Raw genomic sequence first — 115,343 nt, forward strand, 5'->3', positions numbered from 1 at the left:
CATCCCTTCGGCTGAGGCTGACCCGGCAGGCAGAGCTGAACGAGGTGAAGAAGCTGTCCGGCGCGGCGAACACCGCGGGTTGGGTGCGGCAGCTCACCCGCATGGGTGGCCGCGATGCATCGGTGTCCGTGCGGTTGGCGAAAGCCCTCGACCTCACGATTCGCCCGACAGGTGAGGCTCTCGCGGAGGGGCGGATCTCGTTGGGTCAGGCGCAGGTGATCGAACGCGCCATCCGCCGCCTACCAAAGGATGTGGACCCGAGGTACGGGCCGAAGCGGAGCTGGTTCTGCTGGACAGCGCCCAGCACCTGGACGCCGACGACCTGGACAAGGCAGGCAAGCACCTCTACGAGGTGATCGCCCCCGAAGACGCCGAGAGGCGGATCGGCAAGCAACTCGAGGAACAGGAGCGCAGGGCCCGGGAAAACCGCACGCTCAGCTTCGGGCCTGTGCGCGACGGAACCGCGACGGTGTTCATGCGGCTCGATGTGCAGACCCTCGCACTGCTTCGGGCCCTTCTGGATCCGCTCGCCCGGACCCGACCCACAGGACCCGATGGGCCGGACCTACGCACCAGTGAGCGCAGGCTGGCCGATGCCTTCGCGGAGCTCCTCGGCCTGGCCGGGCATCCGCTGTCGGCGACGGCGGTACGGCAGTTGGCCTGTGACGCCGAGATCGTCCCGGCTGTCCTCGGCAGCGACGGCGCGGTCCTCGACCTCGGCACGGCAACCCGCCTCTTCACCTATGCCCAGCGGCTCTACCTCGGCCTCCGCGACGGACACCACTGCAGCTTCCCGACCTGCCGAAGACCCGAGCAGTGGACGGAGGCCCATCACATCAGGCACTGGGTGGACGGAGGGAAGACCGACGTCGGCAATGGCGTCCTGCTGTGCCAGTACCACCACACCACGATCCACACGAAAGGCTGGATCGTCCGCATGGGCGACCACGGCCACCCCGAATACATCCCGCCACCCTGGATCGACCCTTACCAGGCAGTCATCCGGCCCGACGACCTGACGACCATCCGCCGCTGAGCACAGCTGAGCGACGTGAGCCTGCGTGCAGGGCGACGCGGAGGTGGCCGATCCCGGTAGTGAGGCGTCCGTACCGGTCGGAAAGCTCATACTGGCTGGACGAGTGCGATGCGCGCGATGTGCCGCACCGTGCCACAGTTCAAGCGGGGAAGGAAGCTGGCATGAACGACGAGCAGGCGTCCGAGGCATCCGAACCACGGTGGGTCGACGTGTCGATCGCGGGAGTCCGGCGAGCCGCGGGTGACGACGCCTACCGGAAGGCGTTCATCGTGATCCTCGAGGAGGTCGCGGGGACACGGACACTGCCGATCGGTGTCCAGGCCACGGACGGCACCTCTTTGGCGATGATTCTGCAGAACGTCGAGACGCGACGTCCCATGACGCACCAGTTCGCGGCCAGCCTGGTCGAGGCGAGTGGCGCTCACGTCAGTGAGGTTCGGATCACGCGGTGCACCGAGGGCACGTTCTATGCGGCGGTCGTCGTGGACGGGACGTCCGGACGACGCGAGATGGACGCCCGTCCCAGCGACTCCCTGTGTCTCGCGAGCATTGTCCGCGCGCCGATCCGCGTCGACGAGCGTGTCCTCGCCGCCCAGGCTGCCGACGGTTTCATCGACACCCCCGACTACCCCACCACCGAAACCGAACTGGCGAACGAGGTCCGGCACGCACTCGCCAGCCGGTCCGGCTGAGGTCGAACTGAGGTCGACGACCACCGGCAGGCGAGCCAGCACCTCCACCTAGGGTGCGTCTCCCACATCCCGCCTGACTCGCGATACCCCGCATCCACGCTGGCCACGTTGTCCTCGTCGCGCGTGCAACACCGCTACGCGCTCCTCCTCCGCCCCGCCACCGCGGCGCGGATGCACCGCTCGCTTCACCGGCTCGATGTGGGAGACGCACCCTTGGTCCCGTTCTTCGGGGGACGAACGCCCGGTGACTGACCGGGGAGCCGGTCGATGGCAGTGTCGTCCGGGGGAGGGGCGTATGGGACAACTGGACGGAAAAGCTGCGGTGGTGACGGGCGGTTCGTCGGGGCTGGGTGCGGCCACCGCCGAACGACTGGCGTCGGAAGGCGCGACCGTCTTCCTCACCGGCCGCCGCGAAGCCGAGCTCGAGAGCGTGGTCAGCGACATCAACGCGCAGAACCTCGACGGCGAGGCCATCGCCGTACTCTGCGACGTCGCTCAACTCGGCGATCTGGACCGCCTCTACGACCAGGTACGAGAGCGCAGCGGCCGCGTCGACGTCGTGTTCGCCAACGCCGGTGTGGGCCGGACCGCGGCGCTCGGAGAGATCAGCGAGGAGGACGTCGACTGGATGTTCGGCATCAACCTCAAGGGGACGGTTTTCACGGTGCAGAAGGCGCTCCCGCTGATGCCGGACGGTGCCTCGGTGATCCTGTGTTCGTCCATCAACGCGTCCAAGGGCTTTGCCGCGATGACCATCTACAGTGCCACGAAGGCCGCTATCCGGAACTTCGCGCGCACCTGGTCCGCTGAGCTGGCCGGACGCCGTATCCGCGTCAACGCCCTCAGTCCCGGTCCGATCGAGACGGTCGGACTCCGGCGGCTGGTCGGCGGTCCGGAGCAGTGGGCGGAGTACAACGCGACCGTCGTTGCGTCCATACCGCTCGGTCGCCTGGGTCAGCCCAAAGAGGTCGCCGCCGCGGTGCTCTTCCTGGCAAGCGACGAGAACAGTTTCATCACCGGCACGGAACTCTTCGTCGACGGTGGCATCGCCCAGGTGTGACACCGACGTACGCACTGCTGCATTCTTGCGCCAACGGTTTCGTCCTGTGCAGGCGCTGGAGTGATGGCATGGGTACGTCGGGAAGACTTGATCGTCCGTTGCCCGCTGGATCGAGCGGTGTCGAGGTCTGGCCGGTGACGACGGATCGACTTGCCGACCTGGCGGCGTTGTTCGAGACGCATCCGTCGACGCGGGGTTGCTGGTGCCAGGCGTTCTCGGTGACCCGGAAGGTCTACCACGCCGGCTGGTCCAATGGGGGAAACCGGGCCCGGCTGGAGAAGCTCGCCGAGACGGCCGACCCGCCCGTCGGGCTGCTGGCCTACCGCGAGGGCGAACCGGTCGGCTGGTGCTCCCTGGGACCCAGGTCGCGATACCCCGCGGCGATCGGGCCGCGGTCCCGCATCCTCAAGAACCGCGACGAGTCGGAGGACGCCGAGGTGTGGCTCCTGCCGTGCTTCTTCGTCCGCAGCGGCTGCCGCCGTGCAGGCATCACCTATGACCTGTTGCGCGCGGCTGTCGAGCTCGCGCGGGGCTACGGCGCGCCGGCCATCGAGGGGTGGCCTCGTAGCGGGGACGATCGGCGACAGAGCGATCTGTACCTCGGACGGGAGAAGCTCTTCGCCGAGTGTGGGTTCAGGTGCGTCGACCGGCCGTCTCCGCAGCGAGCGGTCATGCGTCTCGACCTCACTCGCTCCTGAAACCGGCGGGCGCCTACGCGGCCGGCGCCGGGGCCTCGTGGATGACTTCGTACCGCAGCCAGACCATTCCATCGGTTTCGGTGCGTACGGAGATCAGCCGGAGCCGGGTGGGCGCCTCGTCGTGGGTGAGTTCGGGTCCGTCGAAGAGCGTCGGTGTCCCTCGCCCGCCGATCGCGGCGGGCATGACCAGAAGGTGGATCTCGTCGACGAGCCCCGCACGCAGCAACGCGCCGTTGAGACCTCCACCCGCCTTCGACACGACGCAGGTGACACCCAGGCGTTCCCGCATCCGGCGCAGGGCTGTGGCGAGGTCGACGCGTTCCTCACCGACGACGAGGTAGGAGATGCGTTCCTTCCGCAGGAAGGCGAGGTATTCGGCGGGCGTGGCGCGGGCGACCAGGACCAGAAGGTCCCACCCGCCACTCCCGCCCTTCATGTCCCAGTTGACGCGGCCGCGGCCGTCGACGACGGTGAACCACTTGTCGTGGTCCGGGCGTTCGAGCACTTCCTCCGGGAGGAAGTCCGTGTAGAGCTGGTCCGCGGGCTGGTCGACCACGACAGGGAGCCCGGTCAACGGACCGGCGTCGTCCGTGACGAACGTGCCACTTCCCTCCAGAACCGCCCGCGGCTGGTAGAGCCGCGCGAGCTCGGCCTCGCGGGCGTCCCCAAGGGCCTGGGCACTCGCGGGCGACAACGACCGCCACACGCGCGCCGTCTCCTCGTCCAGCAACAGTCGGTCGCGGCTGAGCGTGACGCGAGCGTCGACCGACATGCCCACGGAGACCACGACACGCGGCAGACCGGCATCAGGCCTCGAACCCTGCTTCATCGGGTGACTCCTCCCGGTGGCGTGCAGGTCGACTGGCGACCTCCTCACTTCCTATCGGAGGCCACCGACAGGGCGTATGGTCGGCAGCTGCCGGTGACGGGTCGCAGCCCGCCTTCGAACACCGACCGCGCCAGGAGGTGCCCGTGGTGTTGCCGACCCTCGTTGTCGTCAGTGGACCTGCTGGTGGGTACGGCAAGACCACCCTCGCCCACGAGATCGCTCGAGCGGTCGGCTGTCCTGCGATCTGTCGCGACGAGATCAAGGAGGGCATGGTCCACGCCAACCCCGGGTTCGAGCCTGGCCCTGGGGACGCGTTGACCCAGCGAACCCTTCCCACGTTCTTCGCTGTGCTGGAGCTTCTCCTTCGTGCGGGAACGACCGTGGTTGCCGAGGCGGCGTTCCAGGACAGGCTGTGGCGGCCCGGTCTCGAACCACTCGTGCGCCTCGCGCGGGTTCGGATCATCCGCTGCACGGTCGACCCGGACACCGCACGGGCCAGAAACCTCCAGCGCCTCGCGGCAAACCCCGTTCGGAAGGCCGCGCACACTCCGCCCCGCGCCACCGGCCGCCGCGACGGTGCGTTCGATCCCATCTCCCTTGCCGTGCCGACGCTCCTCGTCGACACGACAGCTGGCTACGACCCTCGCCTGCCCGACATCGACGTTCGTCAACGGTTCTGATGTGGTCGACGAACAGCTTCTTTGACGGCGTGGCCAGCGGAGAGCGCGCCTAGGATCGGCGATGTTGGTCACCGACGTATCCGACGGGGGAAGGGACGTGGCGACTGTGAGGATGGCAAGGGCGCTGGCAAAGGAGGCGATTCGCCGCGCGACCGGCGCGGAGCGGGAGCGAACGGCCCTGACGCCTGACGAAGCCAATGCTCAGTTCCGTGAAGAAGTCGCGAAGCTGGAGTTTCCGCCGGACTGGTCCCAGCCGCACGAGCCGTTTCCTCGGGTGGCTGTCGACGGAGCCGGGATCATGTACGGACCCGGGACGGGCGCTGACCAGGCGAGGCTGCTGTGGCGATGCGCGTGGTACCGCGTGCTGCTCGAGGCGGACTCGGAGGTGGAGCGGCTGGCCGTGTTCGAGCGGCTGGCTCGGGTCCCGGAGGCGATCAACCACCCAGGGATCGTCGAGGCGAAGGCCGGCGACCTCAGCGTGCTCGCCCGCTTCGTGGAGTTGAACTGTCCAGCCTGCGCCGACTGAGCGGGCTACTCGCCGGTGAGTCCGTCCAGCGACTCCCGGATGAGGTCGGCATGGCCGTTGTGCCGCGCGTACTCCTCGATCATGTGACAGAGGATCCAGCGCAGGCTCGGTGACTGACCGTCCGGCCAGGCGTGCTGGGCCAACTGCTCCAGTCCGCCGCTCGTCAGCGCCTTCGCGACGAGTGAACGCGACCGGTCCACGGCGTCCTGCCAGAGCGTGAAGAGTTGCTCCGGGGAGTCCGCGGCGGCCGAACGCCAGTCCCAGTCGGGGTCGGTGGCCCAGTCGACCGTGTCCCACGGGTGCTGTCGCTTCTGCCCGTGTAGGCGGTAGGAGAACCAGATGTCCTCGACGAGTGCCATGTGCTTGAGCATTCCGCCGAGTGTCATCGACGACGCGGCGACGCTCACCCGCAGACCGGCCGCGTCGACTCCGCCGCACTTCCACGCCAGGGTCGAGCGCTGGTAGTCCAGGAAACCCAGGAGCGTGGCGGTCTCGTCGGCCGCGAGAGGGGGTTCCGGGCGTCCCTGCTCGTCGATCATCGTCATGAGCGCAGAGTGTAGGGGCCGCGGACGGTCCCCGGCGTCGTCGGCCGGAACGAGCCGAGAACGAATAAGACAGAAGATGTCCAGTACGCCTGCCATCGTGGTCGCCGATCGCCCCAGAAAGGGAGTTTTCGACCGATGACCGAGATGATCACGCCGCGCGAGTTCCACGAGACTGCGGGCCTGGAGGACTGGCGGGTGCTGGGTGAAGGAGCATGCGCGTACTTCCGTACCGGGTCGTTTACGGCCGGCGCCCGGCTCGTGCACGCGATCGGCGACCTCACCGACCTCGACGAGCACCACCCCGACGTCGACGTGCGCTATGGCGGTGTGACCGTACGCCTGATCACGATCACCTCCGAGCACTACGGACTGAGCAAGCGCGACGTCGAGCTGGCCCGGGAGATCTCGGCAGTGGCGCGTGACCTGGGCTTCCCCGCCGACCCGACCGCCGTACAGACGGTCCAGGTCACGATCGACGCCATGGTCGGTCCGGACGTGACTCCGTTCTGGCGTGCGCTGCTCGGGTACGTGGACCGCGGCGACAGCACTGAGGACCTGATCGACCCGCAGGGACGCGGGGCACCGTTCTGGTTCCAGGAGATGGACGCGCCGCGCCCGCAGCGCAGCCGGGTTCACGTCGACGTCTGGGTTCCCTACGACCAGGCCGAGACCCGCATCGCGGCGGCCATCGCGGCCGGCGGACGCCTGGTGTCGGACGAGCACGCGCCGGGGCACTGGGTACTCGCCGACCCCGAGGGAAACGAGGCCTGCGTCGGCACCGCCGGGTGGACCGGGCCCGAGCCCACCCGCTCCACCGCTGCCCGGGCGCAGGCCGGCTGAGCCTTGCCGCGTCAGGTCGCGTTGACGGTCGGGTCGGCGAGGAGGACGAGAAGCTCGTCGAGGATGCCGGGAGCCGCCGCGACGGTGGTGGTGGAGTGGAGATCGTGGGGTTTGCCGTCGACGTCGACCACGTGGACGCCGGCTTCGCGGGCGATGACGACTCCCGCCGCGGTGTCCCAGGGTTTGTTGCTGAGCAGGATCGCTCCGTCGAGTCGCCCGGATGCGGTCCACACGAGGTCGATCGCGGCTGAGCCGAGCATGCGGATCCGTTCGGCTCGCTGACCGAGCAGGTTGGTGATCGCGAGACGCTTACGGTTCTTCGGCCCGGCACCCGGCCCCACGGCGTAGTCGCCGAGAGCGATGATCGCCGCGTCCAGCGTCGCCGTCGAGGCGGCGTGGACGAGTCGGTCGTTGAGGTGGGCGCCCTGCCCCTGGACGGCGTGGTAGCGCTCGTTCAGGAAGGGGAGTTCGACGACTCCGAGGATCGGGCGGTCGCGGTGGACGAGCCCGAGCGACGTGCCGCACATAGGCAGACCGTGGATCAGATTGGAGGTCCCGTCAACGGGGTCGAGCGCCCAGAACGGCTGGTCCTCCTCGAGCTGCTCCGCGCCTTCCTCCTCCCCCAGGAAGCCGATGCGCGGAGTGTGCTCGCGCAGGAAGGTACGGAGCTCCCGCTCGATGGCGTAGTCGAGGTCGGAGGCGAAGTCGCGGTCGCCCTTGGCGGTCACGGTTTCTGGTCGGTGGTCCAGGAGTCGTGCGCAGGCGATGTCCATGGCGGCCCGGGCGATCGGTAACAGGTCGTCGGGGGTGGTCATGGCCGGTTGCCTCGTTCCCACAGTGGCTGGCGAGTGATCATGACGGTAGGCGCTGTGCGTGCGCTGAGCAGAAGGCGTTGAGGTGGCCTGAGAGGACCGCCGGCGCCTCCAACCACGGCGAGTGTCCCGCGCCGGGAATCGCGGCGAGCGTGGCGTTGGGGATGACGCCGAGGAGCCTGCGGACGTTGGCGAGTGGTCGTGGATCCTCTTCGCCGTGGACGATCAGGGTCGGTGCGGTCACGTTCCTCGCGGCGGGGATCAGGTCGGATCGGCCGGTCCAGAGTTCCCGGTTCGCGCGCCAGTTGATCTCGAACGGAACGGACGCCGCCTCCCTCGCCCAGGTCTCGGCCATCGTGGGGTCGGCATACCCGGGCAGCCAGCACAGGGTGCGATATTCGACTTCCTCGTCCCAGTTTCGCTCCTGGTTCTCCAACTCCTCGAGGCGGTTCTGCTGCTCGACCGTGAGCCGCCTGGCGCTCTCCGCGTGGTACGGCGCCCGCCATTCGTTGCCCGGGCCGGTCCCGCTGCAGTGGATCACCGCCTGCACGTGGTCGGGATACGTCCAGGCGTAGGCGAGGACGAGCGTCGCTCCCCACGAGTGTCCGAAGACCGTCCACCGCTCGTGTCCCCAGTGCTGTCGCAGCGCGTCGAGGTCGGCGACCGCGCGTTCGACGCGGTAGTCGTCTGGTCCGGTCGAGCGGCCGCAACCTCGTTGGTCGTACCGATGGACCAGGTGGGTCGAGTCCAGCATGGCGGCGACCGGGCCGAGGTCGTCCCACAGCCCCGGCCCGCCATGACACAGGATGACGGGCGATCCGCCCTCGGGGCCGGAGCTCAGGGTCCACAGCTGTGCACCGTCGTCGACCGTCACCGCGCGTTCCCGTACGTCGTTCACCGACGCAGACTTCCGGGTGCGCGGGGCCGCCGTCAACACGAATCGGTCGGAACACGCCCGCGACTCAGGTCGCCCGCGCCGCCCGTGGTCGATGCGATGATCGACTTCGACCGAAGGGCGGTACGCGTGGAGATTCCCGAGGAGTTGCGGCAGTTCACGCAGGCGCGGGAGGGGTCCAAGGGGGTCGCCTGGCTGGCGTCGCTGCCGGACCTGGTCGACGAACTCCTGCAGCACTGGAACTGCGTCCCCGACGGACCCGTGGCCAGCGGCAAGGTGGGGATCGTCGTACCCGCGAAGTCGGCGAGTCACGGCGAGGTCGCGCTCAAGGTGTCCTTTCCACATCCGGCCAACCTGTACGAGCCCGACGCCTACGAGACGTGGCAGGGTCACGGCGCGGTCGCGTTGTTGGAGCGTGACGACACGCGTTTCGCGATGCTGCTCGAACGGATCGGGCCGAGCAAGCCGTACGAAGTGCTCCCTGTCGACGAAGCGATGGCGGTCGCGGGCGCGCTCGTCCGCCGGCTCGCCGTACCGGCGCCCTCGAACCTGCCCCGGCTGACGGCGATCACGGCCGAGTGGACCGAAACGATCGGCCGGGTCGCCGACCGGACCACCGATCGGCTGCCGGCCTCCGTCGTGGACGCGGCCCTGGAAACGGTCTGGGACCTCTGCTCCAACCAGCCGGACACGATGGTTCACGGAGATCTGCACTTCAACAACGTGCTGCGGGGCGTCCGAGAACCCTGGCAGGTCATCGATCCCAGAGGCTTCGCCGGCGATCCGGCCTACGACGCGATCACCCTGCTCCGTACCACCGCGGTCGGGGGCCGCGAACTGGGTTTCATCGATCCCGACGACTTCGAGCCGGGGATCCTGCGCTGGCTGACGATCTTCGCCGAGGCGGCCGAACTCGACCGGGACCACGTACGCCGATGGGCGCAGGCCCGCTGCCTCGCCAACGCGCAGTTCCTCCGCGAGCGGAACAGGCAGGCGTGGGTTCGGGGCGCTCACGACCAGATCGCCGTCCTCCTCGCCTGATCTCTGTGGGTGGTGGGCGCTAACCTCGCCCGCATGGTTTCGACGTCAGTGTGGCTTCGCCCCGTCGCCGAAGAGGATCTGCCGCTGTTGCGACGGTTCATGGTCGAGCCCGAACTCCTGGGGCTGGACTGGTCCGGATTCGTCGACGCGGGCACGGTCCGGCGCGAGTTCAGCGCCAACGGATTCCTCGGCAACGATCACGGGCTGCTCATCGTCGCCGCCGACGGCGAGGCCGCCGGTCACGTCTCCTGGCGGCCGGTGCAGCACGGCGGCGGAGGACGCTGCTGGGGCATGGGCATCGCGCTCGTCCCCGAATGGCGCGGGCGTGGCGTCGGCTGGCGCGCACACCGGGCACTGTGCGACTACCTGTTCGCCCAGAGCCCGGTGGACCGGATCGAGGCCGGCACGCGTGCGGACAACCACGCGGAGCAGCGTGCCCTCGAGCGCGCCGGCTTCACCCGCGAAGGGGTCCTGCGCTCTGCCCAGTTCAGTCACGGAGCGTGGCATGATCTCGTCGTCTACAGTCGCCTGCGTCAGGATCCGGACTGAGCGCCGAGCGACTCGTATTCTGACCCGATGAACGTGGAGTTCAGCGGCGAGATCTGGTACTGGAGGGGCCCTTCGCCCTGGTACTTCGTCACGGTGCCGGAAGAGGAGAGCCTCGACCTGCAGGAGACGTCCACGCGGGTGAGCTATGGCTGGGGCATGATCCCCGTCACCGCTCGGATCGGGGCAACCGAGTGGACCACCTCGCTGTTCCCCAAGGACGGACGTTACGTCGTCCCGGTGAAGACGAAGGTACGGAAGGCCGAGGACCTGTCCGAAGGCGAGACCGTGACGATTCGGCTGTCCGTCGACCTGTGACCCGCGGGCTCACCGGGCAGGACCCGACCGCCGAGACGAACGGAGCACCGCATGAGCAGAGTGGTCGTGGTCAACTTCCTGTCACTGGACGGCGTGATGCAGTCGGTCCTGTCGCCCGAGGAGGACCCGGACGGGGGATTCGCGGCCGGCGGCTGGGTGAGCCCCCACATCGACGACACGGTGGCGGGTGTGATGGCCGACGTCACCACGAAGGCCGGCGCTCTGCTTCTGGGGCGAAGGACCTACGAGATCTTCGCCGCGCAGTGGCCCTACGCCGACGACACCGAGCCTGCGGTCGCCGCCATGAACCGGATCCCGAAGTACGTCGCGTCGCGCACGATCAGTTCCGGTCCCTGGAACGACACGAGGGTGCTGGGTGCGGACGTGCCCGCCGAGGTCGCTGACCTCAGGTCCCGGCCGGGCGGCGACATCGTGGTGTTCGGTAGCGGACAGTTGATCCAGACGTTGATCGAGCACTCCCTCGTCGACGAGTACCGCTTGCTGGTGTTCCCGCTGGTCATCGGTTCGGGCAAGCGGATGTTCCGCGAGGGCGGGGCCCCGGCGAACCTCCGTCTCGTGGACACCCTGACCTCGGGCTCGGGCGTGGTGATCGCGACGTACCACCCGGCGACGGCACCTGGACAGGAGCGATCGTGACGGTTCTCCCGGCTGAGGTCCTTTCGCGCTTCGACCTGGGCGCTCCGGCGAGCGAGACGTTCGTCGGCGAAGGCATGATGGGGAGCGTCTGGAAGGCCGAGACCTCCCGGGGACCGTTCGCGATCAAGAGGTTGCATCGTGCCGTGGATCCGGTCGCCGTCGAGCAGGACTGCGCCTTCCAGGAACTCGCGCTCTCCGAGGGGATCCGGCTTCCCCGCCCCGTGCGTGCCCGCGACGGCGGCGTTCTCGCTCGTGCTCAGGACGCCGACTGGCGTGTGTATGAGTGGATGGACTGCTCCGGGTTCGAGGGGGCCGAGGTCACCCCCGCCCTCGCCGCCGAGATCGGAGCCACCCTGGCCCGGATCCACGCGCTCGGAGCACCCGCGTCGGAGGTGTCACCGTGGCTGGCTACCCCTCCCGCGGCGAGCACCTGGGAAGCATTCGCCGCTCGCGCCAAGGAGCAGGGCGTGTCCTGGTACTCCGCTGTGGAGTCAGCCCGCACGGAGTTCGCCGTGCTGGCCGCCGACGCGGCTGGATCCCCGTCGCCGCCACCGAGGCGGTGCCACAACGACCTCATCCCGCAGAACGCTGGCCGCCATCCGGACGGCGGTCTCATCGTCCTGGACTGGGAGCACTCCGGTGCGCAGGCACCCGAACACGAACTCGGCTACGTGCTGACCCACTGGTGCGTGCTCCCCACCGGACGGGTCGACGTCGACGCCGCCCGCGCTCTGCTGCGCGGCTACCTCGACCTCGCCGATGAACCCGTCGAGGTGGGGCCCGGGACGTTCCGCTCGGCTGTCTGCAGCATGCTCAACTACACCGTCTTCGTGCTGAACACGGCCCTCAGCCCCGACCCGGTGAAGCAGAAGGCGGGCGAGGCCATGCTCGCCCAGGTGCTATCCCCGGTACTCAACCGTTCCGCGATCAGCCGGCTGGTCGAGGCCCTCCGCCCCGAGTGCTGATCCTGACGGTGATCCCTCGTCCGGCTTCCACTCCATCGCCATGCGCGGAAGGTCGATCCGCGTGACGTGGAATCCCAGGCGGGCATAGAGACCTCGCGCCGGATTGCTGGCGAAGACACTGAGCCTGGATCCGTGGACCGGGTGAGTGGTCCTTCGGCGTGGTAGCAGAGGAAGTGCCTTCTGGATCGGGAGAATCTGGAGTGTCGAAGTCCTGATCCAACCCGATCCAAAAGGCACTGACAGTGAAACTACCGTATGGGTGGTCGCGAGCCACGCCGGTCTTCGATGAGCAGAATCTGGTGTCGTGCGCGGGGCTGGTGCCGGTGATGGCGCTGGCGGAGCGGGCGGGCCTGTCGGAGCTGGTGGGCGAACGGGTCGCGATCACGGCGACGACGGTGGCTTCGGCGGCGGCCAACCCGGCGGGCAAGCTGGCCTCGATCATCGCGGGGATGGCCGCGGGCGCGGACTGTATCGATGATCTGGATGTGATCCGGTCGGGTGGGATGCGTCGGCTGTTTGGTGGGGTGTATGCGCCGGCGACGTTGGGTCAGTTTCTGCGGGAGTTCACCCATGGCCACACCCAGCAGTTGGCCTCGGTCGCGCGGGCCCATCTGGTCAACCTTGTCCAGGCCAGCGGGTTGTTGCCGGGTATCGAGGATCGGGTGTTCATCGATATCGACTCGTTGTTGCGCCCGGTGTATGGGCACGCCAAGCAGGGCGGGAGTTTCGGGCACACCAAGATCGGCGGCCGGCAGGTGTTGCGCCGGGGCCTGTCGCCGCTGGCGACCACGATCAGCACGATCCAGGGGGCGCCGGTGGTGGCCGGGATCCGGCTGCGCGCCGGACGGGCCGGCTCCGGCAAAGGCGCGGCGAGCATGGTGGCCGAGGCGATCGCCACCGCCCGCGCCGCCGGCGCCAGCGGGCAGATCCTGGTGAGGGGCGATTCGGCGTATGGCAACCACGCCGTGGTCGGCGCGTGTGTGAAGGCAGGCGTGCGGTTCTCGGTGGTGCTCACCAAGAACCCGGCCGTCACCGCCGCGATCGCCAGCATCGCCGAAGACGCCTGGACACCGGTGCACTACCCCGGTGCTGTCGTCGATGACGATACCGGTGAGTTGATTTCGGATGCTGAGGTCGCGGAGGTGGAGTTCACCGCGTTCACCTCCACCAAGCACCCGGTCACCGCCCGACTGGTCGTGCGCAGGGTCCGTGACCGCGCCCGCGACCAGGCCGGCGAGGAGGAGCTGTTCCCGGTATGGCGTCATCACCCGTTCTTCACCAACAACACCGAACCCACCGCCGATGCTGACATCACCCACCGCCGGCACGCGATCATCGAAACGGTGTTCGCTGACCTGATCGACGGGCCGTTGGCGCACCTGCCCTCAGGCCGGTTCGCCGCGAACAGCGCGTGGGCGATCTGCGCCGCCATCTGCCACAACCTGCTCCGCGCCGCCGGAACCCTCACCAGCCCCCGCCACGCCCTCGCCCGCGGCGCGACGCTTCGCCGTCACATCGTCACCGTCCCCGCCAGGATCGCCCGCCCTCAGCGCCGGCCCGTCCTGCACCTGCCCGAGCACTGGCCCTGGGCCCAACACTGGAAAACCCTGTGGAACAACGTGTTCCGCCCTGCGACCGGGCCACCACGCCTCGCCTGAAACCTGCCCACCCGCCGTCAAGGCCCGACCAGAAACCAAAGGAAAGCTGGGCAGACCAGCGAGCCCGACCTGCCCAGCCGCAGCCCACACCACCAAACCCACAACCAAGATCACCAACCCACCCGGTCCACGGATCCAGGCTGAGTCGGACCGGAATGCCTCGCTGTTGCGCGGACCGAAGGACATCCCGGAGCAGCTGGGTACCGATGCCACGGCCTTGTGCCTCGGGGAGCACCGCTATCTCGTCGATGAAGTCGTACTCGTCCTTGTGGACTACGCACAGGTAGCCGACCGACCGCCCGTCCTCCTCGACTATCGCGATCGGTAGCTCGTCGAACTCCCTGTCGGCGCTGGTGCGCTGCTCAGCGTCGTCCCAACCCGAGATCTCCTCGACGTACGTTCGGAAGCCTGCACGCCTCACCTCGAAGAAGAACCCTCGATCGCTGCTCGTGGCGGGTCGGATTCGAAGGCGATTGGCGCACACCATTGCGCGAGGGTACGGTCCGGACCACCGTGGCGGCACCAGGGGGTCGAGGAGGGGAGGAAGCGGATGAGCACGATGGGACCCAACCCACCACCGTCCCCCAGGGAGGACAACCACCCATGAGCCAGGACGTGCCGTTCGCGGCCGGTGAGAAGGAGAGCCTCCACACCAGTCTCGACCGTCACCGCGACGTCGTGGTGTGGAAGCTGGAGGGCTTGGACGACGAGCAGGTGCGCCGGCCGATGGTCCCCTCCGGGACGAGCCTTCTCGGCCTGGTCAAGCATCTCGCGTCCATAGAGTTCGGATGGTTCTGCGAAACCTTCGGACGACCGTCGGAGTGGATCGCCTGGGACCCGGACGACTGTGACGGGGACGCGCGGGTGGAGCCGCACGAAACGACAGCGGACATCCTTGCTTCCTACGCCCGCGCCCGTGCCGCCGCGGACAGTGTGATCGACGAGCTTGACCTCGACCAGGTTGCGACACCTCCACCGGGGCTCGGGTCCGGCGAGGTGACGTTGCGGTGGCTGCTCATCCACGTGCTCGAGGACACCGCCCGCCACGCCGGTCACATGGACATCCTCCGCGAACTCATCGACGGGAGGATTGGCGATCACCCCCGTGAGGAGAACGCACCCACGTGAGGTGCGAGGTGGGACAACCGGGGCGTGGGATCCGGAAGCAGGTCTAGTGGTGTGGGCTCTGCCTCGGGCCTGGTTTCGTCGCGGACAGGTAGGCGAGGGCTGATCGGGTACGGCCCTGTCCCTGCTCGACCAGCGGACGGAGCCGGGCTGTGAGTTCGTCTCGCTCCTCTGGCGCCAGGGCTTGCTGGATCGCCTCACCGAGACTGGGGACTCTGGGGTTCGGGACGGTGCGTAGGTAGGAGTCCCATGACTGCGGTTTCTGGTCCCTGACCTCGACGAGGAGCTGGAGCCGGATGTCGGTGAACCCGGCGCGCTCGGCCAGGTCCACGAGGTCGCGCTCGTCGAAGTCGACCATGGAGTCGTTATCGCGTTCGAACACGGCGCGGACGCGGGCGACGATGGCTTCCAGTCCCGGCAGGTCGTGCCCCCGCAGCGATCCGGGCGACTTCGGCCTGCCGAAGCGGTTGATCGGCTCGAACAGCGAAACGCGCCCGTGTGGGCGGAGGACCCGGTAGAACTCCTGGAAGGCCCGCTCCTTGTCCTTCACGTAGATGAGGACCGAGCGGGTGGTCACCACATCGACCGACTGGTCGCTGATGGGTCCCAGGTCGTCGGCCGAGGCGAGCGCGAACCGGCATCGATCGAGTACGCCGAGGTCTGACGCGGCGGACTCGCAGACGTCGAGCAGGTCCTGGGAAATGTCGGAGAACACCACCTGTGAGGCGTCTCGGTCGAGGGCGCCGAAACCGATCAGACCATCGCCGCAGCCGACATCCAGCAGCGCCTCTCCGTCGGAGAGAGAGGCGTTGTCCAGCACCGTGTCGCGAATCCCGCCGAGGTACTGCAACGTCGCCGTACGGTCCTGGCCAGCGAACCTGCCCTCCAGTAGCCACTGTCCCCACCGGTCACGAACAGCCACGCCGTCCACCTCCGCATCAGTCGCCCCACGCCCGTGCCCACGGTCGCTGCATTCTTCCGCCCAGACGTCTCGCCGGCAACGTAGGAGTGGGCCCTCCGAGTGATCCCGTCGGTCGCCACAACCGCTGGGCACGCTCGGCGTACGTCCTCCATGATGGATGCCGTGAACGAGCAGCCGCTTGCTGGTGGCCACCTGACCGATGAACTTGTTCGCATCGGCTCGACGGTCCGCCGGACTCGTGGACCGCACTCGCCCTTTGTCGAGGAACTGCTCGGGTATCTGGAGTCGGTCGGCTATCCCTATGCGCCTCGATACCGTGGCGTTGACGAGGCCGGCCGGGACATCTTCACCTACATTCCAGGTAACACCTCGGATCACCCACGCCAACGGGCGCCTGACGCATCCAAGCTTGGCGCACGGATGCTGCGCCAGCTCCACGACGTCACCACAGGGCACGCCCTGGCCGCCGGTGCGAAGTGTGTCACCCATGGCGACGCGGGCGACAACAACACCCTCTTTCGGAACGGTTGCCCGATCGCCTTCATCGACTGGGACTTTGCTGGACCAGGCAGGCGCATCGATGATGTCGCATACATGGCGTGGAGCTGGTCCATCTACCCCGTCGAGCAGGTCCCGATCCCGTACCAAGCCGAGCAGGTCCGTGACGTACGTGATGGCTACGGCTATCCCTGGGCTGACGAACTCGTACACGCCATGGTTCACCAGCAGACTGTCCTGATCAACGAGGAGTCAGCGCACCTCGCCAACCTTGCGTTGCCAGCAGCCCGACGAGATCAGGCGCTGCATGCAATCGAGTGGGCAACCGCAAGTCGAGATACGGTCAACCGACACATCGACGTCCTCCTCTCCGCACTGCGCTGAGCCGCCGCGGTCGCGGCCCGCGGTCGCAGCTCATGTCCCGCGTCGATGCCGGCTCCGTCAGCAAACCATGAGGTGAGGCGCGGCCGGGTTCCTTGACAGGCAAGTAGCGACTTGCCTATGGTTCCGGGAGTGGGTGACCTGTTCAAAGCGCTGTCCGACCGGACCCGGCGGGCGATCCTGGACGAACTGATCGAGCGCGACGGCCAGACTCTGTTCGAGCTCTGCGGCCGTCTCATCTCCCGGCACGGTGTGAGCGCTACGAGACAGGCCATCTCCCAGCACCTCGACGTGCTCGAATCAGCTGGACTCGTCCGGACCGAGCGCTCGGGTCGATACAAGTTCCATCACATCGACACCTCGCCCCTGCGCGAGATCGGTGAGCGATGGCCACAGCCGACGAAGGAGTCAGACTGATGAGGATCACCGTCACCAGCGTCCTGGTGGACGACCAGGAGAAGGCGCTTGCCTTCTACACCGACCTGCTCGGGTTCGTGAAGAAGCACGACGTGCCCGCCGGTGGGGCGAGATGGCTGACCGTCGTCTCGCCCGAGGACCCCGATGGCGTCGAACTGTTGCTCGAGCCCAGCGGGCATCCCGCCGTCGGCCCGTTCAAGGAGGCGCTCGTCAACGACGGAATCCCGTTCACCTCGTTCACCGTCAAGGATGTCCAGGCCGAGTACGACCGCCTCCGGGGCCTCGGCGTGACGTTCACCCAACCTCCGACGCAGATGGGCCCGGTCACGACGGCCGTGTTCGACGACACCTGCGGAAACCTCATCCAGATCGCGGCGATGTAGCGAGGTTTCCTCGTCGGCCGGCCTGGTCCGGGCTCAGCGCGCCGGAGTCGGGGCGTCCTAGCTCAGGGTTGGATGTCGAGCCACTCCTGGAAGGAGGGGCCGGCGAGCTTGGCGTGGGGGCCGGGCAGGAACGCGCCGCTGGCGGCGAGTTCGGCATCGGGTAGGCCCGAGTTGTCGACGCCGACGACCTTGATGCCCCGGCGGGTGCCGAGGAGTGTGGCTGCCTCGGCCATGGTCTCCTTGCGGGGTCCGGCGATCTCGGGGATCGGTGTTCCGGGAGCGGGCTGGGTGGGCGCGTCTGCGTCGGTGGCCAGATCGACCAGTTCCTCGGCCACGGTACGGCAGGACACGAGCTGGGTGGGCAAGGCCGGGACGTAGGCGACGTCGCCCTGCCGCCAGTCCAGAAGCTGACCGACGAACTCGTGGAACTGCGCGGCCCGCAGAATGCGAGCAGGGAGGGGGCCGGACACGTTGGCCTCCTCGTGCACCTGCTGGGCGGCGATGAAGCCCGCGGTGGCCCTGTCGGTGCCGATGATGGATACGACGACGATCTGGCCGACTCCAGCCTTCTGGCCGAACTCGTGCAGGTTGCGGGTCGCCGTACGGAAGAACTCCGTCGCGGCCTCCTGGTCGGAGGCGTGCCACGACGCGACGTCGATGATGACATCGACCCCGGTGAGGGCCTCGGCGAGGCCCTCACCGGTGATGATGTCCACGCCGGTGGCTCGGGACATCCGAACGACCTGGTCCCCCCGTTCGGCGAGGACGTCGACGACGTGGCGTCCTAGCCGCCCGGTTGCCCCTGCCACCGCGAACTTACTGACGCTCATGTTCGATGCCTTTCTTGCGTACGTGTCAGAACTTGCCGCCCTCAGGGCGAGGAACGGTGTGCGGTCCCCCCGCCCGGGCCTGAGTGCTACGCGCCGTAGTTCTGGCCGGGTGGTCTTCCGGGGATCGGCTTGGCGATGAGGGCGGCGGGGGTGAAGAAGCCGATGTGAGCGATCGCCATGACGAGCATCCAGAGCGCCTTGTCGTCGTAGTGCGCGGACGCCTTGGCGTGCAACTCGTCGGGGACGCGCTCCCCGAACGGGTTCGGGGTGAGGACGGCCTCCATGAGCTCAAGCGCGACCCGCTCGGCATCGGTGAAGTACGGGGCGTCCCGCCAGGTCGCCACGGCGGTGATGCGCTCCTCTGATTCCCCAGCCTTGCGGAGGTTGGTGGTTTCTCGGATGGTGAAGTACGTGCTGCCGAGGCGTTGCCAGCACGGAGCTGCAGCAGGCTGATGGTGGTCGGTGGAATCAGACTGTTCCGGATCGAGTCGTGCAGGCCTTCGGCGATTCCTGCCATCTCCGGGATGAACTGCAGGGGGTTGGGCATCCGCGACCGCAGGCCCTCCTGCTTGGTCGTCGTGTCGGTCGTCGTGGGTGCGGACATGATGCGGCCTTCCCTTCACAACTTCGTCTCTGGTGATGCATGCCGCCCGGATCCTTCGCGCGGCGTGTCGACGAACACGAGACGCTGGCGCTCCAACCCCTGTGACGGCGCGATCATGTGACGTGGGCCACCGATCGCAGGTGTCACAGGGCGGTGGGGGCCGGCGTCTTGTGCGCGTGTGTGCAAAGCCAGTGCCAGTGCCAGGAGCGAACAGGCAGGAGTCGGGAATGAGCGAGCGCAGCGAACGGACCACGGACACCGCGGAGCCGCTGGAGCGAGCCGACCGGGTGGACTCCGTGGACTCCGCCACCGAGGCGTTCGTTGCCCACCGCAACCTGCTCTTCACCGTCGCCTACGAGATGCTCGGTTCGGCCGCCGACGCCGAGGACGTTCTGCAGGAGACCTGGCTGCGCTGGGTGGGCGTTGATCTCGCCACGGTGCGGGAGGAACGCGCCTACCTGGTGCGGATCGTCACCAGGCAGGCACTGGACCGGCTGCGTGCGCTCGGTCGGCGCAAGGAGTCCTACGTCGGGCCGTGGTTGCCCGAGCCGTTGCTGACCGCGCCTGATGTGGCCGAGGACGTCGAGTTGGCCGAGAGCGTCTCGATGGCGATGCTGCTGGTGCTGGAGACGCTCGGGCCGACCGAGCGGGCGGTGTTCGTGCTGCGCGAGGTGTTCGATCTGGACTACGACGAGATCGCCGAAGCCGTCGACAAGACCCCCGCTGCGGTCCGCCAGATCGCCCACCGGGCGCGCTCACATGTCGCGGCGCGCCGACCACGCGGCATCGCCTCCCCGGCCGAGATTCAGGGCGCGCTCCAGGCGTTCCAGCGCGCGGTCGAAACCGGCGACCTGCAGAGCCTGCTGGACATCCTCGCGCCGGACGTCGTCGGCCTGAGCGACGGCGGCGGAGTCAAACATGCCCTGCTGCGGCCCGTCGTGGGGATCGGCAAGGTGGCTCGCTTGCTGGAGGGCGGCTGGTGGAAGCGCGACGCCGAAAGGTCGGTCGAGCCGGTACAGGTCAATGGCAGCCCGGCGCTCCTCGTCCGAATCGACGGGGAGATCGACGGCGTGGTGGCGGTGCGGGTCGAAAACGGCTACGTCACCGGCCTCTACCACGTGCGCAATCCCGAGAAGCTGTCGCGTCTGGAGCGGGAGACCGCCGTGAGCCGTTGAGTCCCAACGACCTACAGCCCACTACGCCCCGGTGGGCCGCTACCAGTTCGCAACGTGACCGCTGGAGGCTCCCTGCGAGGTAGCGGAACCACGCGTACTACCGTGCCGTTCCAGAGCGAACTCATCGGTTCGGCTGCAGTGAGGCAGAGTCCCGATCAAGGGGTAGCCCGCAAGTTGCACCATGGAATCAGCCTTGGATTTTCGGCAGCCTGTGTCGCTAACGTACCCAGCATGCACATAGCGATACCCGAGGCTCCTTATGGCATTGAGGTTCTGAGCCCAGTCCAGTACGGGCAGGTCCCCGGGCAGCCTGTGTGGGAAGGGGGGCTCTACCTGGACCTGATGCTGCCGACGCCAAGGCCCCCGGAGCTGGCGCCGGCGGTCCTCTACTTTCACGCCGGTGGCTGGCGAACAGGCGACCGCAGCTACGGCATGTATCCCTGGCACGGCCCAGTGCTTGCCGCGCACGGATTCATCGTCGGGAGTGTCAGCTACAGGATGAGCAGCAAGGCTGCGTTCCCCGCCCAGCTTCACGACGCCAAGGCAGCCGTGCGGTGGCTCCGAGCGAATTCGTCAAGCTACGGGATCGACCCTGATCGCATCGGCACCTGGGGTGACTCGGCCGGCGGGCAGCTTGCTGCGCTGCTCGGCACGACAGCAGACCGGGCGGACCTCGAAGGGGATTGCGGCTCGCCCGGATGGTCCAGCGCGGTGCAGGCCGTGATCATGCGCTGCGCACCAAGTGACTTCCTGACGCTTCCCCAGGATCAGGCCGAGGTACTGGACACGTTGTTCGGAGGTCCGCGCTCAGATACGACGGACCTGCGTCAGCTGGCAAGTCCAGCAGCGCACGTGCACGCCGGGACCGCACCGTTCCTGATAGTGCACGGCACCCGAGACGAGACAGTTCCCTTCGCGCAAGCGCAAACCATGGCTGACACGCTGAGCAGCCACGATGTCGACGTCACCTTGCACGTCATGGAGGACGTGTTCCACAACCTCCAGACCAACATAGATCTACCATGGGGATCCGAGCCATGGACCGAACTTGGCTGGCTGGCTCTCGACTACTTCCTTCGAACGCTGGGGTGAGGCGTACCTTCGTTCGGTTGACAACGGTGTGCACTTCACTCTGTGGCGCCGAACCGCTTGGCGAGGTCGCGGTGTGCTTGCGCGGTCCTGCCTGCTGGAGAAACGTGGGAACGTTCTGCGGTTGTGCGACTGAGACGCTGCTCGATCGTCTCGGCAAAGGCCAAGTGACGCGCGCGAGCGTACTCGCGGCAAGACAGACAGGTCACACTCTCTGGCCGTTCGGAAGTCATGGCATATGAGACCCGCAACCCGCATCCCGTAGTCACAACCCGCGGTAGGTCAGCGGCCAAGCCGAACGTAGCGGCCAGCATGTTGCGCACACCGGCAGCGCTACGGACGACCTTCGAATCGACATGAATGTGCGGATCACTCTGACTCAACTCGGAAGCCCCCACTGGCCCTCGCCGTACTTCGTCCATTCGGCCCGACTCGTGGCGACTTTGACCTCATAATTCGGCCCGATCGATTCCGTCCACGTGAGCCCGGCTTGCTGGTACCTGATCTCTGTGCCTGGCCAGCGCCACGCGCCGGGCTTGACGGCTCGGAACTCGAACAGGACCACGGTCTTGTCGCCTTCGTCGGCAAGTTGGTCGCCGGGAGCGATGCGCCTGCCGATGACGGACTCAGACTGTCGGTCGCCGGGATCGAATCGGTCAAGGCCTCCGTCCGTGGCCCAGATCAGGGGTGGGCTGTCCTCGAAGTCGGCGCTTCGGTAGAGGCGGACGTCAACCAACTCGATGCCGCCAGGTGCGCCGGGGGTCTTGGCGGATCGGATCGTCAGCGGGAACGGTGACCTGTTCTTGAAGACGGGGCCGGCGAGGTAGATGCGGTCGTTGACCATCACGGGAACCCCGAGGTAGGCGTCGCGCATCCCGTCCTCGACAGCAATGCCAGGAAGTGGGACAGCACGATTCACAAGCGCGCCGACCACCGGAAGTGCTCCGAGCAGGATGATCCTCTGCTTGGTCGCCCAGCCCATGTTTCCCCCATGCTCATCACTGGTGAGCGTCAGGCGCCGTGGTCGCAGTGTGCTGTGTGATTGATGGTCGGCAGGGGTGTGATAACCACTCGGCCTGAGCGGTCGCTGGATTGTAGCGACCGCGTGGGCAGGTCGGCCAGAGTCAAGGAGCGACAGGAGTTGGTCGGTCCTGCCTCGGATGGCGGAGGTCAGGAGCCACAAGCTTCCGCGGTTCGGTCGGACCGGCACTCCGTCGTCGGCTCGTATCCCCTAGGCGCAGACGATTCCAGCATTGGCGCGTGGCCAACGCTCGACGTCACGGTCCACGCGAAGGTAAACGGCGTCCGGGTCGGATGGCGCGAGCCAGAGTTGGAGATCGTCGGATCGATAACCGGTGTCCCGAGCGTCTGCGGGCAGTGCGGCGTCCTGCCGAAGCCCTTTGCGTAACTCCCTCGGGAACACCCCTTCCGGGTCGCGCACATACAGTCGGGCCTGCGTGATCGACGAGGCGACCGTGCCCAGCGGCCAACCGATGTAGAGCAGTACGGCACTGTCCCAGTGGCAGTGTTCTGGTCCGGCGACGGTGTTGAGCTCCGTGGTGTCGACCTGGCGATCCCCGTTCGTCCAGGTGAGTCCGGGGGAGGACTTCGGAGGCGAGAAGTAGTCACGTACCTGGTCTGGCGAGGTGGGCGAACCGGCGCAAGCGCCGCCAACCAGCGCCAGGACCGCCACCAGAAGCAGTCTCATGCACAGATTGACGCCGAGGAGTTCGGAGCGGTTGCCCGGGACCAAGAATGGTTGCGGGCGGGGTGTGACGGCGCTCCAGCACATGAGGCGGCTGGTGAAGCCGGCATCGCGGGGCCGTTGGTAGGCCCCGGTCACCTCGGCGGAGACGTGCGGTGGACCCAGGTGCCCGACACCCTCCTCAAGGAGCTTGCCGCGTCCATCCTCGTCACGACGGGTCGTGGATACAAGACTTGTTCTTGGTCCCTCGTGCCTCACAGACTGACGTCGTCGATCCGGTCGTGAACCAGCCGCTCGTCGCTGCGTCGCTCCAGCCGGAACCCCGAACGACCACCACCGGTGCGACTTCCGGCTCAGAAGCCAGCCTGAACGGACGGAGGAGACCCATGAACGTGCGCCCAGACGAACGACCGCCAACAGGACTCGACATCGCTGATGTACAGCGACGACTTCGCTTGCCGAAAGCGACAGTCACCTGGCTACACAACCTGCACGTTCCGGTCACATCAGAGGCACCGGTACTCCCCGACGACAGCGACGCGGGTGAGCTGCTCGACAAGCTGGGCGTCGATGCGATCGACCGTGCCGCCACCCTTGAAGCTCGGCCGGACCCGGCGGCACACGCCGCGCTCTGGTCGATCCTCGAGGCGGCCTATCACGATCTACGACTCACCATGGGTATGCCACCCACGGGCGGCGGATGGCCCGCGCTACCCCCGCACACCGGCCCGTCGGGCGGCACCTCCTTGTCTGGGTATGCCTCACGATCTTGCCCCACGTACGTCGCTACCACGCCGAGCACCGCCTCCCCGATGACATCTCTTGGGCCAGCCTGGCAGCGTTGGGCGCCGAGATGGAATGGTCCAGACAGGTCACCGGCATCAGTGGCTTGGACGCCACTTGGGGCATGCCGCGGGTCTTCCGGGGAGTCACCTACCGGCTTGGACGGCTCGCGTTCGACCGTCAGCGACCGAGGTCCGGCCCGCCAGACCATCCCATCCTCCCTCTGGGCCACAGCGGACTGAACACCCACGTTCCATCCGACGGCGGGCCCCTGGAGCCTGCCGCCTGCGACAACTCGTTCAGCACGGCCCTGGAGTTCTTCCCCAACCGCTTCCCAGAGCAAGTCGTTGCCTTCGGCTGTCACTCCTGGCTCATGGATGAGCAACTGGCGACCTACCTCCCGAAGACGTCGAACATCCTTCGCTTTCAGGGCCGATTTGAGACCTTTACCGACCGCGAGCAAGCCGACTGGGCGCCGCTGGAAAACCTGTTTCACCGACGCTACGAGGGTAAGAACGTCTCCACGGAACTGCTCGACGAACTCCCTCAAGACAGCACCCTTCAACGAGCCATCGTTCGCCACCTACGCGGTGGCGGCCACTGGTACAACCAGACAGGTTGGATCTTGATCTAACCGGCCCTCACATGCTGGCCCGCGATGTGAGGTCGTCGACCAGGTGCTCACTTTCGCCCGACATTGCAGGTCGTAGGTAACGCTGGGGACATCCCAACCCGCGGTCATCGTCCGACGCTATAGGAGAGGTTCGGACACCCACACCGTCTAGGCTGCGTCGCACACCGACGACGGAGGTGCTGAGCATGACGGGGAACAACCGGCTTCGATGCGACGACTGTTCCGTCCTCGTGGAGGGACCTAATCTTGAAGCCTTCAGCGACGCCTACCTTGCTCACGCCCGCTCCCGACACCCGGACTGGTCGTTCTCGGATATGGCCATCCGCAACGTCGCTGAGGCGACCCAGCGGATCACCGGTTCAACGAAGCGGCTCGACACCATCGGCCCGGTGACCATTCATCCTGTCTCAGTCTCGCGAATCTCCGATTGGCTGGACTTCTTCGACCACCACGCCTTCGCGGGCAATCCCGTCGACGCGTGCTGTTACTGCGCCGGACCGCACGTGATTCGACGTGGACAGCAGGGTGGGATCGAACAGCGCCCGTGGCGTCAGAACCGTGAACTCATGATCAGCCTCCTCCGCAGCGGCCGAGCCTACGGTTACCTCGCCTACGTCGACGACAAGCCGGCCGGATGGGTCAACGCCTCGACGCGGTCCGAATGTGAGACTTACCGGCTCGGCGACAGCGGCGACCCTTCGGATCGGGACGTCATCGCCATCTCCTGCTTCGGGATCGCCCCGCCTTACCGAGGGCACGGACTCGTGCACCTGCTACTCCAGCGAGTCCTAGGCGACGCGGCGTCCAGAGGTGCGCACTGGGTCGAGGCCTATCCCTTCAATGAGCAGGAGAATGTCGACGAGGACAACTGGCTGGGGCAAGCCGTGCTCCTTGCCGCTCACGGGTTCGAGGCCGTAGGGACTCTGCGGCGACAGAGTGTGATGCGCGTCCGCGTCAACCCCGCGTGACACCGCATGCGAGGCCAGTCTGAGGGCTGCTCAGACGTCGAGGCCGTGTCGAACAGGACCGGATCAGTGGGCTAACGGCCCCCTAATGGCCAGGTGACGCGGGACAGCAGGGCCTACCGGTCCGTCACGTCGGCCGACAGTAAGGTATTGGGTCTCACTTCGCCCTCGTGCGAAACTTCGTGGAGGATCGATCGGAACGAAAATGTGAGGGTGTGGTGAGACCTACTGCGGGGCCTTGTGAGCAAGACGGAGTAGCCGAGCCTTCCGTCCCGGAACCGCCTGCGGCCAGAACGCCCGCCTCGGGGAACCTTGCCCCGGCAGATGCCGCCGAGCTGCTCCAGCGTCAGGATCGCCTGCAGCGCGAGGTCACCCGGATGGAGGCGGAGCTGGATCTCGGTCGTCTGCTCGGACGGGTGGGCCGGGTCGAGCGGATCGGCAGTGCAGCGTCGGGGCTGATGGTCTGGCGTGATCTCGACCTCAGCATCTACTGCACCGGGCCCGACCCCGGCCGGGACGTCGCCGCTGCACTCGGCGAGCTGCTGGGCCATCCGGGCATCCGGGCAGCCGATTACCGCGACGAGCTTGGTCCGCGCAGTCCGTCGGGCGGCGAGCATGACCAGCGCCACTACGCGACCCTGCGCTACGTCGCCGGCGACGGCGAGTGGTGGAAGATCGACCTGTCGTTCTGGACGGACGCCGGTCCGCGGGACGAGTTCATCGACCCTGCGGCGCTGCAACGACGACTCACCGACGAGACCCGGCTCGCGATCCTGTGGATCAAGGACGTTCTCCACAGGCTGGACGGCTATCTCCGCGAGTTCGCCGGCATCGACGTCTACGACGCGGTACTCAACCACGGAGTGCGCACACCGGCCGAGTTCGAGGTGTATCTGGCCCGACGACGCACGTAGTCGACGGGGCCCCTTCGTATCGCGTACCGGGCAAGGGCGACCTATCAATAGCGTCGGCCGCATGTTTCGCGAGGCACAGTCCACGGACTTCGACGCCATCATGGCCCTCTACCGCCAACTGCACCCCCACGATCCCCCCATCACCGACGGATCCGACCGTGTCACCTTCGACCAGATCCTCGCCACCGAGTGGCTCCACCTCTACGTACTGGAGCAGGACGAGACGGTCATCGCCACCACCTACCTCAACCTCATCCCCAACATCACCCGATCCGCCTCGCCGTACGCAGTGATCGAGAACGTCGTCGTCGACGAAACACGACGCGGCCGCGGCCACGGAAAGATGATCATTGCTCACACACTCCAGCAAGCTTGGGACGCCGGCTGTTACAAGGCCATGCTCATGACCGGATCCCGTCGGGAATCGACACACGCCTTCTACCGAGCCTGCGGCTTCTCCGCAGACGACAAGACCGGCTACACCGCTCGGCCGCCCCGGGAATCCACCGATGCTGATGCAACACGAACGCGTGACGAGGTTGCACCTGTCGGCCCGGCGTGACAGTTCTGGGACGTGATGGCGCGGGCTGGCAATGACTGCGTACTGGTCCGCGGGACGGCTGCACGCGCCTCCCCGCCGGGGCGGCCGCTGAGCTAAGAGGGCAGGTCAAGGCGGGCCAGTTCGGTCCGGTTGGTCACGCCGAGCTTCGGGAACGCGCGGTAGAGATGGTGGCCGACGGTTTTCGGGCTGATAAAGAGCTGCGCCCCGATCTCTTTGTTCGTGGCCCCGCTGGCGGCAAGCCGGACGATCTGCAGTTCCTGGGGGGTGAGCGCGGCGAGCGGATCGTCGGCGCGATCCATGATTGATTCGCCCGCCGCACGCAGTTCGGCGCGAGCGTGGTTGGCCCACAAGACGGCTCCCAACTGCTCGAAATGCGTCAGTGCCGCCCGTAATTGTCGTCGTGCTTCGTGCTTCCGGCGGGACCTGCGTAGCCACTCGCCGTACAGCAGCATGCTCCTTGCTTGTTGGAAGCCGAGATCGGGACAGCTGACCGCCTGCTCGAAATGCCGCAGCCCGGCGGCCAGGTCCCCTACCGACAGCGCTGGTGACGGGTCAATCCCGAGGACCGGCAGGCAGTCCTCGACGGCAACGCTCTGGGCTGGGCCTTTGTGGTGGAGCGGGTGAGGGGATGCGGATACTCTGTGCCGCTGTGACGGACGACCAAGGCATTCGCGGCGTCCTGTTCGACTCTGGTGGTGTGTTGATCGGCCCGGTTGGCGGGCGCTGGAACCCGCGGTACGACTTCGAGAGCATCGTCGTCGAGCACTACCCCGAGACCCGGGTGGAACTCTTCCCAAAGGCGTTCGCTGTCGGCCAACGGACGCTCGATGCGACCACCACGACAGTGAACCGCACTGTCTACCACCGCGCCATGCTGCAGGTTCTCGGCATCGACGAGCCCTCCGAGGCGCTGCTTCACGAGCTTGAGGCGCCGGCGGCCGGACCGACCATCGAGCCCTTTCCTGACGTACGCCCCGTCCTTGACCAACTTCAGGCGTGGGGCGTGGGCATGTCAGTCGTCTCTGACAACTGGGCCGGGTTGGAGCTGGGCTATCGCGCACTCGGCATCGAGCACTACTTTGCCGGCTTCGTTATCTCGGAGGTACTTGGCTGTTGCAAGCCGGATCCGCGGATGTACGCGGCCGGAAGCGATCTTCTCGGTCTCGATCCCGGCGAATGCTTGTTCATCGACGATGATCCCGAGCTGGTCTCCGCCGCGATCCAACTCGGGTACCAAGGAGTTGCTCTCATACGGGTGGGCCAGCACCCGGCGACCGTCCCGGCGATCACCACACTCGATGAGCTGCTGCCTCTCGTTGCAGGAGCTCGACGTAGCGGACCCGTTGCAGGTGCACGGGAGGATTGCCCGCCGAGTGACCTTACGTCGAGTCGGTCGCATGAGCGCACTAACGCTGATTCTCGCGCAGCGGATTCAACCCCAGCTTGATCACTCGTATTCGTAGCGGAGGTGTCGTCCGCCCCACCAGGGGACTTCGGTGGTGGGGAGGTCGGCGTGGCGGAGGACGGGTGAGTAGGCGCGTCGGTCGAGGCGGACGATGGTTTCGTTATCGCGGTTTTCGATTGTGCCGCCGGTGGAGAGGAATCGGCGTTGCAGGGTGTCGGGTGTGGCGGTGGCGTAGCCGGGGAGGCGTCGGCGGAGCGCGGCGCAGATGGTGTGGGCGAGTACGGAGAGCACGACGTCGAGGTCGATGTTGAGGGGGACCGCGCCGGCGAGGGCGTCCAGGCCGAAGGAGCGGATGGCTTCGGCGAGGCGTTGTTCGATGTTCATCCGCCTGGCGTAGGCCTCGATCACGTGTTTGGTCGGGGTGGTGCGATTGTTGGTGATCAGGATGGTGGGTTCGTCGTGCCCGAGTCCGGTGATGGCGAGTTGGCGTAGCGTGCTGGGGTAGGCCGAGAGTGTGGCGGCGGGGTCTTCGATCACGCGGACACGGCGGGTTTTCCCGCCCGCTCGGGCGATGGTGAGTGGTGTCCAGTCCTTGGCGGGCAAGGCATGTAGGTGTTCGGTGAGTTTCGGGGTGCGGGCGCGCAGGGTGATGAAGGCGATGCCGCGGGCGTCGAGGTCGGCGAGCTGGGCCTGGGTGGTGACCTTGGAATCGAAGATCAACAGTTTCGGGTCCGCTCCGGAGGTTGTGCGCCAGTGGTCGGCGAAGGCGAGGATTTCGTTGTTCTGGTTGGCTTTGGCGAGGTCGGCGTTGGCGTAGAGCAGGGTGTGGGTGGCCGCGTCTTCGGCGAAGAAGGTCAACACTGAGCGGGTGCGTTGCGAACGTCTGGGCACGTAGTGTTTTTCCAACGCGGGGTCGGCGCCCCAGTGCATGACGGCGTGGAAGTCGAGGTTGATCGCCTCGCCGTGCGCGAGCCCTGCGGCGAGGCTGGCTTTGTCCAGTGCGGCAAGGAATCGTTGTTGCCGGGTGTGGTCGAGCCGGTAGGAGTAGGTGGTCAGCGCGGTGGCCTTGGGCAGGCTGGTCAGCCCGGCGAACAACGCCGCACCGGGGTCGGTGGCGATGTCGTCGATGTGGGAGACGCGGCGGGTGGTGGTGAGTTTGATCGCCAGCAGCGACAGGATCGAGCTGATCGCCGGGATCACAGACGTGCCGGGATAGCCCGCGGCCCGCACCAGGCCGGGCAGGTCCAGTGCCACCAGATCGGGGATGGTCAGCAGTAGCCCGGCCATCCGGGTGTCGGCGTGGGCGGGCAGGACGGCGAAGTCGATCACCTTGGTGCGGGGCTGGGATTCGCGTCGGGGTAGGCCGCGCTCGGCGTGCGGACGGGGCCACAAGCGTGGGAACCCTTCCTCGGCCAGGACTTCGGCGACCCCGGTGCGGTTGAGCGGAGTGTCCTCCTCGGCGAGCGCGGCAGCGATCTCCTGGGCCGAGTGGCCCAACCGGCGCAGCTCGATGATCCTGGTGCGGGCCGCTTCCTTGGCCGGGGCCGTCTTCGGGCCCGGACGCGAGCTCTGGAAGAACTCGCAGCGTCCGGCCCGGAAGTCCCGCACCAGCGACTGCAGCGTCGTCAGGGTGTAGCCGAAGCGGGTCGCCGCCTCCGCCGCTGAGACTCCCTCGAACAGGTACGCGCGCAGTGCCTCGTAACGACGCTGGTTCGCCGCTGCTGGGGCGGCGAAGTACTCACTGCCCCGACGGGCCGCTTCTGGGGTGGATATCGCTGCTTGTTCCACGATTCAACTACAGCAAGCGACACGATCGCGGTCAACGTGACACGCCGATCACTGGCGGCGACAGAGCGCAACGGCAGCCATCGCTGCGTCTCTCCCGCCGTCGTACTCCAAGTGAGATCGTGCTCGCTCATCACATCCGGGTCGGACGACAATCCGAAATCCGCCACAACAGGCAGTCAGATCGACCCTGACCGATCACCCGCTTCGGGCGCAACGACCATCACAATCACATGCCCATAGGCGAAAGCAGCCCGGAGCCGCCCAACATCCTGGAGCCACCGACGCGCCACCGCTAGACACGAGAATCGGCGCTAATGGTCCGAGCGGAGCTCCGGACGGCCGATGACGAAGGCCCAGGCGAGCTGATCACGGCCCTGGCCTGGGCCTTCGTGGTGGAGCGGGCACGCGGCACAGGTCCGTGGCTAGCCTTCGCCCGTGACCACGATCGAGCAACTTGAACGGGATGCCTGTAACTCGGTCATCAGGTCTCGAAGTCCAGCGGCGAGGGCGATTGCGAGCTTCTGATCACGACTTAGTGGGGCGTCGATGAGGAGCTCAGCAATGTACTGCTGTTGTCGTTCGTCCGGTGGCCGGTACATCGGAGGGGTGGGCTGGCGGCCCAGGACTGCCAGTTGCCGATCCGGGTCCCGGAGTACCTCAAGGTCCGCGATCAAGGGTTCCCAGCCTAGGCGGCTGCGATGGAGCCACCATCCCCGGCGCCGAAGGTGCGGGTTGGTCGCCCGCTTGAGGGGCGCGAGGTCGGCAATTGACCAGAGCCCCACATTGTGCGCGAGGACTTCGCTTGCCATGCGGGCAATTCGCGAGTGCTTGGCTGCGACAAGCCCAAGCAGATCCGGTACGTCCTCGCTCGTGGCCTTGTCCACGAGCAGCCGCAACCCCACCTTTTGCAGGGCGGGTTCCGTGCTGTGTACGAGGTGCAGCACCTCCCCCCGGTCGGTCTGCGCACCAGCCTCCGCCAGGGCAAGGTAGGCACGCGCCCGACGAGTGGGATTCGCCGGGAACCGCGCCAGCTGTCGACAGGTTGCAACCGGGTCGTTGCCCATCTCCGTCCAGCGCTGTCGGGCCCAAGACCGCACCAGGACGGAAGAGTCAACCAGTAGAGCTTCGACGTCACTCGGGGTGAGTTGAGACGCGTCAAGCTTGACCAAGCCGAGGACTCGGCTCTCAGCCGTGCGGGCGGGGAGGAGAACTGCACGGATCACAGCGGGCTCAGCGTTGTCCGCGATCAGGTTCGCGAGCAGTCGGCGCACAACTTGGTCTCGCTCCCGGGGCAGCTGGTCGACCGCATCCTGTGTGCGCAGGAGGCCGCCGCGCTTCCGGCTGTGTTGGAAGGCGGCGCGACGGAGATCGCGATCTGTGGACTCTCGCATCTGCGCCCAGACGTGGGGCTCGCCGTGCCGGTTCTCGATCGCGCCAAGGTAGAGGGTCCGGGCTTCTGCTCCACGACCACGCGCTTCGAACCGCTGAAGTACCGGCATGATCCGCGAAGCAGCCTTGAGATCGGTTCGACTCAAGACTGCCTCTATGGCCGGCACACGGACCTGTGCGACGTGATCCGCTGCGCGCAGGGCGAGCATCCGCTCACTCAAGGGAGTCCGTGAGCGGTCGAGGAGCCGCACGGCGCGCTCTCGGACGAAGCCATCGGGATGCATGCTCGCCAGGGCCGCAGCCGGTAGAGATCCCGACAGGACCTGCCTGGTCCACTGCTGTGACGTACCCAGCGTCGGCCCCTCGCACCGATACTGGCGAGCGAACCCATCGATGCGAAGAAGGTCCCGTGCGGAGACGCTGGTGAGCCAGGACTCCGCGAGTTCCAGGGCAGCGACGTCGCCCTCAAAGGCGGCTGTCGCAGCCGTGCGCAGCCGTTCGCGGACGTCGGCAGGGCTCAGCACACGGATCATCGTCACCCATGTGAGCACGGATGTCACCGCGTTAATGGCACGAGCCAGTGGTGGAGCGGGTGACGGGAATCGAACCCGCACTGTCAGCTCGGGAAACGTACGTCTATGGCCCTCGGAGCCCGATCTACGGCGCGAACGCGAGGCTGGAACAGCCTGGAGTACTCCTCGTCGTCCTCGCCTAATGGCTCGTTGATGGCCCGGATCGAGTCGCTTACCGGTGTGTCGAACGGGGTTCACTAGTGATCATCTAGGCGCCGGGACGCGTGAGTTATGGCTCCCAGATCGTGGCCGAACGGTCGCGAACAGAGATGAATGAGCCGGGAACTGAGACTGAGGCTTCCGTAATGGCTCCTTGCTGCCATTGGGCGTGGCCGTGGCTGGCCGTACTCGTGATGACGGTGCGGGCGCCCCGGACCCCTTAGCGCCGATTCTCGTGTCTAGCGGTGGCGCGTCGGTGGCTCCAGGATGTTGGGCGGCTCCGGGCTGCTTTCGCCTATGGGCATGTGATTGTGATGGTCGTTGCGCCCGAAGCGGGTGATCGGTCAGGGTCGATCTGACTGCCTGTTGTGGCGGATTTCGGATTGTCGTCCGACCCGGATGTGATGAGCGAGCACGATCTCACTTGGAGTACGACGGCGGGAGAGACGCAGCGATGGCTGCCGTTGCGCTCTGTCGCCGCCAGTGATCGGCGTGTCACGTTGACCGCGATCGTGTCGCTTGCTGTAGTTGAATCGTGGAACAAGCAGCGATATCCACCCCAGAAGCGGCCCGTCGGGGCAGTGAGTACTTCGCCGCCCCAGCAGCGGCGAACCAGCGTCGTTACGAGGCACTGCGCGCGTACCTGTTCGAGGGAGTCTCAGCGGCGGAGGCGGCGACCCGCTTCGGCTACACCCTGACGACGCTGCAGTCGCTGGTGCGGGACTTCCGGGCCGGACGCTGCGAGTTCTTCCAGAGCTCGCGTCCGGGCCCGAAGACGGCCCCGGCCAAGGAAGCGGCCCGCACCAGGATCATCGAGCTGCGCCGGTTGGGCCACTCGGCCCAGGAGATCGCTGCCGCGCTCGCCGAGGAGGACACTCCGCTCAACCGCACCGGGGTCGCCGAAGTCCTGGCCGAGGAAGGGTTCCCACGCTTGTGGCCCCGTCCGCACGCCGAGCGCGGCCTACCCCGACGCGAATCCCAGCCCCGCACCAAGGTGATCGACTTCGCCGTCCTGCCCGCCCACGCCGACACCCGGATGGCCGGGCTACTGCTGACCATCCCCGATCTGGTGGCACTGGACCTGCCCGGCCTGGTGCGGGCCGCGGGCTATCCCGGCACGTCTGTGATCCCGGCGATCAGCTCGATCCTGTCGCTGCTGGCGATCAAACTCACCACCACCCGCCGCGTCTCCCACATCGACGACATCGCCACCGACCCCGGTGCGGCGTTGTTCGCCGGGCTGACCAGCCTGCCCAAGGCCACCGCGCTGACCACCTACTCCTACCGGCTCGACCACACCCGGCAACAACGATTCCTTGCCGCACTGGACAAAGCCAGCCTCGCCGCAGGGCTCGCGCACGGCGAGGCGATCAACCTCGACTTCCACGCCGTCATGCACTGGGGCGCCGACCCCGCGTTGGAAAAACACTACGTGCCCAGACGTTCGCAACGCACCCGCTCAGTGTTGACCTTCTTCGCCGAAGACGCGGCCACCCACACCCTGCTCTACGCCAACGCCGACCTCGCCAAAGCCAACCAGAACAACGAAATCCTCGCCTTCGCCGACCACTGGCGCACAACCTCCGGAGCGGACCCGAAACTGTTGATCTTCGATTCCAAGGTCACCACCCAGGCCCAGCTCGCCGACCTCGACGCCCGCGGCATCGCCTTCATCACCCTGCGCGCCCGCACCCCGAAACTCACCGAACACCTACATGCCTTGCCCGCCAAGGACTGGACACCACTCACCATCGCCCGAGCGGGCGGGAAAACCCGCCGTGTCCGCGTGATCGAAGACCCCGCCGCCACACTCTCGGCCTACCCCAGCACGCTACGCCAACTCGCCATCACCGGACTCGGGCACGACGAACCCACCATCCTGATCACCAACAATCGCACCACCCCGACCAAACACGTGATCGAGGCCTACGCCAGGCGGATGAACATCGAACAACGCCTCGCCGAAGCCATCCGCTCCTTCGGCCTGGACGCCCTCGCCGGCGCGGTCCCCCTCAACATCGACCTCGACGTCGTGCTCTCCGTACTCGCCCACACCATCTGCGCCGCGCTCCGCCGACGCCTCCCCGGCTACGCCACCGCCACACCCGACACCCTGCAACGCCGATTCCTCTCCACCGGCGGCACAATCGAAAACCGCGATAACGAAACCATCGTCCGCCTCGACCGACGCGCCTACTCACCCGTCCTCCGCCACGCCGACCTCCCCACCACCGAAGTCCCCTGGTGGGGCGGACGACACCTCCGCTACGAATACGAGTGATCAAGCTGGGGTTGAATCCGCTGCGCGAGAATCAGCGTTAGCCTCGAAACACGTCACAGCCGCACCAGCCGCAGCGTCCACAACGAGGTCTTCGAGGTCACAGTGAAGAACATCTATGTCGTCACACATCCGGAGGCAACCCACCACGTAGACGGGCTCGTCGGTGGGTGGTTCGACTCCGATCTGACCGAGCGGGGGATGCGACAGGCTGAGTCGATCGCCGAAGCACTGTCTGAGCGCCTCAGCGACGCCGACGTCGAGACGATCACATCCGACCTGCGCCGCGCGCAACGGACCGCAGAGGTCATCGTCAAGCGCATCGGCGGCGGCCTGAAGTTGGATCCAGACCTGCGGGAGAAGTCGTACGGCGAGGCGGGCGGCCGACCCAAGGCTTGGCTCGAAGAACGCCGCATCCCAATCCCGGAGTTCGGCGAGCGGCTACGGCACGACGAAGGTGTAGACGGTGCAGAGACACGGATGGACCTCGCCGTCAGGGCGTATGCGGCGATGGATCGGATCCAGCGCTCCGCGATGGAGAATCACGTAGTTGTGACACACGGAGGTACCGTCACCCTCCTCCTAGCAGCCTGGATTGGCATGCCCTTGGAGGCATCGGGCCGTGTCCAATTCCGCGTTTCCTCAGGTGGAATCACGCACTTGCGCAAGGACGACCGAAACTACAGCCACCAGATCGCGCAATTGAACGAGACCCGCCACCTGAACTAAGTCCGGCGGTGCATGGCCCGCGCCTGGGCACTGACTAGCCCGGATCGTTCACGGCTCGGTGGGTGATCGGCGTGTAGAAGCACGGAAGTGCCTTCCTGCTTGGGATCCTTGGACTTGTCGAAGGTTCAAGTTCCCCAAGTGGAAGGCACTCCGTAGGTGAAGCGTACTTCGTGGTCTGCCGGCTTGTCTGTGTCCGCTGATGGTGTCGGTGTGGTGGCCCACTCGGGCAGCGTCGCGACCCGGCTGCTGGGCAACCGGACGGGCCTTACGACCGGACTTTCGAAGGCGATGTCGCGCCGGGACTTCGATCCGGGCCACGACCGCGGCCAGGTGCTGGTCGACGTTGCTGTGATGCTCGCCGACGGCGGCGAGGCGATCACCGACATCGACGTGCTGCGCCACCAGGCCGGGGTGCTCGGCCCGGTCGCGTCGCCGCCGACGGTCTGGCGGGTACTCGAGGAGGTTGCTGCGGGACGGTTGAAGAAGATCGCGGCCGCAAGAGCCCGCGTCCGCCGCCACGTGTGGGCCCAGCTTCCTGACGGCGTGCCTGCCGCGAAGGTGGCCGGGACCGACCTCGGCGAGGTGGTGGTGCTCGATGTGGACGCCACGATCGTGATCGCCCATTCGGAGAAGGAGAACGCTGCGGCGACGTTCAAGCGGACTTTCGGCTACCACCCACTGGGCGTGTGGTGCGACAACACCAGCGAGTTCCTCGCCGCGAAGCTGCGGGCCGGGAACGCCGGGTCGAACACGGCCACCGATCACATCGAGGTCCTGACCGACGCGATCGCACAGATCCCCGGCACGCACCGCCGCAAGCTGCTGATCCGTAGTGATGGCGCGGGCGCGTCCCATGGGCTACTCGACTGGCTCACCGCCCAGGGCAAGGTCCGCGGCCGCAGCGTGGAGTACTCGGTGGGGTTCAGCATCACCGAGAAGATCCGCGACGCCATCAGACTCCTCCCGAAGAGGGCCTGGACGCCAGCGGTCGACGCCGACGGCGGGATCCGCGAAGGCGGCGACGTCGCCGAGCTCACCGGAGTGCTAAACCTGACGACCTGGCCCGACGGGATGCGGGTCATCGTCCGCCGTGAACGACCGCACCCCGGCGCGCAGCTGTCGCTGTTTGAGGAGCGCGACGGGTGGCGCTACCAAGCCTTCGTCACCAACACCATGACCGGGCAGCTGGGGTTCCTCGAAGCCCGTCACCGTGCCCACGCACGAGTCGAGGACCGGATCCGGCACGCCAAGGACACCGGGCTCGGCCGATTCCCGTCGCGGGAGTTCGACATCAACCAGGCATGGCTGATGCTCACCCAGGTCGCTGCCGACCTGACCGCGTGGACCCGGCTGCTGGGCTGCACCGGTGACGCTGTCGTCCTGGCGGGGTGTGAGCCCAAGGCCATGCGTTACCGGTTCCTCCACGTGCCCGCCCGCCTCACACACAGCGCCCGACGTCGCCGCCTGCGGATCCCCGAATCGTGGCCCTGGGCCGCGGCCATCATCGCGGTCTTCGCCAACATCGCCGCCATCCCACAACCAGCCTGACCCGATCTGTCCGCCCACGACATCACCACCCGGAGAACCGCAGCCCGGCAGCGCCAGCCGGCGCAACGTCCTACCCACGATCACGCACAGCACAGTCTCACCCGATCACACAGCACCAACACCATCGCGACGGCCCTCATGAAAGACCGGGGCTAGCGCACCTTCTCGGATCGAGCTTGAGGGCGCCTCTGGCAAGAGGTGCTGTCGAATGCGGTGCAGTAGGCGGCGGTGGCGTCGTCGGTGGCTTTGCCGCGCTTCCATGGTTGGCCGTGTGGGTCGCTGGCTTCTGCTTCGCGGGTGCGGCGGATGAGTTCGGCGGGTCCGTCGTGGTCGAGGACCTGGAGGAGGGTGGGCCAGTCGGCCAGGTCGAAGCGGTCGACGAGGCGGGTGGCTCCATCGGTGAGGACTGCGGCCCTTCGCGCGGAGTCGGCGGGTACGGCTCCAACCAGGGAGTGTCACGCGCTCTCAGGTTTGGCGGCGGCGACCCAGAATCCGTCGGGTGTGTCGAGCGGGACCGGTTGATCGGACTAATAGCCCGTGGATGGCCCGAGCAGGGTTTCGGACGGCCGATGACGAAGGCCCAGGCGAGTCGATCATGGCTCTGGCCTGGGCCTTTGTGGTGGAGCGGGTGACGGGAATCGAACCCGCACTGTCAGCTTGGGAAGCTGATGTTCTGCCATTGAACTACACCCGCACCCTCGCCCGGAGGCGACGAGTCGCCGCCCGAAGACGACGAGCGCCCAGAATACTACCCAACCCCGGCGCGGCACCTACGGCATGTCGTACGAGGCAATCCGGGTTCGGTAAGTTGCCAACGTGCTCCTCTCCGACCGTGACATCCGCATCGAGCTCGACAAGGGCCGAGTCGTCCTCGACCCCTTCGAGCCGGCGTTCGTTCAGCCATCCAGCATCGACGTACGCATGGACCGGTACTTCCGGGTCTTCGAGAACCACCGCTACCCGCACATCGACCCGGCGGAGGAGCAGCCCGATCTGACCCGTTTGGTGGAAGTCGAGAAGGGTGACGCGTTCATCCTTCATCCGGGAGAGTTCGTCCTGGCCTCGACGTACGAAGTGATCACGCTGCCCGACGACATCGCGGCCCGGCTGGAGGGCAAGTCGAGCCTCGGCCGCCTGGGCCTGCTCACCCACTCCACCGCCGGCTGGATCGACCCGGGCTTCTCCGGGCACGTGACGCTCGAACTCTCCAATGTCGCGACCCTGCCGATCAAGCTCTGGCCGGGGATGAAGATCGGCCAGATGTGCTTCTTCCGGCTGAGTTCGCCCGCGGAGCGCCCGTACGGCTCGGCGGAGTACGGCTCCCGCTACCAGGACCAGCGGGGCCCCACGCCGTCCCGTTCGTACCGAAACTTCCACCGCGCCGACGTCTAGGTCCAGCTGCACCGGCGTACCGGGACCTCGGGCCGGATCGGCTCGACGCCAGCCGGCGGTGGTCCTGAGGACCCGGGCGGAAGGCCCCGCCCGCAGGGCCCCCATCCTCTAGTCCGCGAACTCCGGATTGGCCCAGCCTGCGAGAGAGGGATCGTCCTTCGCTCCCCGCTCGGGACCGTGGTCCCGACCGCGGGCGCCGACGGGATCACCGAGGGGAGTGGTCGTACGCCGGAGGTGTGTGATGCCCGGCGCCACCCGAAGCACGGCGAAGCGCACGCGTGGGGTGCGGTCGGCCAGCGCACTGGACCGGATGCTGCCCGCACCCCGGATGGACGAGGTCGACACCGTTGACCTGACCATGTCGCCGGAGGAGGCGTGGGACGTCATCCGCCACGGCGACCTGTTCGAGAACTCGCGCCTGGCCCGCGGCCTGTCCGCGCTCCGGGCGATGCCGGACCGGATCGCGCACCGTGAGGTGGAGGGCGGACCCTCGGGTCGGATCGACGATCTCAGCTCCAGGCCGGAGGCGCCGGGTTTCCGGGTGCTCGCCGAGGACGCGCCCCGTGAGGTCGTGGTCGGTGCGATCGGCAAGGTGTGGCGGGCACGGGTCGCGTTCATTGAGGTGCCGTCGGCGTCGGCGTTCACGGACTTCGACCAGGCGGGATTCGTGAAGGCGGCGTGGGCCATCCGCCTGACCGATCTCGGCGAGGGCGTGACCAGGGTGACGCTGGAGGTACGTGCCGACGCGACGGACCCGGCGACCTGGCGAAGGTTCCGGCGGTACCTGCACCTCTTCGGTCCGGGTTCCCGGCTGTTGCGGCGACGGTTGATGGCCGGCCTGGCGCGCGGGCACGGTACGCCGGACCAGCATCCGCTGGCGCGTTCCGCGTTCAGACGCCGGTCGCGGCCGGGCGCTGTGGGCGAGGGGGGACGGCGGCCCGAGGCCGAGACGGGCGAGGCGGGGGTCGGCGAGGCTGGAGTCGCCGAGCCCGTGCAGCCTGCCAGGCGAACTGGCCCGATCGCGCGCCCGCGCCGGTCCCCCGAGGCCGCGCGTGCCGTTCCGGGAGACGACCTGCTTCCCGACGCCACCACCCAGGTGACCCAGGAGGTGACCATCCAGGCCCGGCCGGAGACGATCTGGCCCTGGTTGGTCCAGATGGGAAGCGGCCGGGCGGGGTTCTACAGCCTCGACTCCGTCGACAACGCCGGCCGGCGCAGCGCCCGCGAACTGCGCCCGGAGTTCCAGGACCTGCGCCGCGGCGACATCATCTCCGCGGCCCCGGCCGGTCGGGGTGGCTTCGAGGTGCTCGACATCCAGCCCGACCGCTCCCTCGTCCTCGGGAACCTGGTCGACCGGATGAGCGGCACGCAGATCCCGTTCTCCGACGAACGCCCATCGCGCTTCTGGCAGACGACCTGGGTGTTCCTGCTGGAGCCGGAGGAGGCGGGCACCCGGCTGACCGTGCGCTCCCGGGCGAGCTTCTCCGAGGGGGGCCGGCTGCACGCGGGCTGGAGGCTTCCGGTGCAGCGAGGGCTCCAGAACGTCCAGCTTCGCCATCTCGCGGCTCGCGCCGAGGGGCGACTCAGGCGGGACGACTGGCGCGACGTTGTGGCCGGGGTCGGTGGTGCCGCGTTGATGGCGGCCGCCGTGGCGACGCCGTTCCTGCGCGGGCGGCGGAGTACCTGGGGCCTCGACGATCCGGTCGAGGCGGAACGGGCGTATCCCGGAGACGGGCTCGTGCCCGAACCTCGTTGGGGCTACACCCACGCGATCGAGGTCGACGCGCCGGTGGAGGCGGTGTGGCCCTGGGTCGAGCAGGTCGGGGCGGACCGGGCCGGCTTCTACAGCTACCAGTGGCTGGAGAACCTCGCCGGTGCCCAGGTCCGCAACGCCGAGACGGTTCATCCGGAGTGGTCGGCGGCCGAAGGCGCCGAGGTTCTCGTCCATCCGCGGGTCGTGCCGCTGCGCATCGTCGAGGTCGCTCCCGGTAGGTCGTTCGTGGCGTACGTCGACGACGAGAAGGCCAGGGACCAGGGGCAGCCGTGGGCGCGGGCCAGCTGGCACCTCGCGGTCGAGCCGATCGACGCCCACCACACGAGGTTCCTCAGCCGGTACCGCACCGACTTCTCCGCGGACCTGCGGACCCGGCTCGAGTTCGGCCCGGTGCTGGGTGAACCGGTCAGCTTCGTCATGGACCGGCAGATGCTGCAGGGAGTGAAGGAGCGCGCCGAGGAGCGCGGAGTGGGACTCAGCGTCCCCTGCCCCCGGCGTGGCGGAGCGTCCTCGGACCCGACCTAGCCCGCGCTCCCGCCGCCACCGGGGTGGTCAGCACCGACATTGGTGCGAGAGAGTGGCTCGGTGTTCCAGCCTGAGACCGCAGACTTCCGGGCGCCACTGCTGGGCCGCGCCGAGGCGCCGCACCTGCACGTGATGTCCTTCAACCTCCGCAACGCCGGAGAAGGGCTGCCGGACCCGTGGCCGCGACGCAAGGCCGCGAACGCCGCGCTGCTCCGCACCGAGGCGCCGACGGTGCTCGGCACTCAGGAAGGCCTCTACCAGCAGCTTCGTGAGGTCGCCACCGCCCTGCCGGAGGGTTACGAGTGGATCGGCACCGGACGCGAGGGCGGCAGTCGCGGCGAGTTCATGGCCGTGTACTTCGACGCCACCCGGCTCGAACCACGTGAGTTCGATCACTTCTGGCTGTCCGACACCCCTGCCGTGGTGGGCTCCGCCTCCTGGGGCAACTCCGTCGTACGGATGGCGACGTGGGTGCGGTTTCGCGACCTGGCGACGGGTGCGGAGTTCGTCGTGCTCAACACCCACCTCGACCACGCGGTCGAGAAGGCTCAGCGGATGGGCGCGGAGCTGGTGGCCAGGCGGCTGGCGGAGTTCGACGCCGACCTGCCGGTGATCGTGACCGGAGACTTCAACGTGGCGGCGGAGGCGTCCGAGCCGTATGACGCGCTGGTCGGTGGCGCTGGGCTCCTCGACACCTGGACGGCCGCCGCGGAACGACGGACACCGGCGTACGCGACCTTCCACGGGTACCAGCCCCCGGTCATCGGCGGTGACCGTATCGACTGGATCCTCGTTAGGCCAGGGGTGCGGGTGACGGCCGCGGCCGTCAACACCTTCACCCTCGATGGCCACTGGGCCTCCGACCACTGGCCCGTTCACGCGCTGGTCGAACTTTCCGGCCGGGACTAGGGCCGGGCTTGCTCGGGCTGGACCTGGGCGCTGGCGTCAGGCCAGGTGACGCGGGGCGGGCAGCCGGAGCGCACCTGCCCGGCGGGGCGCCGGCTCGATCCGGTCGGCGAGGCGGCGCAGCGTCCGCGCGCACACCGGTCTCGCGTTCCGGAGGAGGCGCCAGCCACGTAAGCCGGCCTCCCGGGCGAGCATGCGCTGGCGTGCGGAGGCGTACAGGTCGTCGCGGCGTTGTTCGGCGAGCTTGTGGATCAGGTAGTCGTTCATGGCGGGTAGCTCCGTTCAAAGGGGTGGGACCCGTGGGTCTTCGGCCCGGAGGTCGAAGACCCACGAGTACGGGAGTCGCTGGTGCGGAACCCGAGCCTGCGGAGATGGCGGCCACGCTTCCGCCGGGTGGGGCGGATCAGGCCCGGGTGATCGAGATGTCGCCGCTCAGGGTGCGGGCGCGGATTTCCACCGTGTCCTCGCTGTCGGCCGGTCCGTCGCTCTCCTCGAGCGCGGAACGCACGCTACCGGTGAGCGACGACACGTCGAGCCAGGCGGAAACGCCACGGGCGACGGCGATGGTGATGTCACCGGACGCGGCGTCCACGGACGCCTGCCCCCGGTGGAAGGAGCCGATCGTCATGTCGCCGGAGGCGGTCTTCACCTCGACCGAGCCGCCGGCGGAGCGCACCGTCCCGTCGCCGGAGGCGGACTGCATCCGGACGTCGCCGTCGACCTGGCCGAGGTCGATGTCGCCGGAGGCGCTGGAGATCTGGACGCTGCCGTGGACCTCCGGCAGCGTGATGTCGCCGGAGGCGGACTCGACCTTGACGTCGCCGTCGACGACCTGACACCGGATGTCCCCGCTGGCGCTCTTGATGGACAGCGGGCCGACGTGCTCGAGTTGGACGTCCCCGGAGGCGGTGTTCAGGGAGACGGTGCCGAGGCGTCCGGTCGCCCGCAGGTCGGCCGAGGCCTTGTGGCCGTCGATGTCGGAGCCGGTCGGCAGGGCGACGCGGACGTGCACCGACCCGTCGCTTCCGCGCGGGCCGTGATCGCGGGCCTCCACGACGATGACACCGTCGTGGTGTTCGACCAGGGTCTCCTCGACCGCATCGAGGTCGGCGGACCGGTTGGGGTTGCTCGGCCGGACCTCCACCTCGGTGCTGTCCCGGTCGGACGCCTCGATGATGACGTCACCGGAGCGCAGGCGTAGCCGCAGCGTGATGGGTTCCGGGGTCGCGAAAGTAGGCATGGTGGCTCCTTGGGAGGGTGTGACGTACGTGGTCGGGCGGGCGCCCGAAAGACGGTGTGGCCGGTTGGATCAGCGCGCCCAGCCGGTGAGGCGCTTGCCGATCCGTGGACCCGGCCCGCTCGGCGAACGGGGCGGCCGGGGCGGGAACGACGGGCCGGCGAGCGCGGCTGCCACCGCGCGGACCAGCCAGGTGTTGACCGACACGCCCTCGCGGGCGGCGGCCTCCTCGGCCTGCGACTTCAACGACTCGGGGAGGCGCAGCGTGACGCGTGACGTGCCCTGCTCGGGGTCGGGGGGCGGAGGCGGCGGAGGAACCTCTTCGAACTCCTCCACCTCGGGAACGCTGGGCGGCGGTGTCACCACGAACTCCGGCTCGCGACCGCGGAGGCGCACGTCCACCGAGCCCGGTGCGAGCTCGCGGGTGACCTCCTCGGCCGCGGTCGAGAGAGCGTCCATGAAAGCGAGTCTGACGGCGGCGTCGAGTGCCGCCGTCAGTCGCTCCGCGGCGATCCGGGCTTCGGGCCCGGCAACCTCCGCGGCGACGGTGAGGTCGCGGCGGATGCTGTCGACGTACGGCGAAAGATCCATGACGTCATCATGACGTCATGGGTGGCGGCATGTCAACAGGTGATGCCGGATCAATGGTGTCATCGTGGGGCTAGTTCGACGTCAGATCCTGTTCGGTGACGTCAGGTCGGGGTGCGAGGGTCCCGCGCCGTACGGACTCGAGCAGTAACTGGGCGACGTCGATCACCTCGACCTCCTCCCGTGCGCTGCCCTCCGCCTGCTTCTGGGTCAGCCCGTCGGACAGCATCGTCTTGCAGAACGGGCAGCCGGTCGCGATCCGCTCGGCGCCGGTGGCGACGGCCTCCTCGGTGCGGGCGAGGTTGACGCGGGTGCCGATCCGCTCCTCCATCCACATCCGGGCGCCGCCGGCGCCACAGCAGAAGGAGTCCTTGCCGCTGCGCGGCATCTCCCGGACCTCGACCCCGGGCAGGGCGCCGAGAAGCTCGCGCGGGGGCTCGTAGACCTGGTTGTGCCGGCCGAGGTAGCACGGGTCGTGGTAGGTGATCGGCTGGCCGGATCGACCGCCGCCGTTCGCTTCGGCGCCGGCCGCGCCGTCGCCCTCGGCGGGAGCGACCGGCGTCAGCCGACCCTCGCGCACCAGCCGGTTGAGCAGTTGCGTGTGATGCACCACCTCGAGCTCCAGCCCCAACTGGCGGTATTCGTTCTTGATCGTGTTGAAGCAGTGGGCGCAGGTGACGACCGCCTTGGTTGCACCGGCCTCCTTCAACGTCTCGACGTTCTGCTGGGCGAGCATCTGGTAGACGAACTCGTTGCCCGCCCGACGGGCCGGGTCGCCGCTGCACGTCTCGGTCTCGCCGAGCACGGCGAAGGAGACGCCGGCGATGTGCAGTAGTTCGGCCACCGCCCGGGTCGTCTTCTTCGCGCGGTCGTCGTAGGCGCCGGCGCAGCCGACCCAGAAGAGGTACTCGACCTCGCCGAGACTGTCCACGTCACCGCCCAGGACGGGCACCTCGAAGGCCAGGTCCCTGGCCCACTCCAGTCGCGCGGAGGGGTTCATGTTCCACGGGTTGCCCTTGTTCTCCAGGCCGCGGAAGAGCTGGTTCAGCTCGCTCGGGAACTCCGACTCGACCAGCACCTGGTGCCGGCGTACGTCGACGATGTGGTCGACGTGCTCGATGTCAACCGGACATTGCTCGACGCAGGCGCCGCAGGTCGTGCACGACCACAGGACGTCGGGATCGATGACGGCGCCGGGAGCGTCGCCGGTGCCCTCGACGGCGCCGACGAACGGGCGCTCGGCCTCCGCGCGCACGGTGTCGGGAAGAGCCTCCCGGGACGACTCCTCCGTCAGGAGGTAAGGGGCCTTGGCGTAGGCGTGGTCGCGCAGGCCGGTCACGAACAGCTTGGGTGACAGCGGCTTTCCGGTGTTCCACGCCGGGCACCGTGACTGGCACCGTCCACACTCGGTGCAGGTCGTGAAGTCCAGCAGGCCCTTCCAGGTGAACTCCTCGACCGCGCCGACCCCGAAGATGTCCTCCTCGCCCGGATCCTCGAAGTCGATCGGCTCACCGCGCGAGTGCATCGGCTGCAGGGCGCCGAGCGCCGTCCCGCCCTCGGCCTCGCGCTTGAACCAGATGTTGAAGAACGCCGTGAAGCGGTGCCAGGCCACACCCATCGTGGCGTTGAGCGCGATCACCAGGAACCACGCCATCGACACCACGATCTTCACCGTGGCGACCGCGAGGATCGTCGTCGAGAGGGCGCCGGCGCTCATGCCGGAGAACGCCGCGGCCAGCGGATAGCTGAGGAGATGGTGCGGGCCCCACCCGGGCGTACCCACCAACGCACCCTCCAGGCCGCGGAGCAGCAGGATGCAGACGGCGATCGCCACGATCGTGAGTTCGACGTAGTAGGCCTGCCAGAACGTCGAACCGCTGAACCTGCTGAGCCGGCCGAGACGGCGCGGATGCGCGACCTGGCGGATGACCATCAAGGTGAGAATGGCCACGAGTGTGAGGAACGCGATGACCTCGGACGCGGCTTCGTAGGGCCACCAGTGCCCGATGATCGGGAGCGCCCAGTCGGCGCCGGCATAGACCTGGCCGTAGGCGGTGACCAGGGTGAAGACGAGGAAGCCGAAGCCCACGAAGACGAACCAGTGCGCGGCTCCGACGAGCCGCCACTTCAGCAGCCTGGAGTGGCCGAGTGTCTCCCGCAGCAGGGTCCGCCAGCGCTGTGCCGGTTGGTCGGTGCGACCGATCGCCGGCTGGCCGAGGCGGACCACGTTGACCATCGAGGCCGCGGTTCGCGCGACCAGCGCGACGGCGACCAGGGTGATCGCGGTGGAGATGATGATCGCAGCGACCCGCATCGCGGCGCCTCCTCCGGTCTGGGTGACGACCCCCGAGCCATGGTCCGGTGGCGACCACGAGCTTGCACCGAGCGTAGGAGGTCCGGCCGACATTCGTCGCGTTCGGTCCGGTGTTCGGTGCCCGTTGCCCGCTTCGTCACCTGCTCGTTCGCCGGCTGGCGGTGGGGTGCTCGCGCGCCCGGCCGTGGTCCCTCCGTGCGCCGGAGAACATGTGTCGCTGCGTATCGCGTCGCGTACTCCCCGTGTGACACAACGCTGCGGTGAACGGTGCCGACCGGGTGGCCGTGGGTGGCAGCGGGCGGCTGGGAGCGGTTGGGGGTAGTTTCGTTGGCTGGCCCCAGCCGTCCGCGACGTTTCGCTCGGCCACTGTCGGTCCGTCCTCGCGGCTAGGGTGTTTTCGGTACCAGGTCGTGACAAGCCGGTGTCAGGTACGGCACCAGGCGACCAGGCGTGCCCGTCGACCGAGGAGGGCCGACGTGATCGAGTTCGAGTCCGTGTCCAAGCGCTACCCCGACGGAACGCTCGCGGTGGACGAGCTGGATCTACGCGCACCCTCAGGGGAGATCACGGTGTTCGTCGGGCCGTCGGGGTGCGGCAAGACGACCTCGCTGCGCATGGTCAACCGCATGGTGGAGCCGACGTCGGGCCGCATCCTCATCGACGGCCAGGACACCGGAGCCACCAATCCGGCCCAGCTGCGCAGGGGCATCGGCTACGTCATCCAGCACGCCGGGCTGTTTCCACACCGCACGGTCGTCGACAACGTGGCGACCGTTCCCTACCTGCTCGGGTGGAACAGAAAGAAGGCGCGCGGCCACGCTATGGAGTTGCTCGAGCGGGTCGGGCTCGACGCCCACCTCGCGAGCCGCTACCCCGCGCAACTCTCCGGCGGGCAGCAACAGCGCGTGGGCGTGGCCCGGGCGCTCGCCGCCGACCCGCCGGTGATGCTGATGGACGAACCCTTCAGCGCCGTCGACCCTGTCGTGCGCGAAAGCCTGCAGGAGGAGTTCCTCCGGCTGCAGGATGAACTTGACAAGACGATCATTTTTGTCACCCACGACATCGACGAGGCGGTGAAGCTGGGCGATCGGGTCGCGGTCTTTCGGGCCGGCGGTCACCTGGCCCAGTTCGCCGAGCCGAAGGACCTCCTCGAGCACCCGGCCGACGAGTTCGTCGCCGGGTTCGTCGGAAAGGACCGCGGCTACCGCGCCCTGTCGTTCACCCCGGCGGAGGGGATCGCGATCGAACCCGAACCCACGGTCCGGCTCGGCGTCCCGATCCGGGACGCGCGCGCGGCCGCGTCCGACGGGTGGGTGCTCGTCGTCGACGACGAGCAACGCCCGCAAGGCTGGCTTGACGCACGCGGCTCCAACCAGGACGCCGTGAGCGCCGACCACCTCAACCGCGCCGGCACCGTCGCGACGGTCACGGGTTCCCTGCGCACCGTCCTCGACGCGGCACTGTCCTCGCCCACCGGGCGCGGCGTGGTCGCCGACGCGCAGGGACGCCTCCTCGGCACCGTGCAGGCCGGCCCCGTCCTGGCGCGCGTCGACCAGGTCAACGGCCGGACGCGGGGCAACCCGGCCGCCAACTCCACCGGCGGTGGATCCGGCGCTGGGTCCGCCGAGGCCGAACGCGAAGGCGCCGGCCAGTGACCGGCTGGTTGGGAGACAACGCCGGCACCATCGCGTCGTACTTCGGCCAACACGTCTGGCTCGCGACGCTCCCGTTGCTCATCGCGCTGATCCTCGCGATCCCGCTCGGCTGGCTCGCGTGGCGGTTCGGCTGGCTGCACACCCCGATGGTGGGGCTGACCGGCCTGCTCTACACCATCCCGTCGCTCGCGTTGTTCGTCATCCTCCCGGCGGTGCTCGGCACCCAGATCCTCGACCCGATCAACGTCGTCGTGGCGTTGACGATCTACACGCTGGCGCTGCTCGTCCGCACCGTCGCCGACGGACTCGCCGCCGTACCCCGCGACGTCATCCAGGCGGCCACCGCGATGGGCTACGGCGGCTTCCGGCGGTTCTTCGCGGTCGAGCTCCCGGTGGCGGTCCCGGTCATCGCCGCCGGTCTGCGTGTCGCCGCCGTCTCCAACGTCAGCCTGGTCGCCGTCTCCGCGCTGCTCGGCGTGCCACAGCTCGGGCTGTTCTTCACCAACGGGCTGGTCCTCGACTACCTCCCGCCGCTGGTCACCGGCATCGTGTTGTGCGTCGTCCTCGCCCTCGTCCTCGACGGGCTGATCCTCGGACTGACGCGGTTGCTGGCCCCGTGGCAACGCATCGCGAGGGGGACCTCATGATCGAAGGAATCTTCCGCTGGTTCGCCGACCCGGACAACTGGAGCGGTTCGGCCGGAATCCCGATGCGGGTGCTGGAGCACCTGGAGTACTCCGTCGTGGCGCTGCTGATCGCGGCGCTGATCGGCATCCCGCTCGGCCTGTTCATCGGCCACACGGGCAAGGGCACCTTCTTCGCGGCGGGGCTCGCCAACGCGCTGCGCTCGTTGCCCTCGCTCGGGCTGCTGGTGCTGATGGCGCTGATCCTCGGGTCGCGGATCAGCAGCGACCTGGTCTACGTCATCCCGAGCATCGTCGTCCTGGTCGTGCTCGCGGTGCCGCCGATCCTGGCGAGCACCTACGCGGGAGTGCAGGGAGTCGACCCGGCCGCCCGCGACGCGGCCTACGGCATGGGCATGACCGGCTGGGACGTCCTGCGGAGGGTCGAGGCGCCCTGCGCGCTCCCGCTCATCCTCTCCGGCGTGCGGAGCGCGATGCTGCAGATCATCGCGACCGCGACCATCGCCGCGATCACCTCGCTCGGGGGTTTGGGCCGCTACATCGTCGATGGGCAGGCGGTCCGGGATTACTCGCAGATGGTCGCGGGTTCCATTCTTGTCGCCCTGCTCGCGATCGTCGTCGAGGCGGTCCTCGCGGGCGTACAGCGGCTCGTGGTCCCGGCCGGGCTGACCGGTCGGGACCGGCAACGCCGTACCCCCGACACCGAGCGGGCCGCGACGGCCCGGGACCAGGAGTTGGTCAGCGCCCGATGACGCAGTTCCGCCCACCCGACAGATCCACCCACCCAGAACCTCCCGGCGCGACCCGCGCGCACGGACCACGAAGGAGACACCCGTCATGAAGCTTCCGAAGATCGCAGCCGCTGCCGCGGCGGCGATGGCGCTGGTAGCCCTCGCGGGGTGCGGGTCTGGTGGCGACCCGTTGGCCAACGAGACCAGCAAGGCCCCCGCGAGCCCGGCGCCGGCCGGCACCGTGGTCGTGGGATCCGCCGACTTCCCGGAGAGCACCCTGATCGGCGAGATCTACGCCGGTGCCCTGCAGGCCAAGGGCGTCAAGGTGGAGAAGAAGTTCGGAATCGGTGCCCGCGAGATCTACCTCAAGGCACTCGAGGACGGCTCGATCGACCTCATCCCCGAATACACCGGCAACCTGCTGCAGGCCTTCGACCCGAAGACGACGGCCTCGACGTCGGAGGACGTCTACGCCGAGCTGAAGAAGGCGGTGCCGAGCGACCTGACCGTGCTCGCGCAGGCCAGCGCCGAGGACAAGGACGCGGTCGGGGTCACCAAGGAGACCGCGACCAAGTACAAGCTGAAGACGCTCAGCGACCTGAAGCCGCACGCGAAGGACCTCGTCCTGGGCGGCCCGCCGGAGTGGAAGACCCGGGAACGCTCCGGTGTCCCCGCGCTGGAGAAGGTCTACGGCCTCACGTTCAAGGGCGACTTCAAGTCGCTCAAGGGCACGCTGCTGCCGCAGGCTCTCGCCAACGGACAGATCGACGCGGCCAACATCTTCACCACCGACCCGGTGGTGCAGCAGAACGGCTTCGTGCTGCTCGAGGACGACAAGAACCTCTTCCCCGCCCAGAACGTCGTTCCGCTGATCAACAAGTCGAAGGCGACCCCGGAGGTCTCCGAGGCACTGGACGCCGTGTCCGCCAAGCTCGACACCAAGGCCCTCAGCTCCCTGCTCACCGAGGTCGTGGTCGACAAGAAGGACGCGGCCACGGTGGCCAAGGACTGGCTGAACCAGAACGGCCTGGTCTGAGCGAACAGCTCTCGACGGCTCGAGCGGTCGGTTGAGCGACCGGCACTCGACCAGAAACTGAGTGACCGGACAGCGCACGGCGGGGCGCCCCTCCACACCCGGAGGAGGCGCCCCGTCGGCGTTTCCGGACCCGTCGCCCCGAAACAGCACCGTCCGCATTCCGGGCGCATGTCTCGAATATCGGGACGACGGCGGATCGGACTGGGCGATCCGCCCGCCGAATCCGTACTCTGTCCGCCATGCGTAGCCCGGCTGACCAGCTCCGGCTGGCCCTCTTCGCCGTGACGCTCGTCCTCGTCGACGACGAGCTCTGTGGCCGCTGACGCCTCGCGTCGCGGTCCTCCTTCGCTTCCCCTGGTCCCGCGAGAGCGTCGAACGTCGGCCATCGTCCCCTCTCCAGCGGAGTAACCCCATGTCCAGCGCCACCACGTCCGGCCCCACACCGGGTTCCACCCTGACCGGCCGGCCGGCACCGTCCCGCCGCTTCGCTCCCGTCACCTCCCGCCCGACACCGGAGGCCCCACGGCTCGGCCCGGTGTCGTGGGTGCCGCTCGTCGTCGCGGCCCTCGGCACCATCGCGCTCGCCGCGTACGTCTGGGCGACACACGGCACCAAGCCCGGGATCCTCCTGCTGCTCGGCGCGGCACTCGGCGTGACGCTGTTCCACTCCCGGTTCGGCTTCACCTCCGCCTGGCGGCAGCTGGTCGCGGTCGGCAACGGGACCGGCCTGCGCGCCCACGCGGTGCTGCTCGGGACCACCGCCACGCTGTTCGCCCTGATCATCGGCACCGGTACTGGACTGTTCGGGAGTACGCCCGCACCCTCCGCCGGTCCGCTCGGCGTGGGCCTGATCCTCGGCGCGTTCCTCTTCGGCGTGGGAATGCAGCTCGGCGGCGCCTGCGCGTCCGGGACACTCTTCGCGGTCGGATCGGGTCAGTCGACCATCGTGCTCACCCTCGGCGGTTTCATCGTCGGCTCGGTGCTCTACGCCTGGCAGTTCCCGCTGGTGCGTGACCTGCCCGCCCTGCCGGCGTTCGTGCTGGCCGACCACGTCGGCTGGTTCGGCTCCTGGGCCATCACGATCCTCGTCCTGCTCGCCATCGTCGCGGTGACCCGCGTCATCCAGGCGCGCCGCGTCCCACCGCCCGTGGACGCGGTGCCGAGCGCCCGCGGTCCGCTCCGGGCGATCCGCGGCTCCTGGCCGCTGTGGGTCGGCGCGGTCGTCCTCGCCCTGCTGGGCGCCGGCGTGCTCCTCGTCTCCGGCGGAGCCTGGGGCATCACCAGCGCGTTCGGACTGTGGGGCGCGAAGTTCCTCCAGGTCCTCGGGCTGCACCCGGAGACCTGGGCCTTCTGGCAACAGCCCGCCCAGGCCCAGACGCTGGCGGCGCCGATCCTCACCGACAAGACCAGCCTGACGGACATCGGCATCATGGTGGGCGCAGCGGTGGCGGCGGCCGCCGGCGGCGTGTGGACGCTGCACCGGCGGATCCCCTGGCGTACGGCGGTCGCGGCGGTGCTCGGCGGCATCCTGATGGGTATCGGCGCCCGGCTCGCCGGCGGCTGCAACATCGGCGCCTACCTCGCCGGCATCGCCTCGGGCAGCCTGCACGGATGGATCTGGGGAGTGGCCGCGCTCGGCGGCACCTGGGTCGGGCTGCGCGGTCGGAGGCTGTTCGGCCTCGCCAACCCGGCACCACGCGACAGCGTCTGCTGACCGCCGCGCGCCGGTGAGGGGCCCACTACCGCCCGCAGTTCCGGCCCCCCGGCGGTAGCCCGGCGGAGGCGCGCGCAGTGAAATGAGGGCATGGTCGACCCCGCCCAGGCAGAATCGGTCACCATCGGCGCCCGGCCCCTCACCGAGGCCGACGTGGTGGCGGTGGCCAGGTATGCCGTTCCCGTCCTGCTCGCACCCGAGGCTGTCGCCGCGCTCGCGGCGGGCCGGGCGGCGGTGGACCGGCTCAGCTCCTCCCCGTTTCCGGCGTACGGCATTTCCACCGGTTTCGGCGCACTCGCGACTCGGCACATCCCCGCCGCGCAGCGCACCGACCTGCAGCGCAGCCTGATCAGGTCCCACGCGGCCGGTTCGGGACCCGAGGTCGAGACCGAGGTGGTCCGGGCGCTGATGCTGCTTCGGCTGGCGACGCTCGCGACCGGGCGAACCGGCGTCCGGCCCGAGACGGCGCAGACGCTGGCGGCCCTGCTCAACGCGGGGATCACCCCGGTGGTGCCGGAGTACGGCAGCCTGGGCTGTTCGGGTGATCTCGCCCCGCTCTCCCACGTCGCGCTCGCGCTGATGGGCGAGGGTGACGTCCGCACGACCAACCGTGGCAACGGTGACGGCGACGGCACCGGCACGCTCCGTCCCGCCGCGCAGGCGCTCGCCCAGGCCGGCATCACCCCGCTCGTCCTCGCCGAGAAGGAGGGGCTCGCCCTCATCAACGGCACGGACGGGATGCTCGGCATGCTCGCCCTCGCCTGCCACGACCTGGAACGGCTCCTCTCGACGGCCGACCTCACCGCGGCCATGAGCGTGGAGGGGCTGCTCGGGACCGACCGGGTCTTCGCGGCCGACCTGCAGGCGCTGCGCCCCCATCCCGGAGCCGTGGCCTCCGCCGCCCACCTGCGGTCCCTGCTGGCCGGCTCCGCGATCGTCGCCAGCCACCGCGGCCCGGACGACACCCGCGTCCAGGACGCCTACTCCCTGCGCTGCGCACCGCAGGTCAACGGCGCCGCACGCGACACGCTCGCGCACGCCCGACAGGTCGCGGGACACGAACTCGACTCCGCGATCGACAACCCGGTCGTGTTGCCGGACGGCCGGGTCGAGTCCAACGGCAACTTCCACGGGGCGCCGCTGGCCTACGTCCTGGACTTCCTCGCCATCGTGGTCGCCGACGTCGCGAGCATGTCCGAGCGGCGTACCGACCGGTTCCTCGACGTCGCCCGCAACCACGGCCTGCCGGCGTTCCTCGCCGCCGACCCGGGCGTCGACTCCGGGCACATGATCGCGCAGTACACCGCGGCCGGCATCGTCAGCGAACTCAAGCGGCTCGCCACACCCGCCAGCGTCGACTCGATTCCCTCCTCGGCGATGCAGGAGGACCACGTGTCGATGGGCTGGTCGGCGGCGCGCAAGCTGCGACGGGCCCTGGACGGGCTCACCCGGGTCCTCGCGATCGAACTCCTGACCGCGGGTCGCGGCCTGGACCTGCGCGCCCCGCTGGCACCCGCACCCGCGACCGCCGCGGCGCTGCGCGAGTTGCGCCGCCAGGTGGCCGGCCCGGGTCCGGACCGACAGCTGTCCCGGGAGATCGACGCCGCCGTCACCCTCGTCCGCGACGGGCGCGCGCTCGCGGCCGCCGACGACGCGGCGAGGCGGACGGCCCTCGCGCCGGACCCCGGCGACGGGGGATCCTGACTCCAGGGGTCACACTCCGGTCCGTGACCCGCGCACCACGCCACGCACCACACCCAGGAGGTGACGGATGAGCGGGACCCAGACCTCGCATCTGTCGCACCTCGGCCCGCGCACGGTGACGGCGCCACGGGGTTCGACACTTCACGCCCGCGGCTGGCCGCAGGAGGCGGCGCTGCGGATGCTGCAGAACAACCTCGACCCGGAGGTCGCGGAGCACCCACAGGATCTCGTCGTGTACGGCGGAAGTGGGCGGGCGGCGCGCGACTGGCCGAGCTTCGAGGCCCTCATCCGCACCCTCGAGTGGCTGGCCGACGACGAGACCATGCTGGTCCAGTCCGGCCGCCCGGTCGGTGTCCTCCGCACCCACGAGTGGGCGCCCCGGGTGCTCATCGCCAACTCCAACCTCGTCCCGGACTGGGCGACCTGGGAGGAGTTCCGCCGGCTGGAGGCGCTCGGCCTCACGATGTACGGCCAGATGACGGCCGGCTCGTGGATCTACATCGGTACGCAGGGGATTCTGCAGGGCACCTACGAGACCTTCGCCGCCGTCGCCGCTCGGCTCACCGAGCGGGGCGTGACCCGCGACAGTTCACTCGCCGGAACCCTCACCGTGACCGCGGGACTCGGCGGCATGGGTGGTGCGCAACCGCTCGCGGTGACGATGAACGGTGGCGTCGTGATCTGCGTCGAGTGCGACGAGTCCCGGATCCAACGCCGCCTCGAGCACCGGTACCTCGACGTCCGCGCCGACTCCCTCGACCACGCGCTCACGCTGGCGGAGACGGCCACCCGGACGCGGGAACCATTGTCGATCGGCGTGCTGGGCAACGCCGCGGACGCCCTTCCCGCCCTTTTGGCCCGCGGCGCCCCGGTCGACGTGGTGACGGACCAGACCTCGGCGCACGACCCGTTGACGTACCTCCCACACGGTGTCGAGTTCGCCGACTGGCCGAGCCTGCGGGAGCGGGACCCGGCCGGGCTGGTCGAGCGGGCGCGGGAGTCCATGGCGCGGCACGTCGAGGCGATGGTCGGCTTCCTCGACGCGGGCGCGGAGGTCTTCGACTACGGGAACTCCATCCGCGCCGAGGCCCGCAAGGGCGGGTTGACGCGGGCGTTCGACTTCCCCGGCTTCGTACCGGCCTACATCCGGCCCCTCTTCTGCGAGGGCAAAGGCCCCTTCCGTTGGGTCGCGCTGTCCGGTGATCCGCGCGACATCGAGAAGACCGACCAGGCGGTCCTCGACCTCTTCCCCGAGAACGAGTCCCTCGCGCGCTGGATCCGGCTCGCCGGTGAGCGGGTGCGCTTCCAGGGCCTGCCCGCCCGGATCTGCTGGCTCGGCTACGGCGAACGCGACAAGGCCGGCCTGCGTTTCAACGAGATGGTCGCCGCCGGCGAGCTACGGGCTCCGGTCGTGATCGGACGTGACCACCTCGACGCCGGTTCGGTCGCCTCGCCCTACCGCGAGACCGAGGCGATGGCCGACGGTTCGGACGCGATCGCCGACTGGCCACTCCTCAACGCGATGGTCAACGTCGCGTCCGGCGCCTCCTGGGTGAGCCTGCACCACGGTGGAGGCGTCGGCATCGGCCGGTCCATCCACGCCGGCCAGGTCGTCGTCGCGGACGGCACCGAACTCGCCGCCGCCAAGCTCGACCGGGTGCTGACCAACGACCCGGCCACCGGCGTCATCCGGCACGTCGACGCGGGGTACGAACACGCGGAGGAGACGGCCACCGCCCGAGGCCTCCGGACACCCATGCGGGAGGGCCCGCCCCCCGAACCCGAGACGTGAGTCCGACAGACACCAACTCCGACACGACCGCAACTCCGACACGGCCGCAACTCCGACAGACCGCAGCAGACCATGACAGACCACGACCGCGACCCGTTCGCCGGTACGCGAACGAAAGGTGAGGCATGACGTACGAGGGCATGTGGAGCACGCTGGCGCAGATCGGCCGGCACGACCGTACCGGCGGCTACCGCCGGTACACCTGGAGCGAACCGCACCGCGAGTGCGAGCTGTGGTTCCAGGAGGAGGCCGCCAAGCGGGGGTTGACGCTCGAGTCCGACGGCAACGGCAACGTCGTCGCCTGGTGGCGGCCCGACCCCGACCAGACCGAGGGCGGCGTCGTCACCGGGAGCCACCTGGACTCCGTGCCCGACGGTGGCGCGTTCGACGGGCCGCTCGGTGTGGTGTCGGCCCTCGCCGCCCTCGACCTGCTCCGCGACAACGGCGTCCAGCCCGCGCGGCCGCTCGGGATCGCGGTCTTCGCCGAGGAGGAGGGCGCGCGGTTCGGTGTCGCCTGCCTCGGTTCCAGGCTGCTCACCGGTGCCCTCCCGGCCGAGCGGGCCCGGGAACTCCGGGACGCCGACGGGGTGTCCCTGCCCGACGCGATGGAGCGGGCCGGCGCCTCGCCCGCGCTCGGGCCGTCCCTCGGCCTGCTCCACGCCCCGTCGGCGTTCGTCGAACTCCACATCGAACAGGGCCGCGGCCTCGTCGACCTGGAAGCCCCGGTGGGGGTGGCCGACTCGATCTGGGCGCACGGCCGCTGGCGGTTCGAGTTCACCGGGGAGGCCAACCACGCGGGAACGACGCGGATGGCCGACCGCCACGACCCGATGCTGACGTACGCCATGACCGCCCTCGCCGCCAACAAACGCGCCCGGCTCACCCGGACCCGCGCCACGTTCGGCCACGTCGAGGTCGAGCCCAACGCCACCAACGCCGTACCCTCCACCGTCCGCGCCTGGCTCGACGGCCGCGCCCACGACGAGGAGAGCCTGCGGGCCCTCGTGGAGGAGGTGCGCCGGCTGGCGGGCGACCGGGCCCAGCGCGACGGCACCGGTCTGGAGGTCGAGGCCGAATCGCTCACGCCCGGCGTGGACTTCGACGCCGACCTGCGTCGCCGGCTGGTCACCCGGCTCGGCGGTGCGCCGGAGCTGCCCACCCAGGCCGGTCACGACGCGGGGATCCTCGCCGCCGCCGGCGTTCCCGCGGCGATGCTCTTCGTCCGCAACCCCACCGGGGTCTCCCACTCGCCCGCCGAGCACGCCGAGGCCGCCGACTGCGTCGCCGGAGTGCACGCGCTGGCCGACGTCCTCACCGAGCTCCTCGCCCCATGAGCGGCGCGGATCCTTCGTACTGGTGCCCGTTCGCATGGCTGCCTCCGGGAGAGGTGCACGCCGGCGTCCTGGTGGAGGTCGAGGGAACCCGCATCACGTCGGTTCGGACCGGTGTCTCCGACCCGCCCGCGGCCGCCGTCCAGCTGCCCGGGCTGACGCTGCCCGGTCTCGCCAACGCGCACTCGCACGCGTTTCACCGGGCGCTGCGCGGTCGCACCCAGAGCGTGCCCACCGGATCGGCTGGTGCCGGCAGCTTCTGGACCTGGCGGGACCGGATGTACGACCTCGCCGCGCGGCTCGACCCCGACCTCTACTACGAACTCGCCGTTGCGGTCTACGCCGAGATGGTGCTGGCCGGGATCACCTGCGTCGGTGAGTTCCACTACGTCCACCACGGCCCGGGCGGCCGACCCTACGACGATCCCAACGCGATGGCCGACGTCCTGATCGCGGCGGCGAGGGACGCCGGCCTGCGGATCACGCTGCTCGACACGTGTTACCTCACCGGCGGGATTGGCTCGCCTCTCACCGGTGTGCAGGAACGGTTCGGGGACGGCGACGCCGCGCGGTGGGCGGCGCGGGTCGACTCGTTGCGCGACCGGTACGCCGGGGCGGAGGACGTCGTGGTCGGTGCCGCCGTCCACTCCGTGCGCGCGGTGCCCGCGGACCAGCTCCCGACGGTGGCGGGGTGGGCCAACACCCACGCCGTTCCGCTGCACGTCCACCTGTCCGAGCAGCGCCGCGAGAACGCCGACTGTGTCGCGGCGTACGGCGTCCAGCCCACCGAACTGCTCTTCGACCACGGCGTCCTCGGGCCGCGGACCACCGCCGTCCACACCACGCATCTCGACGACGGTGGTGTCGGGTTGATCGCCGGTTCGGACACGACCGTGTGCCTGTGTCCCACCACCGAACGAGACCTCGCCGACGGCGTCGGCCCGGCCGGCGCACTTCGTCGGGCCGGCGCGGAACTCGTGCTCGGCAGTGACAGTCACGCGGTGGTGGACATGTTCGAGGAGGCCCGCGCCCTGGAACTCGACGAACGTCTCGTGACAGGGCGCCGCGGTCACTGGCCGGCGGGAGCTCTGCTCGCCACCGTCACCGAGGTCGCGCACCGCTCACTCGGCTTCTCCGACGCCGGCCTGATCGAACCCGGCGCGCGAGCCGACCTGGTGAGCGTTCGGCTGGATTCCGTACGCACCGCCGGTGCGGAGCCCGCGCAGGCGGTCGACATGGTGGTGTTCGCGGCCACGGCGGCCGACGTCGACACCGTGGTCAGCGGAGGCGTCCGAGTCGTCGAGGCTGGCCGACACCGCCGCTACGACGACCTCGCCAGCCGACTCGACGCGATGGTGCGCGCGCTCTGGTGACAGGCCGTCGGGTCGGGGTTGGGACCGACATCGACACACGACCGGAACCAGAACCGCACCCGAACCGAGCCTGAAACCGAACTCGAACCGGACCCCCACTGCGCCGCGACTACGACCCGGTCGCGACCCGGTTCCGCCCTGATCGCGACCCGGTTCCGCCCGGGTTCCGACCTTGACTTCGTGCTTGACCCTCCCGCGAGTCGGACCTGACCTCGGCTTGACTTCGGCTTGACTTCGACCTGGCCCCGGAAAGCGGTGTCACCGAGTGGTCCGGCGACACGCCGTGGAGCGGTCGTCACGCTCGACGTCCGGGCGTGTCGCAGCTGCCTGGGTGAAATTCACCGTATGTCATGCTTTGTCGCTCGAATCCGGCAGCGCAGTGTGAGGCGGAGATCACGCTTAGGTAGATATATACGGACGGTGCATGGTTTTCCCCAAGTCGTGTAGTGGGTCCCCCTGAATTTGCTCTAGGCTCCCGTCTGTTTTCTCATCCCAGACGACATCCCCCGGGGGGTCACACGTGAGATCGCGTCGCCTGGTCGGCGGTCTTGCAGCCCTAGCCACCGCGGTAAGCGGTTCGGCTCTGGTTGCGATGGCCGCGCCGGCCAACGCGGGCTCGACTACGAGTCCCGCGTTCGGTACGAGTCCCGCCGCCCTGGTGCAGCAGCGTGGCACCGATGGTTCGGTCCGGGTCCTTGAGGCCAAGGGCGCTCCCATCGCGCGCCCGACGGGCGTGTCCGCCAACGCCAAGCCGGAGACGGCAGCGAAGGCGCACCTCGCTACTTACGCACGGGCGTTCAGCGTGCCGGCCAACGAGCTCAAGGTCGACAGCACGGCCAAGCTCGACAACGGCACCGCGGTCCGTTTCGACCGCAGCCACGACGGCATTCCGGTCTTCGGCGGCCAGCTCGTGGTGTCGCTCGACAAGTCCAACAACCTCGAGTTCATCGTCGGTGAGGCCGGTGGCCAGCCCGCCAGCTCCTTCCCGACGCTGAACAAGCTCACCGAGGCCAAGCTCTCCGGCGTTGCCAAGAAGGTCGTGGCGGTTCGGGAGAAGCTCGGCTCGACGGCGGGCCTGCAGGTCGAGGCGCAGGGCAAGACCTGGTACGACGGCAGCCTCCTCGGTGTTCCGGGTGCGGAGGGCGTCAAGCCGGTCTACGGCTTCAAGGTGAGCTCCGCCTCCAAGGCCATCCAGTACCAGGTGATGGTCAACGCCTCCACCCAGAAGGCGGAGTTGGCCTACTCGCTCAACCGCGAGGCCCTCAACCGCGTCATCTGTGACGCGAAGGGCCAGGTTGTCCAGGACGCCACCTGCGACGGCACGAAGAACGCCTACGCTCGCTCCGAGGGTCAGGGCCCGTCCTCCGTCGAGGACGTCAACAAGGTCTACGACTTCTTCCACGAGACGGCGGTCCGCTACGCCAGCTACACCAATCTCGACCTGACCAGCTTCATCGGCGCCGACTACGGCGACGGCAAGGGCAAGGCGCTGCGCGCCACGGTCCGCACCTGCCTCCCGCAGTACGCGTGCCCGCTCGAGAACGCCTTCTGGGACGGCACCCAGATGATCTTCGGTCAGGGTGTCACGACCGACGACGTCACCGGCCACGAGCTGACCCACGGCGTCACCGAGCACACCTCCAACCTCGCTTACCTGTTCCAGTCGGGTGCGATCAACGAGGGCCTGTCCGACGCCATGGGTGAGATCACCGACTTCACCAGCGGCGACGCCGACGACACGGCGGCCAACCGTTGGAAGATGGGTGAGGGTTCCTCCCTCGGCGTCATCCGTGACATGAAGGACCCGACGGCCTACGACCAGCCCGACAAGATGACGTCGGACCTCTGGTTCGACGACCCGACGATGGGGGACAACGGCGGCGTCCACTACAACAGTGGTGTCTTCAACAAGGCCGTCTACCTCATGACCGATGGTGACACCTTCAACGGTTACACCATCCGCGGCCTGGGCCCGGCGAAGGCGTTCAAGATCACCTGGACGCTGATGAACCTGCTGACGCCCGGTGCCGACTACAAGGACATCTCCTACACCCTGCCGCTGTCCTGCCGTAAGAACATCGGCCGGAGCGGCTCCTTCATCACCGAGGACGACTGCCAGCAGGTCGACAAGGTGGTGCGGGCAACCGAGATGTTCAAGGACCCGGTGCGTGGTGCGGCGAAGAACGTCGGTTACTGCGCGACCGGTGAGACCGTGAACGCGGTCTACACCCAGGGCTTCGAGAACAAGAACAGCGGCTGGACGTTCGACGCCAACTGGCTCCTCGCCAGCGAGACGGCGCCTGACTTCTACCACTACGCCACGGTCGGTAAGGACTCCGCGGTGGCGTGGACGGTCGCCGGCGACGACATCTTCCTCACGCAGAACACCGGCGTGGAGATCCCCGAAGGTGGCTTCGCCCGGTTCGACAACGCCTACCTGCTCCAGGACGACGATGGTGCGGCCGTCGAGTACAACGACGGTTCCGGCTGGAAGCCCGCGGCCGACCTGCCCAACGTCAACGGTGAGGACACCGCGGCCGCCGAGCTCGGCGGTGGAAAGAGCTTCGCGGGTAACTCGTTCGGCTTCGGCGGCACGAGGTACGACCTCTCCAGCCTGGCTGGCGAGACCGTGAAGTTCCGCTTCCACTCCAAGGTCGCCACGAACAACTCCTCGTGGTGGGTCGACAACTTCAAGATCTACTCCTGCAGCTGAGCCTCACCGCTCCAGCAGCTCCAGAGGGCCCCAGGATCACTCGCTTCGGCGGGTGGCCTGGGGCCCTCGCCCTGTTTCCGGAACCGAGGCGCCGCGCCCGCCCTCATCGGCCGCCCTCATCGGCCCCACGGAGTCCCAACCCAGGTAATGAGTCGCTCGCTCCCCAGGTAATGGAGCCCCTTCCCCATCTAGTGAGTAGACGCCGGGTGAACGGCCGGCCGGCCCCGAATCGGACTGTGACCGTGTCGGAACTGTCCGTTTTCGCCCCTTGCGTTAACAGATGGGCTTTACCACACCATGGGTAGGCAATACGTCCGATTTGCGACTAAGCTCGCCGGGCACGATCTAACTCCAACGATGGGGGTTCCTTGTGAAGTACCGACGCACAGTCGGCGGCTTGGCCGCCCTGGCGACGGTTGTCAGTGGCAGCGTGCTCGCGCTTGCCACACCGTCTTTCGCCGGCACGATGTCCGGCCCGAGCTTTCCTGTGCAGGGCAGCAGCCAGGACAGCTCGATCAGGATCCTCAAGGGGTCCGACGGTACCGTCACCGGCGTAGCGGCCAAGGGGTCTGCGATCGCTCTGCCGAAGGGTTCGAGCGAGTCGCCGGAGGACGCGGCAAAGGCCCACCTCGAGCGCTTCGCGAGCAAGCTCGGTGTGGACCCCTCCGGGCTGAAGCCGGTCGCCTCCAACAAGGTGTCCGGCGGCAACGCCGTCAAGCTGCAGCAGTACATCAACGGTGTGCCGGTTGTTGCTGGTGAGGTCATCGCCTCCCTCGACTCCAAGAACCAGCTCCAGGCGCTCCTCGGGGAGACCGCCAAGGGTTCGGTCGAGTCGACGAAGAACCTGCTCGGCGAGGCCAAGGCGACGTTGGTGGCGAAGAAGTACGTCGCTGCCAAGGCCAAGGTCTCCGCTATCGGCCTCCAGGCCAAGAGCGAGGGACGTTGGATCTACAACCCGGAGCTGCTCGGTGCGCCCGGCGCGCCGGTCAACCGGGAGACGCTGAAGGTCCAGGTGTCCAACCGCGACCACACCGTTGACTACACGGTCTTCGTCGACCGCGGATTCAACACGGTCGCGCTCGCGGTCACCAACAACCACGCGGCGCTCAAGCGCAATGTGTGTGACCTCGACAACAAGGACGTCGGCGCGCTCGACGGCGCCGTCTGCGACGGCACCAACATCCCCTACGCCCGCCAGGAAGGCGGCGCTCCCTCGGGGATCGCGGACGTCGACCGGGTTTACGACAACCTGGGCGAGGTCGCCAAGTGGTACGCGTCGTACGCCAACCTCGACGTGTCCGCGCTGATCGGCGGAAGCAACAAGACGCTCACCGCCACCACTCGGGTCTGCGCGACGCAGGCTCAGCAGGGCTGCCCCCTCGCCAACGCCTTCTGGAGCGACCCGCTCGGCCAGATGGTCTACGGCGACGGTGTCACCGGACTGGACGTCACCGGCCACGAGCTGACCCACGGTGTGACGTCCCGCACCTCCGGTCTCTACTACGCCTACCAGTCGGGTGCGATCAACGAGTCGATCTCCGACACCATGGGTGAGCTGATCGACCTCGCTCAGAACCCGGACAAGGTCAACAGCGACCAGGCGTGGCTGATCGGCGACGACATGGACCCGGCGTCCCCCGACCTGCCGGCTCCTCTGCGCAGCATGAAGGACCCGGGCGCCTTCGGGCAGCCCGACAGCATGACCTCCTCCGACTGGGACGCTGACTCCCAGTTCCTCGACTCGGGCGGCGTGCACACCAACAGCGGGCCGGGCAACAAGACGGCCTACCTGATCGCCCAGGGCGACAACTACAACGGCTACGACATCCGTGGTCTGGGTCTCGCGAAGACGTTCAAGATCTACTGGACGGCTGAGAACCTCATGACCTCCGGTACGGACTACAAGGACCTGTTCAACGTCCTTCCGCTGTCGTGCCGCAAGAACATCGGCAAGTCCGGCACCTTCCTCACCGAGGACGACTGCGCGCAGGTCGACAAGGCCGTCCGCGCGACCGAGCTCTACAAGGACGCGGCCAACTCCGCTCCTGTGGCGACGCCGTACTGCGAGTCTGGTAACCCCAAGGCTTCGTACTCCCAGACCTTCGACGCTGCTTCCTCCGACTGGACGCTCGCCAGCGGCGCTGGCCTGATGGCGTCGGACTTCGGCATCGACTACGTCAACTCCGGCAAGGACGCTCTCGGTCTGTTCACCGAGAACGGCCGGGTGAGCAACGGCTCGGCGACGTCGAAGGCCCTGAAGATCCCCGCCTCGAGCTGGCTGCGGCTCGACCTGGCGACGTTGTTCTCCCTCTACCAGCCGCTCGATGGAACGTCTGGGAAGCTGGAGTACAACGACGGTTCCGGCTGGAAGGCCGCCAGCACCCTGTCCGGCTCGGTGAACCCGGGCCCGTGGACCGGCCACTCCAACGGCTGGGCTTCGGCGAAGTACAACCTCTCGTCGCTGTCGGGCAAGAACGTTCAGTTCCGCCTCTCGATCACCGGTGAGACCGGCGACGCCAACAACCCGGTGTCGGTCATGGCTGTGGACAACTTCAAGGTCTACTCCTGCAGCTGATCGGCGATTGACCGGTTGACCGGCTGACGCTGGTCGCCACCGCATCGCGGCGAAGGGCCCCGAGTTCCGCTTCTGGCGGGCTCGGGGCCCTTCCGCATGTATCGGGATGTGTCGGGCGGAGCGGCCCGGCGAGCCGCCGGCCTTCGAGGCCGGCGGCAGCGCAAGGCGGCCCGGTCCGGAACGGGTGCCCGCCGCACCGGCCCGGCTACCCCTGCACCTTGCTCGCGATGCGTGACCGACAGGTCCCGGAACGTCCCGGCGAGAGCCTCGCGATCCCGGTCGAAGGCGCGCCCATGGACGGAGACCCTCGGGGCGGGTGGGTGAGGTCCCTGGTGTCCCCCTGAGGTTGAGTCGAGTGCACTCAGCTCTCTTGACCGAATCGAGTGCGCTCGGCAAGATTGAGCGAGCTAGACTCAAGGTCGGCCAAGTCGGACCCCGGTCCGGCGACGGCGGGCACGACACCGACTACTCACTACGACACCACATCCCACCCGCCCCCCAACGAAGGCGGCGGCACGACGCACGGAGGCTAGGCGTTATGGCTCGTTCGGTTGGTATTGATCTTGGTACGACGAATTCGGTGGTGGCGGTTCTTGAGGGTGGGGAGCCGACGGTGGTGACGAATGCGGAGGGTGCGCGGACCACTCCGTCGGTGGTGGCGTTTGCGAAGAATGGTGAGGTGTTGGTGGGGGAGGTGGCGAAGCGGCAGGCGGTGACGAATGTTGATCGGACGATTCGTTCGGTTAAGCGTCATATGGGGACTGACTGGTCGACTTCGGTGGATGGTAAGCCGTTTACGCCGCAGCAGATTTCTGCGTTTATTTTGCAGAAGTTGAAGCGTGATGCGGAGGCGTATTTGGGTGAGCCGGTGACGGATGCGGTTATTACTGTGCCGGCCTATTTTTCGGATGCGCAGCGTCAGGCGACGAAGGAGGCTGGTGAGATCGCTGGTTTGACTGTTCAGCGGATCATCAATGAGCCGACTGCGGCGGCGTTGGCGTATGGGTTGGACAAGGAGCACGACCAGACGATTTTGGTGTTCGATCTGGGTGGTGGCACCTTCGATGTCTCGTTGTTGGAGATTGGTGAGGGTGTGTTTGAGGTCAAGGCGACTTCTGGTGACAACCATCTGGGTGGTGATGACTGGGATTCCAAGATCGTGGACTGGTTGGTGGGGCAGTTCAAGAACAAGCAGGGGATTGATCTGGGGGCGGACAAGATCGCGAAGCAGCGTCTGACGGAGGCTGCTGAGAAGGCGAAGATCGAGTTGTCGTCGGCGTCGGAGACGCAGATTAATTTGCCGTACATCACGTTGGGTGAGTCGGGTCCGTTGCATTTGGATGAGAAGTTGTCGCGGGCTGAGTTCCAGCGGATGACGGGTGATTTGTTGGAGCGGTGTCGGCGTCCGTTCCAGCAGGTGTTGAAGGATGGTGGGGTGGAGATCGCCAAGATCGATCATGTGATTTTGGTGGGTGGTTCTACTCGGATGCCTGCGGTGGCGGATCTGGTGCGGGAGTTGACGGGTGGTAAGGAGCCTCACAAGGGTGTGAACCCTGATGAGGTGGTGGCGATTGGTGCGTCGTTGCAGTCGGGTGTGTTGCGGGGTGAGGTGAAGGACGTTCTGTTGTTGGACGTGACTCCGCTCTCCCTCGGAATCGCGACCAAGGGCGGCGTCTTCACCAAGATCATCGAGCGCAACACGACCATCCCGACCAAGCGCTCCGAGGTGTTCACGACCGCCGAGGACAACCAGCCGTCCGTCATGATCGAGGTGTTCCAGGGCGAGCGCGAAATGGCGCGCGACAACAAGTCCCTCGGAAACTTCGAGCTCACCGGACTTCCGCCCGCGCCGCGCAACGTCCCCCAGATCGAGGTCGCGTTCGACATCGACGCCAACGGCATCGTGCACGTGTCCGCGAAGGACCTGGGCACCGGTCGTGAGCAGAAGATGACCGTGACCGGTGGTTCGGCACTGCCCAAGGACGACATCGACCGGATGGTTCGAGACGCCGAGCAGTACGCCGAGGAGGACCGTAAGCGCCGCGAGGCCGCGGAGCTGCGCAACCAGGCGGACACGCTGGTCTACCAGACCGAGAAGTTCATCGCCGACAACCCCGACAGCGTCCCGGCCGACGTCAAGACCGAGGTCGAGCAGGACGTCTCGGCGCTGAAGAAGGCGCTCGAAGGCGAGGACGCCGACGCGTTGAAGACGGCGTTCGACAAGCTCTCGGAGTCCCGCACCAAGATGGGCGCCGCGATCTACGCCAACGCCCAGCAGTCCCAGGGCGCCGGCGCCACCGCAGGTGAGGGCACGGACGCCGGCACGCCCGGCGGCTCCAACCAGAACGACGACGAAGATGTGGTCGAGGCCGAGATCGTCGACGAGGACAAGCCGGCCGGCGGCAACACCGATGAGGGGCAGGGCGGTCAGAAGTGACGCAGGCCGAGGAACACGAAGGTCCCGTGGTCCGCGACCGACGGCGTATCGACCCGCAGACCGGTGAACTCCGCGAGGGGGCGCGCACGTCCGCGTCCCCGGCCGGAGAGGCTCCGGACGCGTCTGCGGAGGTCGAGGCCGAAGAAGGTGCAGAGGCTGCCGAGGTGGAGGCACTGAAGGTCGCACTCGCCGAGCGCACCAACGACATCAAGCGCATCCAGGCGGAGTACGTCAACTACAAGCGGCGAGTCGACCGCGACCGGCAGGCCAACCAGGACCTCGCCGTGGGCGGCGTCCTCACCGAACTCCTGCCCGTCCTGGACGACATCGGCCGCGCCCGCGAGCACGGCGAGCTCTCCGGCGGCTTCAAGGCGGTGGCCGAGGCGCTGGAGTCCAGCCTCACCAAGCTCGGCCTGGTCAAGTACGGCGAGGTCGGTGAGGAGTTCGACCCACGCGTGCACGAGGCACTCATGCACGCCTACTCCGACGACGTCACCGGGCCGACCTGCTCGGCGATCCTGCAGCCGGGATACCGGCACGGCGAGCGCATCCTGCGTCCGGCGCGAGTCGCGGTGGCCGAGCCCACTGCCGGGCTGCCGGCGGAGAACGGCGAAAGCGTCCAGAGCGCGGAGCAGGGAGACACTTCGGAGACGGGCGGTCCGGGTGACCGGCAGGGCCCGTCCGACGGCGGCTGAGCAGAAGGGGAGGTGAGGGGCACCAATGGGCACGAAAGAGTGGCTCGAGAAGGACTTCTACAAGGTGCTCGGCGTCTCCAAGGATGCTTCCGCCGAGGAGATCAAGAAGTCGTACCGCAAGCTGGCCCGACAGAACCACCCGGACGCCAACCGGGGTGACGCCAAGGCCGAGGAGCGCTTCAAGGAAGTGTCCGAGGCCTACTCCGTCCTCTCCGACCCCGCCAAGCGGAAGGAGTACGACGAGGCCCGGTCGCTGTTCGGGGGCGCCGGTGGCTTCCGGTTCCCGGGCGGCCAGGGTGGTCAGGGCGGCGGGGGTTTCCCGTTCGACCTGGGCGACATCTTCAACCAGCAGGGCGGCAACCGCACCGGCGCCGGTGGCGGCGGACTCGGCGACATCCTCGGTGGCATCTTCACCGGTGGGAAGACCCGGACCCCGCCAGGCACCCGTCCCCGCCGTGGTGCCGATGTCGAGACCGAGGTGAGCATCGGCTTCCGCGACGCGGTGGACGGGGTCACGGTCCCGCTCCGCATGACCAGCGACGCGCCGTGTCCGGACTGTTCGGGCACCGGCGCGAAGGCCGGCACCATGCCGCGGGTCTGTCCGGACTGTGAGGGCGTCGGTATGCGGGCCACCTCCCAGGGCGGCCGGCTGGCGATGACCGAGCCGTGCCGTACCTGCCGTGGTCGGGGGCTCGTCGTCGACAACCCGTGCCCGACCTGCCACGGCTCCGGTCGTGGCACGTCGTCGCGGACCATGCAGGTCCGGATCCCCGCCGGTGTCTACGACAACCAGCGGATCCGGCTGCGGGGCAAGGGCGCCGCCGGTGAACGCGGCGGCCCGTCCGGCGACCTGTACGTCACGGTGCACGTCCAGCCGGACGAGCGGTTCGGCCGCAAGGGCGAGCACCTCACCATCACCGTGCCGATCTCGTTCCCCGAGGCGGCTCTCGGTGGCGAGGTGACCGTGCCCACGCTCAACGGCCAGACGGTCACCCTGAAGGTCCCCGCGGGCACGCCCAACGGCCGCACCTTCCGAGTCCGCGGCAAGGGCAGCGCGCGCCGCGACGGCACCAAGGGAGACCTGCTGGTCAGCGTCGAGGTCGTCGTTCCCGAACACCTCGACGAGAAGGCCAAGGAAGCTCTCGACGCCTATCGCAAGGCGACCGGCGCCGATGATTCCGACCACGAGTACGACGGGAAGGAAGGCGTCCGATGACGGGTACCCGGTCCGACCCGACGGGAGGCCTCGGTGGCTCCCGTCGGGCGCGGGCGGCGTTCGACATGACGATGGACGCCGAGACGCCGGTCTACGTGATCAGTGTGGCTGCCGAGCTCACCGGGCTGCACCCGCAGACGCTCCGTACCTACGACCGGCTCGGCCTGGTGACGCCGGGCCGGTCGGGGGGCGGCGGGCGGCGCTACTCCCTGCGTGACATCGAGACCCTGCGCCACGTCGCCGAGCTCACGGCGGCGGGCATCGGGCTCGAGGGTGTGAAGCGGATCCTCGAACTCGAGGCGCTGGCCGAGTCGCTGACGGCTCGGGTGGCCGAACTCGAGGAGGCGCTCGACGACGCCCAGGTGATGCTGGAACGGGCCGCCGAGCAGGCGGCCTACCTCCCTGAGCTCATGCCGCGTCCCAGCCAGGCCGTCGTGGTCTGGCAGGGACGGGCGCGGCGTCGGCGGTAGGGCACGGCCCTGGATGCACCGGACGAGCACCACTATGACCATCAAGTTGAGTGGAATGGACTCAACTTTTCGACCGTTCTACCTGTCGACGACGAATCGTTGAGATTGACGGGGTTGCCACGACCATGGATGCGCAGAAGCTGACGACCAAGAGCCAGGACGCACTCTCGGCCGCGATCCGACGGGCCGCAAACAGCGGAAACCCCTCGGTCGAGCCGGTCCACGTACTCCTCGCCCTGCTTGCCGACTCCGAGGGCACGGCCAGTGGCCTGCTCGACGCGGTGGGCACCGACCGGAACGCCGTGGAGAAGGCCGCCACCGAGGCGGCCGAGCGGCTGCCCGCCGCGAGCGGCTCCACCGTGCAGGCGCCGGGGTTGGCTCGCCCTCTATACCAGGTGCTGCAGGTCGCACAGGACCAGGCCACCGAGCTCGGTGACGAGTACGTCTCGACCGAGCACCTGCTGGTCGGGCTCGCGACCGTCGCCAGCAGCGCCAAGGAGGTGTTGACGCGGGCCGGCGCGACCGCGGACGGCCTGCTCGCCGCGTTCGCCAAGGTCCGCGGTTCGGCACGGGTCACCTCGCCGGACCCGGAAGGCACCTACAAGGCCCTCTCGAAGTACTCCGTCGATCTCACCGACGGGGCCCGCGACGGCAAACTCGACCCCGTCATCGGGCGGGACGCCGAGATCCGCCGGGTGGTCCAGGTGCTGTCCCGGCGTACCAAGAACAACCCGGTGCTCATCGGCGAGCCCGGTGTCGGCAAGACCGCGGTGGTCGAAGGACTCGCCCAGCGGATCGTCGCCGGTGACGTACCGGAGTCGTTGAAGGGCCGCCGGCTGGTGTCCCTCGACCTCGGTTCGATGGTGGCCGGCGCGAAGTACCGCGGTGAGTTCGAGGAACGTCTGAAGGCCGTACTCAACGAGATCAAGGAGAGCGACGGCCAGATCATCACCTTCATCGACGAGCTGCACACCGTCGTCGGTGCCGGCGCGACCGGTGACGGCTCCATGGACGCCGGCAACATGCTCAAGCCGATGCTGGCCCGTGGTGAGCTGCGGATGATCGGCGCCACCACGCTGGACGAGTACCGCCAGCGGATCGAGAAGGATCCCGCCCTCGAACGCCGGTTCCAGCAGGTGTTCGTCGGTGAGCCGTCCGTCGAGGACACCATCGCGATCCTGCGTGGCCTACGGGAACGCTACGAGGCGCACCACAAGGCGCAGATCGCCGACAGTGCGCTGGTCGCCGCGGCGACCCTGTCCAACCGCTACATCACCGGCCGCAAGCTCCCCGACAAGGCGATCGACCTCGTCGACGAGGCCGCGAGCCGACTGCGGATGGAGATCGACTCCAGCCCGGTCGAGATCGACGAGCTCCGCCGGCAGGTCGACCGGATGAAGATGGAGGAACTCGCCCTCTCCAAGGAGGAGGACGCCGCGAGCCGCGAACGGCTGGCGACTCTCCGCGCCGAGCTCGCCGACCGCGAGGAGTCCCTGCGCGGTCTGGAGGCCCGCTGGGAGAAGGAGAAGTCCGGCCTGAACCGCGTCGGCGACGTCAAGCAGCGGCTGGACGACCTCCGGGTGCAGGCCGAGCGCGCCCAGCGCGAAGGCGACCTGGAGACCGCGGCGCGGATCCTCTACGGCGAGATCCCCCAGCTCGAGAAGGAGCTGAAGGCAGCCTCCGAGGCACCCCCGGAGCCGACCGACACCGTGCCGATGGTGCGCGACGAGGTCGGACCGGACGAGGTGGCCGAGGTCGTGTCCAGCTGGACCGGCATCCCCACCGGGCGGTTGCTCGAGGGCGAGACCGGCAAGCTGCTGCGGATGGAGGACGAACTCGGCCAGCGGCTGATCGGGCAGCGCCGGGCCGTGGCCGCGGTGTCCGACGCCGTACGCCGGGCCCGCGCGGGCGTGTCCGACCCCGACCGTCCGACCGGATCGTTCCTCTTCCTCGGACCCACCGGCGTCGGCAAGACGGAGTTGGCGAAGGCACTCGCGGAGTTCCTCTTCGACGACGAACGCGCGATGGTCCGCATCGACATGAGTGAGTACGCCGAGAAGCACTCGGTCGCCCGCCTGGTCGGCGCGCCACCCGGCTACGTCGGCTACGAGGAGGGCGGCCAGCTGACCGAGGCGGTGCGCCGGAGGCCGTACTCCGTGATCCTGCTCGACGAGGTGGAGAAGGCGCACCCGGAGGTCTTCGACGTCCTCCTGCAGGTGCTGGACGACGGCCGGCTCACCGACGGGCAGGGCCGCACCGTCGACTTCCGCAACGTGCTGCTGATCCTCACCAGCAACCTCGGCTCGCAGTACCTCGCCGACCCCTCACTGGAGGAGGCGAAGAAGCGCGAGATGGTGATGAGCGTCGTACGGACGTCGTTCAAGCCCGAGTTCCTCAACCGGCTCGACGAGGTGGTGCTCTTCGACGCGCTCGGGAGCGAGGAACTCACCCGGATCGTCGACCTCCAGGTGGCGGCGCTAGCCAAGCGCCTGGCCGACCGGCGCATCCGGCTCGAGGTCACCGACGGAGCGAAGGAATGGCTGGCCCTGACCGGCTACGACCCGGTCTACGGCGCCCGCCCGCTGCGACGCCTCGTCCAGTCGGCGATCGGCGACGGCCTGGCCCGCAAGCTGCTGGCCGGTGAGGTACGCGACGGCAACCGCGTCCTCGTCGACGTCAACGACGCCAACGACTCCCTTGAGATCCGGGTGGCTCCGGCCGCCCCCGTCCCGGTCCACTCACCGTGAGCCGAACGGTCGGGCCGGGTGTCTCCCGCGGGCGACACCCGGCCGCCGGCGAGGGTTCCTTCGCGCTCCCAGACCCCGGTCCACCCTGATCCCCGGTCCCTTCCTGACTCTTTCCTGACTCTTCGACGACTTCTCACCCGCGGTGCCAACCAGGCCGCGCCGCGGCTCTCCACTCATGGACAACCCAAAGCTTCGGAGGCTAGGCGTTATGGCTCGTTCGGTTGGTATTGATCTTGGTACGACGAATTCGGTGGTGGCGGTTCTTGAGGGTGGGGAGCCGACGGTGGTGACGAATGCGGAGGGTGCGCGGACCACTCCGTCGGTGGTGGCGTTTGCGAAGAATGGTGAGGTGTTGGTGGGGGAGGTGGCGAAGCGGCAGGCGGTGACGAATGTTGATCGGACGATTCGTTCGGTTAAGCGTCATATGGGGACTGACTGGTCGACTTCGGTGGATGGTAAGCCGTTTACGCCGCAGCAGATTTCTGCGTTTATTTTGCAGAAGTTGAAGCGTGATGCGGAGGCGTATTTGGGTGAGCCGGTGACGGATGCGGTTATTACTGTGCCGGCCTATTTTTCGGATGCGCAGCGTCAGGCGACGAAGGAGGCTGGTGAGATCGCTGGTTTGACTGTTCAGCGGATCATCAATGAGCCGACTGCGGCGGCGTTGGCGTATGGGTTGGACAAGGAGCACGACCAGACGATTTTGGTGTTCGATCTGGGTGGTGGCACCTTCGATGTCTCGTTGTTGGAGATTGGTGAGGGTGTGTTTGAGGTCAAGGCGACTTCTGGTGACAACCATCTGGGTGGTGATGACTGGGATTCCAAGATCGTGGACTGGTTGGTGGGGCAGTTCAAGAACAAGCAGGGGATTGATCTGGGGGCGGACAAGATCGCGAAGCAGCGTCTGACGGAGGCTGCTGAGAAGGCGAAGATCGAGTTGTCGTCGGCGTCGGAGACGCAGATTAATTTGCCGTACATCACGTTGGGTGAGTCGGGTCCGTTGCATTTGGATGAGAAGTTGTCGCGGGCTGAGTTCCAGCGGATGACGGGTGATTTGTTGGAGCGGTGTCGGCGTCCGTTCCAGCAGGTGTTGAAGGATGGTGGGGTGGAGATCGCCAAGATCGATCATGTGATTTTGGTGGGTGGTTCTACTCGGATGCCTGCGGTGGCGGATCTGGTGCGGGAGTTGACGGGTGGTAAGGAGCCTCACAAGGGTGTGAACCCTGATGAGGTGGTGGCGATTGGTGCGTCGTTGCAGTCGGGTGTGTTGCGGGGTGAGGTGAAGGACGTTCTGTTGTTGGACGTGACTCCGCTCTCCCTCGGAATCGCCTCCGGCCGGCTCTCCGGTCAGGGTGGTGTGTTCACGAAGATCATCGAGCGCAACACCACGATTCCGACGACCAAGTCGCAGATCTTCTCCACCGCTTCCGACGCGCAGCCCTCCGTGCTGATCGAGGTGTTCCAGGGCGAGCGCGCCATGGCCGCCGACAACAAGTCGCTCGGCAACTTCGAGCTCACCGGCATCGCCCCGGCGCCCCGCGGAATGCCGAAGATCGAGGTCTCCTTCGACATCGACGCCAACGGCATCGTGCACGTGTCCGCGAAGGACCTGGGTACGGGTCGTGAGCAGAAGATGACCGTGACCGGTGGTTCGGCACTGCCCAAGGACGACATCGACCGGATGATCCGCGATGCCGAGGAGTACGCCGAAGACGACCGTAAGCGCCGCGAGGCCGCGGAGCTGCGCAACCAGGCCGAGAGCCTCGTCTACCAGACCGAGAAGTTCATCGCCGACAACCCCGACAGCGTCCCGGCCGAGGTGAAGTCGGAGGTCGGCGAGGACATCGCCGCCGTCAAGAAGGCCCTGGAGGGTGAGGACGCCGACGCGTTGAAGACGGCGTTCGACAAGCTCTCGGAGTCCCGCACCAAGATCGGTGCGGCGATCTACGCCAACACCCAGCAGTCCACGGCTGCCGGCGCCGACTCGGCCGGTACGCCGGACGGCGCGACGGACGGCTCCGCCGACGGCTCGACGGGCTCCGGCCAGTCGGCGGACGGCGACGTCGTCGAGGGCGAGATCCTCGACGAGGACAAGCCGGCGGGCGAGCAGAAGTAGGCCCGCGGTTCGCGGATTCCGCGAACCAGCGTCAACGGACGAGGGGTGTGCCGGCAAGCCAGCCGGTGCACCCCTCGCGTTTGCCGGGCGCTAGCTCGCGCGGCGCGCGGCGGGGATGACGCCGGGACGGGCCGGGATCTCGGTACCCGCGCCCGGCGCGGGCCTCCCGACGCCTGACACGAAGGACGTCACCTCCGCCTCGGTCGGGGTATACCGCTCCCGCGGCCAGACGGGCGGCCCGGGACGAGCCTCTCGGCGCCGGGCGACCTCGATGGTCAGGGTGATCGCGACCGCGGCGAACATCGGCCGGTTGTCGTTGATGTCGCCGGACACCATGGCGTTCAGAACGAAGAAGAGCGTCAGGCCCGACCAGATTGCACCGTCCCTCGACCTGCAGCACCGGCGAAGCCGCCACGCACTCACGGCGAGGAACGCAACGACCGCGAGCGCGCAGACCGCTCCCGCCTCCGCCAGGACCTCGACCAGGAGGTTGTGGGGGTACTGCGTCCAACGGTCGTCGAGCACCTCGCTCGGTCTCAGGTAGTCGACCAGGCTCCCCCAACCCACCCCTGCTGGGTGCTGCCCCGCCGTCCGGAGCGCTCCGCCGATGAGGTGGAGGCGTGCGCCGACGGACACGTCGTCGCCGGCGCCGCCCTGAACCACCCGGAGGAGCCGCTCCGCGGCCAGGCCGGCGTCCCGGCTCATCCACCAGAGCGCGAAGGGGAACAACGCGAGGACCGCCGCGATCCGGGCCTGGCGGCTGCTCGTCCCGTCGAGCCTGCTGCAGCCGACGAGCAGGAACGCCACGGCGGCGGCGAAGAGTCCCCCCCGCGAGCCGGACTCGACGACGGCCGCGGCCATCCCGAGCGCGCCGACGAAGAGCAGGGCGCGAAGAGGACGCCGGCGTACGAAGAACCCGAGGATCGCGAGGACGAGGCAGCCGGCGCCGGCCACCACGGTCCAGGCCGCCACCATCCGTCGACGTGGGGTGTCGACCACGAAGAACGGCGCCAGCGCCGCGAGCAGGGTGAGGGTCCACAGCTCGAGGACCTTCGCGTCGGCGTACGGGTTGGCGTCGGGGAACGGTGACGCGGGACCGTGGAGCAGCGAGGCCGGAACGAAGCTCAGCCACAGCAGGACGACCAAGGCGGCGTTCCGGGGCGCGGAGAGCCTGCGGAGGAACGCCAGGACGACCACGAGCACCGTGACCGCCGAGGCGATCATCGTCAGGTCGACCGGCAGCCAGGCGAACGCCGCTGTCCCTTCGACGTAGCCGGCGAAAAGCAGGCCTATGAGGAAGACCGGGCCGATGAGGTCGCGTCCCGGCATCCGGAAGCGCATGGCGCGCTCGTGCACTCCCCCCACCCCACCCCACCCCACCCCTACCCGAAGCCCGCTCGACGGTAATGCAGGAAATCCCGTCGAACCCGGCGGATGCGGAGGAAAGTGACGACACAGCGCGAGCACTCGGCTCCACGTGGTCAGTGGGGGTTGGGCGGTGTGTGCCGAGTGGTCTCGGGCCGGCGTCGCCCGCGTTGTCGTCCGGGTGACGGGTGTTGGGGGGAGATCGGGAATCAGCCCGTGGGCCGGTCCCGTTGTCTCCTCCTGGTGCGCGACGGCGCGGACCGCGCGATGACGGGGTCCGGCCGGTCGGCAACGAGCTGGTGTCCACCGGCGGGGACACGCCGGACGGGCACGCTAGACCCCCAAGTTGACCATGGCGCCACAGGCATGTAACTTCTACGAGTCGCTGCGAGAGCGGGACGCCATCAGGCGGCCGGACCAGCGGCAATCTCCTCCTTGATGATCTTCGGGCAACGCGCTTTGGCGCGCCATCCGAAGGCTGTGAAGGAGGGGGAACGGCCCGAAACACCCCGATTTGACCGGGTTGCGGAACGGCCGGTAGCCTTAGGAACGTCGCTGAGAGCGCGGGACACCGAGAGGTGGCCGGACCGGCGGCTTCTCCCACCAAGTCAGTTCGGAAGCTACTTCGGTGTTTCCGGGTGCGTGTGGGGGGAAATGTTCCGCACAACCCGAGTTTGACTCGGGAAGTCGGAACAAGTAAAGTAGAGGAGTTGCCCTGGTTCCGGGCTGGTAGGTCTGGGGCTGGGAAGCGTCTGATCCTTGAGAACTCAACAGCGTGCCGAAAGTCGATGCATAAGTTTGTCCCCGTCTGGGATGCTGGTGCATTTATGTGCTGGTGTTTCGACGGATTCCTTTGGTATGCAGGCGACCTCTTTTGGGGTTGTTTGTTTGCCGGGATGTTTTCTCCAGTTTTCAACGGAGAGTTTGATCCTGGCTCAGGACGAACGCTGGCGGCGTGCTTAACACATGCAAGTCGAGCGGAAAGGCCCTTCGGGGTACTCGAGCGGCGAACGGGTGAGTAACACGTGAGCAACCTGCCTCTAGCTCTGGGATAAGCCCGGGAAACTGGGTCTAATACCGGATATGACTCTTGCTGGCATCGGTGAGGGTGGAAAGATTTATTGGCTAGAGATGGGCTCGCGGCCTATCAGCTTGTTGGTGGGGTAATGGCCTACCAAGGCTTTTACGGGTAGCCGGCCTGAGAGGGCGACCGGCCACACTGGGACTGAGACACGGCCCAGACTCCTACGGGAGGCAGCAGTGGGGAATATTGCACAATGGGCGAAAGCCTGATGCAGCAACGCCGCGTGAGGGATGACGGCCTTCGGGTTGTAAACCTCTTTCAGCGGGGACGAAGCGCAAGTGACGGTACCCGCAGAAGAAGCGCCGGCCAACTACGTGCCAGCAGCCGCGGTAACACGTAGGGCGCGAGCGTTGTCCGGAATTATTGGGCGTAAAGGGCTCGTAGGCGGTTTGTTGCGTCGAAAGTGAAAATCCGGGGCTTAACTCCGGACTTGCTTTCGATACGGGCAGACTAGAGGTAGGCAGGGGAGAGTGGAATTCCTGGTGTAGCGGTGGAATGCGCAGATATCAGGAGGAACACCGGTGGCGAAGGCGGCTCTCTGGGCCTTACCTGACGCTGAGGAGCGAAAGCGTGGGGAGCGAACAGGATTAGATACCCTGGTAGTCCACGCCGTAAACGTTGGGCGCTAGGTGTGGGGGACTTCCACGTCCTCCGTGCCGCAGCTAACGCATTAAGCGCCCCGCCTGGGGAGTACGGCCGCAAGGCTAAAACTCAAAGGAATTGACGGGGGCCCGCACAAGCGGCGGAGCATGTTGCTTAATTCGAGGCAACGCGAAGAACCTTACCTGGGTTTGACATGCAGAGAAATCTCGTAGAGATACGGGGTCCGTAAGGGCTCTGCACAGGTGGTGCATGGCTGTCGTCAGCTCGTGTCGTGAGATGTTGGGTTAAGTCCCGCAACGAGCGCAACCCTCGTCCTATGTTGCCAGCGGGTAATGCCGGGAACTCATAGGAGACTGCCGGGGTCAACTCGGAGGAAGGTGGGGATGAGGTCAAGTCATCATGCCCCTTATGTCCAGGGCTGCAAACATGCTACAATGGTCGGTACAATGGGCTGCGAAATCGTGAGGTGGAGCGAATCCCAAAAAGCCGGCCTCAGTTCGGATCGGGGTCTGCAACTCGACCCCGTGAAGTTGGAGTCGCTAGTAATCGCGGATCAGCAACGCCGCGGTGAATACGTTCCCGGGCCTTGTACACACCGCCCGTCAAGTCATGAAAGTCGGCAATACCCGAAGCCGGTGACCCAACCCTTGTGGAGGGAGCCGTCGAAGGTGGGGCTGGCGATTAGGACTAAGTCGTAACAAGGTAGCCGTACCGGAAGGTGCGGCTGGATCACCTCCTTTCTAAGGAGCTTTTCTGGCAGCGCGTGAGTGTTGTCCAGGGCGCCGTTGTCTGGCCGAGTGTGTCAGAGCGGTGAGCTCATTAGTGGAGCATCGGCTAGTGGGTATCCGTCCAGGGTGTGCCCGCCGTAGTACTGCTCACGTCGCTTCTTGTGGTGTGGGTGTGGAAATGGTGGGTGTGGTTGGGTGGTGCTGAGGCACGTTGTTGGGTCCTGAGGGATCAGGCCATGTGGTTTGTGGTTGTGGTTTCTTGGTGGGTCTGCCCTGCGTTCGTACGGCCATTCTTCGTCTGTGGTTTGGGTGTTGGGTGGTACGCGGCGGTTGTGGGTGGGTTTCCGTTCGTATCTTGAGAACTGCATAGTGGACGCGAGCATCTTTTTTGCCGAGACGTTGTGTGTCTTGTGAGACAAGTTAGTAAGGGCACTCGGTGGATGCCTTGGCACCAGAAGCCGATGAAGGACGTAGGAGCCTGCGAAAAGCCCCGGGGAGTTGGCAACCGAGCTGTGATCCGGGGGTGTCCGAATGGGGAAACCCGGCTGGAGTCATGTCCAGTCACCGGCGCCTGAACACATAGGGCGTTCGGAGGGAACGCGGGGAAGTGAAACATCTCAGTACCCGCAGGAAGAGAAAACAATTGTGATTCCGTGAGTAGTGGCGAGCGAAAGCGGAAGAGGCTAAACCGTGTAGGCGTGATAGCTGGTAGGCGTTGCCTATGCGGGGTTGTGGGATCGTCCGGTCGGAGCTACTGATCCGGCAAGGAGTGATAAACCATCGCGGAAGTCGAAAGGTCTGGAAAGGCCTGGCATAGCAGGTGATACCCCTGTAGACGTAACGTGATGGCTCCTGGACGTTTTCCCAAGTAGCACGGGACCCCTGAAATCCTGTGTGAATCTGGCGGGACCACCCGCTAAGCCTAAATACTCTCTGGTGACCGATAGTGAACCAGTACCGTGAGGGAAAGGTGAAAAGTACCCCGGGAGGGGAGTGAAATAGTCCCTGAAACCGTGTGCCTACAATCCGTCGGAGCGGTCCTTTTGGGCTGTGACGGCGTGCCTTTTGAAGAATGAGCCTGCGAGTTAGTGGTACGTGGCGAGGTTAACCCGTGTGGGGAAGCCGTAGCGAAAGCGAGTCCTAATAGGGCGTTGAGTCGCGTGCTCTAGACCCGAAGCGGAGTGATCTACCCATGGGCAGGGTGAAGCGCGGGTAAGACCGCGTGGAGGCCCGAACCCACCGGCGTTGAAAAGCCGGGGGATGACCTGTGGGTAGGGGTGAAAGGCCAATCAAACTCCGTGATAGCTGGTTCTCCCCGAAATGCATATAGGTGCAGCGTCGCGTGTTTCCTACCGGAGGTAGAGCACTGGATGGTCTAGGGGGCCGACAAGCTTACCGAAATCAGCCAAACTCCGAATGCCGGTAGGTGAGAGCGCGGCAGTGAGACTGCGGGGGATAAGCTTCGTAGTCGAGAGGGAAACAGCCCAGATCACCAGCTAAGGCCCCTAAGCGTTCGCTAAGTGGAAAAGGATGTGGAGTCGCAGAGACAACCAGGAGGTTGGCTTAGAAGCAGCCACCCTTGAAAGAGTGCGTAATAGCTCACTGGTCAAGTGATTCTGCGCCGACAATGTAGCGGGGCTCAAGCGAACCGCCGAAGCTGTGGCATTTGCGTATTTGTTCGGCCGTGTCCTTCGGGGTGCGGTCCAGACGCGTGGATGGGTAGGGGAGCGTCGTGTGGCGTGTGAAGCGGCGGGGTGACCCAGTCGTGGATGCTACACGAGTGAGAATGCAGGCATGAGTAGCGAAAGAGGAGTGAGAAACTCCTCCGCCGAATGACCAAGGGTTCCAGGGCCAGGCTAATCCGCCCTGGGTAAGTCGGGACCTAAGGCGAGGCCGACAGGCGTAGTCGATGGACAACGGGTTGATATTCCCGTACCGGCTTTGTCGCGCCCATGCTGAGTCCGGTGATGCTAAGCGCCCGATCCTGGGATGACCTTTCGGGGTTGTTTCGGGTGAGCGCGTGAACCGATCCGGTAGTAGGCAAGCGATGGGGTGACGCAGGAGGGTAGCTCTACGCGGCGATGGTAGTCCGCGGGCAAGGGTGTAGGGCGAGGCGTAGGTAAATCCGCGTCTCTTGTGCTTGAGACCTGATGCCGAGCCGATTGAGGCGAAGTGAGTGATCCCATGCTGCCGAGAAAAACCTCTAGCGAGTGGCAAGGCCGCCCGTACCCCAAACCGACACAGGTGGTCAGGTAGAGAATACCAAGGCGATCGGGCGAACCATGGTTAAGGAACTCGGCAAAATGCCCCCGTAACTTCGGGAGAAGGGGGACCGGATCCGTGAGGGGACTTGCTCCCTGTAGCGGTGAAGGTCGCAGAGACCAGGCCCAAGCGACTGTTTACTAAAAACACAGGTCCGTGCGAAGTCGCAAGACGATGTATACGGACTGACGCCTGCCCGGTGCTGGAACGTTAAGGGGACCGGTTAGACCTTCGGGTCGAAGCTGAGAACTTAAGCGCCAGTAAACGGCGGTGGTAACTATAACCATCCTAAGGTAGCGAAATTCCTTGTCGGGTAAGTTCCGACCTGCACGAATGGCGTAACGACTTGGGCGCTGTCTCAACCATGGACCCGGCGAAATTGCATTACGAGTAAAGATGCTCGTTACGCGCAGCAGGACGGAAAGACCCCGGGACCTTTACTACAGCTTGGTATTGGCGGTCGGTTCGGTTTGTGTAGGATAGGTGGGAGACTGTGAAACCTGGACGCCAGTTCGGGTGGAGTCAACGTTGAAATACCACTCTGATCGTATTGGCTGTCTAACCTCGGTCCGTTATCCGGATCAGGGACAGTGCCTGGTGGGTAGTTTAACTGGGGCGGTTGCCTCCCAAAATGTAACGGAGGCGCCCAAAGGTTCCCTCAGCCTGGTTGGCAATCAGGTGTCGAGTGCAAGTGCACAAGGGAGCTTGACTGTGAGACCGACAGGTCGAGCAGGGACGAAAGTCGGGACTAGTGATCTTACGGTGGCACGTGGAAGCGCCGTGACTCAACGGATAAAAGGTACCCCGGGGATAACAGGCTGATCTTGCCCAAGAGTCCATATCGACGGCATGGTTTGGCACCTCGATGTCGGCTCGTCGCATCCTGGGGCCGGAGCAGGTCCCAAGGGTTGGGCTGTTCGCCCATTAAAGCGGTACGCGAGCTGGGTTTAGAACGTCGTGAGACAGTTCGGTCCCTATCCGCTGTGCGCGCAGGAGACTTGAGAAGGGCTGTCCCTAGTACGAGAGGACCGGGACGGACGAACCTCTGGTGTGCCAGTTGTTCTGCCAAGAGCACCGCTGGTTGGCTACGTTCGGGAGTGATAACCGCTGAAGGCATCTAAGCGGGAAGCACGCTTCAAGATGAGGTCTCCCACCGGGTTAACCGGGTAAGGCCCCCAGTAGACGACTGGGTTGATAGGCCAGATGTGGAAGCGAGGACGAAAGACTCGTGGAGCTGACTGGTACTAATAGGCCGAGGGCTTGTCTTCACACTCTCATGTTTTTTCGTCGTGTTGGCTTGAAAGATTGTGCGTCCACTATGCGGTTCTGAAGGTACGGGCCGGATCCATCACTCACCCCAACGTTTGTTGTGGTTGTTGGGTGTGGTGGGCCTGATATTTTCATAGGGTTACGGCGGTCATGGCGAAGGGGAAACACCCGGTCCCATTCCGAACCCGGAAGTTAAGCTCTTCAGCGCCGATGGTACTGCAGGAGGGATCCTGTGGGAGAGTAGGACACCGCCGGACATTCTTTCGTTGAGGGCCACCCCGCATGGGGTGGCCCTCAACGCATTTCTGGACCCTTTTTCCGGGGAGAGCTGCCGGTCCAGGGCGCTGCCCCAGGTCCAGTAGTCCCGGCCCAGCTGGTTGCGAAGTCCGCAGTCCAGCCGCGTCGTGGATCCTCGCCTGCCGGATCCGCGCTTGGTGACGGAGCTCGCGGTGCTCCCACCTATGGAATCGCGGTGCTCCCACCTATGGAACCCCCACCGTCAGTGGTGCGGAGACTCAGAGGACGCGGAGACTCAGAGGCTGTGCCTGCTGCCGGCCTGATGGCTGGGCGCGGCGATCGTGTCGTGATGGCGGCCGCTCACGGACTTGACCACGATGACGCCCACTGCGGTGGTGATGGGGATCGCGAGGACCAGGCCGATGGAGCCGACGAGGGTGCGCACGACCTCCTCGGCGAGCTCACCGCTGGTGAGGCTGGTGAGGAACGGCCGTTCGTACAACGTGATCAGTAGGAAGATCGGGAGTGCGGCGCCGGCGTAGGCGAAGGCGATCGTGTAGACCGTCGAGGCGATGTGGTCGCGGCCGATCCGCATGGCGCCGCTGAAGAGCCGCCGCGCGGGGAGGTGCGGTGACAGCTCGTGCAACTCCCAGACGGCAGATGCCTGGGTGATGGTGACGTCGTTCAACAGCCCCAGGCCCGCGATGACGATGCCGCACAACACGATCTTGGACAGGTCGAGCCCATTGGTGGAGGACAGGAGCAGGAAGCTGTCGTCCCCGCCACCGAGCCCGGTGAGACGCGCCGCATCGGTCGCCCACCACGCGAGCACGGCGGTGAGGGCGAGACCGAAGAGAGTGCCGATGAGGGCTGTCGTCGTCCGGGTGGAGAACCCGTGGGCGAAGTACAGCACCACGAACATGATCGCCGAGGCGCCGGTGAGCCCGACCAGGAGTGGTGAGGTCCCCTCGAGCATGGCCGGCAACATGAAGAAGGCGAGGATGAGGTAGGCGAACCCGAGGCCAAGCAGCGCCCGGAGCCCGCGGAACCTCGCCACGACGATGACCACGACGGCATACGCGATCGCGATTGCCAGCATCGGCACACCGCGGACGAAGTCGACGAAGGCGTAGTAGTCGGTCTTCGAGCCCTCCGGCCCGACCGCCACGTGTAACAGACGCATCTGGTCACCGGCGGAGACGCCGGCGCGGTTGATCTCCGGTGGCAGGTCGACCTGGATCCTGTCGTCAGCCTTGGGCCCGGTGTCGAGTCGCACCTGGGCCCGGACGCAGGTCACGCTGCCATCGCCGTTCGGACCGGGCCCGGAGTCGCCGCTCGGGCACCGGAACGTCTGCAGGGCGCTCACGGTGCCTTCCACGACGGTCCCGCCTGGGGCGTAGTAGGTAGTGTCCAGCCGTCGGTCCTCGGGGCCGTGGCCGTGTGGCCAGAGCAGCACGACTCCGAGCGCGGTGATGATCCCGAGGGGTACGACGATCGCGGCGAGCAGGACCGACGCCCGCCGGCGGGTCCACGCGGCGGCCGGAGAGGTCGATCCGGCGTGCGTGCCATGGTGGGTGTGGTGGAAGTGGCCACGCGGCGGGTTGGGTTCCGGCGGCATCGGGCTCGTCACCGGGGCAACGGTAGACGAGGCCACTGCACGTGGTCGTCAGGTGGAGCCGCGGGCGTCGGGGCGGGCCGCGACCGCGGAGCGCGATCGACCGGTGACGGGATCAGTCGCTGATCAGTCGGGGACGCGGCGCTGTCCGGCGGTGCTATCTGGCGGAGCTACCGGGCAGTTGCCAGCTGCCGCGTACCGAGGCCGGCCAGGACGTCGAGACACCCTGCCCGGCCAGCACGGTGTGCAGCTCCGCCATCCGGGAGTTCTGGACAGTGCGAGGATCGGTCTTCTTCGTCATGCAGAACGCCGCGACGATGCCGGCGGACTCGCCGATGTTCCACTCCGTCGGGTGGACGCGGTAGGCGCCGTTCGTGACGTGGGTGGTGCCGAGGCACTTGCCGCCGGCCAGCAGGTTGGAGACGTTCGTCGGGATCAACGCCGAGAGCGGGATCTGGTAGGGGTAGCAACGCCGCCACAGGCCGCTGCTGTCTCGGGCGCCCGCGTGGATGTCGAGCCAGTAGTGGCCGGTGCCGACCGAGTCGGCGAACTGCGCGGCCGCGCCCTTGGAGTCGGCCACGCCCGTACGGTCCACCCGGTTGTCGACGCCGACGTGCCACTCGAAGATGCGGGCGATCGAGCGGAGCCGGCGACCTTCGCGGACGTAGGGCGCCTTCGCGATCCCGTCGAGTGTGCCGGATACGTCAGGCCGCAGCCGCAGGGCGGGATAGCCGGTGCCCGAACCGTCGCGGCGCGGAACGTCGTTCTGCAGGTAGTAGAGCATCGACAGGGAGAGTTCCTTGGCGCGCCGGATGTTGTCGGCCTTCGTCACCGCGTCGACGCCGGCCAGGGCTCCGGACTTGAAGTCGTTGCAGGCGAAGTTGAGCAGTCCCACCTCCTCGAGGAGGGAGTCGGCGGTGAAGCTGCGCAGGGCGGCGATCCGGCGGTACTGCCAGAAGTTCGGACCCGCGTCGTAGGCGTGGTCCCTCGTCGGGTCGAAGAGGTTGCGCGCGAAGAAGTCGTGGAACGTCGGCAGGTGGGTCGCGTAGCTGGCCGGCTTGGCGATTCGGTGCTCGCCGCCGGTGCGGGAGTAACCGACCGCCAGCACCATCGTGAAGGCCTGCTGGTCCATGAGGTCGGCGCTCGGGTGCGGGTTGCTGAGCTCTCCGGTGCCCCCGGTGGACTGTGGCCCGCCCTGTTCCCGGCCGATGGTGTGATCGGCCCTGGTGAGCGGAAGCAGTTCCCCGAGGTCGGTCGCGTCGATGAAGTAGGACCCGATGGCGAACCGGGTGGCGTCGTCGGGCCCCTGGAACGCGATGGCCAGCACCCGGCCCCTGACCACCGTGGCGCTCACCGGCCGGTGCTGGAACAGCACCTGGAGCCTGCCGGTGGCGATGTGCGGCATCAGGAGGTTCCAGATGCAGGCGCGCCAGGCAGCGGGGTCGGCGGCCAGCCGGGACGACCAGGCGGCGCCGGGGTTGGGTTCGCCGGCCGCCCTGAACTCGGCGCTGACCGGGTAGTTGGCCCGGTAGAGGTCGCGGACGGCGGCACGAAGCTTCCGGTACGACGCGGTCTGGCCGTAGGCGCCCGCGCTGGGTTCGATCCAGCGGTGCTCGTCCGGTGGGACCAGCTGGGTGGTGAACTGTCCGCCGATCCAGTCGGTCTCCTCGGTGAGCAGCACCGTGGCGCCCGTGCGCACCGCGCCCAGGGCTGCCGCGACACCACCGATGCCGCCGCCCACGATCACGACGTCGGTCCGGAAGGTGCCGACGGTCGGCACGTCACCGGCCGCTGCGGCCGCTTCGGGACGGGTGAGGACGACGGCCCCGGTGGCTGCGGTCGCCATGGCGCCGCCGAGCAGGCCCCTGCGCGAGACCGACATTCGCCTTCCACCCTCCCTCTGACCCATCGCCCGGGCGCACCGGTCCCGTCGGGAGGTGCCATCGGGATCTTGCCAGAAGGCGGGCAGGGGTGCCGCGTGGCTTCGGCCACGCCTGAGGTCAGCGGGGCGTCTCCTCCTGGGGCGCGCGTGGGGATCCGGCGGTGACGTCGCGTCCCCAGTTCTCCGGCCAGTGGTAGGCCTCGTGCGCGATGGCGAGCCGCCGGGTGCGGTAGGCCGGTGAACTGCGGGGCAGCAGATGCTCGACCGGGTGGTCGCCGCGCAGAACCTCAGGATCGAGTTGGTCGGTGAGGATCGGCCGGACCGCGAGCGGGCGGGTGGGGCCGGGCGAGGGCAGCCGACCCAGGGCTCGTCGTACGGCGGAGGTCGCGGACGGGCCGATCGCCCGCATCACGGCGGCTCGGGTCTCCAGGTCGACGGTGCGGAACCGCTCGGCCGGTGAGGGCCGGTGTCCCGGGAAGTCGGCCAGCCCCATGAGGAGTTCGGCGGTGGCCGCCGCCCCCGAGGGGACCGGCAGCGCCTCACACGCGGCGGTGAGGTCACGACGGACGGCGGGGTCGAGCAGGCGTTCACACGCGCCGGCCACGTCGTCCGGGGCGTCCTCCCGGGCGTGCAGGGAGAGCCCGGCCTTTGCCAGGGCGAGCGAGCGCGCCAGCTGGTCGTCGGTCGCGGTGGCGGCGTTCGGGACGAGCAGCGTGGGGAGCCCGGCCGGCAGGAGTTCGTGGACGGCGTTGTAGCCCGCCGCGCTCACCGCCGCGTCGAACGCCGACAGGTACTGCGCGAGGGGGTAGACGTCGACGAGTTCGTGGACGCGGGCGGCCTCGGCGGGCGGCAGGCCGGTCCGCGCCAGCGGCGCCCGGGTCACCGCGACCTGCCACTCCGGCCGGGTGAGGAAGGTCCGGATCGCCGCGAGTGCCGGCGTCACGGCGTCGTTGATGGAGCCGGCGCCGAGGGTCACCAGCGCGGTCGGGCGGTCCGGGTCCAGTCCGAGGGCGGCGGCCGCCTCGGCGCGCGGGAGGGCCGAGCCTTCCTGCCGGACCGTGATCGGCGGGACCCGTACGGCGTCGGTGAGCCTGGACGTCGCGCCGCGGTCTGCGCTCTGGGCCAGGTCACCGGGTTCGATCACCAGGTCGAAGAACGGCGCGGCCGCGAGGGCACGCCGGTTGGCGCCGGGCCGCCACATGCCGCGGCGTACCCAGACGAACGCGACGTCGGGATGGACGGCGCGCGCCCGCAGCAGACCGAGATAGGGCGCGACGCCGTCGAAGACGAAGACGCCCGCCCTGGTCTCACCCAGCAGGGCACTGACCCGGTGGGCGAGGTAGCCGTGCCAGGACAGGTGCGGCATCCAGTTGCGGTGGTGGCTCGGGCAGTACTCCGCCCGCAGCCCGTGCCGACCGACGACGTGGACCGCCTGCGACAGCGAGAACACGATCGGCTCCACCTGCTCCACGGCGTCCGTCCGCGCCTCGGGCCCGCGTAGCGCGAGGGCGACGGCCGCCTGCCGGGCCAGGTGCCCCATGCCGGTGCCGTTGCTGGTGGCGAGGACGACTCGGCGGATCCCGGAGACTCGCTCCTCCATCACTGGACCATCACTCGACCCTCACTGGGCACGGACTCCCGGATCAACGCGCGGTCGCGTCGTCGCCGGCCCGCTCGGCGAGCCACGGGACCAACACGTCGGCGATGCGCTCGCCCGCGTGCCCGTCCCACAGCGGCGGCACCGGCCAGGTCGCGGGACGGCCCCGCTCGATGGCGGCCCGGAGTTCGTCGGGGAGGGTCTCGGCCCGCACCAGCCGGTTGGTGCCGTGCGTGATCGTCGCCGGGCGTTCGGTGGACGGCCGCAGGGTCAGGCAGGGAACGCCGAGGACGGTGGTCTCCTCCTGCACGCCGCCGGAGTCGGTGAGGACGGCGACCGAGCCGCGGACGAGGGACATGAAGTCGACGTAACCGAGCGGGTCTACCACGCGGATGCCCGGGTGGTCGGCGAAGCCGAGGTCGAGCAGCCGGGCCCGCCCGCGCGGGTGCAGCGGGACGAGGATGGGCACCTGGTCGGCGCACTTGTGCATCGCGCGGACGAGGGTGAGTGCCTGCGCCTCGCTGTCGACGTTGCCGGGACGGTGCAGGGTGGCCACGGCGTAGGGCCCGTCGAGTCCGTGCGCCGCCTGCGCGGGCGCGGGGTCGAAGCGGTCCAGGTGCTTGAGCAGGGTGTCGATCATCGGGTTGCCGACGAGGTGGATCCGGTCGGCGGCGACGCCCTCACGGGAGAGGTGGCCGATCGCCTCCGGGCTGGTGGTGAAGGCGAGGTCGCACAGGGCGTCGGTGACCTTGCGGTTGACCTCCTCCGGCATCGTCATGTCGAAGCTGCGCAGGCCAGCCTCGACATGGGCGATCGGCACGCCGATCTTCGAGCAGACCAGCGCCGCCGCCAAGGTGGAGTTGACATCGCCGTAGACGATGACCAGCTCCGGCCGCTCGGCGGTGAACAGCTCCTCCAGCGCCACCATGACGGCCCCCGTCTGGCTGGCATGCGAGCCGGAACCCACACCCAGATTGACGTCTGGCCGCGGCAGGTCGAGCTCGCGGAAGAAGACCTCGGACATCTTGTCGTCGTAGTGCTGTCCGGTGTGGACCAGGCGTTGGCCGACGCCATGGCCGGCGAGTGCGGCGAGGACCGGCGCGGCCTTGGGGAAGTTGGGGCGGGCGCCGGTGATGTGCACGACGGTCACGGTGTCGAACCTCCTGAGTCGAGCCACGCGCGGACGGCGGCGGCGAAGGCGCCTCCGACACGGGCGGGGGTGATGCGGGCGGCCGCCTGCACGGCACCCGCACGGGCCTGGGGACTGGTCAGCCGGCGGCTGGCCAGGTCGAGCGCGTCGAGCAGGCCGTCGGGGCCGGTGCCGTCGTAGTGCACGGCGTACGACGACGCGAGGTGTGCCGTCGCGCCGGTGTCGTCACGGACGACGACCGGCAGGCCGAAGGTGAGCGCCAACGCGAGCGCACCGGAGTTGAGCGGCCGGCGGTAGGGGAACACCGCCACGTCGGCGGCGCGCAGGTAGACCTGCATCTCCTCGTCGGGGATCTTCCGAAGCGCGGCGTAGGCGGTCGGGTGGGTCAGCAACCGGTCCTGGAACGCCTGCGTCTCGGGGTCGCGACCCGGCGGGCCGGCGACGAGTAGCGCGTGTCGGCCGGGTTCGCGCGCGCCGAGCCGGTCGAAGGAGTCGAGGAGTTCGGTCAGGCCCTTGTAGGGCTGCACCCGCCCGAGCAGCAGGAACACCGTCGCGCCGGCGGCGATGCCGAGCTCGGCCCGCGCCTGCTCACGCGTCATCCAGGACGGATAGGCGTCGTGGTAGGCCGGATGCGGCACCGACAGCAGCTTCTCCTCCGGGATGTCGAAGAACGGCGCGACGACCTCCCGGGTGCGCGGACTCATCACATGCACCCGCTCGGCGGCCGTAACCACACCTTGCCGAAGCTCCGCGTCCAACTCGGGATAGCGCGTCTCGTGCGGAAGGACGTTGTGCACCGTCCAGACCAGCCGGACGCCGAGTTCCTTCAGCTCACCAAGACCGTCGAGGAATCCCTTGGCGAGCTCGCGGGCATGCGTCTCGTCCTTGGCCTTGGCCAGCACGAAGTTGAGCCAGTGCAGGTGGACCACGAGGTCGAGGCCGCTCCCGGCGACCGCCGCGGCGACGTCCCGGGTGGTCGCGGTGTCGTACGTCGGCAGCGGGGTGAGACCGGCCGTGCGCAGCCGGGAGTACAGCAACTCCTGGAACGGGTTGCCGCGGCTGACGGGGTAGTAGGCCAGCAGCCCACCGCGGTCGCGGGTCCAGTCATGGTCGGCCAGCGCGCGCAGGGCGTCGTCGGCCGCGAGCTCGGGTTGCTGACCGAGCCGCCGGGTGATCAGCATGCCGGCGCCTCCCGGGTCGCGGTGGAGGAGCCGGTGGAGGAGCCGGTGGGGGTCGCGGCGGCGTCCGCCTGGCGTCGCAGGATCTCGTCGTAGGCCGACTCGAACGCCTGGGCCACGGCGTCCCATGACCGCTCGGCGGCGACCCACGCGGCGGCACTGTCAACCAGGCGTTGCCGGGCCGGCTCGTCGTCCATCAGCCGGGCGGCCACGGTGGCGAGGGCGGCCGGGTCGCCGGTCCGGAAGGTCTCCCCGCGTACGCCGGCCTGTCCCGCGGCGGCCTGGCCGAGTGTCGCGTCGGAGCGGCCCGCGTCGGCGCCGACGATCTCCGCCAGCGCCGGCAGGTCGGCGACCAGCACGGGCACCCGCATCGCCATCGCCTCGAACGGCTTCATCGGCGAGACCATCCGGGCTGCCCGGTCGTCGACTCGCGGCACCACGAACAGGTCGATCTGCGCGTAGTGGCCGGCGACCTCCTCGAACGGCACGTTGCCGGTGAAGACCACCTGAGCGGCCACACCGAGCCGGGCCGCGAGGCGTTCGAGTTCGGCCCGTCGGCTGCCGTCGCCGACCAGCAACCCGGTCACCGGCCGACCCTGCGCCCGCAGCTTCGCCACCGCCTCGACCAGGACCTCCTGGCCCTCCCGCGGATGCGACAGGTTGCTCACGTAGCCGAGGGTGAACGTGTCGGTCAAGCCGAGCTTGCGGCGTAGCTCGGGGTCGCGCTCGCGAGGCGTGAAGCGCGTCAGGTCGACGGCGTTGGGCACGACCCGCACCTTCTCGCCGGGAATGCCGTGTCGGTCGACGATCTCCTCGCGCATGGGGCCGGAGAGCGTGAGGACCAGAGCGGCCGCGCGCATCATCCGGGTCTCGGTGGCGAACCGGCGTTCGTAGTACTCGCTGTTCTCGGCGTAGCGGGCGTCGTCGGTCCAGGTTGTTTCGAAGAAGCTGCGGACCTCGTACAGCCAGGGGATTCCCGCCCAGCGGGCCACCGCGTCACCGGCCAGGGCGGACTCGTAGCCACGGTGGCCGGAGGACACGTGCAACAACGCCGGGCGTTCGCGGGCGACCGTACCCGCCAGCATGCCGGCGGTCAGGTCGACGTACTCGTCCAGCGCGAGCGCCCGCAGCCGTCGGCCGGCGTTGGGGAGCAGGTGGTGGTAGGTGACCTCCTCGACCACGCTCCGGCTCGGCGGGTCCTCGATGCCGAGCACTCCGGGGAACCCGGGCATGGTCACTCCGAGGATGTCACGCCCGGCCCGGACCAGCGCCTGCAGCGACTCGTGGGAGCGGGTGCAGAAGCCGTTGTGGAGGAAGGGCCGGGATTCCTTAGCGAGGTAGAGGACGCGACCCGGCCGGGGTGAGTAGGCGTACGGCGCGGGCGCTGCGACCACCGGCTGCCAGCGCGGATCGGTCTCGCGGGTCCGGCCGAGGACGGTGCGGGCGTGGCTCCAGTGGGCGGCCTCGCCGGTGGTCACCATCCGGCGTACGGCGTGCTCGGCCGCCTCGGTGAAGGCTCCGCGCTTCAGGGCGATGGTGGTGGCGAGCTCGAGCGCCTTCGGGTCGGCGGGGTCACGCCGGAGGACGGCCTCGACGTGCGTGGCGGCCTCGTCGTACTCCTGCGCGCCGAGGCTGGCCCGCGCGGTGCTCAGCCCGGTGCGGGTCGCGACGGCGGTGCTGCGGCCGAGGACCGCCCGCTGGACCTGGCGCATCCGCTTCTTGGTCTGGGGGGAGAGTCGCTTGCGGGCGAGCGCGGCGGCCCGGCGGGACAGCTGGTCCCCGAGGCTCATGGCTGCCCTCCCAGGCTCGTACCGTCGGTGTCAGGGGCCGAAGCCCAGCCCGCTGTCGGTGCGGGGCACGGCGGCATCAGCTTGCCAGGTGCCCCCGGAAGCGCGCCACGACCGGTCAGATCTCCTGCCGGACAGGGTAGGCGTCACGCTGGGTAGCCGGGCGGGTGGGTCCGGCGTCTGGATCGTGTCGATCCGAGGTGGGTCGGGTGCCGTCGACGGCGGCCGAGGTGGCTCCGCGTAGTCCCTGGATGCCCCCGCGCAGTACCACGTGGCGCCGTTTCCGGGCCGCGGGATCGGGAAATGTTCGACGGCGGTGCTCGGCAACGGAGGGGAACGTCCCTATGCTCCCTGTTTCGTGGCTGACGACACGTCTCACGGCGCCCACCAGGTTCACACGGCATCCCAGAATGGAACCGTGCAACCGGTCGGCACCAGCAGCGTCATTCTCCTGCGCGACCCCGACTGGCCGTCGCGGCCCGGGGTGTGTTGTTGGCGCGCGAGTGTTCACGACGTCTTCACCGGCTTCGGCTTCGATGTTCACCAGCTCACCTGGGCCCCGCCGGCCCCGGCGCTGGTGGAGTCGAACACCTCGGCGCCGATCGCGCGGGTCCCCACCGTCGCCGGCGTGGCGGTCCGGTTCGTGGGCCGGGCGGCCCGGGCGGGCGCGTTCGCGGCGGCCCGGCGGGCCCGGGCGACCGCCCGCAGGTTCGGGCACGAGGTCGACGTCCAGGTGTCCCGCCGGCGGGTCGGCGGGCCGACGGCCGGGCGAGGCCATGTCGCGGTCACCCGCCCGACCAGCGCACCCGATCCGCAGCTGGCCGCGCTGGCCGGCGCCCGGCTGGTGCTCGCGGAGTCTCCCGCCGCGGCCCTCGCCGCGGTCGACTCCGGCGTTCCCGCGGCCTCGGTCTGGCTGTTCGCCGTACCGTCCGAACGCGCGGCCGCCGGCGAGCCGGTGACCTGGGCCGGACCGTTGCGGGAGGCGGCGCCCCTGATCGGCGGGCTCGTCGCGGACAGCCTCGACGCCGCCGGTGTCCTCGAACGCGTCGCCGGCCCGGTGCGGACCGTGGTCATCCCCCCGTTGGCCTCGGACCGGGCCTGCCTGACCTGCGGCGGCTCCTCGGACACGCCGCGGGCGGCCGAGCCGCTCGGCGACGAGGACGTCGCGCCCACGGACGTGCCCGGCCACCTGGCCCTGTGGCGCGCCCTGCTCGACCAGGCCGCGAGCGCGGAGGGTCCGCGGCCGACGGCGTACACCTACCCCGTCCAGCGGCTGCGAGGCGAGGGCGGGCCGTGGGTGGCACCGCTCCTGGACTCCTGGGGCGGCGAGCCCTATCCCCGCACGGGTGACCCGGCGCAGGAGTGGACCGCCGCGGCCCAGGAGGCCGGCGCCCGGCAGCTGCTCGCCGCCCTGCCGCCGGTCGAGCAGGGGGAACGCCCGAAGGACGGCACGTCGCCGGTCCGCGTCCGCGTCTTCGGCTTCGACATGAAGTTCATGCGCGACCTCGCGATCCGGCTCGGCGAGCGGTCCGACCTCGACGTCGCCGTCGACGAGTGGCGTACGGCGGGCGCCAAGAACCCCAACATCACCGAGAACCTCGCCCGGTCCGGCCAGGTCCTGGTCGCCGAGTGGGCCCGCCCGAACGCGATCTGGCTGTCGGAGACCAAGCGCCCCGACCAGCGCCTCGTCGTACGCCTGCACCGGTTCGAGATCGACAGCGCCTATCCGGCCAAGATCCAGATCGACGCCGTGGACGCGGTGGTCTACGTCGGGCCCTACATGGGCCGGCGGATCCGCGACGAGCTCGGCTGGCCCGTGGACAAGCTCGTCTACGTCCCCAACTTCGTCGACGCGGCGGCGCTGGACCGGCCGAAGTTCGACGGTGCGCGGTTCACGCTCGGCATGGTCGGGATCACGCCCAGCCTCAAGCGCTTCGACCTCGCCCTCGACCTGCTGGCCGCGCTGCGGCGGGAGGATCCCCGCTTCCACCTGCTGGTGCGGAGTCAGATGGGCTGGGCGCACAAGCCGTCCTGGGAGCGCCCGGAGGAACGCCACGACACCCAGCGCAGCCTCGAGCGCATCGAGAAGGACCCGCTGCTGCGTGGTGCGGTGGTGTTCGACGCCTACGGCCGGGACATGGCGTCGTGGTACCGCAAGGTGGGCCACATCCTGTCGCTGTCGGAGGTGGAGAGCTTCCACGCGGGCCTCGCGGAGGGGATGGCGTCCGGAGCCGTGCCGGTGATCCGCGCGTGGGACGGCGCCGCCGAGGCCTACGGTGCGGAGTCGCTCAGTGGCTCGCTCGACGACGCGGTGGCCCGGGTGCTGGAGGACGCCGACCTCGCGACCTGGGAACGCCGTTCGACGCGGGCCAAGGAGGAGGTCCGGCGTCGCTTCGATCCCGACCAGGTCGTGGCCGCCTGGGTCGACCTGGCCCACGGCCGGACGGAGGAGGCGCGGGCCCGCTTCGCGAGCTTCGCCGACCTCGCGCCGCGGCCGTAGGGTCCCCCGGCACCGGCTACTCACCCAGCCCTGCCGGACTCCTCCTGGGAGACGGCCTTGGTGGAGCGATCTCGGGTCGAGATGTGGCTGGTGAGAGTGGTGAGGGCAAGGACGCCGACGATCACGCCGAGGGAGAGCAGGGTGGGGATCTCCGGTATCGACTCCCAGTGCAGGTGTGCCCAGTGCAGGCCAAGCTTGACACCGATGAACGCCAGGATCACCGCGAGCCCGTAGTTGAGGTGTACCAGCCTGGTCAGCGCTCCCTGGAGCACGAAGTACAGCGCCCGTAGGCCGAGGAGCGCGAAGGCGTTGGTGACGAACACCAGGTACGGGTCACCGGTGATCCCGTAAACAGCGGGCACGGAGTCCACCGCGAAGACCACGTCGATCGTCAGCACCGCCACGACGGCCAACGCGAACGGTGTGAGTGCCCGGCGCCCCTTCACTCGCCCGAACATCCGCGGTCCCTCGTACTCGGGCGTGACCGGCATGAAACGTCGGACGAGCCGCACGCTTCGGATGGCGTTGACGTCCATGTCGTGGCCCGGACCGGCCGCCGCGTCCTTGAGAATCTTCACCGCGGTGACGAGGAGGATCAGGCCGAAGACCAGGAACGCCCAGTCGAACGCCGCGAGTGCGGCCGCGCCCAGCCCGATGAACACCCCCCGTAGGGCCAACGCGCCGACGATCCCGTACAGGAGGACCCGCTGCTGCAGCTCATGGGGAACAGCGAAGGCCGTCAGCAACAGCAGGAACACGAAGAGGTTGTCGACGCTGAGCGACTTCTCCACCAGGTAGCCGGTCAGGTACTCCAGGCCACGTGTGGAGTCGTACTGCAGCCACACGTAGGCACCGAAGGCCAACGGGAGGGCGACGTAGAAGGCCGACCAGCCGAGTGCCTCGCGCATCGACACCTCGTGCGGGCGCCGCGTGAGGACGAAGTCGAGTGCGACCAGGCCGAGGACCGCGGCTATCGTCACCAGCCACAGCGTCGGCGTCCCGATGGAGTCGATCGTCCCGCCGGTCACCAGATGTCCTCGTGCCGGTGGACGTCGCGGCCACGCCGACGACCGGGCTCAGCCCGGCGCCGGGACCAGCACGAGAGAAGGTCGGAGGCTACTCGCCAGACGAGCCGGCCACCCCAGACGACGACCCCGACCATGGCGAGAACCTCGACCAGGGCCTCTGCCGTCGCCAGCGGAAGTACGAACCCGGTCCCGCCATCGGGACCACCGTCTCGTGAGTCGGAGCGCACCAGCCCTGCGTAGGCCAAGGGCTTGAGTGCGGGGAATGCGGGGAATACGGGGAAATCGACAAGCGCCACATGCACGGTTACACCCCCATCGGTCGAATCGTCCGATGAAGGTCTTCCTCAGCGTGCGCTCCACGCGCCGGGCGGCGAGCCGGGGTGACGACGCGTGGCTAGGAGGTACTCCCCTTCGCTGTCACGCTAACAAACCATCGAACCGGTCACCAGTGCTCACCTGGCCCGACCGGCGCGCCTCAGGTGAGCGGACCGGTCTCCCACTTCACGTCCGGGTCGGGGATCGGGATCGAGCTGATCAGCAGCTGGGAGTACTCGTGCCGCGGGTTGTCGATGACCTCGCGGGTGTCGCCGCGTTCGACGATCGAGCCCTGGTAGAGGATGCAGATCTCGTCGCCGATCTGGTACGCCGTGGACAGGTCGTGGGTGATGTAGAGGAACGAGATCCCCTGCTCGTCGCGCAGCCGCAGCATGATGTCCAGGATCAGTGCGCGCAGGGACGCGTCGACCATCGACACCGGTTCGTCTGCCACGATGAGGCGGGGCTTGAGCAGGTAGGCACGGGCCATCATCAGCCGCTGCCGCTGGCCGCCGGAGAGCTGGTGCGGGTGCTTGTCCAGCACCTCCGCGCCCCGCATGCCCACGACCCGCAACGCGTCCTCGGTCAGCTCCCGCGCCTGCGCCTTGGAGGTCGCGAGGCCGAAGCGTTTGACGGCGAGGTCGAACACGTGGCGGATGCGGTAGAAGGGGTTGTAGACGCCGAACGGGTCCTGGAAGATCGCCTGCACCTCGCGCCGATAGGTGAGGAAGTCTTCCTTGTCCAGGCTGCCCACGTCGCGGCCCCGGTGCAGGATCTGACCGGAGGTCAGCGTCGTGAAGCCCAGGATCGCGTCTGACAGGGTGGTCTTGCCGCTGCCACTCTCCCCGGCGATCGTGGTGATCGTCGCCGGTGCGTCCGGCAGCGTCAAGGAGACGTTGTCGAGGGCGGTGGTACGTTCGCCGGCCTTCTCGTAGACCTTGGTGGCCGAGCGGACCTCCAACAGCGGCGAGTCAGACATCGGCGCCCACCTGGCCGGCGCCGAGGTCGGAGTTCGCGACGAGGTGGCCCGGGCCCACCTCGATCATCGGCGGTGACGGTCGCCGCGTCCGCAGGTCGGGAGTGTGCATCTCCTTCACCACCAGGGGTTTGCGTTCCCGCACCGACGGGATCGTCGCGATCAGATGACGGGTGTAGGGGTGCCGCGGGTCGCGGAAGACGTCGCGGACGGTGCCGATCTCCACGATGTTGCCGGCGTACATCACGGCGATCCGGTCCACGAGCTGCGCCTGCAGCGCCATGTCGTGGCCGATCAGGATCATCGAGCTGTTCAACCGCCGCTTGACGTCGAGCAGGGTCTGGGCGACGGTGCGTTGCACCACCACGTCCAGCGCGCTGGTGGGTTCGTCCGCGATGATCACGGAGGGCTCCAGCGCGATCGCCATCGCGATGCAGACGCGCTGCTTCATGCCGCCGGAGAGCTCGTGCGGATACAGGTCGTAGACCCGTGCGGGCAGATGCACCAGCGAGAGCAGGTGGAGGATCCGTTCCCGCAACTGTGCGCGCGGCTGCCTGCCCTCGTGGGTCTCGATCGCGTCCGCGAGTTGGCGGCGTACCCGCAGGACGGGGTTGAGCGAGTTCATCGACCCCTGCGGGATGAGGGCGATGTCGCGCCAGCGCCGTGGGCGCAGCTCGGCCTCGGACATCGCGAGCAGGTCGGCACCGCCCAGCTGCACCGACCCGGCCACGATCCGTCCCGGCGGGCTGGTCAACCGCAGGATCGCCATCGCCACGGTCGACTTGCCCGAGCCCGACTCACCGACCAGGCCGAGGGTCTCGCCACGCCCGAGGCCGAAGTCGACGTCGTTGACGGCGATCACGTCACCGCCCGACGTGCGGTAGTGCACCCGCAGGCCCGATACCCGCAGCGCGGGCTCGGAGGAGGTCTCGTCGTTCACGCCTTCGCACCTCGCAACCGCGGGTTGGCGACCTCGTCCAGCCCGATCGCGATGAGGAACAGCCCGATGAAGATGACCATCAGGACCAGGGTGGGGAAGCCCCACCACCACCACATGCCGCGCAGGATGGCCGAACCGGAGATCGCGTTGGAGACCGTCATGCCGAGGGTGGGGATCCGCTGCGGACCGAGACCGAGCGCCTCCAGACCGACCGCGGCGAGGATGCCGCCGGAGCAGGAGCCGATGAAGCTCGCCGCGAGGTAGGGCAGCAGGTTCGGCATCATCTCCTTGAACATGATGTCCTTCGTGGGCAGCGCCGTCAGCCGGGCCATCCGCACGTACCCCTGCTCGCGCATCGACAGCACCTGCGCCCGGATCAGCCGGGTCGGCCCCGCCCAGGCGAAGAGCGCCACGATCAGCGCCATCGTGGTGACGTCCATCTGCCGGACGTACGCCGAGATCACCACCAGGATCGCGAGCGTCGGGATGGTGAGTGCGGTGTCGGACAGCGTCCGGATCACCGCGTCGACGGCGCCACCTCGGTAGCCGGCGGCGAAGCCGAGGACGATCCCGATCACCATGCTCGTCACCCCGACGACCAGGCCCACCTGCAGCGTGGTCGGCCCTCCCACGATCAGCAGGGCCAGCAGGTCGCGGCCGCTGTTCTCGGTGCCGAGTGGATGCGCGAGGGAGCCGCCGGGCAGCCAGAACGGTGGCAGGTTGAGCGGTGAGCTCGCCGCGCGGGCCAGGGTGGTGTCCCAGAACAACCGGCCGATCAGGGTGAGCACGAGGACGCCGACGACCATGCCGGCGCCGACCAGGAGCTTCCGGTTGGCCCACGGGGAGGTCGGGCGTCTGGTGTCGGGTTCCTGCGCCTGCTCCTGGATCTGGGTGACGGCGGTCGGGTCCATGGCCGGCCGTCACCTCCTCTCGTAGGAGATACGGGGGTCCAGCAGGGGATAGATCAGGTCGATGAGGAGGACCGCCGTGACCGTGGTGAGGATCAGGATGAAGACGATGCCCTGCATCACGGTGTAATCGGCGTTGGAGATGGCCTGGTAGAGCAGCGCGCCCATGCCGGGATAGCCGAAGAGGTACTCCACCAGCACGGTGCCGCCCACGATGCCGCCGATGCCGAGGACGAGCGCGGTGACCTGCGGCAGGATCGCGTTGCGGATCTCGTACCTGAAGAGAATGTCGAGTGGCCGCAGACCCTTCGCGCGGGCCAGGGTGAGGTAGTCCTCGCCCGCGACGGTGACCATCATCCCGCGCATGCCGAGGGCCCAGAAGCCCATGCTCGCCAACACGATCGACAACGCGGGCAGGGTGCCGTGCTGGACCACGCTGTTGACGAACGCCAGGCTGATCCCGGGAGACAGGTCGCTGCGGTAGCCGCCGGAGATCGGGAACAGCCGCAGGGTGAAGACGAAGACGTAGATCAGGACGATCCCGAGGATGTAGAAGGGGATCGCGGTGAACGTCAGTGACAGCGGCAGGAAGACCCGCAACAGCCCCGGCGTACGCCGCCACGCCATCAACGCGCCGATCACGCTGCCGGCGAGGAACGACAGGATGGTCGAGACGGCGAGCAGGCCGATCGTCCACGGCATCGCCCGGCCGATCATCGTCCCGACCTCGGCCGGAAACTGCGACAGCGAGTAGCCGAAGTCGAACGTGACCATGCTCCGCAGGTAGCTGAGGTACTGCACCAGGAGCGGGTCGTCCAGCCCGAACCGCTCCCGCCACGCCGCCACCAGTTGGCCGCTGCCCTCGACGTAGCCCGCCTGGGAGGTGATCCGGGTCACCATCGCCTGCACGGGGTCGCCGGGCGCGAGCCGTGGGATGAAGAACATCAACGTCGCGCTCGCCCAGATGGTGAACAGGAACATCCCCACCCGGCGGACGACGTAGCCGGTAGTCAGTCCGCGCACGAAGGGCCCCTCACTGCGCGTTCGTGGGCCGGAGGCGATGGATGATCTTGTGTGCGTTGCCCCAGTCGAGGGTCGGCTGGAGGTAGTTGTCCTTCTGTGTGGCCCAGCCGGTCCAGTACGTCGTGTCGAAGGCGTAGAGCTTGCGGGCGTGCGCGACCGGGAGGAACGGTAGGTCGCGCAGCCAGACCCGGGCGGCGGCGAGGAACGGCTTCTCGATGCCGGGGTCGCCGAGTGGCAGGTTGGCGATCTGGTCGACGCTTCGGCTGTAGTCGTCGTTCTTCCAGCGGACGGCGTTGGAGGTCGACCCCTTGCCCACGGGCACCACCGCGCGCGACTGGAACAGCTGCATCGAGAACCACGGCTCGGTCACCGAACCGCACGCGCTCCAGTCGGCGGCGCCCTCGAACCTGCCGTTGTTGAGGTTGTCGCCCCAGATGCCGCCCGCCAGCTTGCGCACGGTCGCGTTGATGCCGACCCGCTGCAACTGCTCCCCGATGACCTCGGCGTACCGCCAGATCTCGATGAAGTCGGTCGGTGCGTCGATCTGGATCCGCAGCTCCTTGCCGTCCTTGGTGTAGTAACCCTCACCGCTGCGGGTGTAGCCCTTGGACTCGATGATCCGCTTCGCCTCGTCCGGGTCGTGCCGGGTGATGGGGAACTCCTCGAAGAGGCCGGCCTTCTCGATCAGGTCGACGTACTCCTGCATGGGCGGATAGTCGGGGAAGAAGAACCGCGCCGGCGTGGTCGTGCCCTCGTAGGCGATCCGTACGATCTCGTCCCGGTCCAACGCGTGGTTGACGGCCCAGCGCATCTCCCGGTCGTTCCACGGCGCGACCGCGTTGTTGAGGGAGAACAGTCTGGTGCAGGGGTCGGGCCAGGCGTAGGGCTTGGCCGGCAGCCAGGAGATCACCTCGGGGTTACGGGCTCGCAGGCTCTCGAACGCCCCGGCAGTGAGGTCGGCGACGCTGTCGAGTTGGTGGTCGGAGGCGCGGGCCACCCGGATGTCCTCGGTCTCGCTGACCACCCACTCCAGGCGCTCCGGCTTCGGCAGCGGCATGAAGCCGGTCTTCGCGCCCCACCAGTCGGCCCGGCGTTCGTAGGTGAACTTCGTCGGGCTGGCCGAGGTCAACCGGTACGGACCGGTGAACACCGGCGACTTCCCCGCCTCGTAGTTCTTGAACTTGGCCGGGTCCTTGCCCTCCCACACGTGCTGCGGCACGATCGCGAGGCTGCCGTGGATCTTCACCGAGAAGTAGTCGAGCTGGAAGCGCGGGTTCGGCCTGTTGAGGGTGAAGCGCACGGAGGTCTTGTCGATCTTCTCGACCGACTTGACCCAGTCCTTCATGGCGGCCGCGTTGTTGAGCTCGGCGCCACCCTTGAGCAGCAGGTTGATCGTGAACACGATGTCGTCGGCGTCGTAGTCCTCACCGTCCGACCACTGGATGCCGTCCCGGACCTTGAGCGTCCAGACCGTGCTGGTCTCGTCGGGGGTGAAGGACTCCCCGAGCCAGGGCTCGGTCTCGCCGCTCTCGTAGTCGAGGATGAACAGCGGCTCCATCAGCGCCTGGTGGAACCCCGCGTTGACGGTGAACCCCGGGACGAGCGGGTTCCACAGGTCCGGGCTCTGGACCCGGCCGCCGTGGAAGTCGAAGACGACCGTCCGGGCTCGTACGCCGCCACCTCCGGCGCCGCCCGGACCGGGCGCGCCGCCACCACCCGCCCCCTCGCCCTCGCAGGCGGTCAGCAGCGGGATGAGTGGACCGGCCGCCGCGCCCGCGACGGCGGTCCGCCACAGGAAGGACCGCCGCGAGAGCGAGCCGCGCGGGTCGGAGGTCTCCTGCGTCGTGTCGATCTGCGTCATCGCCCCGGCCTTCCAGTTCAAGGACTCCTGCGGCGGTGCCAAGCGACCGCCGAAGCTGTCACTCGCAGGAAGACTGAGCGGGCGATGATCCCGAGTCAAGGAAGATCGCCACCCTGGCCAGACCAGATCCGGTATCGGACGGACACCGGGCGTGAACGACACAGGTCACGGATGGGCCGAGGATGACATTTCAGTCTCGGTGGGTTACCAAGATGATAACTTTTCTCTAACTTCCTGCAGTGAGGGGGTGTTCTGCGCTGACGAAGTTGCGGGCACCCGTAAGGTTCTAGGGTGCGTGACCTGGCTGTTGTCGGCCTTGGGTACGTCGGCCTGCCGTTGGTCCGAGAGGCCTGCCGGGCGGGACTTCGAGTTGTCGGACTCGACGTCTCCGCGCGCGTGGTCGCCGGGCTGTCGGCTGGCCGCTCCCACGTCGACGATATTTCTGACGATGACGTAGCCGCCATGTTGGCCGCGGGTCTCACGGTGACCAGCGACGAGAATGATCTCGCCGATGTCGACACCGTGGTGATCTGCGTACCGACCCCGCTCGACGAGGACGGTGGGCCAGATCTCAAAGCGGTGACCGGCGCGGTCACGATGGTGGCTCGACACCTCCGTCCAGGCATGCTGGTCGTCCTCGAGTCGACGACCTATCCGGGCACCACCGACGAGGTAGTCCGGCCGATCCTGGAGAAGTCCGGCCTCAGCGCCGGTGTCGACTTCTCCCTCGCCTTCTCACCCGAGCGCATCGACCCCGGTAACCCCACGTACGGGCTCCGCAACACGCCCAAGGTCGTGGGTGGCCACACCATCAGCTGCACCGAGCGGGCCGAGGCGTTCTACGGCAAGATCTGCGACACCGTGGTTCGCGCCAAGGGCACCCGCGAGGCCGAGATGGCCAAGCTGCTGGAAAACACCTACCGGCACGTCAACATCGCCCTCGTGAACGAGATGGCGATCTTCTGCCACGAGCTCGGCATCGACCTGCGCGACGCGATCGGCGCCGCGGCGACCAAGCCGTTCGGGTTCCAGGCCTTCTACCCCGGACCGGGCGTCGGCGGCCACTGCATCCCGATCGACCCCAACTACCTCTCCTACAAGGTGAAGCGGCTCGGCTACCCGTTCCGCTTCGTCGAGCTGGCCCAGGAGATCAACCAGCGGATGCCGGCCTACGTCGCCCAGCGGGTCCAGGACCTGGTGAACGACGCCGGCCGCTCGGTGCGCGGCTCCACGGTGCTCATCCTCGGTGTCACCTACAAGCCCAACATCGCCGACCAGCGAGAGTCGCCGGCCCGTCCGGTGGCCCGCCGGCTGCGGCGGATGGGCGCCCAACTGGTCTTCCACGACCCCTACGTCAACGAGTGGATCGTCGACGACGAACCGGTGCCGTCGGTGACCGACCTCGGGGAAGCCATGCGCACCGCCGACGTCACCCTGCTGCTGCAGGACCACGACGCCTACGACCTTGAAACGCTTGGCCAAGCCAAGCTGCTCTTCGACACCCGGGGACGGGTCCGCGACGGGACGGCCGAGGCGCTCTGATGCCTGGGCTGCGCGTGCTGGTGTGCACGATCGTGCACCACCCGCAGGATGCGCGCATCCTCCACCGCCAGATCAGGGCCATGCTCGACGCGGGGTACGACGTGACGTACGCCGCGCCGTTCACGGCCTATGGCGCGGAGGCGTGGCCGGAGCTGCACGCCGTCGACGTCCCTCGGGCCGTCGGACGGCACCGGTCGGAGGCCCTCAAGGCCGCTCGGCGGGTTCTACGTACCCACGGCCCGGAGGCCGACCTGGTGCTGCTCCACGACCCGGAGCTGCTGCTCGTCCTGCCGGGTCTGGATCTTCCGGGTGCCGTGGTGTGGGACGTTCACGAGGACACCGGCGCCGCGCTCGTCGCCAAGAGCTGGTTGCCGGGCCTGGTCCGGCCGCTCGCGCGCGCCGGCGTCCGGGTGGTGGAGGAGCGTGCCGAGCGCAAGCTCCGGTTGATCCTCGCCGAGCCCGGCTACCGCAACCGGTTCCGGCACAACCACCCGGTGATCCCCAACACCACCTACGTCCCCGACACCGTCGTCCCCGCCGGCGACAAGCGGGTGGTCTACGTCGGCCACCTCGCCGTCGCCCGTGGGGTCGACGTCATGTTGGAGACCGCACGCAAGCTCGCCGGCAGCGGACTCAGCATCGACGTGGTCGGGCACGCCGACTCCTACTCGCGCCGCGCCCTGGCCCGGGCCGAGGAGGAGGGCCTGCTGCGCTGGCACGGGTTCGTGCCCAACGACCAGGCCCTGGCGCTGATGGACGGTGCTCTGTGCGGACTGTCGCTGCTGCGCGACCTGCCCAACTACCGGCACTCGATGCCGACGAAGATCCTCGAGTACATGGCCCACGGCATCCCGGTGGTCACCACCCCACTGCCCGCGGCCGTGTCACTGACCCAGGTGCACAAGTGCGGGCTGATCGTGCCGTTCGACGACCCGGCCGCGACCGCCGCCGCCGTGCTGCGCCTGCGCGACGACCCCGAGACGCGGCTCGCGATGGGCGCCCGGGGGCACGAGGTGGCACGCAACGGTTACCACTGGCCCGACACCGCGCTGGAGTTCCTGGCCCGGCTGGAGGTGTGGGCGAACGCTGCACGGCCCCACCCCTGCATCACCCTCGGCACCATCTGAACGGGCCCCCGCATCTCGGCCAGCGGCGTTCTCGTCGTCGCCAATAGGACACCACTATTGGCTCCTCCTCCGCCTTGCTGCCCGAGCGCGGTTGGCCCGTTCCACGACTCCCCGCATCCACGCTGGCCGCGTTGTCGTCGTCACGCGTAGAACACCGCTACGCGCTTCCTCCTCCGCCTTGCCATCGCGGCGCGGATGAGCCGCTCCACAGGCCGCATCCCGTTCCGCGGCTCTCCGCGTCCTCGGCCCTAGAACAACCACTTCACGAGGCCGAGGATGGACGCGAACCGCACCAGGCGGCCGACGAAGCCGACCACGACGAACAGCGGCAGCGGGACCCGGAGCTGTCCCGCCAGGACCGCCATGATCGCGAACGGCGGGAAACCCACGGAGGCCGAGAGGAGCAGGACGAGAGCGGCGACCCAGGGGTTGCCGCCGATCCGGCGCTGCCACTTCTCGAAGGACGCCTTCCACCGCTCCGACTCGGTCTTCTTGCGTACCCAGTCCCACTTCAGGGAGTTCTGGCCCAGCAGGTAGTAGACGACCTTGCCCACCATCTGCCCGGCGGCCGCCGTGGCGGCGATGATCCAGGTGGAGGTCCCGTCGAGGACCGCCGCCACGCCGCCGACGTACGCCTCGGCGTTGATGAGCGGGATGAGGGCCGATGCGATGCAGTAGAAGAACGTCGCCGCGATGAGCTTCATGGCCGGCGACGAACGACGGGCCGGACATGCGCGGGGAGCCCGTCGTCGGCGCCTGCGGTCGTGAGGCTGGGCAGCGGAAGCCCGATCCGGTTGAGCCGGACGAGCGACCAGACCTTCAGCGCCAGCAGGCAGATCGCGATAGCCGTGCAGATCGGCACCGAGTGGGTGAGGACCATGAGCAGGGCGATGGCGGAGGAGTTGACCGCCTTGCCCACCTTGGACCAGTTGGCGCGCCAGATCGGCCGGTCGACGAGGTCGAAGTAGTTGGGGCTGCGCAGCGGCCAGGCGAGGAAGGCCAGCGAGAGGAACGTGTCGACGACGGCGAACTCCAGCAGGAAGATCCCGACCGGCAGCGCCATCGAGGGTTCCAGCCAGACGAAGCCGAGGTAGAACGCGCCCGCACACAGCCGGTCGCTCACGATGTCGAACACGGCACCGATCCGGGTCTCGGTGTCGGTGAGGCGGGCGACCCCGCCGTCGAGCATGTCGCCGACCCAGTAGATCCCGAGCGCGACGAGCAGGAGGGTCAGCGACCGGTCGTTCGCCGCGTAGAGCGCGACCCCGACCGAAGCGACCGTGCGGACAAAGGTGATGACCGTCGCCGCGGTGAGCAGACGCTCGTGTTCGGGCCGCACGTACCCGCGGTGCGCGGAGGTCGAACTCTGGGTTGACACGCGCTCACCTTCGATCGTGATCTCCAGAACCACAGCCTACGGATGAGCCAGCATGCCCATCGGTCTGATCTCGGACCCTACCGGGACCCGGACCAGGGCAGGCATACGGGACTTCCACGCGACCTCGGCGCCCTGGGGTTGGCGCGGGCGCGTCTCAGGCGCGTTCGAGAGCCGCGACGGTTCGCTCGGCGGCGTGGCCGTCACCGTACGGAGTGCCCCGATCGGCGCTCGGCACCGGTCGCGTGGCGAGGTCCTTGACCCGGCCGAGGTCGGGATCGAGCACGTTCCAGCCGCCGTCGAGCGTCTCGGTCCACTCGGTCTCGGTCCGCAGCGTCGTGCAGGGGACGCCGAGCAGGAACGCCTCCTTCTGCAGCCCGCCGGAGTCGGTGACGACACCGCGCGCGCCACTGACCGCCTTCACCATGTCGGGGTAGGCGAGCGGCGGCAGGGCGTACAGCGTGGGGCGGTCGAGACTGATGCCGAAGTCCTCGCACCGGGCCACGAGCCGTGGGTGGGCGAGCAGGGCGACCGGTACGCCCAGGCTGGCGAGGGCGTCGACCACCGCCGCCAACCGAACCCGGTCGTCGGTGTTCTCCGCCCGGTGCACGGTGGCGACGACGTAGCCCTCGGCGCCTAGGGCGACCGCGTCGGGGAGTTCGGCCGGCGGGGGCTGGTCGGCCACCGCGTCGCGAACCCGGAAGCACACGTCGGTCATCACGTCGCCCACGAGCACCGACCGGGCGGCCAGGCCCTCGTCGGCGAGGTGCCCCATGGCCACGTCCGTCGGCGCGAGCATCAGGTCGGCGGCATGGTCGGTGAGGACGCGGTTGTGCTCCTCGGGCATCCGCCGGTTGAACGACCGCAGCCCCGCCTCGAGGTGGGCGACCCGGAGGTGCATCTTGATCGCCGACAGCGTGCCGGCGAGCGTGGAGTTGGTGTCGCCGTAGACGAGAACCCAGTCGGGCTGGTGCTTCTCGAGTACGGGGTCCATGGCGGCGAGCATCGTCCCCGTCTGAATCCCGTGCGTTCCAGAGCCCACGCCCAGATGAACGTCTGGCGACGGGATGGACAGGTCGGCGAAGAAGACGTCGGACATCCGGGCGTCGTAGTGCTGTCCGGTGTGGACGATCACGTGTTCGTGGCCGGTCTGCGCGAAGGCCGCGGCCACCGGGGCCAGCTTGACGAACTGGGGACGGGCGCCGACGACGCTCAGGACCTTCACGACCACTCCTTCACTGGTGAGTGGGCACGCCGGGTCACGGTGGCGTGCTCTCCGGGGGCTTCGCGGCACGTTACCCTAACGAGCGCACCTGACCGAGTTCGCGTGAACGTTCCGGAGACGTGTTTCAATTGAAGATCACCGTTGTCGGGCTGGGAAAGATCGGCCTGCCGCTCGCCGTCCAGTTCGCCGGAAAGGGCCACCGCGTCACCGGCGTGGACATCAATCCACGGGTCGTCGAACTCGTCAACGCCGCAGTCGAACCCTTCCCTGGTGAGGCCGAACTCGATGTACGCCTCAAGCAGGCGATCGCCGACGGTGCCCTGACCGCGACCGACGACTACGCCCAGGCCATTCCCGGCGCCGAGTACGTGGTCGTGGTCGTCCCGTTGTTCGTCGACGACGAGGGCGTGCCCGACTTCGGCTGGATGGATTCCGCCACCGAGGCGATCGCCACGCATCTGCGCGCCGGCACCACGGTGATCTACGAGACGACGCTGCCTGTCGGCACCTGCCGGACGCGCTGGAAGCCCGCCCTGGAGCACGGGTCGGCGCTGATCGAGGGAACCGACTTCTGGGTGGTCTTCTCCCCGGAACGGGTGTTGACCGGTCGGGTCTTCGCGGACCTGCGGAAATACCCGAAGCTCGTCGGCGGTCTCGACGCGGAGGGCACCGGCAAGGCGCGTGAGTTCTACGAAGCCGTGCTCGACTTCGACCCGCGCCCCGACCTGCCCAGGCCCAACGGCGTGTGGGACCTCGGTTCGGCCGAGGCCGCCGAACTGGCGAAGCTCGCCGAGACGACCTACCGCGACGTCAACATCGGGTTGGCAAACCAGTTCGCGCGCTTCGCCGAGCACCACGGGATCGACGCGCTCGCGGTGATCGAGGCGTCCAACTCCCAGCCCTACAGCCACATCCACCGGCCCGGCATCGCGGTGGGCGGCCACTGCATCCCGGTCTACCCGCGCCTCTACCTCTGGAACGACCCGGACGCGACCGTGGTGCGCGCCGCCCGGGAGGCGAACTCCGCCATGCCGGCGTACTCCGTCGATGCACTCGCGGAGGCCTACGGCGACCTCACCGACGCCCGGGTCGTGGTGCTGGGTGCGGCCTATCGTGGTGGGGTCAAGGAGACGGCCTTCTCCGGCGTCTTTCCCACCGTGGACGCGCTGCGGGGTAAGGGCGCGCGGGTCCTCGTGCACGACCCGTTGTACGACGACGACGAACTCGCGGCGTTCGGCTTCGCGGCCTACCACCTGGGCGAGCCCGTCGACGCGGCGATCCTGCAGGCCGACCACACCGAGTACCGCACCATCGGGCCGGCCGAGCTGCCGGGTGTCCGGGCGCTGGTCGACGGTCGCGCGATCACCGACCCGGCCCGCTGGGCCGGCGTGGTCCGGCGGGTCATCGGTGTCGCGCCGACTCCGTCGCAGCCGTCCTGACCGACTCACTCCCGTTCGGCCCAGCCCCCGCGCTGGCGGGGCTGGGCCGTTGTCCGGGTGGCGTCGTGCCGGGAATCGACGAGGGGTGCGTCACCCGTTGGCGAGAGCCTGCAGCCGGTCGTAGGCGCCGTTGAAGTAGTCCTGGTCGAGCGGGCTGCTGGTGTACTGCCAGATCGTCCGGTAACCCCAACCACCGAAGAGCACCGGCGGGTTGTTGGCGTAGTCGGCGATCCACAGCGGGTTCGCCGAGGAGAACGCGGTGCTGTTGCCGGTGCAGGGCACCCACCAGTTCCGCGCGGTGTAGAGGATGACGTCGCGTCCGGTCCGGGCGCGGTAGGTGGTGGCGAAGTCGCGGATCCAGTTGACCATCGCTGCAGGGCTCAGGCCGTAGCAGGTCGCGCCGTATGGGTTGTACTCGATGTCGAGCACGCCGGGCAGGGTCTTGCCGTCGCGGGACCAGCCGCCGCCGTGGTCGACGAAGTAGTTGGCCTGCGCCGCGCCGCTGGAGCCGTCGGGGATGGCGAAGTGGTAGGCGCCGCGGATCATGCCGATGTTGTAGGAGCCGTTGTACTGCTGGGCGAAGTAGGGGTTGGTGTAGATAGGTGCCCTCGGTGGCCTTCACGTAGGCGAACTTCTTGCCCTGGCCCCACCAGTGGGCCCAGTCGACGTTGCCCTGGTGGCTCGCGACGTCGATCCCGGGTGTTTGGGTGGCGAGCACGCTGATCGGCAGCGGTGCCGCGGTCGTACCAGCCGGTGCCTTCCACCCCATCGAGGCGTCACCGGCGGAGCGGACACCCGCCTGGCGGGCGGCCGGCGTGGGGGTGGCGTTCAGGTCGCCGCCCCTCGCCGCGGTGGACGCGGCGCCGCGAGCCGGTACGTCGGTGGCCGCGAGTGAGGGCGCGGCCAAGCCCGTGGTGAGCGCGGCGAGTCCGAGGAGGCCGGCGAACCCGGTGCGCGCCAGGACGCGCGGCAGCCGGCCGCGCAGGCGTGGGAAGCGGGGACTTCGAGGATGGGCGGGGCTGGGCGGAGCGGAGTGCGGCCTCACGTGATCTCCCTCGGTCGAAGGCGAGCGGAACGGCACACCGCGGCCGCGGTGTCGCCGCTGGCCGATTCACCTGGATCGTAGGGAAATGGTCATGTTTGGCGACAGTTGTGAGCAGTTGTCTGGCACCAAGTTTCCACGCCCGGGCACAGGCCGGGACGGACGCCGGGGACCAGATCAGGAACCAGAAAGGCCCTCGCCCGCCGGACACCTACGTCGGCGGGCGAGGGCCTCGTGAACAGAAACGCCTGTGGAGACCGCTCCGGCCCGATCGGGGGTCCGTGGGGAGCGGCCGACCGCGCGTCTCTCAGCGCTGGGTCGCGAACCTGCGGAGATCGGCCAGGGACCCGTTGAAGTAGTTCTGGTCGAGCGGGGTGTCGGTGTACTGCCAGAACGTGTGGCCGTCGCCCCAGCCACCCGGGAGACGACCCGGGGTGTCGTGGTAGTTGGCGATCCACAGCGGGCTGTCGCTGAACTCCTTGGTGTCGCCCGTGCACTGCGCCCACCAGTCGTCGGTGGTGTAGATCGCCGGCGCCCGCCCGGTGAGCTTCTTGTAGGTCGTGGTGAAGTCCCGGATGAAGTTCACCATCTCCCGCTGGGAGACGCCGTAGCAGGTGGAGACGCCGACCGCCTCGCCGTACTCGATGTCGAGCTCGCCGGGCAGGGTCTTGCCGTCAGGGGTCCAGCCGCCGCCGTTCGCGACGTAGAAGCGGGCCTGGGCGGCGCCGTTGCCCCGGTCGGGTCGGGCGAAGTGGTAGGTGCCCCGCAGCATGCCGACCTTGGCGGAGCCGTTGTACTGCTGGCCGAAGAACGGGTTGACGTAGCTCGTGCCCTCGGTGGCCTTCACGTACGCGAACCGCTTGCCCTGGTTCCACCAGTACTCCCAGTCGACGTTGCCCTGGTGGCTCGCCACGTCGATTCCGCGCGTACGGGCGGTCATGGGCAGGCTCGGCTCGTACCTCTTCACGGGGACGGCCTTCTTGACGGCCTTCTTGTCGGGAGCGGCCTTCTTGGCTCCGGCGACCTTCTCCGGGCCCGGCTTTCCGGGCGCCGCGGCGCGCTTCCCGTCCGCCTCGATTCCGTCGCGCTGAGTGCCGGCGTCGGCTCCCTTCGCGTTCGTCCGGGCCTGCGGTCCCGGCGCCGCCTTGGGCGGGCTGGCCGGTGCGGCCTGGGACGCGGTGTACGTGGGGCTGTAGCGGTCGAGGTAGGCGCGCCCTCCGAGGGAGTCGCCGGACGACAGGGCGGAGAGCGTGTCCAGGTCGGCGCCGCCGTAGCCTCCGGGTGTTGTCACGGCGAACGACGGCGTCGCCAGCCCCACCGTGACCGCCGCCGCCCCGGCGAGGGTGGCGGCCAGCCGTGTGAACGGCGTCCAGGCGAGGCGGCCGCGAAGCGGGTGGGACCGCAGGCGTCGAAGTCGATGGGAGGGGTCGAAACGTGGCCGCACTGGGTCTCCTCTGGTCGGGTGTGCGTCGCGCACGGGCCACCCGACAGGCCCGGCCGTCGACGGACGGACCGGAGGAGGATCACTGCGAGGATGCCGACATGGGTAGGAATTGTTCGTACCGCTCGGACATTTCGGAGGCCGTGCTTATGGTTTTGGCAATTCGGCCCCCGCGACCGACCCGCGCATTCTGCGTGAGCGCGATGAGAGCTTTCAAATCGAGATCCCACCATGCGGAAACCGACCGGGATGAAGTGGGCGATTTCGTACGCGGCCCCGCGATCCGGCTCCACCTGGTCATCCCGAACGAATCGTCGTCGCGGACTGCTGGGTCGCGTCGCGAATGTCCTGGTCCGGCTGCATGTCGACGGCCCGATCTGTGCCCCGACTGTCGGACAGTCCGACGATGTGACATTCGACAGCCCTTTGGCACCGACAGTAAGGAATGATCTACCTTGCGCATCGAACAGGCCGCCGCGGGTAGGACTCGGCCTGAACGGGTGGTCGACAACGAACCTTGGTTGATGCCCGCATTGTCCGTAACTGTGGACAGTGCCGATCGTTTGTCACTCTGGGGATGGTTAGGTATGTATGCGACGGGATGCAACCTGGAGCCGTTGCCCGTCGTCCGACGAATCTCCTGCCAAGCGTCGAGAGACTTGGGGAAGTTGTGAAACACCAGGTGGCACGAGGGGTCAAGCGCGCCTTTGACATCGGGCTCGCACTAGCCGGGTTGGTCGTTCTGTCTCCGCTGATCCTCGCCGTATCGCTCGTGGTCCGTTGGCGGCTCGGTTCGCCGGTCCTCTTCCGGCAGCGCCGGACCGGCATGGGTGGACGGTCCTTCTGGGTTCTGAAGTTCCGCACCATGACCGACAAGCGGGATCGTCGGGGTGAACTCCTCCCCGACCACAAGCGGCTCACCCGCCTGGGTCGCCTCCTGCGCAAGCTCAGCCTCGACGAGATTCCGCAGCTGATCAACGTGCTCCGCGGCGACATGAGCATCGTCGGACCACGGCCGCTGCTGCCGAAGTACGACCTCTGGTACACCCCCAACGAGCGGCGCCGCTTCGACGTCCGGCCCGGCATCACCGGCCTGGCACAGATCGCCGGTCGCAACACGGTCGGGTGGAGCGTGCGACTCAGCCTCGACGTCGAGTACGTCGAGCGGTGCTCGCTGTGGCTCGACTCCCGGATCATCCTGCAGACGGTGAAGGTGGTCTTCGCCCGCGAGGGCGTCGTCGCCGATCCGCGCGCCTTGATGTCCGACCTGGACGAGGAGCGGTCCGAGGCGATGACCGACGAACTCATCCTCGACGCCAAGGCACGTCAGCTTCTCCGCGCCGGCTGAGGCGCCGCGGTCGTCAGTCGTCCCGGTCGTCAGTCACTGCGGGCGTCAGTCACTGCGGGCGTCAGCCGCGATGTGGCCGGGCCGGAACGCCGACCACGACGGTCGCGGCGGCTACGTCCCGGGTGACGACCGCGCCGGCGCCCACGAACGCGCGCTCTCCGACCGCGAGGCCCTGGAGGACACACGCGTTCGACCCGATCGTGCTGCCTGCGCCGAGGTGGACGGCCCCGGCGATGTTGGCGCCCGGGAACACCGTTGCGAAGTCCGCGAGCTGCGCGTCGTGTCCGACGGTCGCGTTGTAGTTGACCTGGACATGCCGGCCGAGTTCGCACGACGACGACACGTGGGCCAGCGCCAGGATCACGCTTCCGGCGCCGACGGTGGTCTCCGGCCCGACCACCGCGCGGGGATGGACGACCGTACGCGGAGTCAGCCCGCGCTCCTCGAGTTCGGCCGTGAGGCGGGCCCGTACGCCCGGATCGGCGATCGCGACCACGAAGTCGTCGTCCGCCTCGTCGGGGTGCACGACCGGCAGGCCACGGACCTTCTCCCCGGCCCGCGCATGGTCGCAGAAGACGACCGGCTCGGCCGGCTCGCCGTCCGCCCGCGCGGCGAGTACGGCGTCGTACGTCTCGCGTCCGAACCCACCCGCGCCCACGATGTACAACGTCATGGCCGGTCAGCCTAGAGCCTGCGGGAGACGGCGCCCGTGACCTCGCCGAGGGCTCGCCTTGACCTGGTTTCGGCCACTCCCCGTGACCACCCGCCGGGTCCGGAGGGCCGGCCGAACGGCGCCTCCCGTGTCCACCATCCGGAGACACGTCTTGGTTCCTGGACGAGCCCAGGTAACATCGCGTCGTTCGTCACGTTTCCCTCAGTGGTCCGTCAGAGGACCCCCTCACCGACCACTAGGTGGTGTTATGCCCCTCGACTACCGGTTGTCTCACCTGCAGGCACTCGAGGCGGAGTCGATCCACATCATCCGTGAGGTCGCGGCGGAGTTCGAGCGCCCAGCGCTTCTCTTCTCCGGCGGCAAGGACTCCTGCGTCATGCTGCGGCTCGCCGAAAAGGCCTTCTGGCCAGCGCGGGTGCCGTTCGCGATCGTTCACGTCGATACCGGCCACAACTTCGCGGAAGTGCTCGACTTCCGCGACCGCCGAGTCGCCGAGCTCGGACTCCGACTGGTCGTCGGGTCCGTGCAGGAGGCCATCGACGCCGGGCGGATCACCGAGCGGCCAGGACAGCTCCGCAACCGGATGCAGACGCAGATCCTGCTGGAGACCGTCGAGGCGCACAACTTCGACGCCCTGCTCGGTGGCGCCCGCCGGGACGAGGAGAAGGCGCGCGCGAAGGAGCGGGTCTTCTCGTTCCGGGACGAGTTCGGCCAATGGGACCCGAAGAACCAGCGCCCGGAGCTGTGGAACCTCTACAACGGACGCGTGCACCCGGGTGAGTCGATCCGGGCCTTCCCGCTGTCCAACTGGACCGAGCTGGACATCTGGCAGTACATCGCCAACGACGAGCTCCCGCTCCCCTCCATCTACTTCGCGCACCAGCGCAAGGTCTTCGAGCGCGACGGCATGCTGCTCGCCGAGTCCGTCCACGTGCCGCGCCGGGAGGGCGAGGATCTCCGCGAGGCGACCGTCCGTTACCGCACGGTCGGCGACATCTCGTGCACGGGAGCGGTGGAGTCGACGGCGACCACTGTGGAAGAGATCATCGCGGAGGTGGCCACGAGCCGCGTGACCGAACGCGGCGCCACCCGTGCCGACGACCGGTTCAGCGAAGCCGCGATGGAAGACCGCAAGCGGGAAGGCTATTTCTAGTGGATCTGCTGCGATTCGCCACCGCCGGCAGCGTCGACGATGGCAAGAGCACCCTCATCGGCCGGCTGCTGTACGACTCCAAGGCAATCTTCGAGGACCAGCTCGAGGCGGTCGAACGCACCAGCCGCGACCGAGGGTTCGAATACACCAACCTCGCGTTGCTCACCGACGGGTTGCGGGCCGAGCGCGAGCAGGGCATCACGATCGACGTGGCCTACCGCTACTTCGCGACGCCCAAGCGGAAGTTCATCATCGCCGACACCCCGGGCCACATCCAGTACACCCGCAACATGGTGACCGGCGCCTCCAACGCCGACCTTGCCCTCGTCCTCGTCGACGCCCGCAACGGCCTGGTCGAGCAGACCCGGCGGCACGCATTCCTCGTCTCGCTGCTGCGGGTGCCGCACCTCGTCCTCTGCGTCAACAAGATGGACCTGGTCGACTACAGCCGTGAGGTGTTCGAGCGGATCCGCGAGGAGTTCATCGGCTTCGCGACCAAGCTCACGATCCCCGACCTGCAGGTGATCCCGATCTCGGCGCTGGAAGGCGACAACGTCGTCGACCGGTCGATGAACATGCCGTGGTACGACGGACCCTCGCTGCTCCACCACCTGGAAAACGTGCACGTCGCGAGCGACCGCAACCTCGTCGACCCCCGACTTCCCGTGCAGTACGTCATCCGGCCGCAGTCCAACGACTTCCACGACTACCGCGGTTACGCCGGCCAACTCGTCGGTGGTGTGCTGCGGCCCGGTGACGAGGTCATGGTCCTGCCCTCCGGGATGACCTCGCGGGTCGCACGGATCGACACCCCCGACGGTCCGGTCGACGAGGCGTTCCCGCCGATGTCGGTCACCGTCCTGCTCACCGACGACCTCGACGTCTCGCGCGGCGACATGATCTGCCGGCCCTACAACAAGCCGGTGGCCGCACAGAACATCTGCGCCATGATCAGCTGGATGGCCGACACCCAGCTGCGCCCTGGGCAACGGATCCAGATCAAGCACACCACCCGGACCGCCCGCGCGATCGTGAAGAAGCTCCACTACCGGCTGGACGTCAACACGCTGCACCGCGACGAAAACGCCGAAGCCCTCGGGCTCAACGAGATCGGCCGCGTCGACCTGCGGATCGCCCAGCCGTTGTTCGTGGACGAGTACGCCCGTAACCGGCTGACCGGCGGCTTCGTCCTGGTGGACGAGTCGACCAATGTCACCGTAGGCGCCGGTATGGTCGTCGCCGCCGACTGAGCGGGTTGAGCGGATCCCCGCATCCCGCCTGGCAACCCGGTACGTGAACAGGGCCTTCGCAGCGACGGCATCGCTGCGAAGGCCCTGTTCGTCAGAGGGCTGTCAGGCGAAGGAGACGGCGATCAGGGCGATGGCGGAGCCGGCGAAGACCACCGTGTTGCGGATGTAGGTATGAGCTCGCGCCCAGCGGGGGAAGGCGTTCTCGGCGGCCTTGAGGAACGGCGCGACCTCGACGCGGGCCAGCTCCGGATCGCCCTTGCGGCGGAAGGCGGCCTGCACCGACTTCACCGCGGTGAGGTTGCTGTGGACGATCACGACGTTCATCAGCAGGACGAGCGAGGAGAAGATCCAGGTCATCAGCGGGGCCAGCCCGGCGTCGGCGAGGTTCAGGGCGGCGGTCGCGGTCATGATCGCGGCGACCGTGACCGGAGCGGCGGTCTCGTGACCTCCGGCGTCGAAGCGAAGCTTGTTCTCCTCCAGCACCTCCGGGCGGACGTTCTGGCGGCGCAGTTCGGCGACCGCGGCGGCCTTGGCGGCGGGGCCGAACCGGTGGCGGACGACCGGGATGCTGACGAAGGCGACGGCGACGAGCAGCTGCATGACGGCGGCGAGGGCGTTCATCGGAGGGCTCCCACTTCGACTTGTACTTTGTTCAACTGCTGACGAGTGAGGACGCTAACCCACCACTTGAACGTTGTGCAAGTCCGTCTTGAACTTTGTGCAAGGCGTCGCGTACGGTAAGGGGCATGCCACGCGAGACCCTCACCCGCGACCAGATCGTCCGCGCCGCCGTCGACCTCCTGGACGCCGAGGGCCTCGAAGGTCTGAACATGCGCGCCCTGGGCAAGCGACTCGACTCGGCGGCGACCGCCGTCTACTGGCACGTCAAGAACAAGGACAACCTCGTCCTGCTCGCTGCCGACCACGTGTGGAGCGAACTCACGCTGCCCGATCTGAATCCCGCCGACTGGCGCACCGCCGCCGCCACGATGGCCACCGACCTGTACCGGATGTTCACCCTGCACCCCTGGCTGGTGCAGGCGTTCGCGGCGCACGTCCTCTACGGCGAGGGCAAGTCGCGCTTCGACGACCACGGCCTCGCCGTGTTCGAGGCCGCCGGCTTCGCCGCGGCCCGCGCCGACCAGGTCGCCGCCGCCGTCTTCACCTACGTCCTCGGCAACGCGGCCGGTGCCGCCGCGGCGGCGTCACTCACCCGCAGACTCAACCAGGACGGTGCCCGCGCCGAACAGCAACTCCAGGACGCGATGGCCGAGGCCAAGGCGATCGCCATGCGCTACCCGCGCCTACGCACCAGGGTCGAAACCCCAGCGGCGACCGACTACGCCGCGTCTCCTGACCAGACCTTCGAGCTCGGCCTCCAGGCCCTCCTCGACGGCCTGGAACGCCAACTCGCCCCGCAATCGTGACGAGGAGAATCGCGGACATCGGAGTCGGCGGACCAGGTCATGGTCCGCAGGGCGTGGCCTAGCTGACCTTCTCCCGGGCCTGGGCGAACGCCGTCGCCGCGCGTTCCAGGTCCTCGCGGGTGTGGGCGGCCGACACCTGGGTGCGGATCCGCGCCGTGCCGTGCGGGACGACCGGGTAGGAGAACGCCGTCACGTAGACGCCGAGGTCGAGCAGTGCGGCGGCCATTCGTCCGGCGAGTACCGCGTCGCCGAACATCACCGGGATGATCGGGTGCTCACCGGGCAGCACCTCGAACCCCTCCTCGACCAGCCGCTGCCGGAAGAACGCGGTGTTCTCACGCAGCTGTCGGCGCAGCTCGTCGGAGGAGTCGAGCAGGTCGAAGACCCGGATCGACGCGGCCGCGATCGCCGGGGCCAGTGAGTTGGAGAAGAGGTACGGGCGGGACCGCTGGCGGAGCAGCTCCACGATCTCGCCGCGCGCGCTCGTGTAGCCGCCGCTGGCGCCGCCGAGGGCCTTGCCGAGAGTGCCGGTGATGATGTCGACCCGGTCGGCCACGCCGTGCAGCTCCGGCGTACCGCGACCGTGCTCACCGACGAACCCCACGGCGTGGGAGTCGTCGACCATGACGAGCGCGCCGTAGGAGTCGGCGAGGTCGCAGATGTCGCGCAGCGGCGCGAGGTAACCGTCCATGGAGAAGACGCCGTCGGTCGCGATCATCTTGAACCGCGCGTCGGAGGCCTCCTTCAGCTGCGCCTCGAGGTCGGCCATGTCGCGGTTGCGGTAGCGGAAGCGGCGGGCCTTGCACAGGCGTACGCCGTCGATGATGCTCGCGTGGTTGAGCGCGTCGGAGATGATCGCGTCCTCGGGCCCGAGGAGCGTCTCGAAGAGTCCGGCGTTCGCGTCGAAACAGGAGCTGTAGAGGATCGTGTCCTCGGTACCGAGGAACGTCGAGATCCGCTGCTCCAGCTGCTTGTGCAGCTCCTGCGTACCGCAGATGAACCGCACGGAGGCCATACCGAAGCCCCACTCGTCGAGGCCGGTCTTCGCGGCCGCGATGAGCTCGGGGTGGTCGGCCAGGCCGAGGTAGTTGTTGGCGCACAGGTTGAGGACGTGCTGGCCACCGGCCACCGCGACGTTGGCGTTCTGCGGTGTGGTGAGCGGTCGCTCGTCCTTGGAGAGTCCGGCGGCGCGGATCTCCGCGAGCTCCGCACGCAGGTGGTCGCGCATGATGTCGGCCATGTCGGTCCTTTCTGGAGTCAGCCCCGCGTCCAGTCGAGGATGACCTTGCCGCAGTTGCCCTCTCTCATCGTCGCGAACGCCTGGTCGTGCTCGGTCATCGGGAACCGGTGGGTGATCACCGGGGAGATGTCGAGCCCTTCCTCGACCAGCACCGACATGGCGTACCACGTCTCGAACATCTGCCGGCCGTAGATGCCGCGGATGGTCAGCATGGACAGGACGACGCGGCTCCAGTCGATGCTGATCGGACCGGAGGACAGGCCGAGGACGGCGATCCGGCCACCGTGGGCCATCGAGTCGACCATCGCGGGGAGCGCGGTGGGATGCCCCGACATCTCCAGACCGATGTCGAAGCCCTCCTTCATGCCGAGGTCGGCCTTCACCTCCGCAAGGGAGGTCCGCCCGACGTTGACGG

97 protein-coding genes, 1 tRNA gene, 3 rRNA genes and 2 pseudogenes (2 of these 103 running past the window's edge) are annotated in these 115,343 nt (G+C 68.2%); 61 read left to right on the forward strand and 42 right to left on the reverse strand.

Annotation, left to right across the window (positions count from 1 at the left end; translation table 11 throughout):
• The 5 genes from HEB94_RS09975 to HEB94_RS09995 form a co-directional block, all read left to right on the forward strand.
• A protein-coding gene (locus HEB94_RS09975) for a DUF222 domain-containing protein (protein ID WP_192749632.1) crosses the window boundary here: on the forward strand, positions 1–356 show its 3' portion. Its footprint begins 172 nt before the window's first position; only the last 356 of its 528 coding nucleotides appear in the window; its start codon lies off the left edge, out of view; its stop codon occupies positions 354–356.
• A complete protein-coding gene (locus HEB94_RS52380; protein ID WP_273377764.1) occupies positions 323–1,036 on the forward strand; it encodes an HNH endonuclease signature motif containing protein in 714 nt (237 codons plus the stop codon). The genes HEB94_RS09975 and HEB94_RS52380 overlap by 34 nt, the downstream gene beginning before the upstream one ends.
• A 161-nt stretch (positions 1,037–1,197) precedes the next feature.
• Positions 1,198–1,728: a bifunctional nuclease family protein gene (locus HEB94_RS09985; protein ID WP_192749633.1), complete on the forward strand. Its 531-nt coding sequence runs from the start codon at positions 1,198–1,200 to the stop codon at positions 1,726–1,728.
• 295 nt (positions 1,729–2,023) lie between these two features.
• Positions 2,024–2,788, forward strand: coding sequence for an SDR family NAD(P)-dependent oxidoreductase (locus tag HEB94_RS09990; RefSeq protein ID WP_192749634.1), 765 nt, complete (start codon positions 2,024–2,026; stop codon positions 2,786–2,788).
• Positions 2,789–2,922: 134 nt separating this feature from the next.
• On the forward strand, positions 2,923–3,486 hold the full coding sequence (locus HEB94_RS09995; protein WP_192749635.1) for a GNAT family N-acetyltransferase: 564 nt from the start codon (positions 2,923–2,925) through the stop codon (positions 3,484–3,486).
• Between the two features lie 13 nt (positions 3,487–3,499).
• Here the strand turns inward: HEB94_RS09995 and HEB94_RS10000 are convergent, their stop codons facing one another.
• Positions 3,500–4,315, reverse strand: coding sequence for a RibD family protein (locus tag HEB94_RS10000; RefSeq protein ID WP_192749636.1), 816 nt, complete (start codon positions 4,313–4,315; stop codon positions 3,500–3,502).
• Positions 4,316–4,458: 143 nt separating this feature from the next.
• On the opposite strand from HEB94_RS10000, the gene HEB94_RS10005 reads away from it, so the two are divergent.
• Entirely contained in the window at positions 4,459–4,995 is a 537-nt protein-coding gene (locus HEB94_RS10005; protein WP_192749637.1) for an AAA family ATPase, read from the forward strand.
• Between the two features lie 97 nt (positions 4,996–5,092).
• Positions 5,093–5,521 carry a hypothetical protein gene (locus HEB94_RS10010; protein WP_192749638.1) on the forward strand — a complete coding sequence of 143 codons (429 nt, stop codon included), beginning with the start codon at positions 5,093–5,095 and terminating at the stop codon, positions 5,519–5,521.
• A gap of 5 nt (positions 5,522–5,526) precedes the next feature.
• On the opposite strand, the gene HEB94_RS10015 is transcribed toward HEB94_RS10010, so the two are convergent.
• Positions 5,527–6,066 carry a DinB family protein gene (locus HEB94_RS10015; protein WP_192749639.1) on the reverse strand — a complete coding sequence of 180 codons (540 nt, stop codon included), beginning with the start codon at positions 6,064–6,066 and terminating at the stop codon, positions 5,527–5,529.
• A 135-nt stretch (positions 6,067–6,201) separates the two neighbouring features.
• Between HEB94_RS10015 and HEB94_RS10020 the strand changes: the two genes are divergently transcribed.
• Positions 6,202–6,906, forward strand: a complete 705-nt coding sequence (locus HEB94_RS10020) for a VOC family protein (protein ID WP_192749640.1) — start codon at positions 6,202–6,204, stop codon at positions 6,904–6,906.
• Between the two features lie 11 nt (positions 6,907–6,917).
• On the opposite strand, the gene HEB94_RS10025 is transcribed toward HEB94_RS10020, so the two are convergent.
• On the reverse strand, positions 6,918–7,721 hold the full coding sequence (locus tag HEB94_RS10025; protein WP_192749641.1) for an inositol monophosphatase family protein: 804 nt from the start codon (positions 7,719–7,721) through the stop codon (positions 6,918–6,920).
• A gap of 37 nt (positions 7,722–7,758) precedes the next feature.
• On the reverse strand, positions 7,759–8,616 hold the full coding sequence (locus HEB94_RS10030) for an alpha/beta fold hydrolase (protein WP_192749642.1): 858 nt from the start codon (positions 8,614–8,616) through the stop codon (positions 7,759–7,761).
• A gap of 96 nt (positions 8,617–8,712) precedes the next feature.
• Between HEB94_RS10030 and HEB94_RS10035 the strand changes: the two genes are divergently transcribed.
• The 6 genes from HEB94_RS10035 to HEB94_RS10060 all read left to right on the forward strand — a co-directional run bounded on the left by HEB94_RS10035 (position 8,713) and on the right by HEB94_RS10060 (position 13,798).
• Entirely contained in the window at positions 8,713–9,654 is a 942-nt protein-coding gene (locus tag HEB94_RS10035; RefSeq protein ID WP_192749643.1) for an aminoglycoside phosphotransferase family protein, read from the forward strand.
• A gap of 33 nt (positions 9,655–9,687) precedes the next feature.
• Complete coding sequence (locus HEB94_RS10040; protein WP_192749644.1) at positions 9,688–10,203, forward strand: GNAT family N-acetyltransferase; 516 nt, start codon at positions 9,688–9,690, stop codon at positions 10,201–10,203.
• 27 nt (positions 10,204–10,230) lie between these two features.
• On the forward strand, positions 10,231–10,518 hold the full coding sequence (locus HEB94_RS10045) for a DUF1905 domain-containing protein (protein WP_192749645.1): 288 nt from the start codon (positions 10,231–10,233) through the stop codon (positions 10,516–10,518).
• A gap of 51 nt (positions 10,519–10,569) precedes the next feature.
• Positions 10,570–11,175 (forward strand): dihydrofolate reductase family protein, encoded by a 606-nt coding sequence (locus HEB94_RS10050; RefSeq protein ID WP_192749646.1) that lies wholly within the window; start codon positions 10,570–10,572, stop codon positions 11,173–11,175.
• Positions 11,172–12,140, forward strand: coding sequence for a phosphotransferase (locus tag HEB94_RS10055; protein ID WP_192749647.1), 969 nt, complete (start codon positions 11,172–11,174; stop codon positions 12,138–12,140). The genes HEB94_RS10050 and HEB94_RS10055 overlap by 4 nt, the downstream gene beginning before the upstream one ends.
• A gap of 242 nt (positions 12,141–12,382) precedes the next feature.
• Entirely contained in the window at positions 12,383–13,798 is a 1,416-nt protein-coding gene (locus HEB94_RS10060) for an IS1380 family transposase (protein WP_192749648.1), read from the forward strand.
• Positions 13,799–13,946: 148 nt separating this feature from the next.
• Here the strand turns inward: HEB94_RS10060 and HEB94_RS10065 are convergent.
• Positions 13,947–14,285: pseudogene (locus HEB94_RS10065) on the reverse strand (GNAT family N-acetyltransferase); the annotation flags it as partial.
• 116 nt (positions 14,286–14,401) lie between these two features.
• Here HEB94_RS10065 and HEB94_RS10070 point away from each other — a divergent pair.
• The gene (locus HEB94_RS10070) at positions 14,402–14,926 is read left to right on the forward strand and encodes a DinB family protein (protein ID WP_192749649.1); all 525 of its coding nucleotides are present in this window, start codon (positions 14,402–14,404) and stop codon (positions 14,924–14,926) included.
• Positions 14,927–14,969: 43 nt separating this feature from the next.
• Here HEB94_RS10070 and HEB94_RS10075 read toward each other — a convergent pair whose 3' ends face one another.
• Positions 14,970–15,845, reverse strand: coding sequence for a class I SAM-dependent methyltransferase (locus HEB94_RS10075; RefSeq protein ID WP_337917573.1), 876 nt, complete (start codon positions 15,843–15,845; stop codon positions 14,970–14,972).
• A gap of 153 nt (positions 15,846–15,998) precedes the next feature.
• On the opposite strand from HEB94_RS10075, the gene HEB94_RS10080 reads away from it, so the two are divergent.
• The 3 genes from HEB94_RS10080 (at position 15,999) to HEB94_RS10090 (ending at position 17,524) form a co-directional block, all read left to right on the forward strand.
• Positions 15,999–16,727, forward strand: coding sequence for an aminoglycoside phosphotransferase family protein (locus HEB94_RS10080; RefSeq protein WP_238361482.1), 729 nt, complete (start codon positions 15,999–16,001; stop codon positions 16,725–16,727).
• A gap of 129 nt (positions 16,728–16,856) precedes the next feature.
• Positions 16,857–17,141: an ArsR/SmtB family transcription factor gene (locus HEB94_RS10085; protein ID WP_337917574.1), complete on the forward strand. Its 285-nt coding sequence runs from the start codon at positions 16,857–16,859 to the stop codon at positions 17,139–17,141.
• On the forward strand, positions 17,141–17,524 hold the full coding sequence (locus HEB94_RS10090; protein ID WP_192749652.1) for a VOC family protein: 384 nt from the start codon (positions 17,141–17,143) through the stop codon (positions 17,522–17,524). The genes HEB94_RS10085 and HEB94_RS10090 overlap by 1 nt, the downstream gene beginning before the upstream one ends.
• A gap of 62 nt (positions 17,525–17,586) precedes the next feature.
• Here HEB94_RS10090 and HEB94_RS10095 read toward each other — a convergent pair whose 3' ends face one another.
• Both HEB94_RS10095 and HEB94_RS49140 read right to left on the reverse strand, forming a co-directional pair.
• Entirely contained in the window at positions 17,587–18,354 is a 768-nt protein-coding gene (locus HEB94_RS10095) for an SDR family oxidoreductase (protein WP_192749653.1), read from the reverse strand.
• 86 nt (positions 18,355–18,440) lie between these two features.
• Positions 18,441–18,698, reverse strand: coding sequence for a carboxymuconolactone decarboxylase family protein (locus HEB94_RS49140; protein WP_202896254.1), 258 nt, complete (start codon positions 18,696–18,698; stop codon positions 18,441–18,443).
• A 487-nt stretch (positions 18,699–19,185) separates the two neighbouring features.
• Between HEB94_RS49140 and HEB94_RS10105 the strand changes: the two genes are divergently transcribed.
• Positions 19,186–20,133 carry an RNA polymerase sigma-70 factor gene (locus tag HEB94_RS10105; RefSeq protein WP_192749654.1) on the forward strand — a complete coding sequence of 316 codons (948 nt, stop codon included), beginning with the start codon at positions 19,186–19,188 and terminating at the stop codon, positions 20,131–20,133.
• 231 nt (positions 20,134–20,364) lie between these two features.
• Positions 20,365–21,225: an alpha/beta hydrolase gene (locus HEB94_RS10110; protein WP_192749655.1), complete on the forward strand. Its 861-nt coding sequence runs from the start codon at positions 20,365–20,367 to the stop codon at positions 21,223–21,225.
• A 376-nt stretch (positions 21,226–21,601) separates the two neighbouring features.
• On the opposite strand, the gene HEB94_RS10115 is transcribed toward HEB94_RS10110, so the two are convergent.
• The 3 genes from HEB94_RS10115 to HEB94_RS10125 all read right to left on the reverse strand — a co-directional run bounded on the left by HEB94_RS10115 (position 21,602) and on the right by HEB94_RS10125 (position 23,586).
• Complete coding sequence (locus HEB94_RS10115; protein ID WP_192749656.1) at positions 21,602–22,204, reverse strand: hypothetical protein; 603 nt, start codon at positions 22,202–22,204, stop codon at positions 21,602–21,604.
• Positions 22,205–22,453: 249 nt separating this feature from the next.
• Complete coding sequence (locus HEB94_RS10120) at positions 22,454–22,930, reverse strand: hypothetical protein (protein WP_192749657.1); 477 nt, start codon at positions 22,928–22,930, stop codon at positions 22,454–22,456.
• Positions 22,931–23,433: 503 nt separating this feature from the next.
• On the reverse strand, positions 23,434–23,586 hold the full coding sequence (locus HEB94_RS10125; protein WP_192749658.1) for a hypothetical protein: 153 nt from the start codon (positions 23,584–23,586) through the stop codon (positions 23,434–23,436).
• Positions 23,587–23,627: 41 nt separating this feature from the next.
• On the opposite strand from HEB94_RS10125, the gene HEB94_RS10130 reads away from it, so the two are divergent.
• The 4 genes from HEB94_RS10130 (at position 23,628) to HEB94_RS10145 (ending at position 26,785) form a co-directional block, all read left to right on the forward strand.
• The gene (locus HEB94_RS10130) at positions 23,628–24,344 is read left to right on the forward strand and encodes an acyltransferase domain-containing protein (RefSeq protein WP_192749659.1); all 717 of its coding nucleotides are present in this window, start codon (positions 23,628–23,630) and stop codon (positions 24,342–24,344) included.
• 185 nt (positions 24,345–24,529) lie between these two features.
• The gene (locus HEB94_RS10135) at positions 24,530–25,312 is read left to right on the forward strand and encodes a GNAT family N-acetyltransferase (protein ID WP_192749660.1); all 783 of its coding nucleotides are present in this window, start codon (positions 24,530–24,532) and stop codon (positions 25,310–25,312) included.
• A gap of 374 nt (positions 25,313–25,686) precedes the next feature.
• Positions 25,687–26,223, forward strand: a complete 537-nt coding sequence (locus HEB94_RS10140; protein ID WP_192749661.1) for a hypothetical protein — start codon at positions 25,687–25,689, stop codon at positions 26,221–26,223.
• A 61-nt stretch (positions 26,224–26,284) separates the two neighbouring features.
• Entirely contained in the window at positions 26,285–26,785 is a 501-nt protein-coding gene (locus HEB94_RS10145) for a GNAT family N-acetyltransferase (RefSeq protein ID WP_192749662.1), read from the forward strand.
• A 92-nt stretch (positions 26,786–26,877) separates the two neighbouring features.
• Here HEB94_RS10145 and HEB94_RS52385 read toward each other — a convergent pair whose 3' ends face one another.
• Positions 26,878–27,237: a LuxR family transcriptional regulator gene (locus HEB94_RS52385; protein ID WP_192749663.1), complete on the reverse strand. Its 360-nt coding sequence runs from the start codon at positions 27,235–27,237 to the stop codon at positions 26,878–26,880.
• A 197-nt stretch (positions 27,238–27,434) separates the two neighbouring features.
• On the opposite strand from HEB94_RS52385, the gene HEB94_RS10155 reads away from it, so the two are divergent.
• Entirely contained in the window at positions 27,435–28,232 is a 798-nt protein-coding gene (locus HEB94_RS10155) for an HAD-IA family hydrolase (protein WP_192749664.1), read from the forward strand.
• Here HEB94_RS10155 and HEB94_RS10160 read toward each other — a convergent pair whose 3' ends face one another.
• Both HEB94_RS10160 and HEB94_RS10165 read right to left on the reverse strand, forming a co-directional pair.
• Positions 28,233–29,978 (reverse strand): helix-turn-helix domain-containing protein, encoded by a 1,746-nt coding sequence (locus HEB94_RS10160; protein WP_192748393.1) that lies wholly within the window; start codon positions 29,976–29,978, stop codon positions 28,233–28,235.
• Positions 29,979–30,400: 422 nt separating this feature from the next.
• Positions 30,401–31,927 carry a hypothetical protein gene (locus HEB94_RS10165; protein ID WP_192749665.1) on the reverse strand — a complete coding sequence of 509 codons (1,527 nt, stop codon included), beginning with the start codon at positions 31,925–31,927 and terminating at the stop codon, positions 30,401–30,403.
• Between the two features lie 706 nt (positions 31,928–32,633).
• Between HEB94_RS10165 and HEB94_RS10170 the strand changes: the two genes are divergently transcribed.
• The 3 genes from HEB94_RS10170 (at position 32,634) to HEB94_RS10180 (ending at position 36,653) form a co-directional block, all read left to right on the forward strand.
• Positions 32,634–34,379, forward strand: coding sequence for a helix-turn-helix domain-containing protein (locus HEB94_RS10170; protein WP_192748393.1), 1,746 nt, complete (start codon positions 32,634–32,636; stop codon positions 34,377–34,379).
• A gap of 102 nt (positions 34,380–34,481) precedes the next feature.
• On the forward strand, positions 34,482–35,105 hold the full coding sequence (locus tag HEB94_RS10175) for a histidine phosphatase family protein (RefSeq protein WP_192749666.1): 624 nt from the start codon (positions 34,482–34,484) through the stop codon (positions 35,103–35,105).
• A gap of 156 nt (positions 35,106–35,261) precedes the next feature.
• A complete protein-coding gene (locus tag HEB94_RS10180) occupies positions 35,262–36,653 on the forward strand; it encodes an IS1380 family transposase (RefSeq protein WP_192749230.1) in 1,392 nt (463 codons plus the stop codon).
• A 620-nt stretch (positions 36,654–37,273) separates the two neighbouring features.
• On the opposite strand, the gene HEB94_RS10185 is transcribed toward HEB94_RS10180, so the two are convergent.
• Positions 37,274–37,347, reverse strand: a tRNA-Gly gene (locus HEB94_RS10185).
• 122 nt (positions 37,348–37,469) lie between these two features.
• Here HEB94_RS10185 and dcd point away from each other — a divergent pair.
• The 3 genes from dcd (at position 37,470) to HEB94_RS10200 (ending at position 41,253) form a co-directional block, all read left to right on the forward strand.
• Positions 37,470–38,045 carry a dCTP deaminase gene (gene dcd / locus HEB94_RS10190; RefSeq protein ID WP_192749667.1) on the forward strand — a complete coding sequence of 192 codons (576 nt, stop codon included), beginning with the start codon at positions 37,470–37,472 and terminating at the stop codon, positions 38,043–38,045.
• A 241-nt stretch (positions 38,046–38,286) separates the two neighbouring features.
• The gene (locus HEB94_RS10195; RefSeq protein ID WP_192749668.1) at positions 38,287–40,344 is read left to right on the forward strand and encodes a hypothetical protein; all 2,058 of its coding nucleotides are present in this window, start codon (positions 38,287–38,289) and stop codon (positions 40,342–40,344) included.
• 60 nt (positions 40,345–40,404) lie between these two features.
• Complete coding sequence (locus HEB94_RS10200) at positions 40,405–41,253, forward strand: endonuclease/exonuclease/phosphatase family protein (RefSeq protein WP_337917576.1); 849 nt, start codon at positions 40,405–40,407, stop codon at positions 41,251–41,253.
• Positions 41,254–41,289: 36 nt separating this feature from the next.
• On the opposite strand, the gene HEB94_RS10205 is transcribed toward HEB94_RS10200, so the two are convergent.
• The 4 genes from HEB94_RS10205 to HEB94_RS10220 all read right to left on the reverse strand — a co-directional run bounded on the left by HEB94_RS10205 (position 41,290) and on the right by HEB94_RS10220 (position 45,389).
• A complete protein-coding gene (locus HEB94_RS10205; protein ID WP_192749669.1) occupies positions 41,290–41,517 on the reverse strand; it encodes a hypothetical protein in 228 nt (75 codons plus the stop codon).
• A gap of 136 nt (positions 41,518–41,653) precedes the next feature.
• Positions 41,654–42,490 carry a DUF4097 family beta strand repeat-containing protein gene (locus HEB94_RS10210; protein WP_192749670.1) on the reverse strand — a complete coding sequence of 279 codons (837 nt, stop codon included), beginning with the start codon at positions 42,488–42,490 and terminating at the stop codon, positions 41,654–41,656.
• A gap of 69 nt (positions 42,491–42,559) precedes the next feature.
• On the reverse strand, positions 42,560–43,078 hold the full coding sequence (locus tag HEB94_RS10215) for a toxin-antitoxin system HicB family antitoxin (RefSeq protein WP_192749671.1): 519 nt from the start codon (positions 43,076–43,078) through the stop codon (positions 42,560–42,562).
• Between the two features lie 70 nt (positions 43,079–43,148).
• On the reverse strand, positions 43,149–45,389 hold the full coding sequence (locus HEB94_RS10220) for a (Fe-S)-binding protein (RefSeq protein ID WP_192749672.1): 2,241 nt from the start codon (positions 45,387–45,389) through the stop codon (positions 43,149–43,151).
• Between the two features lie 476 nt (positions 45,390–45,865).
• On the opposite strand from HEB94_RS10220, the gene HEB94_RS10225 reads away from it, so the two are divergent.
• From HEB94_RS10225 to dnaK (HEB94_RS10305), 17 genes are all read left to right on the forward strand, one after another.
• Positions 45,866–47,044 (forward strand): ATP-binding cassette domain-containing protein, encoded by a 1,179-nt coding sequence (locus tag HEB94_RS10225; RefSeq protein ID WP_192749673.1) that lies wholly within the window; start codon positions 45,866–45,868, stop codon positions 47,042–47,044.
• A complete protein-coding gene (locus HEB94_RS10230; protein ID WP_337917578.1) occupies positions 47,041–47,691 on the forward strand; it encodes an ABC transporter permease in 651 nt (216 codons plus the stop codon). Before HEB94_RS10225 ends, HEB94_RS10230 begins: the two co-directional genes overlap by 4 nt.
• Positions 47,688–48,440, forward strand: a complete 753-nt coding sequence (locus HEB94_RS10235; protein ID WP_192749674.1) for an ABC transporter permease — start codon at positions 47,688–47,690, stop codon at positions 48,438–48,440. The genes HEB94_RS10230 and HEB94_RS10235 overlap by 4 nt, the downstream gene beginning before the upstream one ends.
• Before the next feature lie 85 nt (positions 48,441–48,525).
• A complete protein-coding gene (locus tag HEB94_RS10240) occupies positions 48,526–49,455 on the forward strand; it encodes an ABC transporter substrate-binding protein (protein WP_192749675.1) in 930 nt (309 codons plus the stop codon).
• Positions 49,456–49,867: 412 nt separating this feature from the next.
• The gene (locus HEB94_RS10245; RefSeq protein ID WP_192749676.1) at positions 49,868–51,169 is read left to right on the forward strand and encodes a YeeE/YedE family protein; all 1,302 of its coding nucleotides are present in this window, start codon (positions 49,868–49,870) and stop codon (positions 51,167–51,169) included.
• A 90-nt stretch (positions 51,170–51,259) separates the two neighbouring features.
• Positions 51,260–52,873 carry a histidine ammonia-lyase gene (gene hutH / locus HEB94_RS10250; protein ID WP_192749677.1) on the forward strand — a complete coding sequence of 538 codons (1,614 nt, stop codon included), beginning with the start codon at positions 51,260–51,262 and terminating at the stop codon, positions 52,871–52,873.
• Between the two features lie 67 nt (positions 52,874–52,940).
• A complete protein-coding gene (gene hutU / locus HEB94_RS10255; protein WP_192749678.1) occupies positions 52,941–54,665 on the forward strand; it encodes a urocanate hydratase in 1,725 nt (574 codons plus the stop codon).
• A 125-nt stretch (positions 54,666–54,790) separates the two neighbouring features.
• On the forward strand, positions 54,791–55,999 hold the full coding sequence (locus HEB94_RS10260) for an allantoate amidohydrolase (protein WP_202896255.1): 1,209 nt from the start codon (positions 54,791–54,793) through the stop codon (positions 55,997–55,999).
• Positions 55,996–57,369 (forward strand): formimidoylglutamate deiminase, encoded by a 1,374-nt coding sequence (locus tag HEB94_RS10265; RefSeq protein WP_192749679.1) that lies wholly within the window; start codon positions 55,996–55,998, stop codon positions 57,367–57,369. Before HEB94_RS10260 ends, HEB94_RS10265 begins: the two co-directional genes overlap by 4 nt.
• 592 nt (positions 57,370–57,961) lie before the next feature.
• Complete coding sequence (locus HEB94_RS10270; protein WP_192749680.1) at positions 57,962–60,082, forward strand: M4 family metallopeptidase; 2,121 nt, start codon at positions 57,962–57,964, stop codon at positions 60,080–60,082.
• A gap of 397 nt (positions 60,083–60,479) precedes the next feature.
• Positions 60,480–62,657: a M4 family metallopeptidase gene (locus HEB94_RS10275; protein WP_202896256.1), complete on the forward strand. Its 2,178-nt coding sequence runs from the start codon at positions 60,480–60,482 to the stop codon at positions 62,655–62,657.
• A gap of 538 nt (positions 62,658–63,195) precedes the next feature.
• Positions 63,196–65,094 (forward strand): molecular chaperone DnaK, encoded by a 1,899-nt coding sequence (gene dnaK / locus HEB94_RS10280; protein WP_192749682.1) that lies wholly within the window; start codon positions 63,196–63,198, stop codon positions 65,092–65,094.
• A gap of 26 nt (positions 65,095–65,120) precedes the next feature.
• Complete coding sequence (grpE, locus tag HEB94_RS10285; RefSeq protein WP_337917579.1) at positions 65,121–65,789, forward strand: nucleotide exchange factor GrpE; 669 nt, start codon at positions 65,121–65,123, stop codon at positions 65,787–65,789.
• Between the two features lie 25 nt (positions 65,790–65,814).
• Positions 65,815–67,005: a molecular chaperone DnaJ gene (gene dnaJ / locus HEB94_RS10290; RefSeq protein ID WP_192749684.1), complete on the forward strand. Its 1,191-nt coding sequence runs from the start codon at positions 65,815–65,817 to the stop codon at positions 67,003–67,005.
• The gene (locus HEB94_RS10295) at positions 67,002–67,475 is read left to right on the forward strand and encodes a heat shock protein transcriptional repressor HspR (RefSeq protein WP_192749685.1); all 474 of its coding nucleotides are present in this window, start codon (positions 67,002–67,004) and stop codon (positions 67,473–67,475) included. Before dnaJ ends, HEB94_RS10295 begins: the two co-directional genes overlap by 4 nt.
• 125 nt (positions 67,476–67,600) lie before the next feature.
• Positions 67,601–70,222 (forward strand): ATP-dependent chaperone ClpB, encoded by a 2,622-nt coding sequence (clpB, locus tag HEB94_RS10300; RefSeq protein WP_192749686.1) that lies wholly within the window; start codon positions 67,601–67,603, stop codon positions 70,220–70,222.
• A 208-nt stretch (positions 70,223–70,430) separates the two neighbouring features.
• Complete coding sequence (dnaK, locus tag HEB94_RS10305; RefSeq protein WP_192749687.1) at positions 70,431–72,338, forward strand: molecular chaperone DnaK; 1,908 nt, start codon at positions 70,431–70,433, stop codon at positions 72,336–72,338.
• Between the two features lie 90 nt (positions 72,339–72,428).
• Here the strand turns inward: dnaK (HEB94_RS10305) and HEB94_RS53445 are convergent, their stop codons facing one another.
• Positions 72,429–73,694, reverse strand: coding sequence for an O-antigen ligase family protein (locus HEB94_RS53445; RefSeq protein WP_192749688.1), 1,266 nt, complete (start codon positions 73,692–73,694; stop codon positions 72,429–72,431).
• A 921-nt stretch (positions 73,695–74,615) separates the two neighbouring features.
• Between HEB94_RS53445 and HEB94_RS10315 the strand changes: the two genes are divergently transcribed.
• From HEB94_RS10315 to rrf, 3 genes are all read left to right on the forward strand, one after another.
• A 16S ribosomal RNA gene (locus HEB94_RS10315) occupies positions 74,616–76,130 on the forward strand.
• Between the two features lie 401 nt (positions 76,131–76,531).
• A 23S ribosomal RNA gene (locus tag HEB94_RS10320) occupies positions 76,532–79,648 on the forward strand.
• Between the two features lie 141 nt (positions 79,649–79,789).
• A 5S ribosomal RNA gene (rrf, locus tag HEB94_RS10325) occupies positions 79,790–79,906 on the forward strand.
• Together the 16S, 23S and 5S rRNA genes form the textbook arrangement of a ribosomal RNA operon.
• A 275-nt stretch (positions 79,907–80,181) precedes the next feature.
• Here the strand turns inward: rrf and HEB94_RS10330 are convergent.
• The 6 genes from HEB94_RS10330 to HEB94_RS10355 all read right to left on the reverse strand — a co-directional run bounded on the left by HEB94_RS10330 (position 80,182) and on the right by HEB94_RS10355 (position 89,098).
• Positions 80,182–81,516, reverse strand: a complete 1,335-nt coding sequence (locus HEB94_RS10330; RefSeq protein WP_337917581.1) for a YibE/F family protein — start codon at positions 81,514–81,516, stop codon at positions 80,182–80,184.
• Positions 81,517–81,658: 142 nt separating this feature from the next.
• Positions 81,659–83,383, reverse strand: coding sequence for an FAD-dependent oxidoreductase (locus HEB94_RS10335; RefSeq protein ID WP_192749689.1), 1,725 nt, complete (start codon positions 83,381–83,383; stop codon positions 81,659–81,661).
• A gap of 118 nt (positions 83,384–83,501) precedes the next feature.
• The gene (locus HEB94_RS10340; protein WP_192749690.1) at positions 83,502–84,983 is read right to left on the reverse strand and encodes a glycosyltransferase; all 1,482 of its coding nucleotides are present in this window, start codon (positions 84,981–84,983) and stop codon (positions 83,502–83,504) included.
• Positions 84,984–85,026: 43 nt separating this feature from the next.
• On the reverse strand, positions 85,027–86,130 hold the full coding sequence (wecB, locus tag HEB94_RS10345) for a non-hydrolyzing UDP-N-acetylglucosamine 2-epimerase (protein WP_192749691.1): 1,104 nt from the start codon (positions 86,128–86,130) through the stop codon (positions 85,027–85,029).
• On the reverse strand, positions 86,127–87,311 hold the full coding sequence (locus HEB94_RS10350) for a glycosyltransferase (protein ID WP_192749692.1): 1,185 nt from the start codon (positions 87,309–87,311) through the stop codon (positions 86,127–86,129). The genes wecB (HEB94_RS10345) and HEB94_RS10350 overlap by 4 nt, the downstream gene beginning before the upstream one ends.
• The gene (locus tag HEB94_RS10355; RefSeq protein WP_192749693.1) at positions 87,305–89,098 is read right to left on the reverse strand and encodes a glycosyltransferase family 4 protein; all 1,794 of its coding nucleotides are present in this window, start codon (positions 89,096–89,098) and stop codon (positions 87,305–87,307) included. The genes HEB94_RS10350 and HEB94_RS10355 overlap by 7 nt, the downstream gene beginning before the upstream one ends.
• Before the next feature lie 415 nt (positions 89,099–89,513).
• Here HEB94_RS10355 and HEB94_RS10360 point away from each other — a divergent pair, with 415 nt between their 5' ends.
• Entirely contained in the window at positions 89,514–91,595 is a 2,082-nt protein-coding gene (locus tag HEB94_RS10360; protein ID WP_192749694.1) for a glycosyltransferase family protein, read from the forward strand.
• Positions 91,596–91,615: 20 nt separating this feature from the next.
• Here the strand turns inward: HEB94_RS10360 and HEB94_RS10365 are convergent, their stop codons facing one another.
• Complete coding sequence (locus tag HEB94_RS10365; protein WP_337917584.1) at positions 91,616–92,623, reverse strand: TerC family protein; 1,008 nt, start codon at positions 92,621–92,623, stop codon at positions 91,616–91,618.
• Between the two features lie 11 nt (positions 92,624–92,634).
• On the opposite strand from HEB94_RS10365, the gene HEB94_RS10370 reads away from it, so the two are divergent.
• Positions 92,635–92,838: a hypothetical protein gene (locus HEB94_RS10370; protein WP_192749695.1), complete on the forward strand. Its 204-nt coding sequence runs from the start codon at positions 92,635–92,637 to the stop codon at positions 92,836–92,838.
• 260 nt (positions 92,839–93,098) lie between these two features.
• Here the strand turns inward: HEB94_RS10370 and HEB94_RS10375 are convergent, their stop codons facing one another.
• The 5 genes from HEB94_RS10375 to HEB94_RS10395 are packed head-to-tail and all read right to left on the reverse strand — an operon-like array spanning position 93,099 to position 98,646.
• On the reverse strand, positions 93,099–93,917 hold the full coding sequence (locus tag HEB94_RS10375) for an ABC transporter ATP-binding protein (RefSeq protein ID WP_192749696.1): 819 nt from the start codon (positions 93,915–93,917) through the stop codon (positions 93,099–93,101).
• Positions 93,910–94,854, reverse strand: coding sequence for an ATP-binding cassette domain-containing protein (locus HEB94_RS10380; RefSeq protein ID WP_192749697.1), 945 nt, complete (start codon positions 94,852–94,854; stop codon positions 93,910–93,912). The genes HEB94_RS10375 and HEB94_RS10380 overlap by 8 nt, the downstream gene beginning before the upstream one ends.
• Positions 94,851–95,765 carry an ABC transporter permease gene (locus tag HEB94_RS10385; protein WP_192749698.1) on the reverse strand — a complete coding sequence of 305 codons (915 nt, stop codon included), beginning with the start codon at positions 95,763–95,765 and terminating at the stop codon, positions 94,851–94,853. The genes HEB94_RS10380 and HEB94_RS10385 overlap by 4 nt, the downstream gene beginning before the upstream one ends.
• 9 nt (positions 95,766–95,774) lie before the next feature.
• Complete coding sequence (locus HEB94_RS10390) at positions 95,775–96,785, reverse strand: ABC transporter permease subunit (protein ID WP_192749699.1); 1,011 nt, start codon at positions 96,783–96,785, stop codon at positions 95,775–95,777.
• Positions 96,786–96,795: 10 nt separating this feature from the next.
• The gene (locus HEB94_RS10395; RefSeq protein ID WP_192749700.1) at positions 96,796–98,646 is read right to left on the reverse strand and encodes an ABC transporter substrate-binding protein; all 1,851 of its coding nucleotides are present in this window, start codon (positions 98,644–98,646) and stop codon (positions 96,796–96,798) included.
• Between the two features lie 291 nt (positions 98,647–98,937).
• Here HEB94_RS10395 and HEB94_RS10400 point away from each other — a divergent pair, with 291 nt between their 5' ends.
• Positions 98,938–100,188: a nucleotide sugar dehydrogenase gene (locus tag HEB94_RS10400; protein WP_192749701.1), complete on the forward strand. Its 1,251-nt coding sequence runs from the start codon at positions 98,938–98,940 to the stop codon at positions 100,186–100,188.
• Positions 100,188–101,315 carry a glycosyltransferase family 4 protein gene (locus HEB94_RS10405; protein WP_192749702.1) on the forward strand — a complete coding sequence of 376 codons (1,128 nt, stop codon included), beginning with the start codon at positions 100,188–100,190 and terminating at the stop codon, positions 101,313–101,315. Before HEB94_RS10400 ends, HEB94_RS10405 begins: the two co-directional genes overlap by 1 nt.
• Before the next feature lie 248 nt (positions 101,316–101,563).
• Here the strand turns inward: HEB94_RS10405 and HEB94_RS10410 are convergent, their stop codons facing one another.
• The 3 genes from HEB94_RS10410 to wecB (HEB94_RS10420) form a co-directional block, all read right to left on the reverse strand.
• On the reverse strand, positions 101,564–102,019 hold the full coding sequence (locus tag HEB94_RS10410) for a VTT domain-containing protein (protein WP_192749703.1): 456 nt from the start codon (positions 102,017–102,019) through the stop codon (positions 101,564–101,566).
• A complete protein-coding gene (locus HEB94_RS10415) occupies positions 102,016–102,693 on the reverse strand; it encodes a CDP-alcohol phosphatidyltransferase family protein (protein ID WP_192749704.1) in 678 nt (225 codons plus the stop codon). Before HEB94_RS10415 ends, HEB94_RS10410 begins: the two co-directional genes overlap by 4 nt.
• 154 nt (positions 102,694–102,847) lie before the next feature.
• Positions 102,848–103,915: a non-hydrolyzing UDP-N-acetylglucosamine 2-epimerase gene (wecB, locus tag HEB94_RS10420; RefSeq protein ID WP_192749705.1), complete on the reverse strand. Its 1,068-nt coding sequence runs from the start codon at positions 103,913–103,915 to the stop codon at positions 102,848–102,850.
• Positions 103,916–104,043: 128 nt separating this feature from the next.
• On the opposite strand from wecB (HEB94_RS10420), the gene HEB94_RS10425 reads away from it, so the two are divergent.
• The gene (locus HEB94_RS10425) at positions 104,044–105,354 is read left to right on the forward strand and encodes a nucleotide sugar dehydrogenase (protein ID WP_192749706.1); all 1,311 of its coding nucleotides are present in this window, start codon (positions 104,044–104,046) and stop codon (positions 105,352–105,354) included.
• A 90-nt stretch (positions 105,355–105,444) separates the two neighbouring features.
• On the opposite strand, the gene HEB94_RS10430 is transcribed toward HEB94_RS10425, so the two are convergent.
• Together HEB94_RS10430 and HEB94_RS50450 are read right to left on the reverse strand one after the other, a co-directional pair.
• The gene (locus HEB94_RS10430; protein WP_238361483.1) at positions 105,445–105,900 is read right to left on the reverse strand and encodes a GH25 family lysozyme; all 456 of its coding nucleotides are present in this window, start codon (positions 105,898–105,900) and stop codon (positions 105,445–105,447) included.
• A gap of 79 nt (positions 105,901–105,979) precedes the next feature.
• Positions 105,980–106,123 (reverse strand): annotated as a pseudogene (locus HEB94_RS50450) (hypothetical protein); the annotation flags it as partial.
• Between HEB94_RS50450 and HEB94_RS10435 the strand changes: the two are divergent.
• Positions 106,062–106,403: a hypothetical protein gene (locus HEB94_RS10435; RefSeq protein WP_192757190.1), complete on the forward strand. Its 342-nt coding sequence runs from the start codon at positions 106,062–106,064 to the stop codon at positions 106,401–106,403. The pseudogene HEB94_RS50450 and the gene HEB94_RS10435 sit on opposite strands and share 62 nt — an antisense overlap.
• A 300-nt stretch (positions 106,404–106,703) precedes the next feature.
• Here HEB94_RS10435 and HEB94_RS50455 read toward each other — a convergent pair whose 3' ends face one another.
• Positions 106,704–107,840 carry a GH25 family lysozyme gene (locus HEB94_RS50455; RefSeq protein WP_337917586.1) on the reverse strand — a complete coding sequence of 379 codons (1,137 nt, stop codon included), beginning with the start codon at positions 107,838–107,840 and terminating at the stop codon, positions 106,704–106,706.
• Between the two features lie 667 nt (positions 107,841–108,507).
• Here HEB94_RS50455 and HEB94_RS10445 point away from each other — a divergent pair.
• Positions 108,508–109,185, forward strand: a complete 678-nt coding sequence (locus HEB94_RS10445) for a sugar transferase (RefSeq protein ID WP_337917587.1) — start codon at positions 108,508–108,510, stop codon at positions 109,183–109,185.
• 61 nt (positions 109,186–109,246) lie between these two features.
• Here HEB94_RS10445 and HEB94_RS10450 read toward each other — a convergent pair whose 3' ends face one another.
• The gene (locus HEB94_RS10450) at positions 109,247–109,858 is read right to left on the reverse strand and encodes a NeuD/PglB/VioB family sugar acetyltransferase (protein ID WP_192749708.1); all 612 of its coding nucleotides are present in this window, start codon (positions 109,856–109,858) and stop codon (positions 109,247–109,249) included.
• Between the two features lie 247 nt (positions 109,859–110,105).
• Between HEB94_RS10450 and cysD the strand changes: the two genes are divergently transcribed.
• Positions 110,106–111,011: a sulfate adenylyltransferase subunit CysD gene (gene cysD, locus HEB94_RS10455; RefSeq protein ID WP_192749709.1), complete on the forward strand. Its 906-nt coding sequence runs from the start codon at positions 110,106–110,108 to the stop codon at positions 111,009–111,011.
• Complete coding sequence (gene cysN, locus HEB94_RS10460; RefSeq protein WP_192749710.1) at positions 111,011–112,261, forward strand: sulfate adenylyltransferase subunit CysN; 1,251 nt, start codon at positions 111,011–111,013, stop codon at positions 112,259–112,261. The genes cysD and cysN overlap by 1 nt, the downstream gene beginning before the upstream one ends.
• 102 nt (positions 112,262–112,363) lie before the next feature.
• Here the strand turns inward: cysN and HEB94_RS10465 are convergent, their stop codons facing one another.
• Positions 112,364–112,882 carry a hypothetical protein gene (locus HEB94_RS10465; RefSeq protein WP_192749711.1) on the reverse strand — a complete coding sequence of 173 codons (519 nt, stop codon included), beginning with the start codon at positions 112,880–112,882 and terminating at the stop codon, positions 112,364–112,366.
• A gap of 125 nt (positions 112,883–113,007) precedes the next feature.
• Here HEB94_RS10465 and HEB94_RS10470 point away from each other — a divergent pair, with 125 nt between their 5' ends.
• Positions 113,008–113,688, forward strand: a complete 681-nt coding sequence (locus HEB94_RS10470) for a TetR/AcrR family transcriptional regulator (protein WP_192749712.1) — start codon at positions 113,008–113,010, stop codon at positions 113,686–113,688.
• 58 nt (positions 113,689–113,746) lie between these two features.
• On the opposite strand, the gene HEB94_RS10475 is transcribed toward HEB94_RS10470, so the two are convergent.
• Both HEB94_RS10475 and tdh read right to left on the reverse strand, forming a co-directional pair.
• Positions 113,747–114,916, reverse strand: coding sequence for a glycine C-acetyltransferase (locus tag HEB94_RS10475; protein ID WP_202897129.1), 1,170 nt, complete (start codon positions 114,914–114,916; stop codon positions 113,747–113,749).
• A gap of 29 nt (positions 114,917–114,945) precedes the next feature.
• A protein-coding gene (gene tdh / locus HEB94_RS10480) for an L-threonine 3-dehydrogenase (protein WP_192749714.1) crosses the window boundary here: on the reverse strand, positions 114,946–115,343 show its 3' end. It continues 634 nt past the right edge of the window; only the last 398 of its 1,032 coding nucleotides appear in the window; its start codon lies off the right edge, out of view — the gene reads right to left on this strand; it ends in the stop codon at positions 114,946–114,948.

Source organism: Actinopolymorpha pittospori, assembly GCF_014873875.1.
GTDB classification, from domain to species: domain Bacteria; phylum Actinomycetota; class Actinomycetes; order Propionibacteriales; family Actinopolymorphaceae; genus Actinopolymorpha; species Actinopolymorpha pittospori.

Excerpts from the sequence above, each read along its gene's own strand:
- HEB94_RS52385 (WP_192749663.1), bottom strand. The coding sequence starts at position 27,237 with ATGCTGCTGTACGGCGAGTGGCTACGCAGGTCCCGCCGGAAGCACGAA.
- HEB94_RS10090 (WP_192749652.1), top strand. The coding sequence starts at position 17,141 with ATGAGGATCACCGTCACCAGCGTCCTGGTGGACGACCAGGAGAAGGCG.
- HEB94_RS09985 (WP_192749633.1), top strand. The coding sequence starts at position 1,198 with ATGAACGACGAGCAGGCGTCCGAGGCATCCGAACCACGGTGGGTCGAC.
- HEB94_RS10340 (WP_192749690.1), bottom strand. The coding sequence starts at position 84,983 with ATGGAGGAGCGAGTCTCCGGGATCCGCCGAGTCGTCCTCGCCACCAGC.
- HEB94_RS10430 (WP_238361483.1), bottom strand. The coding sequence starts at position 105,900 with ATGATCCGCGGCGCCTACCACTTCGCCATCCCCGACGGCTCCAGCGGC.
- HEB94_RS10195 (WP_192749668.1), top strand. The coding sequence starts at position 38,287 with ATGCCCGGCGCCACCCGAAGCACGGCGAAGCGCACGCGTGGGGTGCGG.
- HEB94_RS10025 (WP_192749641.1), bottom strand. The coding sequence starts at position 7,721 with ATGACCACCCCCGACGACCTGTTACCGATCGCCCGGGCCGCCATGGAC.
- HEB94_RS10295 (WP_192749685.1), top strand. The coding sequence starts at position 67,002 with ATGACGGGTACCCGGTCCGACCCGACGGGAGGCCTCGGTGGCTCCCGT.
- HEB94_RS10145 (WP_192749662.1), top strand. The coding sequence starts at position 26,285 with ATGTTTCGCGAGGCACAGTCCACGGACTTCGACGCCATCATGGCCCTC.
- HEB94_RS10465 (WP_192749711.1), bottom strand. The coding sequence starts at position 112,882 with ATGAACGCCCTCGCCGCCGTCATGCAGCTGCTCGTCGCCGTCGCCTTC.
- HEB94_RS10070 (WP_192749649.1), top strand. The coding sequence starts at position 14,402 with ATGAGCCAGGACGTGCCGTTCGCGGCCGGTGAGAAGGAGAGCCTCCAC.
- HEB94_RS10245 (WP_192749676.1), top strand. The coding sequence starts at position 49,868 with ATGTCCAGCGCCACCACGTCCGGCCCCACACCGGGTTCCACCCTGACC.
- HEB94_RS10050 (WP_192749646.1), top strand. The coding sequence starts at position 10,570 with ATGAGCAGAGTGGTCGTGGTCAACTTCCTGTCACTGGACGGCGTGATG.
- cysD (WP_192749709.1), top strand. The coding sequence starts at position 110,106 with ATGCCCCTCGACTACCGGTTGTCTCACCTGCAGGCACTCGAGGCGGAG.
- HEB94_RS10355 (WP_192749693.1), bottom strand. The coding sequence starts at position 89,098 with ATGAGCCTCGGGGACCAGCTGTCCCGCCGGGCCGCCGCGCTCGCCCGC.
- HEB94_RS10110 (WP_192749655.1), top strand. The coding sequence starts at position 20,365 with ATGCACATAGCGATACCCGAGGCTCCTTATGGCATTGAGGTTCTGAGC.
- HEB94_RS10115 (WP_192749656.1), bottom strand. The coding sequence starts at position 22,204 with ATGGGCTGGGCGACCAAGCAGAGGATCATCCTGCTCGGAGCACTTCCG.
- HEB94_RS10095 (WP_192749653.1), bottom strand. The coding sequence starts at position 18,354 with ATGAGCGTCAGTAAGTTCGCGGTGGCAGGGGCAACCGGGCGGCTAGGA.
- HEB94_RS10470 (WP_192749712.1), top strand. The coding sequence starts at position 113,008 with ATGCCACGCGAGACCCTCACCCGCGACCAGATCGTCCGCGCCGCCGTC.
- dnaK (WP_192749687.1), top strand. The coding sequence starts at position 70,431 with ATGGCTCGTTCGGTTGGTATTGATCTTGGTACGACGAATTCGGTGGTG.
- HEB94_RS10045 (WP_192749645.1), top strand. The coding sequence starts at position 10,231 with ATGAACGTGGAGTTCAGCGGCGAGATCTGGTACTGGAGGGGCCCTTCG.
- HEB94_RS10080 (WP_238361482.1), top strand. The coding sequence starts at position 15,999 with ATGGATGCCGTGAACGAGCAGCCGCTTGCTGGTGGCCACCTGACCGAT.
- HEB94_RS10385 (WP_192749698.1), bottom strand. The coding sequence starts at position 95,765 with ATGGACCCGACCGCCGTCACCCAGATCCAGGAGCAGGCGCAGGAACCC.
- HEB94_RS10450 (WP_192749708.1), bottom strand. The coding sequence starts at position 109,858 with ATGACGTTGTACATCGTGGGCGCGGGTGGGTTCGGACGCGAGACGTAC.
- HEB94_RS10235 (WP_192749674.1), top strand. The coding sequence starts at position 47,688 with ATGATCGAAGGAATCTTCCGCTGGTTCGCCGACCCGGACAACTGGAGC.
- HEB94_RS10215 (WP_192749671.1), bottom strand. The coding sequence starts at position 43,078 with ATGGATCTTTCGCCGTACGTCGACAGCATCCGCCGCGACCTCACCGTC.
- HEB94_RS10395 (WP_192749700.1), bottom strand. The coding sequence starts at position 98,646 with ATGACGCAGATCGACACGACGCAGGAGACCTCCGACCCGCGCGGCTCG.
- clpB (WP_192749686.1), top strand. The coding sequence starts at position 67,601 with ATGGATGCGCAGAAGCTGACGACCAAGAGCCAGGACGCACTCTCGGCC.
- dnaJ (WP_192749684.1), top strand. The coding sequence starts at position 65,815 with ATGGGCACGAAAGAGTGGCTCGAGAAGGACTTCTACAAGGTGCTCGGC.
- HEB94_RS10015 (WP_192749639.1), bottom strand. The coding sequence starts at position 6,066 with ATGACGATGATCGACGAGCAGGGACGCCCGGAACCCCCTCTCGCGGCC.
- HEB94_RS10265 (WP_192749679.1), top strand. The coding sequence starts at position 55,996 with ATGAGCGGCGCGGATCCTTCGTACTGGTGCCCGTTCGCATGGCTGCCT.
- HEB94_RS10000 (WP_192749636.1), bottom strand. The coding sequence starts at position 4,315 with ATGAAGCAGGGTTCGAGGCCTGATGCCGGTCTGCCGCGTGTCGTGGTC.
- hutH (WP_192749677.1), top strand. The coding sequence starts at position 51,260 with ATGGTCGACCCCGCCCAGGCAGAATCGGTCACCATCGGCGCCCGGCCC.
- HEB94_RS10035 (WP_192749643.1), top strand. The coding sequence starts at position 8,713 with ATGATCGACTTCGACCGAAGGGCGGTACGCGTGGAGATTCCCGAGGAG.
- HEB94_RS10270 (WP_192749680.1), top strand. The coding sequence starts at position 57,962 with ATGGCCGCGCCGGCCAACGCGGGCTCGACTACGAGTCCCGCGTTCGGT.
- HEB94_RS10135 (WP_192749660.1), top strand. The coding sequence starts at position 24,530 with ATGACGGGGAACAACCGGCTTCGATGCGACGACTGTTCCGTCCTCGTG.
- hutU (WP_192749678.1), top strand. The coding sequence starts at position 52,941 with ATGAGCGGGACCCAGACCTCGCATCTGTCGCACCTCGGCCCGCGCACG.
- HEB94_RS10220 (WP_192749672.1), bottom strand. The coding sequence starts at position 45,389 with ATGCGGGTCGCTGCGATCATCATCTCCACCGCGATCACCCTGGTCGCC.
- HEB94_RS10240 (WP_192749675.1), top strand. The coding sequence starts at position 48,526 with ATGAAGCTTCCGAAGATCGCAGCCGCTGCCGCGGCGGCGATGGCGCTG.
- HEB94_RS10260 (WP_202896255.1), top strand. The coding sequence starts at position 54,791 with ATGACGTACGAGGGCATGTGGAGCACGCTGGCGCAGATCGGCCGGCAC.
- HEB94_RS10040 (WP_192749644.1), top strand. The coding sequence starts at position 9,688 with ATGGTTTCGACGTCAGTGTGGCTTCGCCCCGTCGCCGAAGAGGATCTG.
- dnaK (WP_192749682.1), top strand. The coding sequence starts at position 63,196 with ATGGCTCGTTCGGTTGGTATTGATCTTGGTACGACGAATTCGGTGGTG.
- HEB94_RS10335 (WP_192749689.1), bottom strand. The coding sequence starts at position 83,383 with ATGTCGGTCTCGCGCAGGGGCCTGCTCGGCGGCGCCATGGCGACCGCA.
- HEB94_RS10350 (WP_192749692.1), bottom strand. The coding sequence starts at position 87,311 with ATGCTGATCACCCGGCGGCTCGGTCAGCAACCCGAGCTCGCGGCCGAC.
- HEB94_RS10405 (WP_192749702.1), top strand. The coding sequence starts at position 100,188 with ATGCCTGGGCTGCGCGTGCTGGTGTGCACGATCGTGCACCACCCGCAG.
- HEB94_RS09990 (WP_192749634.1), top strand. The coding sequence starts at position 2,024 with ATGGGACAACTGGACGGAAAAGCTGCGGTGGTGACGGGCGGTTCGTCG.
- HEB94_RS10375 (WP_192749696.1), bottom strand. The coding sequence starts at position 93,917 with ATGTCTGACTCGCCGCTGTTGGAGGTCCGCTCGGCCACCAAGGTCTAC.
- HEB94_RS10475 (WP_202897129.1), bottom strand. The coding sequence starts at position 114,916 with ATGCGCGACCACCTGCGTGCGGAGCTCGCGGAGATCCGCGCCGCCGGA.
- HEB94_RS10130 (WP_192749659.1), top strand. The coding sequence starts at position 23,628 with ATGGCCCGCGCTACCCCCGCACACCGGCCCGTCGGGCGGCACCTCCTT.
- HEB94_RS10140 (WP_192749661.1), top strand. The coding sequence starts at position 25,687 with ATGGAGGCGGAGCTGGATCTCGGTCGTCTGCTCGGACGGGTGGGCCGG.
- HEB94_RS10205 (WP_192749669.1), bottom strand. The coding sequence starts at position 41,517 with ATGAACGACTACCTGATCCACAAGCTCGCCGAACAACGCCGCGACGAC.
- HEB94_RS10020 (WP_192749640.1), top strand. The coding sequence starts at position 6,202 with ATGACCGAGATGATCACGCCGCGCGAGTTCCACGAGACTGCGGGCCTG.
- HEB94_RS10105 (WP_192749654.1), top strand. The coding sequence starts at position 19,186 with ATGAGCGAGCGCAGCGAACGGACCACGGACACCGCGGAGCCGCTGGAG.
- HEB94_RS10120 (WP_192749657.1), bottom strand. The coding sequence starts at position 22,930 with ATGAGACTGCTTCTGGTGGCGGTCCTGGCGCTGGTTGGCGGCGCTTGC.
- HEB94_RS10210 (WP_192749670.1), bottom strand. The coding sequence starts at position 42,490 with ATGCCTACTTTCGCGACCCCGGAACCCATCACGCTGCGGCTACGCCTG.
- HEB94_RS10410 (WP_192749703.1), bottom strand. The coding sequence starts at position 102,019 with ATGAAGCTCATCGCGGCGACGTTCTTCTACTGCATCGCATCGGCCCTC.